Here is a 113337-nt window from a genome sequence, read left to right as displayed (position 1 = left end):
CGCGAGCCGGCCGAACTCGTCAGTCCGGGTGGACCGGACCTCTCTGTCGATGTTTCCCTCCGTGACGCGGCGCGTCTGTGCGCCGATTTCGGTGACGCTGGCGACGGTCTCCGCCGCGTTGATCGACCCTAACGTGAGGAGCCCGGCCACGGCCGCCACGATCGTCGCGTTGACCTCACCGGTTACCAGCCCGACGGTGACGACGAACGCCCCTGTGGCGACGTATCCGAGCCCCAGTTTCAGACCGTAGCTGCCTCTTACTCCTGCAATTCGCATAGAATTATGTTCGTGATGAAGTAGATAAGTTACCGGTGTAATATTATCACACACGATAGCGGGCGTCGTCGCGACGGCGATTCGGCTCCGTCGGTGGGCCGAGTCGACGGGTCGGCGGTCTCACTCCGCACGCCGGCCGGCGTGGCCGGGGTAGTCGCGCTCGAACCGGGACCCGATCTCGTCGCGGTCGAGCCGGATCACGACCGGCCGGCCGTGCGGGCAGGCGTACGGGTTCTCGCAGCCGTCGAGCCGGTCGAGCAGGTCGACGACCGACCCCTCCGTCAGCGAGGTGTTCCCGGTCACGGACGGGTAACACGCCAGGTCCGCGAGCAGCTCGTCGACCACGTCCGTCACCGGCTCGTCGCCCGCGGTCGCGTCGCCGACGAGTGCGGAGAGCACGTCCCGGACGAGCCCCGGATCGAACGCGGCGTCGAACACCGCCGGGACCGACTCGACGATGACCTCGCGCTCTCCCGCGCGCTCGGCGCGGAACCCGACTCTCGCGAGGTCCTCGACGAACTCCTCGAACAGCGCCGCCTCCCGCGCGGTGAGCTCGATCCGGACGGGCTCGGCGAGCGCCTGCGCGTCGGCGCCGTCGCCGAAGGCGGCCTGCAGGCGCTCGTAGTTCACCCGCTCGTCGGCGGCGTGCTGGTCGATCAACACGAGCCCGTCGGGCGCCTCCGCGACGACGTACGTCTCGTGGAGCTGCCCGAGCACCCGCAGCGGCGGGAGCGAGTCGTAGGTGCGCTCCGCGCTCGTCGCCTCGCCGTCGAGGGTCCGCTGGGCGGTCGCGGACGCGCGCGATTCGGCCGGCGGCTCTCGTCGTTCGCTCGGCGCACCGGCGGCGGGGTCCGCTGCGGCGTCGGCGTCGAAGGTTCCCACGGCGTCAGCGCTCTCGGAACCGTCGCCATCGTCGTTTCCCGCACTCCCCTCGACCTCGCCCGGGTCCGACTGCCAGCTCCGGGGTGAGGGACGGTCGGACGCGGGGGCGACGGGATCGGCGGCGGCGTCCGAGCCAACGTCGCCGACCGCCCACGCGTCGTCGTCCGTGGGGTCCAGTTCGGACGCGTCTGACGCGTCTGACGCGTCGGACGCGGATTCGGAGACGGAACCGTCGCTGTGGCCGCGGTCCTCACCGGACTCGTCGCCGCCCTCGCGGCCGCCGAGCGCGGCGCGCTCGTGGTCGGTCCCGGCGCCGCCGATGGCCTCGGTCTCGGGTCTTTCGGGACTGATCTCGGTCTGATCGGGAGCCGACTGTCCCCGCGGCGCAGTCGAGCGGATCAGCCCGTGGTCGAGCAGCGCCGCCTCCACCGCCTCCTCGACCGCGGCGCGCACCGCCGGCTCCTCGTCGAACCGTACTTCGAGCTTTCGGGGGTGGACGTTCACGTCGACGTCGCCGGGCGGGACCTCGACGAAGAGCACCGCGAAGGGGTACCGGTCGGGCGCGAGCTGGCCGCCGTACGCGTCGATGACGGCTTCGCGGAGCGCGCTTGCGGTGACGTACCGACCGTTGACGTAGGTCGCGAGGTACTCGCGGGTCGACCGGGTTGTCTCCGGGTGGGAGACGAGTCCGGTGACGGCGTGAACGGGCGGGTCGGCGCGAGCGGGCGGGTCGGCGGCGTCCGATCCGCTGTCGTCCGACGGCCACTCCACGTCCACCATCGCCTCCGCGACCTCGCGGCCGTAGACGGCGAGAACGGCCGACCGGAGGTCGCCGTTCCCCTCGGTCGCGAACGTCTCCCGACCGTCGTGTTCCAGCGAGACGGCGACGTCGGGATTGGCGAGCGCGTAGCCGGTGACGACGGTGTTGATCCGGTCGAACTCGGTCGCGGTCCGCTTGAGGAACTTCTTGCGGGCGGGGGTGTTATAAAAGAGGTCGTCGACCTCGACGGTCGTGCCCTCGGGGCAGCCGGCGGGGCGTACGTTGCCCACGTCGCCGCCATCAACGGTGATCTCTGCGCCCGCCTCGGCGCCCACCGGGCACGACCGGACGGTGAGTCGCGAGACCGCGCCGACCGTGTACAGCGCCTCGCCGCGGAAGCCGAGGGTGCCGACGCCGCGGTCGAGGTCCCCGATGTCGCCGATCTTGGAGGTGGCGTGTTCCGCGACCGCGGCCTCCAGTTGGTCCTCGGGGATGCCCACGCCGTCGTCGCGGACGCGGACTCCCTCGGTGCCGCCGGCCTCGACCGACACGGCCACGCGGCTCGCGCCCGCGTCGAGGCTGTTCTCGATCAGCTCCTTGACGACGCTGGCCGGGCGCTCGACGACCTCGCCGGCCGCGATGCGCTGGACGGTGCGCTCGTCCAACCGCTCGATGTTCGGCGGCTCCATTGCTACTCTCCGGTGGGACGAGCGCGCACTTGAAGCCGTTGTCGCCGCGGGCGACGTAGGACGGACGGTGTCGGACGGCGACACTATTTATAAACCGATCCGCGGTGGCGCGCGCCCGTGAGCGGCCGAAAGGCCGCGAACGGCGGCGCGCGAGGGACGCAGCGAACGAAGTGAGCCGCGAGGTTGGGGTGGTGTGAGGCTGCGGTGCGGGGTGGGACTCAAAGGGGCAGTCGGGAGGGCGGCGCAGGCGACGTAAGCACTGCAGGGAGTGAGCGAAGCGAATGACCGAAGCGCGCAGCGAGCGTGCGCCGCCCTCCCGGCTGGGGCTTTGGAGGTGTTCACCGTCGACCCCCAATCAACTGTTTATAAGTAATCGCATCAGACGACCGCAGCCTCGATCTCCTCGTCTGTCAGGAAGACGTCCTCGCCAGTCTCGGCGTCGAACAGGTGGATACGCTCCTCCTCGAAGACGACGCCGACCTCGTCGCCGGCCTCGGGCTTGACGTCCGCCGGGGCCCGAGCGAGGAAGTCATCGTTCACGGAGAGGTGGACGTAGTTGTCGGATCCGATCGGCTCGACGACCTCGACGGTGGCCGTGAGCGTCTCGTCGCCGGCCGGGTCCTCGACGATCCCGATGTTTTCGGGGCGGATCCCGAGCGTGTACGGACCGCTTTTGAGGTCGTGCCCCGCCACGTAGTCGCGGGTAAGCGCGAGCGCGAGCCCCGACGCGTCGTCCCGGATCGTCGCCGTCGTCCCGTCGGTCTCCACATCGACGTCGATGAAGTTCATCGAGGGGGAGCCGATGAAGCCGGCGACGAACTCGTTGACCGGGTTCTCGTACACCTCGGTCGGCTCGCCGACCTGCTGGAGTTCCCCGTCGTTCAGGATGGCGAGGCGGTCGCCCATCGTCATCGCCTCCTCCTGGTCGTGGGTGACGTACATCGCCGTGACGCCGAACTCCTTCTGGAGCTTCTGGATCTCCGCGCGCATCTCGGTGCGGAGCTTCGCGTCGAGGTTCGAAAGCGGCTCGTCGAAGAGGAACACCTCGGGCTCGCGGGCGATGGCCCGGCCGAGCGCGACGCGCTGCTTCTGACCGCCGGAAAGCTCGTCCGGCTTGTCGTCAAGCAGGTCCGCGATGCCCATCATCTCGGCCATCTCGGTCACGCGCTCGTGACGCTCCGCTTTCGTCATCTCCGTGCTCATCTTGAGCCCGAACGCCATATTCTCCATCACCGTCTTGTGGGGGTACAGCGCGTAGTTCTGGAACACCATCGCGACGGGCCGGTCCGTCGCGTGGATCTCTGTGACATCCTCGTCGTCGAAGCTGACGGTCCCCGACGTGGGCTCCTCAAGCCCCGCTACCATCCGCAGCGTGGTGGTCTTCCCGCAGCCCGACGGCCCGACGACGGTCACGAACTCGCCGTTCTCGATCTCCAAGTCGAGGTCGTCGACGGCGACGATGGTTCCCCGGTCGAACTCCTTCCGGAGCGTGTCGAGCGTTACTCTTGCCATTTACTGGCAAAGGGTGCTTCCGGCATATTAGTTCTTCGCTGTTTTTTCGATATATGAGGAATAATCTCATCTTATATATATTCGGAGACCGGACTTCGGCGTGAATCCGCGGAGTGTCCGTTCCGCGACCGCGCGGAGTTCGACGGTATCGACGCGATCGACTGTACTGGTCAACGAGGCCGCCGCGATGGAGGCGGACGCCGCCGGCTCCCCACAGACCCCAAAAACTAAATGTACGAATATGTAATTCATCGTTTGTTGAAGCCACATGAACGAGAAACGCAGAACGCTACTGAAGACGGTGGGAGGAAGTACCGCGCTCGCAGCGCTCGCGGGCTGTATTAGCACGGGCGGCGACGGCTCTGACGGGTCGGACGGCGACGACGGGTCCGACGGCTCCGACGGTGACGATGGGTCCGACGGCTCCGACGGCGGGAGTCAAGGAACGGCGACGCTGTGGACCGACCTCTCCGATGGCGAGGACGAGGCCATAACCTCGTACGTCGAAGAGTTCGAGTCGGAGATGGGCCACACGATCAACAAAGAAGCGCCCGGCGGCGACCTCGACCAGCAGCTCGAGACCGCCATTCCGTCCGGCGAGGGGCCCGACTCGTGGATTTGGGCGCACGACTGGGTCGGTCGGTTCGCGGTCCGCGAGGAGCCGCCGTTCCTCTACGACGCGAGCGACGACGTCGACGTCTCGCTCGACGAGTACTCCGGGGCCGCACAGCAGGCTGTTCAGTACGACGGCGCGCTCCACGGGCTCCCGTTCGCCTCCGAGACTGTCGCCCTGTATTACAACGAGGACATGGTCGACGGAGCGCCGGAGACCCTCGAGGAGATGGTCTCGGTCATGGACGAGTTCCACAATCCGTCCAACGGCGAGTACGGACTCTCGTACCCCGTCGCCGACCCGTACTTCGTGAGCGGGTTCATCCAGGCGTACGGCGGGAACATCTACGACGAGGAGAACCGGGAGGTCACCCTCGACAGCGACGCCTGCAAGCAGGGAATGGACGCGCTCGAGACCGTCTCGGACTACGTCCCGGCCGACCCGGGCTACGAGTCGCAGATCGTCGCGTTCGCTGACGGCGCCGCTCCGTTCGCGATCAACGGGCCCTGGGAGCTCGCGAACCTCTCCGAGGAGATCGACAACCTCGGCGTCGCGCCGCTGCCGACGATCGACGGCAACGACCCGCGCACCTACTCCGGGATCCAGACGTTCTACTTCAGTGCCATGCTGAACGACGCCGACCAGTCGACGATCGATGCGACCACCGGGCTCGCCGAGTGGTACACCACGAACGAGGAGATCGTCGAGACCAACGCGGCGGAGCAGGGGTACATCCCCGTGCTCAGCTCCGTGGTTGAGGACGGAAACCTCTCGGCGGAAGTCGAGGCGTTCGCCAAACAGGTCGACCGTGGCGTCCCGATCCCGACTCATCCGGACATGAACAGTGTCTGGACCCCGTTGACGGACGCGCTCGAACGCGTCTTCAACGACGATCAGGAGAGCGGTCCCGCGCTCGACCAGGCTGCCTCCGAGATCCGGGAGAACCTGTAAGCGCCCTCTCACTCAGCCATCATGGCTTCCTCACACACCGGTACCGGCACGAGCGCCTTGGCGCGGCTCCGAGCGGCGGTACCGTTCTCCAACCGCGACTGGGGACTGCTCCTCGTCATCCCCGGCGTGATCCTGTTTTCCAGCTTCATGCTGTACCCGATCTTTTATCTGTTTTACATCTCGCTGACCAACGCGACGTTCGCCGGGTCGGTGATCGGGGGCGGCGCCGAGCTGATCGGGCTGGACAACTACGTCCAGCTGCTCGGCGACTCGCAGTTCTGGACCTCGATGTCGACGACGTGGCTGTTTGTCGCCGTCTCGCTCGTGATCAAGGTGTTCGTCGCCGTCGGCATCGCCCTCCTGTTGAACCACGCCCGCGTCGTCGGGAAGCGCTACATGCGCGCGGCGGTGATCGTGCCGCTCGGGTTCCCCGGGATCTTCACGATCACGGTCTGGCGCGGGATGTTCAGCGACGCCCGGTTCGGCGTGTTCAACACGCTCCTCGGGCGGTACAACGGCGTCATGTCGTCGCTGTCGGCGCCCGAGGCCCTGCTGTTCGACGTCCCGATCGGTTTCCTCAGCGGCCGCTGGGAGGCGTTCTTCGCGTACGTCACCACGGAGGTGTGGTTGGCGTACCCGTTCATGGTGATCATCATCGTGAGCGCGCTTCAGGACGTGCCCCGCGAGCTCCACGAGGCGGCGATGGTCGACGGGGCGGGACCCCTCCAGCGGTTCCGCACCGTGACGCTGCCCGCGATCAGGCGGCCGGTGCTGTTCGCGTCGATCCTCACCGGCGCGACGTCGTTCCAGCAGTTCCTGATCCCGTGGGTGTTCAACCAGGGCGGCCCGTCCCGGAAGAACGAGCTGATCATCGTGTACGGCTACCGCGAGGCGATCAGCTTCAACCAGTTCGGGCTCTCGGCCGCGATCCTCATCGTCGCGATTGCCGTCATCGGCGTGTTCATGTACGCCGCCGTGCGCTACGGCGGCCTCGCCGAGGGGGTGGGTGACGAATGAGCGCCCTCGGAGCCGTCCTGGCGCTGATCCGCGCGAAGCTCGTCGGACTCGCGACCGCCCCGAAGCGGCTCGTGGTGACGGTCCAGCGGGCGATCTACGACCTGCGGACCGGCAAGCGCACCCCGTGGGACGTCGCCAAGAGCGTGCTGATGACCGTCTTCGGGCTGTCGATGGTGCTGATACTGCTGTTCCCGCTGTTCTGGATCTTCACGGCGTCGCTCGCCGAGGGGACTCGGCTGTTCAACACGAGCGGGATCTTCCCCGACCCGGCGACGTACAACCTCGACGCGTACCGGTGGGTGTTCTTCGAGTCCGACTTCTTCTTCGTCGACGGCGACTGGGGGTACCCCCAGCTCGTCCTCGGCGGGAGCGAGGGACTGCTGAGCTTCCGGTGGGCCGGGACCGAGACCGGCCCCGGCGCCGTGTTCAACAGCCTCTATCTCGTGAGCGTGACGATCGTCGCCGGCTTCGGGATGATCGTGCCGGCGGCGTACGCGTTCTCGCGGCGGAGCTTCGTCGGTCGCAAGCGGATCCTCTACGGCTACGTCCTCTTCACGCAGATCGGCGCCGGCCTCTCGATCGCGACGCTCGTGGCGCTGTACTCGCTGTTCAGCTCGTACGGGCTGACGAACAACCTGTTCATCCTCGGGCTGTTCTACGCAGCGGGCGCGATCCCGTTCAACACCTGGCTGCTGAAGACGTACATGGACAACATCCCCGTCTCCTACGAGGAGGCGGCGATGGTCGACGGCGCGAGCTTCCTGGACACGATCCGGGAGGTGATCCTCCCGCTGACGAAGCCGGGGCTCGCCGTCGTCCTCATCTTCGTCTGGCTCGCCGGGTGGAACGAGTTCATCATCGCGCAGACGCTGCTCTCGCCGGAGAACTACCCGCTCTCGGTCGAGCTGTACAACCTCGCGACTGAGGGTCGGTTCTCGACGCCGTGGACGCGCTTCGCGGCGTTCGCGAACCTGTTCGCGCTCCCCGTCGCGATCGTCTACTTCGCGGCGCAGCGCTCCGTTGAGGACGGCCTCTCGTTCGGCGGGATGGAAGGGTGAGACCGCGTGGGTCGCCGGTTTTTCGACGAAACACAACAGTGATATCTTCTCACGCGCCGCCCCCAGTATGCACCATCCCGGTCCGCCCCGCTTCGTCTCAGTCGGCGAATCCGTCGAACTGGCCCCGCGAAACCCCGTCCCCGACGCGGAGTACCGGTGGTCGGTCGCCGCCGCGCCCGCCGAGAGCGAGTTCGAAGCGGGTGCGGCGCTCCCGATCGGGACGCCCGCAGGGCATCCGGAATCCGAACGCCGTGAGACCGAATCTGGACCGGTCGTCCACTTCCGCCCGGACGTCTCCGGCACGTACGTCGTCGAACTCGACGCCCCGGACGGCACGCACGAGCTGACGGTTCGCACCTTCCCCGACGAGCGGCGCGACGCGCGGTTTTCGATCGCCGCGGACGACCTCCCGCTCTTGGAGTCGAAACGCGGCTCGACGCCTATCTCAGTCAGCGGTCCGTTCAACAACCACCTGCTCGCGACCGACCGCCCGCGTCGCGTCGGCGACGACTACGTCCTCGACGCGCGGCTCCCCCCGGGCGAACACGCTGCGTCCTTCGCGGTGAACGACGACCTCGCGGAGGGCGTCAGGACCACCGTCGAGGTCGACGGGCCGGGCCGCCCTCGCGTCCGGCTCGACGCGACCGTGGACGGCGACGAGGTCGCGGTCACGGCGACGCCGAAGAGCGCTCCCGACAGCGAATACTCGAACGGAAACCTCCCCGTCGAGTTCTACCTCGACGGTCGTGACGACCTCGGCGGCGACGACGTAGCAGTCGACGCCCGCGAGCTCCGTACGTCGCTCGATGCCCTCCCGGAACGCGCTCGGATCCACGCCGTCACCGCCGGAGAGCGCCGGAGCATCGGTGACACCGTCCTCCTCGAGGCGACCGGCTCCGGCGCCGTCTCCGTCACGCGTCCGAACGACCCGCCGGAGTGGGCCGAGTCCCCGACGGTGTACGAGATCTTCGTCCGCTCGTTCGCCGGCGAGACGCTGCCGACGACGTTCCGCGAGATCGAGCGCCGCGTCGAGTACCTCGAGTCCCTCGAGGTCGACTGCCTCTGGTTGACTCCCGTGCTCGCCAGCCCGACGACGCACGGCTACCACATCACCGACTACTTCGACACCGCCGACGACCTCGGCTCCCGCGAGGCGTTCGAGTCGCTCGTCGACCGCTGCCACGAGGCCGACATCAAGGTGGTCTTCGACCTCGTCGTCAACCACACCTCGCGGGACCATCCGGCGTTTCAGCTGCACTCGGCGGGCGTCGACGCGTACGCCGACCACTTCCGCCGCGTCGACGCCGAGCGCAACGTCGTCGACGTGGAGTGGGCGAGCCTCCGAGAGGGAGGCGACGACATCCCCGAGTACTACTTCAACTGGCAGCGCATCCCGAACCTCAACTACGACTCGCTCGCCGTCCGGTCGTGGATGCTCGACGTGGTCGACGAGTGGGCGGACGTCGTCGACGGCTTCCGGTGCGACGTCGCGTGGGGCGTCTCCCACGCGTTCTGGAAGGAAGTCCGCGACCGCGTTCCCGAGGACTTCCTGCTCCTCGACGAGACGATCCCGCGGGACGCGGACTACCACGAGGGCGAGTTCCACATGCACTACGACACGACGCTGTACGAGACGCTCCGCGACGTCGGTGCGGGCGAGAAGCCCGCCGACGCCGTCCTCGACGCGCTCGACGACGCGGCGTGGGCGGGCTTCCCCGACTCGGCCGTGCACCTCCGGTACGTCGAGAACCACGACGAGAGTCGCTACGTCGACGAGTACGACGAACCGTCGCTGCGCGCGGCCGCGGCGGCGACGTTCACCGTCCCGGGCGCACCGATGATCTACTACGGGCAGGAGCGCGGCGTCCCCGAGCAGCGCGGCCCGATGCGCTGGCATGACGGCGACGCCGATCTCACCGCGTTCCACCGCGCGCTCGCATCGCTCCGTGCTGAGATACCCGCCCTCCGCGACGGCGTCGTCGAACCCGTCGCACACGAGGTCACGGCGGGCGACAGTGCAGAAGAGGCAGGTGACGGTAGGGACGACGCGGTCGTCGCATATGCGCGCGAAGACGGGGAACACCGGTACGTCGTCGTCCTCAATTTCGCCGCCGACACCGCGTCGGTGTCGCTAGGCGAACCGGTCGAGCCGACCGATCTCATCTCGGGCGAAGCGGTCGTCGACGGCGACGCGGTTGCGATCGACGACGCTGCCGTGCTCTGCGCGCGCTGAGTCTCTCCCGCGAAAAAACGGCCGTCACGAGCCGTAGACTCAGTCCGCTGCGTCCGGCGTCGGCGCCTCACCGCTGAGCCGGTCGCGGTCGTGGTCCGCTTCGAAGTCAAGGTCCGGGCCGCGCGCGATAATTCCCGTCGGGGTCACGTCCGGGTGTGTCGTGTAGTAGTGTTCTTTGATGTGGCTCATGTTCACGGTCTCGGCGACGCCCTCGGTCTGGTAGAGGTCGCGGAGGTACGGCCACAGGTGCTCGTACTGGTGGATGAACGTCCGGTTGCACATGAAGTGGGTGTGGTACACCTGATCGAATCGGACCAGCGTCGTGAACATGCAGATGTCCGCCTCGGTCAGCGAGTCGCCGACGAGGAAGCGCCGGTCGGCGAGGTGGTCGTTCCAGTGGTCGAGCGCGCCGAACAGGTCGTCGATCGCCTCGTCGTAGGCCGCCTGCGACGTTGCGAACCCGGCGCGATAGACGCCGTTGTTGACGGGCTCGTAAATCTCGGTGATGACCTCGTCGACGTCGGCGACGGTCGCCTCGTCGTCGGGGGCGGGCAGCAGCGACACGTCGTTGCCGAGGTCGTCGAACGCCGTCGAGAGGGTTCGGAGTATCTCGCGGGACTCGTTGTTGACGATCGTCTCCTCCTCTGTGTCCCACAGCACGGGGACGGTCACCCGGCAGGTGGCGTCGGGATCGGCCTCGACGTACAACTCCCGGAGGTAGTCGCTCCCGTGGAGGTGGTCGGGCGTACAGCCCTCCTTCTCGGGGGAGAACTGCCAGCCGCCCTCGCCGCGGTACGGGTCGACGACCGAGACGTCGATCGCGTCCTCCAGCCCGAGCAGCGAGCGCGCGAGGAGGATCCGGTGCGCCCACGGGCAGGCGTACGAGACGTACAGGTGATACCGGCCCGCCTCGGGCTGGAACCGCTCGTCCGGCTCGGCGTCAACGCCGTCGGGCACGTCGCTGCCGGCGATCCAGTTTCGGAACGTCGTGTCGCCGCGCTGGAACGAGCCGTCCTCGTCGGTCGCTTCGTACGTGTCCGTTCGCCACTCGCCGTCGACGAGTTGGTTCATACGGATCACACGGGCGCGAGCCTCATAACGTGGCCGGGGACGCGCGTGTCACCGGGGCCGTCTGGCCGCCACGACCAACTCCTGAGAGGACACCGCGAACGCATTTCTGCGCCACGGTTAACCCCGTCCCGCGGGAGGCGAACTCATGAGCCGATCCGCGCGAACGGACCCGAGAGCCCCGCCCGCCGTCGCGGTCGTCGGCGGCGGCGCCGTCGGTGTCACCGCTGCCGCCGACCTCGCGGCCCGCGGCGCCGACGTGACGCTGTACGACCGGAGTACGCTCGGCGCCGGGAGCTCCGGGCGCGCGGCGGGCGTGCTGTACGACGCGTACGCCGAGGACGTCGACGCCGCACTGGCCGCCCGCGCGATAGAGCGATTCCGGGCGTTCGACCGCTCGCTCCCCGGATTCTCGTTCACCCCGTGTCCCTACGTCATCGCCGTCCGCGAGGGCGACGCGGACGCGGAAGCCGTGCCGGCGATGGTCGACCGAATGCGCGCACACGGTCGCGCCGTCTCGGTCGTCGACCCCGAGCCGCTCGGCGAGCGGTTCCCGATCGCGACCGGCGACCTCGCGGCGGCCGCGGTGGCCGAAAACGCCGGCTGGTGTGATCCCGCGAGTTACGTCGCCGCGACAGGCGAGCGCGCGCGGCGCGAGGGGGTTGCCGTCCAGACCGACACCCCCGTCTCGCTCGCGGGCGACGGTCCCGAACTCCTGGTTGGCGACGCGGATCGACGCGGAGCCGGCCGGGGGTTCGACGCCGTCGTCGTCGCCGCCGGCGCGCACACCACCGACCTCCTCGGCGAGGCGGGGATCGAGGTCCCGGTAGTCCCGTACCGCGTGCAGGCGCTGACGGCGGGGCTCGGTGAGGCCGGATCGGCGGGCGGAGAGGCCGGATCAGCGGGCTACGACGGGCCGGTGGTGTACGACGAGCCGATGGTGTACGACGCGACAGCGGGCGTGTACCTCCGACCGCACCCGACGGGGCTGCTCGCCGGCGACGGCACGGAGCCGGTCCCGGCCGACCCCGACGGCTACGACCGGACGGGCGACGACTGGTTCGTCGAATCGGTCTCGGCGACGCTCCGCGAGCGACTCGACGTCGTCGGTCCGGACTGGGCAGCCGACCCGACCGGCCCGGACGTGGAGCGCGCGTGGGCCGGCCTCTGTACGGCTACGCCCGACGGCGACCCGCTCGTCGGCCCGGTCGGTGACCCCGCCGACCGCGTCTTCGTCGCCGCCGGCTGGCAGGGCCACGGATTCATGCGCGCGCCGGCGGTCGGCGAACTCGTCGCCGAAGGAGTGCTCGCGTCGCTCGATGGGATCGAGGCGAGAGAACCGGCGTCTCCGTGGATCGACGCGTTCGACCCCGACCGGTTCGACGGAGACGAGGAGTTCGACATCGCGGAGGGAATGTCCGTGGAGCGCCGGTCGGGTGAGTGAGTGGGCGCCGGAGTCAGGCGCCGTCGGTCGCGTGGGCGTCCGTCTCGTCTTCTTCCACTTCTTCCACTACTTCCACGTCGCGGCCGTCGTCCTTCTTCGGAATCTCGACCTGGAGGGTCCCGTTCCGCGTGAGCGTCGCGTTCGCGCCCTGGGGCGTCACGTTCGCGTCGTGAGGGAGGTCGGCGCTCCCGGAGAGCGAGACGCCGCGGCCCGGGAACAACATCTCGTAGCCGTCGTAGAAGTCGCGGAACCGGTCAAGCTCGACCTCGACGGTGTGATCGAGGAACGTCACGTTCAGGTCCTCGCCGCGGACGCCGGGGGCGTCGAAGACGACGAGGTAGGCGTCGTCGCTCTCGAGGAGGTCGTGTGAAAGCGGGCGCCGCTCCTGCATCTTGCTCCACCCGCGACCGACGCGTTCGAGCGCCTGACGGACGATTGACCGGCCGGTCTCGACGAGTTCGCTCACGGGCTACACCTCGATCTCGGCGAGGTCGCTCCCGCCGCAGTACGGACACGACAGGTCCCCGACCGCGTGGTCGTCGGGCACGTCGTAGGTGTAGTGGTTCTCGAACATGTCGAGCTCGCAGTCGTCGCTCTCGCATTTGACCTCCATCGTCGATGGCATATACGGAGTCTTTGTGTCGGCGTGGGCTTAAACGGCGTGGCGGCGGTCGTCCGGCCGGGGCTCCGCGCCGAGGAACCGTCCCGCGGCGGACGCGCAGACCGCGTCGAGCGCGACGTACTGTCCGATCTGCTGCCGGCGAGCGGGCGGATCGGAGGACATGCGTCCCGGTTCGCGCGGCCCTTTATAAGCGATCGACTCGAAGTCCCCCTCGGTCTCCCCGCATCACGCGTTCCGCACGCTTTTCCCGTCTTGGCCGACTACGATGGGGCAACATGACCGATTCGCCCGCGTCGGGCCGGGGCTCGCTCCCGCCCGACCCGAACGACCTCTCCGTCACCGTCGTCGACGGCTACGTCGACGAGCCGGCGCACTTCGGCGTGCCGCCGTACATCTCGACGTACCCGCGGTACACGGCCGGCGCGCTCGTCGACGCGGGCGTCCCCGAGTCGCAGATCACCTACCACACCATCGACGAACTGCGGGACGACCGGAGCAAGCACGCTGACGTCGCGAACGCGGACCTCATGGTGTACGTCGGCGGGATGACGGTCCCCGGCAAGTACGTCGGCGGGACCCCCGCGGAGCCGGACGAGGTCCGAGAACTGGGGTGGACCGCGGACGGCGTCACCCTACTCGGCGGTCCCGTTCGGTTCGGGGTCGGCGAGGAGAACGCGGGCGCACAGGAGACCGAGCGCGACGACCTCGACTACGACTTCGTCGCCATGGGCGACGTGGAGGCGGCCGCGTACGACCTCGTGAGCGAGGGGTTAGAGGGGTTCGGGAACCGGATGCGCGACAACGCCGAGATCGATCGGTGGGCCGAGAAGGGAGCGTTCGTCGTCGAGCAGCACCCCAACCACCCGGACTACCTCATCTGCGAGATGGAGACCTCCCGCGGGTGCGCCTATCGGTGTTCGTTCTGCACGGAGCCGCTGTACGGGAGCCCGGCGTTCCGCGAGGCGGGGTCGGTCGTCGACGAGGTCGACGCGCTCTCGAGCCGGGGAGTCAGACACTTCCGGCTCGGGCGGCAGGCCGACATCCTCGCGTTCGGCGGCGACGGCGAGGCGCCCAACCCCGACGCCCTCCGAGAGCTGTACACCGGGATACGCGAGGTTGCGCCCGACCTCCGGACGCTCCACCTCGACAACATGAACCCGGTGACGATCACCGACTATCCCGAGGCCTCCCGCGAGGCGATCCGGGTCATCGCCGCGCACAACACGCCCGGCGACACCGCCGCCTTCGGCCTCGAATCGGCCGACCCAGTGGTTCAAGAGCAGAACAACCTGCTCGTCACCGCCGAGGAATGTCTGGAGGCCGTCCGCGTCGTCAACGAGGAGGGCGGCTGGCGCCCGGGCGACACCCCGGAGACGACCCCCGGCCCAGACGATCGGGTGCTCGGCCCCTCGACCGGGCCGGACGCCTCCCCGCGGCTGCCGAAGCTCCTGCCCGGAATCAACCTCGTCCACGGGCTCACGGGCGAGCGCCCGGAGACGTACGAACACAACAAGCGGTTCCTCCAGACGGTGTACGACGAGGGGCTCATGCTCCGCCGGATAAACATCCGGCAGGTGATGGCGTTCGCCGGCACGGAGATGGCCGAGACGGGCGCCGACATCGCACAAGAGCACAAAGACCAGTTCCAGGCGTACAAGCGGGAGGTGCGCGAGACGGTCGATAACCCGATGCTCGACCGGGTCGTGCCGCCAGGAACGGTCCTCCCCGACCTCCACCTGGAGTACCACCAAGACGGCAAGACGTTCGGCCGCCAGCTCGGCACGTACGCGCTCCTCGTCGCCGTTCCCGGCGAACGGGAGCTCGGTACCGCCATCGACGTGGCGATCACGGACCACGGCTATCGCTCGGTTACCGGGGTGCCATACCCGCTCGACGTCAACGCGGCGTCGATGGACGAACTGACCGCGATCCCCGGAATCAACCGGAGCAAAGCCGGAGATATCGTCGTCGGGCGCCCGTACGGCGCCATCGAGGAGGTCGATTCCGGCGTCGCCGACCTCTCGCGGTTCGCCGTCGCCGGCGACGTCGACGTACCGATTCCGGGGCGAGACCGCGCGGGGTCGGGCCCCGGACCGGCCGCACGCTCCCTGCTAAACCGGCGCGACGGCTCCTCGGTCGGACGCGGGGACTGAGGCGATGGCGACGCCGGACCGACCGGACTCGGGATCGTCGATCGACCGCGTCGCGGTTCCTGTCGACACCCGCGCGCCCGACGGGACGACGAACGCGTACCTCGCTCAAGGGCTCCTCGTCGACCCCGCGGCTCGCGTCGACGCGTTCGATGCGATCGTCGGCGTCGACAAGTCGGGCGCTGCTGGCCAGACGGTGACAGCGGTCGACGCGATCGCGGTCACGCACACGCACCCGGATCACGTCGGCGGGGTCGCCGAGTACGCCGACGCGACGGGCGCGCCCGTGTTCGCGCACGCCGACCATCTCGGCCGGTTCGCGGACACGACCGGTGTGGAGCCGGACGGGACGTTCGAAGGCGGAGAGACGGTGGGGAACACCGACGTCCGCGCGGTCGAGACGCCCGGCCACGCGCCGGATCACGTCGCCTTCGCGGTTTCGGAGCGTCGCGAAGGCGGCGGTCACGCTCGCGCCCTGCTCTGTGGCGACCTCGCCGTCGCCGAGGGGAGCGTCGTGGTCGGCGCCCCCGAAGGCGACCTCCGTGGATACCTCGGCAGCCTCAGACGCGTCCGCGACGCCGACTACGACCGACTCTATCCGGGGCATGGACCCGCGATCGACGACCCAGCGGTCGCTTGCGATCGCCTACTCGACCACCGGCTTGACCGCGAGCGATCCGTCCTCGCGGCGGTCGAGGCCGGCGCGAGCGACGTGGACGCCGTCGTCGACACCGCCTATAACAAGGACCTGACCGGCGTCGCGGACCTCGCGCGGGCGACGGTCGTCGCGCATCTTGAAAAGCTCCGAGCCGAGGGACGTCTCGGCGGGGAGTGGGCGGACCGCCTCGCCCGCGAGCGAGATCGGTGAAGACCGACGCTACGGCTCGGCCTCGAGCTCGGCCGCGATCCGCGAGAGAGGCGTCTCCGTCACGTCGACGAAGCGGCCGCCGACGTCCTCGATCCCCCCGTCGGTGGCGGGGTCGTCGCCGACGTGGACCAGCGACGCGGGCGCGACACCGAGCGCGTCAGCGGCGGTCTCGAACGCCTTCGGATTGGGCTTCCGCCAGCCGCAGCCGACGCTCGTCGTGACCGCGTCGAACTCGCCGCGGAGGCCGGCGCGGATCAGCGTCTTGGGGACCAGCTCCGGCACCGCGCAGTTCGAGAGGAGCCCGACGGGGCCCTGCGCGGCCACGTCGCGGACGGCCGCTCGCGCGCCGTCACGCCGGGTCACGTCCGGGTCGAACGCCGCGACGACGGCGTGCCGGACGACGTTGTCCGCGGCCTCAACGCCGCGTGAGCGGAGCGCGTGCGCCGCGTGAGCGGGGAGCGGGACCTCGGCGCCCGCCGGGGCGTCCACGTGTCGCTCGCCGTACGCGACGTGCCAGTCGTCCGGCACCTCGACGCCGCGCGACTCCAGCTCGCGCGCGACGATTTCCGCGGGGTCGGACGGGTACTCGACGTCGACGAGGGTCCCGAACAGGTCGAAAGTGACTGCCACGATACCGGGAGTACGGCGAAACCGGGATTGAACCTGTCGGTCGGTGCGGTCGATGCCGGGTTTGGAAGTCGTCCGGGCGTCCGGGCGTCCGGGCGTCCGGGCGTCTGGGCTCCCTCCAGAAGCGTCGTTGAAACACTCTCCGGTGGTCAGGAATCAGTCCGAAGCGGCCGGTCACTGAGAGACGCTTCCTGATCGATGGCGGGAGTGAGTATATCGAATTGGGTGAGTGGTTGTTTATACGTGATCGAGTGGTGTTGCTGTCGGCTGTTTATAAGTGGCAGACGGCTCTGCGGTGAACACCTGCAAAGCCCCACCCGCACAGCACCGCAACCTCACACCTCCCCAACCTCGCCGCTCGCGCTTCAAAGCGCTCGCGGCGTCCCTCGCGCGCGCTCCTCGCGCCCGGTGGGCGCTCAGAGGCACGCGCCACCGCACCGTTACGTTCATTTATAAGCGAACGTCGCAGCCGCTCACAGTTGTTTAAATATGGGTGTCGACTCCGATACACTGCAACATCCACTCCCGAACTTGATCGCTGCTGTGGCTGTCGTGACTGCGCCCGACGCGGAACGCGTCTCCCGCTGATGGTGTCGGCGAGCCCTGTCAGAGCATCGGCGCGATGTGGAGCGCGTAGAGCCGGTAGAGCCCGGTCACCCACGCGCACAGCCAGAGAATCATGAACCCGGCCACGCCGGCTCGAAGCCGCGCGCGCCAGTGGCCCATATCCTCGTGGATCTCGTCGATGTCGACGTCGGGGTCCTCGTACGCGTCCGCGTTGTGCTTCGCCTGTAGGATCCGGACGATCCCGGTGAGCGCGAACGCCAGCAGCGCGTACGCCTGCACCCCGAGGAACGCGTGGATCACGGCGAGCCCGGACAGATGGAGGAAGAGCCGCGGGATCATCCACCCGACGATCGGGACGGTCGTGAGCACCAGCCCGACGGTGATGTACCGCAAGTGGCGCATAAGGACGGTCCACGTCACGGTCTCGGTGTCGATCATGATCCACGCCCCGTACAGCAGGAACGGGAGACTCGCCGTCACCGACAGCCCGGCCGCCGCCCCGATAATCGACTCGTCGACCATTACTCGCAGTTGGGTCTCCGGCGCGTAAAGCCCCGGGATCCGTGGCCGCGGGAGCCGCGGGTCGCGCCGACCGTAGACGAAAACAGTTAGCGTCCGGAGTACGTACCTTCACATGATGGAGGACACCTCGAGGGAACCGGATCCGGAGCCACAACCGGACCGGACGCCGGACGAGTCCGACGGCGACGCTCCTGTCGACGCTCCCGACGACGCGGACGACCTGGCTGCGCTCCGCGAGCGGGTCGACGAGGAGTACGACTTCGACGACTTCGGCCCCTCGGACATGGCCCGGATGAGCGCGGAGGAGTGGGACGCCGCGTTCGATCCGGACTCGTGGATCACGGGGGACCGCCTGCTCCGCCGCGCCGAGGCGGAGTTGAAGTCCCGAATCGCGCGCCGGGACGTGTTCGGCGTGTTGGAACACGTTCGCGAGGACGGCGAAGACCGGCTCCTCGTGTACTCAGACGAGGGGTACGCGATCGTCCGACCGACGGGCGAGGTGACCGGGCAGGGAACCGTGCTCCGAGATATCGAGCCGATCGTCGCGCTCGCGTCGATGGAGTCCTACGACGTGCCCGAACCCCCGGACGACTGGTCGCTTCCGCACCCGGACACCGTCCGGGAGGGCACGGGCGAGTTCGGGAACCTGATGATCCAGGTGATCGCGGTCGTGCAGGTGCTCGCCGGAGCGGCGCTGCTCGTCGCCTCGTTCGTGACCGACCTGAACACGATCGTCGCCCCGGCGATGGGGATCGTGTTCCTGCTCATCGGCCTGCTGCTCTTCGTCATGGTCGCGAACGCACGGCTCTCCGATCGGTTCCGTTCGGAGGAGTATCGCGAGCGGTTGCGGGCCCTCCAGCAGGCGAAGGAACGGCCCGACTTCGTCCCGGTCGAAGGCGGGGTCGTGAACGAGGAGACGCGGGACGAGTGAACCGCCGATTTCGCGGGATACAGGCCTTGAAAACCCCTCCACGTCGACGGGTTCAGTCGGTGGGTTTAAGCGCACCCCGTCCCGAGTAAACGTGTATGAAAAGGCGGGAATTCGTGCGCACGGCCGGCGGTGCGACCGCCGTGGCCGCGGTCGGTTCCGGAGCGACCGGGACGGCCGCCGCACAGGAACAACAACCGGTCTGGCCCAGCGGCGTCACGGGCGGGAACCTCGGGTCGTACCTAGACGCCCGCGGTGAGAGCGAAGTGACCGTACAGGTGGGCGCGGGCGATAACGGGCTCGCGTTCGACGCCACGAAGCTGTGGGTCGATCCGGGCACAGTGATCACGTTCGAGTGGACCGGAAACGGCGGCGCGCACAACGTCCAGACGGTCGAGGGTGGCGGCCCGGCCGGTCTCGATAGCGGCGAGGCCGTCGGCGAGGAGGGATACACCTACGAGTACGAGGTGACAGAGGAAGATGTCGGCATCACGCACTACCAGTGCGTCCCCCACGCGGCCGTCGGCATGCACGGCGGCCTCGCCGTCGGTGAGGACATCGAAACCGAGGAGGTCGGCGGCGGCGGGAACACCGGGTGGCCGGAGAACATCGCCCACGTCGGCGTCCCGCTACACGCCCACTGGGTCGGTATCGCGGCGATACTCGGTATCTCGCTAACCTTCGTGTTCACCTTCTACCTGCTGAAGTACGGTGAGTCGGCACACACCGGCCACGGAGGTGCCCAATGAGCTCCGGCGGTTCCTCGTACGGTGACATTCACCGGTACGAGCCCGCACGAGAGAGCACCGCCGCCGCGATCGCGATCGTGCTCCTCACGGTTATCGAAGTCGTGTTCGTCTCGCTGTTCGTCTACGGGCTCATGTCTGCGTGGGCCTCGACGGAGTTCGGAAACATGTTCGCCGGCGCGTTACTGGCGATGATCTTCATCGACCTCGCGTTCATCCTCCTGCTGTACCGCAAGGAGTTCCTGCCGGACGTGATGATCGTGAAGAAGCGCCGTCGCAAGTGGGAAGACCTCTACATCCGCGAAGAGGACAAGGACGGCACGAGCGTCGACACCGGCAACCTGACCGAGACGCTCAAACACGCCGTCTACCCGTACTACAAGAAGTGATCAGACAATGAGTCTCAAAAAACAAGACGAGATGGACCACAACGCGTGGCTCAAAAACCAGGATCTGACGGTCATCGAGACCGCGTTCCTCACCACGCTCATCTGGCTCGACAAGCGGCTCCGCATCGTCGACTACCTCGAGCTGCTGGAGACGATGTACTACCGCGCGAACCTCCAGATGCCGAAGAGCCACACCGAACAGTACGACCTCGACAACAAGTTCTGGTACTGGTACCCCCTGTACTCGCTCGGCTCCCTCTCTATCATCGCGTACCTCGTCGCCGCAGTCTCGGGCGCGCTCTTGGGGTTCTACTACGCCCCGTCGACCGCCGGCGCCGTCGCACAGGGCGACCCGACGGCCGCGTACGACTCGCTCGTGATGATCATGAAGGACGTCCAGTTCGGATACATGCTCCGCTCGATCCACCGCTGGTCGGCCCAGTTCATGGTGGCGGCGGTGTTCCTGCACATGCTCCGCGTGTACTTCACCGGCTCTTACAAGGAGCCCCGTGAGGTCAACTGGATCCTCGGGATCGTCCTCATCGGCCTGACGCTACTGTTCGGCTTCTCCGGGTACGTGCTCCCGTGGAAGCAGCTGTCCTTCTGGGCGGCACAGATCGGCGTCGAGATGGCGCTCGCGACGCCCCTCGTGGGCGAGTGGGCGGCACAGCTCCTGTTCGGCGGCTTCACGCTCGGACAGGCGACGCTCGTGAGAATGTACATCCTGCACGTGTTCGTGCTGCCGTTCGTGGTGACCGGCCTCATCGCCCTCCACGTCGGCATCGTTTGGGTGCAGGGCATCGCGGAACCGCACTAATCCAATGACCGAAAAAGAGACACCGATGACGGACGGAGGCACCGACGCGGAAGCGCGCACGGACGGCGGTCCGCCGGCGACCGTGCCGCCGGACGACGAGACGCCGACCTGGTCTGAGCGCAAGGAGCACTCGCAAGGGCTCGCACAGCTCACCTACCAGTACTTCGAGCGATCGCGCCGCGAGGACGAGGACCTCCGCGCCGAGTCGACGTACGTCGAGCGCGACGTGCTCGGCTTCCCGACGTGGCCTCACGAGACCCTCCGGAACTTCGCGATCACGAGCTTCTTTGTCGGGATCATGATCCTCGTCGCAGCGCTGATGCCGGCCCACTTCGGCGAACCAGCCAACCCCGGTTCGACGCCGGCGATCATCCTCCCCGACTGGTACCTCTACTGGTCGTTCGGCCTGCTGAAGCTCAACCCGCTCAACCCCGAGCTGGCCGTGCTTGGCGGCAATATCGTCATGTCGAACGAGTTCCTCGGCATCGTCGCCCACGGGATCGTCTTCGGCGTCATCGGACTCGTGCCGTTCCTCAACAAGGGGAGCGCGCGCCGCCCCGTCGAGCAGCCGTTCTGGGCCGCCGTCGGCGTGACGGGCGTCATCCTCGCGTTCACGCTCGCGGCGCTCGCGATCCAGAACTTCTTCCCGATCTCGCTCGACCTGCTGCTCACGCTCACGTTCATGCTGCCCGTGCTGGGCGGCATCCTCACCTATGCGGTGTTGAAGACGATGCGTGAAGGGTACATGTACGACCTGAACCGGCGGTACTACATGCTGCGGCCCCCGAAGTAACGGGACGGCCGAACACCGATTTTGCGGTCACCGTTACCGATGTCACCACCACTCGACACCGACGACGCACAGACGTTCGACGGGACCGGCGATCCGGTCGCAAAGGACACCGAGGACACCGAAACGGACCCACGAGACGAGCCGACTGGCCCGCAAATCGGTCCGGACGGTCGGGAGATCGTCGTCCCGTTTCGGCTGTACAAGGCCGTCACCGTCTTCTCCACGCTCGCCGCCGTCCTCGCGTACCTGATCGGCTTCACGCTGATCGACGCGGCGACGCTGCAGATCAGCTTCGTCCGGACGGCGATCGTCTATCTGATCAACAGCGCCGGGCTCTATCCGACGGACGACCTGCTGGTCGCGGTCCTCGCGATCACCGGAATCGGGTTCCTCGTCGCGGGAACGGCGGTGTACGTTCTCGGGACGCGGTTCCGCGGGCAAGGGATGGGAAAGCCTCAAGGCGACTCCAGCGAACACTGAGATAATGGCAGACGAGTTCATGAAGGGGTTCACCCTGTTCACGCTTGGCGGTCTCGGATGGCTCACTTTCGGTGGCTGGTACCGGACGCCCTCGTACTACGATGTCGTCCAGCTCGTCAATCCGGCCGAAGGGGTCAACACGGCCTACGGCGAGATCGGGTTAGTCGCCGGCGACGCGTCCTTCTGGCTGATGATCCTCGGCGCGCTCACGTTCTGGGTCCTCATCCCGGTGAGCCGCCAACTCCGAGACATGCTCGACGAGGACGCCGAAACCGCGAACTGACTACGACCGTTCCCTGTCCGGTTTCCCCTCTCATCTCGTTTTCCGCCGCGGTGACTGTTCCCCGCTTCGATTCGTTCGGCTCGCTACCGACGGTGTATAACTGATCGATGACGGAGCAGCGGTGTTCACCGCCGATCTGCCGACACCACGACTACTTGTGAACGATCGACCACCGATTCGACGCCGCTCGCCGCAACGCCGTCGTCGACAACGCACGACTGACCGCGATCGGAACTCCACGTTCGCCGCCGAACCGGTCTCAATTAGTACGCAATCTTTTAAAACGGCCCTTTGCCGCCGCCCATCATGTCGCCGAGGCCGCCGCCGCCCTCGCCGCCGCCCATCTTCTTCATCATGCGCTGCATGTCGCCTTCGCCCATCCCTTGGAACTGGCTGATCGTCTGCTCCATCATGGAGTGCTGTTCGAGGAGCTGCCGGACCGTCTCCTCGTCTGTGCCGGAGCCGCGGGCGATCCGCTCCGTGCGGGACTGCCCGACGACGCGCGGGTTCGTCAGCTCCTCCTCGGTCATCGAGTCCATGATGCGCTCGAACCGCCGCATCCGGTCTTGGGTCACGTCCATCGCGTCGTCCGGGAGCTGATCCATCATCCCGCCGCCGAGTCCGGGGATCATGTCCATCACCTGGTCTAAGGGCCCCATCTTGTTCATCGCGTCCATCTGCTTTTTCATGTCCTTCAGGGTGAACTCCCCTTTCAGCATGTCTTCGGGGTCCCAGTCGTCGTCCTCCGCCTGGGTCTCCGCCATCGCGCGCTCGACGCGCTCGGAGAGCTGCTTGAGGTCGCCCATCCCGAGCAGCCGGGAGATGAAGCCGGAGGGCTCGAACCGCTCGATGTCCTGGACCGTCTCGCCGGTCCCGAGGAAGGCGATGGAGGAGTCGGTCTCGTTGACCGCCGTCAGCGCGCCGCCACCCTTCGCGGTCCCGTCGAGCTTGGTGATCATCACGCCCTCGATGCCGATCGATTTCTCGAACTGGCGGGCCTGGTCCTTCGCGCCCTGCCCGATCGCGGCGTCGAGCACCAAGAGGGAGCGGTCGGGGTCGACCGCCTGCTCAATCTCCTCGATCTCCGCGATAAGGTCGTCTTCGAGCGCGTGGCGCCCCGCCGTGTCCACGATATGCACGTCGGCGTCCTCGGTCGCTTCGAGGCCCTCGCGGGCGATCGCGACCGGATCGTCGTTGTCGGGGTCGCCGTAGAAGTCGACCTCGGCGCGCTCGCACATCTGCTTGGCCTGATCGTACGCACCCGGTCGGAAGGTGTCGGTCTGGATGACGGCGGGGCGGAGCCCCTTCTTCGAGAACCACCAGGCCATCTTCGCGGCGGAGGTGGTCTTCCCCGACCCCTGGAGACCGGCCAGCAGGATCGTCTGGTTTTCGAGGGGGAGCTCGGTGGAGTCGCCGACCAGCTCGACCATCTCCTCGTAGACGATCTTGAGTACGTGGTCCTTCGCGGTCGTGCCACCCGGCGGCTCCTCTTCGAGGGCGCGGGACTTGATCGAGTCCGACAGCTCCATTACGAGGGAGACGTCGACGTCGGCGGAGAGGAGCGAACGCTGGATCTCCTTGACGATCTCCTCGACGTCGCTCTCGGAGAGTCGGGACTTCCCCTGGAGCTTGTCGAGGCTGCTCCGGAGGGACGTACCGAGGTCGTCGAGTACCATTTGCCGGAGCTAGGCGGCCGACGCGGTAAAGCTTTGTTCGTCGGCGGCGGTGACGAGGGTTGTCAGCAGAGGGATCCGGGAAGGCGATCGGTTCAGTTCGGGACCACCGCCAGCGACGGGAAGTAGGTCGAATAAAACCCCGTATCGAAGCTGACCAAGCCGTCGCAGTCGACGGCGGCGTGCGCACCGGTGAGAAAGTCGGCGGCGATGTGCTGTCGCCGCGAGAGCGACTCGCCGCACGCCTCGCAGTCGATAGATCGGTTCTCGCCACACGCGGGACACTGGATCCCGTCCAGTCGACGGTCCACGTATTCTCGGAACCGATCGCCCGCGATAAATCGCGCCTCACGCGATGGATCGACGACGTTGACGCTGAAATCCTCGAGGAACCGATCGAGGTCGGCGGGTGAGTCGAAACGGCCGTCGGCCGCGAGTTCGGCATGTACGATCGGTGTGACGACCACCGCCCCCTCCCGGTACGCGCGTCTGAGTGCCGCTTCACTGGCGTCGGCGTACTCGTCGTCGTAAAGGAGCGCGAGGAACGCGTTCGTGTCGACGGCCGTCGTCACGGGTCGGCACCTGTTTTCTCGTCGTCGGACGGTTCGTCAGCCGGAGGCGATTCATCCGTCTCGCGCGGATATTCGCCACGGAGTCGACGCATCCGTTCTGGCATCGTTTCGTCGCTATCTGCGCTCCCGCGATGCTTCTCGAACGGATCTTCACCGTCTTCGGTGGTCGGGGATCGCTTCTGAAGTCGATACTCGGAACCGACCCGCTCGAAGTCGACCTCATCACCGGGCTCGATTCCGAGAGCATCCCGAATCTCTTTCGGGATCGTGACTTGTCCCTTCGTGGTAACCCGGGGCATACCCTACCAATACTTTTGCGGTAATGATAAATAAGTATTACTCAGCGAGGCACCAAGCGGTACGAGAGGAAATCTGCCGACAGAGATCTCATCGTTCAACAAGCCGCGCGCCCGCGGCGTCGATCCGACAGACCTCGGGATCGTAGCCCGCGTCGGAGAGCCCGGTGCCGAGCGCGAAGACGGTGCGCCCGAGCATCGCCATGGCGGCGCCGTAGTCGTCGGGGGTTGTAAGTGAGTCACCGACCGCCGCGATCGCCTCGGCCACCTCGGGAACGAGGAGGTCAGCCTCGCGGGCGAACCCGCGGGCCGCGTCCATCATCGTCGGGAGGCACGGGTCCGCGCGGAGCTGGTCGAGGGCGTCTTCGCCGGCCGCGGAGAGCGCCGTCGTGTCCCCGCTCAATACGTCCTCGGTCGACAGCTCGCCGAACGTGACGTACTCCACTCGCGCGGTCGCTGGAACCCCGTCGAGTGCGCCGACCCCCGGTGCGCCGGGCTCTAGCCGGATCGGGACCCCGCCGCGCGCCTGCGCGACCACGTCGCCGAGGCCGGTCCCGCGACCCACCTCCGCCTCGTGGGCGAGCCGGACCAGGTCGTTCTCGGAGCGCCCGCGGTCGAAGGCGTCGTTCGCGGCGAACGCGGCACCGAGCGCGGCGGCCCCCGAGACGCCGAAGCCGGCGCCGATCGGGAGGTCCGTCTCGACCGCGACATCAACCGGCGGGCGGTCGTCGTTTCCGGAGACACCCAGCTCCGCAAGGACGTCCTCGACCGCGCCGATCGTTCCCGACTTGCCGTCGATGGTGCGGGAACCGGCGGGCCCGTCGCTCGCATCTCCGTCGCCCGACGCTGACACCCGAACCGTGACCCCGTCGGTGAGCGTCACTCCGGCACCGCGCGATCCGGCGGCCGCGGGGCGCTCGGCCGGGTGCGCGCTGAAGAAGGCGGTGACGTGACCGGGAACGAACGCGGTCGACCGCTGCCTGCTCATGGCAGTGGGACGGGTGGCCGTCGATTAACGGTTGTTATCCGCGGCGGCGGGCCGGCGTCGCATCGCGGGAAACGGCACACCGTGACGCCGACCGACGACGCCACTGATGCCACCGACGACACTGACGACACCGACGACGCCGACAACACCGACACCACCGGTGACGCCGACGACACCGCAGGCATAAGTACCGGCCGACCGAACCGGCGCGGTATGCGAGACCAGTTCCGCCCGCTGCTCGCCGCGCTGCTGGCGATGGTGCTGCCGGGCCTCGGCCACCTCACCCTGCGCCGTTGGGGGCGAGCGCTGCTGTGGCACCTGACGATCGTGGGCGGCGGCGTGGCGCTGTTCGCCCTCTATGACGTCCCCGTCGGCTCCACGGTGTCGCCGACGGAGGCCGCTGAGACGGCTGCCGCACTCCCGACGGACGTGACCCTGCCGATCGCCATCCTGTACGTCCTCTCCGCCGTCGACGCGTACCTCGTCGGGCGGGCGGACATCGCCGAGCGGCGGCGGGCTGACGCGACCGCCGAGGCGATCCGGCGCCGTGCCGCGAGCGACGACGGCGAGGCGAGCAGCGAGCGCCCCGGCGATTCCTCCGGCGCGAACTCACCGCCCGCGACCCCGACCGCCACCGGAAGCACCGCCGAGAGCGACGACAAACCACCGGAAGTCGAGTGCCCGAACTGCGGCAAGGAGACCGACGCTGACCTCGACTTCTGTCACTGGTGTACCGAGCCGCTCCCGTGGGCGGATACGGACTGAGCCTCGGACGCCGAACTCGAACCGAAATTTCCACGCGCTCGTCGGTTCGAGGGGAGAACGGGGAGCCACCGACGAGCCCGCGTGATCAGCCGTGAGAGTATCTGATAGAACGCGCAGAGTAGGTGTACACCAGCTGAATGCCCGGGGTCCGTCGTCAACGGGTACCTGCGACCGGGCAAGCACGGCATCCTCGGATTGGCAGATGATGACGACGCGTACGCCGTGCCGCTGAGCGATTACTACGACGGCGAGCAGTCCCTCCTCCGAGTGAGCGAGTACGGCGGCGATAGCGCGAAGGGGGGCCTCGATTCGACCGAGACCCTCACATTCGTGTGCTACGAGGCCTCGTCGAAGGATTCAGACTGCGTTCAGGTTCACGGCCCGCTCAGGGAGCGTCGAAGAGACGTTGATGAGAGATAGCTCAACGGAGGAGAACGGTGTCAAGAGCCGAAACGGGATCAGATACCGCTCCGAGTCTCACGACCGACCCGTCCGCTCGAATACGACGTACTCCTCAGTGTGACGTACCGGTTCGTAGTTCTCGTTGAGATGCTCGGTCATGAGTGATTTGTGATCGGACCAATACCCCTGCGGGACGACTTCGTCCGCTGTTACCTCGGACCGCCTCACCAGTACGTACCGGACCTCGTTGCGTTCGAGGCTGGATATCTTGTTCTGAGCGAGTTCGTCGCTGTAAATCGTTCCCATGTAGAACGTCCCAGGCTCGATATCCGTATGGATGTACAGCTGTGCCTGGACGTTGTAAGCGTACATCGGTCCTTCGAGACCCTCGACCGCGGTTGTAACGGCGTCTCGTTCGGTTTCGATGTCTGTGTCGACGACGTTCGACGCGTAGTAGATGTTTCCGCCCCCGGAGACGACTACCGTCGAAAGCACCGCGACTACCATCAGACCGCTGATCAGCGCCGATCGATCCGGGATTCGAGGTAGAGATCGGAGTTGGTCGCGGTTTTTCAGGGCCTTCCGAGAGACGGTCACTAGGCCGGTGACCGCGAGAAGCGCCAGTGCGGGGAACGCAAACAGGAACTTGTGGTCTCCCGAGAATGCGGTCGCGGCAGGGACGCTCAGTATCCCCGCCCAGAGTACGATAAACAGGAGTCGCTCGTCGACTCGGTCGCCGCGGACGACTGAGACGACAGTGTTGATCAGTACTCCACCGGCGAGAAGCAAGACCGGCATCAGCGTCGCGTACGCTAATACGTGCCCCTCATAGCTGAACGGGGTGTTGTAACCGGTTAGCGGAAGGACGAGGGAGAAGTAGAACGTCTCCCCCGCGATTCCCTGCGAGGCAAGGAACAGAAACACCACTGCCATCGTTCCGAGAAATCCGGCACCGATGGCGAGTATCTGTATCATCGAGTCTTTCAGGTACTGGCGGGTCCGTCGTTCTGGGTATCGCATTCTGATAGCGTAGAACACGATGATCGTCGCACCGAACAGAAACACAGTCTGGTTGAAGAGTACGCCGGCGCCGAGTGCCACACCGGCCGCAGCCTTCGACAAGAGCGTGTCGTAACCGAGCAGTACGGCAGCGATAAGCAGAGTGAACACGGCGAAGGGTTCAGTCATGTAGTAAAATCCGTCGAAGTGCGGGAGAAACGACATGACGACGAAGAGAATACCGGCACCTTCAGCCGCCCGTCGACCGTAGAACTCCCGTCCGAGACGAACGACCAGAAGTCCCGAACCCGCAGTGACGCCGTACGTGAACAGTCGAGTGATAACCACGGGGTCCCCGGGTAAGTTGTAGACTATCGCGGCGAGAGCGAAGATTCCAGGGGATTTCTGATCAGCGATGTCAACGTAGAGGGTCTCTCCCGACGCGATCTGTTCTCCGAGAGTGAGGAATATCCCCTCGTCGAAGTGAAGCGGTTGGTCGAGATACAGAACCGAGAACCCGGCAATCAGAACGACGTACAGTGAGAGAAACCACACGTTACCGGTGAGAATGTTTCGACCCCTCAGTGCTGGTGACCAAGAGTCGGCGAACTGTTTGTCTAGCGAGCGATCGGCGCCCTCGCCAGCCGGAGAATTGGCGTCTACAGACGTCGTGTCGTCTTTTTTGACGTCTTCGTTCATACACGCATCAAGCGTGGATTATCGTATTGTTATAGAGCTTATAAGCTCCTGTGAATACGGGCACTCGATCCCGAGGAATCGCAGTAAGGCGACGGAATGTAACGTCAATGGCCCCGGTTCACTGGAGCACCTCCCACGCGAGGAGTCCCTCAGCGATGCAAGCCGCGTCGCTGGCTCGCAAGCGCCGTGCTGGCAGTCTGACATCGGTGAGCGATCCGACTGGCCACGGAGTTCCCGGCTGGAAGCGTGTCACGTACCGCTTTGTGCGGGTACACACGGGCGCGGCAGACCGCGAACTCGTGTGACGGCCACCGTCGACACCCTCGAACAAGCGCTCGAACAGTAACCTCGGTGCAGTCGTCGGATTCAACGACGCAGTCGAAGGGTTCGGAACTCGGCCGAGGAAGTAGCTCACCGAACGCGACCGAAACGCACGGGACGAACGTCGCTGTCGCGGTTCGTCCCGAGGCGCCCTCGGCGTCGGTGGAAAGCGACAATACGGCGGAATCCGTGCGACGGAGACGGAGCGAGCAGTCACGGCAGTGCCGGACGAGACGTCTTCGGTGGTGAATAACTGGCTTCTCAGTAGTGATATCTGTGGGGGAACTACCATATAGCGTGACGGCGATTCTGATGGTACGGACGCGAACAACGGACGGAATATGAGTCTGAATCCACGGCACTACGACGTACGGGAGCTGCGCCGGATCGCGGACGCACCGCGGGACGGCGCCGACGAAGCGCCTCGGGAGCGGTCGCTTCGTCAACCGAACCGGAATCGAGCGGAGCAGGCGGCCCGCTCGGCCGCGTTCACCGAGCTGCTCCAGCGTCAGCGGGGGGTGCGGCTGTCCGGCGACGGAGACCGATCCGACGCCGAGGACCGCCCGTACCTACGGGCGATCCCGGCCTCGCCCGAGGCGGAACACGAGATCGGCGAGTGGCTCGGCTACCTCGTGGACGTCGGCGGCCACGTGCGGAGCCGGGACGCGCTCTCGTACTACGGCGAGCTCGGGTGGGTCGACGACGGCGTGGTCGAGGCCCTCGGGCGTCGGCTGGAGGGGTTCGACGCCCCGCGATACGACCGGCCGTTCACCCCTGCGGACCATCGGATCAGTCTCGTCTCCATCGTCCGGATCGCTTCGTGTGCGAGTACATCATGAGCGACGACGACGACGAATCCACAGACATCAACGGTACAGACGGCCCCGAAGCGGTCGGCGTGAAACTCGGTAGCACCCGGACGGTGCTCGACATCCCCGACGGACGGGGCGGGCGCGAACGCCACTCGACGCTGACGTGTCTGGCGACCTACGAGGACGCCATCACGGGCGACGAGAAGGTGCTGTTCGGCCACGAGGCCGCGATCGAGTACCCCGACACGGTGCGCTTTATGCTTCGTTCGGGGCTCCCGGAAGACGACGAGAGCGTCGCCGACGCCGAGCGCTTCTTCGAGGCGCTCGTGGACGCGCACGACGTGCCCGAGGACAGCGCGGTCGTCTACGCCGTCCCCACGATCGACAACGAGGCGGGCGTGAACAACCTCAAGTCGGTGATCGAGGGCTCGTCGATCGGGCAGGTCGAGACGCGGAGCTACCCCGAGTCGCTGTGCGGGGCGATCCCCGCCTACGGCGACGACCTCGACGCCATCGACGAGGTGTTCGTCTCGATCAACATGGGGTCGACGACGCTGGAGGCCTGCGCCTACCGGCGCGGCGAGCAGCTCTCGCCGTTCTCGACCGGCTCGGTGACGGGTAACGAGGTCGACCGCCGGATCGTCGCCGCCGTCGAGGAGGAGAGCCAGGGCCGCGTCCACATCGACCGGACGACCGCCCGGGAGTATAAGGAAGAGCACGCGGACGTGTACGACTTCGAACCGTTCACGGACGTGATCCAGCAGCCCGGCGGCGGGAGCCACGAGTTCACCGTCGACCGCGGCGTGCGAGAGCCGGTCGACCGGTACATCGACGAGGCGGTCGACATCGTCGCCAACGAGTTCCTCCCGGAGCTCGCGAACGACCACATGAAGCCGTACCAGCTCGCGTTAGGCCGCCCCATCGCGGCGACCGGCGGGATGGCCTGCATTCCCGGGCTCACCGAGGAGTTCGAGAAGCGGCTCTCCGCCGAACTCGACCGCGACGTTGAGGTCGTCTCTCCCGACGACCCCGCGACCGCCGCGGCCGAGGGCGCCGGTCGGATCGCAGAGCGTCTGATCTGAACGGGCGGCTCGCTTTTTACCGGTCTTTTAAATCTTGAACAGCCGTTCGGCGTCTTCGGCCTGTCTGCGATAGATTCCTCGTCCCTTCAGTCGCGGGACCTCGTGTCGGTAGAGCGTCTCCGCCTCGCAGTCGTACACGATCGGGAACACGTTGGTCCGGCGGCGAGCGACCGTGTACGAGCGCGCCGCGTCGACGAGCGACTGATCGGGGTCCGGCACCGCGAAGGCGACGTAGCCGAGCGGCGTCGTCGACCCGTGTCGGTCGTCCACCCGGTCGACTAACACGTCCCGGAACTCGTCGGCGGTCGCGACGACCTCGTCGGGGTCGGTAACCTGGTCGTCGACGAGCGTCGCGAGGACGACGACCGATCCCACCGAGGCGTCGTGGTCGCGTGCCTCCCATACCGGATCGAAACCGTTTGTGTGCGCGTCGATCGCCTCGAAGCCGTGCTTCCGGCGGTTCTCGGCGACTGTCTCGTGGTACTCGGTCGGATCCATAGGAAGTACACGATCTGCATGGTAAAAAATGACACACATATCGGAAACGGGAGGTCGGGTACAGACGAGCGCGACGAGAAGTGATCTCGACGGATTCGGACTCGCTCTGTCTCTCCAGCGCTTGCGGTGTTGCGTGCAGTACGGCTAGGTTTAGAGAGATCGAACCGCGCTCGCGCTGCGCTGCGTGGCGACGCGTAGCTGGTCGGCGTTCCGTCGAGGCGGCTGCGAGACGCGTGAGTGAATTCGCTCCGGAGCCGTCGCTGGGTGGTCGAGTTCGATAAAGAAAGACCGCGTGTGGGTCGGCCCGTGAGGGCCGGTAGTTAGCGAGTGTGACGCGTCGCAGCTACGTTACTCGTGACGCCGCGTCGCGAGGAGCGCAGCCGCGATGAGGGCGACGAGTGCGACGAGCGCACCGAAGCCGGGCGTCCCGTCTTCGGAGCCGCTGTCGTCGCCACCGTCACTGCCGTCGGAGCCGTCGGAGCCGTCGGAACCGTCACTGCCGTCGGAGCCGTCGGAACCGTCGGACCCGTCACTGCCGTCGGAGCCGTCGTCGGAGGCGGCCTCGATGGTCAGCGTTCCGGTTGCCTCGTCGTCGTCGGTGGCCACACCGTGCGTGTAGTCACCGGCTTCGAGGTCGGTCGTGTCCGCGGTGAACTCGACCGTCTGGCTCGCGCCGCCCGCGAGCGTGACGTCCGTCGTGTCGAGCTCGTTGCCGTCAAGCGTGAGCGCGACAGTCTGGGTACCCTCTGCGTTGCCGGTGTTCTCGATCGTCGCGGAGACGGTCACCGAGTCACCAGCCGTGGCGGTTGCCTCGGCGGGCTCGAGACCGGAGACCTCGAAGGTCGCGACTTCCTCAGTCGACTCGACGACCGTTCCGTCAACGGACGGGTTCTCGGCGAACAGCGAGTTACGAAGCGTCATCGTGTACTCGTCGTCAACGCTCTGTTCGCTGAAGTCGAAGTCGGTGGCCCAGGTGCCGTCAGCGGCAACCGTCACCGTCTCGGCGTTCGAGAAGGCAGGACGGGTGTCACCAGAGGAACGGACGCGGAGCGTCAGTTCCGAACCGGGCGCGAGGTTCGTCGTCCCCTCGACCGTCTGACCTTCCGCGTTCGTCACATTGTACGGATCCTGATCGAATTCGCCCGAAGACTCAACAATGTCGAAGACTCCAGTAGCGGTCTGAAGGATATCTTCAACACTGTCGACGTCGTCGTTCGTCTCTTCCAGAGTGTTGTACTCGAGGAGGCGCGCGTCCTGGACGCGGAAGCGCGCTTCGAGTTCAACCTCTTCGTCGCTTGCGAGGTTATCGTCGTTTTCGAACGTGATCGTGTCGGTGTCAACGATGACGTAGAGGTTGTCCGTCTCATCGTCAACGATGACATCGTACGTGGTCTCGCTCAGGTTGACCGTCCGGAGCTGAGCGTTCGGACCGACGCTCTCGCGCGTCTCGCGAAGGCGGAGGTCGAGCGAGTTACCGTCGAAGTCGGCTTCCGCATTGCTGTCGGTAACGTCGCCGTTGAGAGCAGCGTTGAGCTGAGCGGCGTCGCCGTCATCACCAGTCGCTTCGAGGAGACCGGTCAGGCCGGAGGCCTCGATCTGGTGAACGACGCGGTCGCCGTTCGCGATGCTGCTGGACTGCGTGACGTTTTCGCCAACGCGGTCGTTGAGCGCGTCAACAGGCTCGTCGGCGCTGGTGATGTCACCAGCAACGTTGTCGGAGACAGTCCAGGTGTTGATCGTTTCGGAGGTCGACCGCTCTTCAATGAAGAGCGAGCCGATGTTGTCCGGAGTCTCGAGCGTGTTCGAAGGACTGCTCGACGTGGAGACTGCGAGTTCGTAGTCGCCCGTGTCGAGCATGTCGATACCGGTTGTCTGGTTCGCATCTTCGAAGCTGATCGACGCGTCGTCGTCAGCGTCGTCCGAGTCGAGCCAGACTGTGTCTCCAGCAGCGACGGAGCTGTTACCAGCCGCGTAGGTGTTGAAGTAGATCGTGATCTCGTCGTTGTCACCGAAGTCATCGATGGAGACGTTCGCCTGGTAGCCAACGTCATCGCTACCGATGACGAGCGTCCCGGAGCTAGCCGCCTCCGAGGCGGTCACGGTAATCGGGACAACGTCACCCTGCTGCTGGGTAACTGACGACGGGTCAACATCAAGTTCGCCTTCGCCGACGTCGTTGACAGTCACCGAGGCCGTATCCTCGGCGGTCGTGTCGTCAACGCTGAAGGTGAACTCGTAGTCGCCGGCGTCGATTTCGTCGAAGTCGACATTGACGTCGTCGTCAGAGACCGTACCGAGCGAGACTTCGTCGTCGTCGTCATTCTTGCTTTCCACGTTGGAAGCGCCGAAGATGTCTTCGAGTTCGTCCGCGGTGAGGTCACCACCAGCACTTACGGTGACCGGGTATTCCGTACGCAGATCGGACTCAAGGGTGACGAACGTCTCGGCACCACTCCCGCGATTGTCAACCGAGGTCTCGTCGAACTCGGCGGAGAGGTCCTGTGCGATGAGTTCGAAGGTATCCGAAGCGCTATTGGAACCGCTCGAATCAGCGCCCTGGATGAAGTAGTCGCCTTCGTCGCGGCTCTCAGTGTTCAGCAGGACCGTACCGTTACTGTCCGTAGACAGCTGGGCACGGGTCCGAGTGTTGTCATTGTCGACGCGTTCCTGCAGCGTCGCAGTGGCATCCGTTGACAGATTGTACACGAGAACCTGCTGACCCTGGTAGACTAATCCGCTGTTGTGCAGATCTTCCTGGTCAACTGCAACGTCGAAGTCACTATCGGCGACGTAGGCAATCTCATTGTTAACCTCGGTAATGGTCCCACCCGTATCAAGAGCGGCACCGGTGTCACCTGTATAGCTCTCGTTGAGCAGGCGCGCAGTGTGCTCACCGGGGAAACCACCAGTGTCGGCAATGTTTACAGAGACTTCACCGTCTTCAGTGACGTTAGTGACTCCGGCAACCGTGTCGGAGGCACCATAAGTGACTACGACCGAACCGTCGAATGCGCCATTAACATTAGTAGTTGTAACCGTTACGTTTCCATCGTCATCGAGTGTCTGGTCATCAAAAGTGATGGTGTCACCACTTTCCACTGCCGCAGCGGAGCCGGCAAATCCGGCGAATCCGACTGCGACCATGGAGATGACCATGACCGCCGCAAAGAAGATCGCGTTGACCTTCTTGCGTGTGTTATTGTCGTTTGTCATTGTGTGTTGTGTTGTCTGCATCGACCACAGCAGCTTTCCCGGCACCTGACGCCCGATCGTCGTCGCCGCCGACAAGATCATCAAAGTGCGACCGGACTCGGTTCTCGGTACTTAGTACTGCAGTCATTTGGGTAGGGGTTGCAAGCGAAACATACGTCGTTCGGTATAAATGCTTTGTGGGGTGTGCACCGTGTGGTAATCCGTAACAACCGCACGAGAGCGCCTAAAACGGCCGATCAGCGTTCAAACGCGGATCGGGCGACTCCCGGATCGTGGTATAAAGGCACTCGATCGACGCCGAATGAGCGCCGGATCGGGGCGATTTTACGCCGGCACCGCTTGCGCGCGGTGGTGGGTGGGCAGCTCGTTGCGCGGCGGCGGCATCCAGCCACGGGGTATTTAGGGCGGTCGGGGACGTAGACACTCACGCGACGCGGTCGGGCGTGTCACCGCCTCGGGTAGGGGGTCGCGTCCGGCCGCGCCGCACATTCTCCCTCGACGCCGAACCCGCACAGCGTTGCGACGCGTTCCGGAGTGTCGACGTCGACGACTCGCGCGGTCGCCCGCCCGCGAAGGAGAACCCGACACGCGGCGTTCGTCGGATGAAAAAGCGGTCCCATTCACTTAAAAAGAGGATTCGCACCGTTTCGGGAGTCGTCCCGGACGGATTCGAACCACGGTCACTCCGCTTCGCTCCGTTCCCTGCTTCGAATCCTCGTTGCGACTATTCTCCTCACTTCGTTCGGAGAATAGTCCCGGGCGGATTCGAACCGCCGTCAATGGCTCCAAAGGCCATTATGATTGGCCACTACACCACGGGACTGCACCCGATGGTTGCCCGTCCGCACTCAAGTAGGTTACTTTTCACCGACCGACGCCGCGTCGTCCTCGGGCGACGACGCCTCGCTCCTCGCGGCCGACAGCCGGTCGCGGGGGACGGTCCCCGGATCGTGTCCGGCCCGGGTCCACGCGCCGGCGAGGCTCACGTCGTCGTCGATCGCCGCGGACCCGCTGACCACCTCGTCGGCGCCGGTCGGGTCGCTGACCACCGGATCGCTGCCGGTTCGTTCGTCCGCGACACCGCTCTCGGCCGCGAGCGCCGGCGGCGTGTAGGTGTACACGAACTCCTCCGTCACGGCGTGGTACGCCTCGGTCGCCGGGTCTTCGACGACGCCGGTGTCGTTGTCGATCGCGAAGTCGACCAGATCTCTGAGCGTCGACGCCTCGGCCTCCGGACGCTCGTGAACCGACTCGGGGAGCCGGATCGCCGTGATCCACTCCGCGAACTCGGAGCGGTCGTCCCGGTACGAGAGGTACTCGCGCTCTGCGGGGGTGAGCGCGAGGTCGCTCTCGCGGCGGGCGTACGCCAGCCCGCCGAGTCCGGCGAGCCCCGCCAAGAGCAGCAGCGGTCCGCCCGCCGAGCGGAGGGGCCCGTAGCTCCGCTCGACGGTGACCTGCTCGGTCTGTTCGCTCGTGTCTGACTGGACCCCCGGCTCGGAGACGGCGTACGTGTCCTCGCTGTGGTCGAGCGTCATCTCGATCGTCCGCGCGTACGAGGTCGAGTCGCCGTTGATCGTGCCCTCGACGGTCACGTCCGTCGTGACGAGCGTCTCCGTCTCGCCGGGCGACGCACCGAGCTCCGACTCGATCTCGCTGGCTGTCGCGTCGACCGCGGAGCTGTTGAGCGCGAACGACGCGGTCGCGGTCTCGCCGGGCCCGACCCCCGAGACCGTCTCGGTCGCCAGCGTCTCCCGTTCCTCCCAATACACGGTTTCGCCGCCCTCTCCCTCGCCGTCCCCGTCGCCGACGTTCCGAATGACGAGCACCGACTCGAAGGAGACCTCGACGTCGCTCGCGTCGGCGGCCGCGTAGCTCGTCTGCACGCCGACGTCGAGAATGGGAGCGACCCCCGTGAAGTAGGTGGTCCGGTCGTCGAGGACCGTTCCGGTGTCGAACACCGAGTTCGGCTCCGTCACCTCGGCGGAGTGGACGTACTCCGACTCGACGGTCAGCGACGAGACGGTCCGCGTCTCGGTCTCGGTCCCCGGATCGACGTGAGTCGTGTAGACGAGCGCTCCCCCGGCCGCCGCGGCGACGAGACAGACGGCGAGGATCACGGCGAACTGTGCGTTCAGTACCGCCCGAAGGCGGAGTCGGGTTTCGTTGGGGGGAGTCTGACTCATTCGGTCACCTGTAGATCTCGCGGAGGACGCGGCGATACAGCGGGGATTTCTCGCGCGATTCCCGAGAGCGGATCCGCGCGGGCTCGCCCCGGAGCAGGAACAGCCCGAGCCCGACGATGCCGCCGCCGAGCAGGCCGTTTATCGCGACGAGGGGAGCCCACGGGTGGACCCCGTACAGCTCGTCGATCACGCCGGGCGGTAACACGGCGAGGTACCGGTGTTCGACGACGATCAGCCGGTAGTAGCCGGTCTCGTCGGGCGCGGTGAGCGTCACCGTCGTGGACGCCTCCCCCCGGCTCCCGACGGCGACGCGCTCGGGATCGACGTCGACGCCCGGGCTCTGCGGGGTGACGTACGCGTACACCGGGACCAGCCCGGCGTTGGGGACGACGTACTCCAGCTCCTGGCTCGTGCCGCTTTCGATGACGGTGGGGTTCTCGGACTCGAACTCGGCGCTCACGACCCCGTACTCCTGGCTCCCGCCCGGCACGACCATCGCCGCGGTCGCGGTCGCCATCAACACCAACGCGAGCACGCCGACGATCGCGAACACGGAGATCCCGTCGTCGCGGGAGCGATCGCGTTCCCGCGTCTCGCGGCTCCCCTTGTCGAGGTACCAATCGACCGCGTACGCGACCGCCGAGAGCCCGAAGAGGATGTACGCGAGCCCCTGTGTGCCCTGTAGCGACCGGACCCCGAACGTGACCGCCAGCCACGTCTGGGCCGAGCCGAGCGCCGACTGGAACCCCATCGCGACGGTGCCGAGGTGGGGGATGACGACCACGCTCCCGCCGATCGTAAGCGCCTTCGCGACGATGTCGGCCTCCTGCACGACGGGCTCGCCACCGTCCTGATCCGTGAACGGGTTGTTGTCCCCGCGCGTGACGTACCCGCGGTCCGTCTCCTCGACGACGCGGTGGGTCGTCAGTCCGCCGCCCTCGATCTCCTGAGCGTCGAACGTCACCACGTCGCCGACGCCGATCCCCCCGGCGAGCGGCGCGGGAATCGCGACGAACCCGTCGCCCGGGTTGAGCACGGGCTGCATACTCCCGGTCTCGACGTAGCTGAGAAGCACCGGCTGTCCGAGGTACTGCCCCACGATCAGCGAGGCCACGACGAGCACGACCGCGACTTGCAGCGTTATCGAGAGAGTGCGTTTGAGTGACATGGCTCGTGTCTCGGCGGTCGGACGGGACAGTCCGTCGTCGATCGGCGGCCTGCGGTCATAATCGGTCTTCGATCCCAGAGTGTCATTGATACGTTATAAATTCGCGGTTCGGGACAGCGCGGTGAGGTGGCGAAACGCGGTGCGGCGAGGGACGCTCACTCCTCGAATACCCCGGCCGCGAGCAGGGCAAACGGCCCGATGAACGCGAGACAGAAGCCGAGCAGATGGACGTAGAGGTTCACCACGCTGTCCGCTCCCGTCGGATCGGCGGGGAACCCGACGATCGGGTAACCGACCAGTAGCGCGACGCCGACCGCGAGCATATCGCCGTCCCCCGGATTCGACACCGCGGCCCGGGCCCCGCTTCGGACCGCCTCCCGGACACGGATCCCGGTGCTCGATGCGTACAACAGCCCGAGCAGTCCCCCCGCGATCGCCGTCGCGAGACCGGCGAGACCGATCCCCTCGAACGTCCCCAGCGGGACCGGTAACGCCAGAAACGCCATCCAGCCGACGAGCGGGAAGAAGACTGCGGGAAGCGCGCGGAGCGACGACTCCCGAAAGAACCGCTCGCGGGCGTACACGCCGAGCAGAAGCGGGAGCAGGCCGGCGAGCGCCATGTTGATCCCGGAGAAGCCGAATCCGATTGCGTTGCGCGGAACGGCGAGGTTCAGCGCTGACAGGACGAAGGGGAACGCGAGGAGGAACGTCGCGAGCGCGATCATGAAGAACCGCCGATACCCCGCTACCACCGCGAGCGCGTAGCCGACGCCGGCGAGCAGCGCGTATCCCGCCACGTTGCCGGCGAGGTGGCCCGCGTCGAGGTGGACGTAGTGGGCGGTGAAGGCGGTCAGGGCCGTCGGGTCGGTGTACGCGAACGCGAGCGACCGCCGGGTCGACTCCGGCAGCGCGAAGACGGCACCGAGGACGACGGGCACCGTCGCGAGAACGAGCAGGTCACCGAGTCGGACCCCCGCGACCAGCTCGCGACGGAATCCGGGAGTCGACTCTCGGTCCGCCGCGACCCCGTCGCTCCGCGCGTCCGAAGAGGACATCACGCCCCGACCCTCGGTGGCCGGCGGCTAAGCCCTGTCGACGCGGAGGCGATCACGACCGGGGCATCCGGCGGACGAGCGCGATCCCGGCGACGGCGAGCGCGACGAATGCGATCAGGCCGCCGAGATCGACGAGGTCGATCGCGCTGGGCTCCTCGGTCGGTCCGCCGCCCGAACCCTCAGCCGTGTCCGCTTCGGGTTCGCTCCCCGCGACCGCGTTATTCGTCGAGCTCCCGTCGGCTGCCGAGTCCCCGACGAGCAGCGATCCGGCGTCCGTCCCGGCGACCGCGAGGTCGTACTCGCCCGCGCGATCGAACGCGGCCGAGAGTGTGACGGTCGCCGTCTCGTTCGGCGCCAGCGCGACCGTCTCGTTCGCGACCGGGTCGCCGTTCGCCGTCAGCGTCACCGTCTGCTCGCCGGCCGCGCCGCCGGCGTTCTCCACGGTCGCCCGGACCGCCGCCTCCTCGCCGGGGTCGATCGCCGGGGTCTCGAGGGTCGTCTCGGTCGCGTCGAACCGGGGGACACGCTCCGCGACCGCGACCGTGGAGAACGTCTCGGTCGTCGCGCGGAAGTGGACGCGGTCCGCGGGGAGCCCGAGGATATCGACGACCTCCTCGTCGACGACCTCGACACGTACCTCCTCCCACGCGCCCGCGTCCGTCTGCCGGTAGAGCGTCACGTCTTCGGGGTCGGTGTCGGTCGCGTCGAGGTGAGCCGGGTCCGCGCTGAATCGGATCGTCACCGCGTCGACCGCGTCGGGCGCGAACGCCGGCTCCAGCCCGAGGTACGCCATCGACCGCGGCCTCGTCGGCGCGTCGAGCGCGCCCCCGTTCTCCAACGGCTCCGGGCTCCCCGACGCGTCCAGCTCGACGCGCTCGTTGTCGACGCCCTTCAGGTCGATCCCCTCCAGCGTGACGTTCTCGCCGTCGAGGTGCATCCCCTCGGCGAGGAACCGGACCGACTCCCCGCGGTCGATACCGCTCCCGACGAACTCGCGGTAGGTCGCGTTCGGCGCCCTGACCGTCGTGGTCGGGCCGCCGTCACCCGTCCCCTGGGTCGACGCGCTCATCCCCGTCATCTCGTCGGGGTCGGCGATTTTCGCGCTGATCGAGAACTCGCCGGCGCCCAACTGCGTCCCGGCGGCCGCGCCGTGCGAGTCGAGTTCGAGGCCGACCGTGACGGTCTGGTTGGGTCCGAGCGTGACGTTGTTCGCCTCGCCCTCGATTGAGTCGCCGTCGACGACGAAGGTGACGTTCTCGCTCTCGTACTCGATCCACACGTGCGCGTACCGTTCGGCCGTGTACGTGATCGTGAACACGTCGTCGATCCGTCCGGTCGTCCCGACGTTCACGCCCTCGAAAGAGGGGTCTCGGATGTTCGGATTCGACGCCGAGACGGCGATCGCGATCTCGTCGTCGTCATTTAAATACGCGTACTGCCCGTTCGGGCCGTCGGCCGGCTGGATCGCGAGGCGGTCCTCCGCGAAGGTGTCGGCCGGGCCGTCGATGACCGCCGCGCCCGTGGTGAAGATCAGCGAGCCTGCGGCTACGAAGACGAGGGCAAGGATCAGGGTGCGGCGGGCTGTTGGCATCTATCTACAATATCAGTCTGCTAGTTTACTGGCCACCACCTGAAGCGCCAGTATTCGTACTGCCACTAGCGATGGTGGTTTCGGATTCCTGGTTTTCGACTGTGACACCGAAGCTGGTAGTCGTGGTGACCACAGCCGGGTGGCTGTCTGCGATCGATTGGAGTGCGTCGTAATTGTTCGACGCCTGACTTTCGACACCCGGGGTGTCAGTCACGGATGGATACCCGTCTTCACCGTCCATCACGAGCTTGGAGTTACCACCGTCTTCCTGTAAATCAGACGAGCGGACGTTCTCGAACCACCCAGATCCGACTTCACTCTCACTTGCGAAAGTTGGTGTATAGAAAGCGAACGTATAACGGATTTCCACGGTGTCCGTGTCAGACGTACCATCTTCTGGCACGTCTAAGTTGTCAGTATTGATGGCAGCGCCATAATATCCGGCACTGGCTCCAGGGAAATTGTTCACAATGTCATCTCCTAATACACCCTCTGCATCACTTGCAGTTCCAATAGAACCGCCGCCGAGGTATCCACCCGGAGAAATTCCATCTGGGTGACTAGACCAGTCAGCACCTGAATAGTCCGGACGACCTATCTCATTAACAACTTCAATTGGTCGGGCAGTTGGCTCCGAAGATCCTTCGCGGACACGAGACGCGTATGCGAGAGCTTTCCCGACAGTCCCTGTGATCTCAAAGTGGCCCGTCGTTCCGGGTTTCGAGTAATCGATATGGGGGCCACCGTTCAGTTCTTGGTTCTCAGTTAGCCACGGAGTCATGCGCAGGACGGGATTCCAGCCCTCTCCCTGCACCTGACCACCTTCAATCGTGCGGGCTTCTATGAGCACCATGATCTTCCCGACTGCCGTGTCGAGATTCTTCCACTCGATGCGAAAAGACGGGTCGATCGTGACGTTGGTCAGATCTCCACGGTCATTCGAAATTGAGGAGGGCCCCGTTGCTGTGATGTCCGCACCAGATTGAGCCGCTGCCCCACCAGACATGGCGAAGATACCTGCACCGCCAGCACTTGCTGTTGCTCCGATTCCACCGGCCACTTTTAGGAAGTTCCGTCGGTCCATAGTTTGTTAGGTTGAGTGATCATCTCCATCAACACTGACGACAGTGAATCATTCATTTACCCGTATTGGACTTCGCAGATATGGTTATGAGTCGCCAGAAGCATCTCCAATAACGACGAAATAGGGGACCGAATCTTCTGCCCCCGCTTGAACCCGGAGCCGATCGCTTCAGGTCCGCCCTGAGATTCACTCGTAACGTATTCAGGCCCGTCCTAAACCGGCAGTAGTTGAGGGAGAAATAGATATTTATTCTGATAAAATCCGATAACCGCTGATCAGTCCTCCGACTTTTCAAGGCCAGTAAACCCTATTTTCGTGCTTGTAAACCGATGAGGAGGCGGTTCAGTACCCTCTACAAACTATTGATTAAACGGTGAGAAAGTTTAGCTGGTTATCATAACCACGGGATTTATGTTGTTCTACTCATATGTGTCTGACAGAAATGGCGTCGGTACAACAGGTTGACGGGGGAAGTGCCGAGCCGGCGACAGAGGTCTCGGAGGATGATCTCTTCAACGTGCTGGCGAACCAGCGCCGGCGGTTCGCGGTCCATCTACTGAAACGGGAGGAGAAAGACAGGCTCGAGATCGGCGACATGGCCGAGCAGATCGCGGCGTGGGAAAACGGGATCGACACGGCGGAGATCACCGGCAACGATCGCAAGCGCGTCTACACCGCGCTCCAGCAGTCGCACCTGCCGAAGATGGACGAGGCGGGCGTCGTCGAGTTCAACAAAGACCGCGGCATCGTCGAGCCGACGCCCGCGCTCGCGGACGTCGATTTATATATGGACGTGGTCGAGGGGAAGGAGATCCCGTGGAGCACCTACTACGTCGGGCTCTCGGGCGTCGCCGCCGCGCTCGCCGGCGCGGTGTGGCTCGGCGCGTGGCCGTTCGTCCTCTTGCCCGAGTTCGCGTGGACGATCGCGATCGTCGTCGCGTTCGCGTTCTCCGCGATCACCCACAAGTACTACACCGCGGAGATGAAGGTCGGCGAATCCGACGAACCGCCGGAACTGACGTAGGGGGCGGGGGTTTCAGGCGACGCCTACTCGGGTTCCGGCGCCGCATAACCATATGTCCGGGACGCGTCGTGTCGAGTGACCGAACCGTGCGATCCCATCACTAATGAAACGACGGAATTTCATCCTACTGCTCGGCGGTGCGAGCTCCGGGGCGATGAGTATGGGGACCGGCGCGTTTAGCAGCGTCAAGGCTGATCGGGGTGTTGAGGTGAATGTCGAGAATGACGATAGTGCGTACGTGGGGTATAAAGAGTGGGATAAGACGATCCCAGCGGATCTGCGTGACGACGGGACGGTTCACTTGGTTACGGTCACGAACCGCTTCCGGAACGAGATATCTATCGTCGATGTCGAGATCGATGACGGAAGGAACGTGTTGACCGAGGTGTCGTACAGCGACTCCTCGTTCGGAACTGGGGAGCAAGAAGAGATCACCGGCCGTGTCGAGGGGCTCGCACCCGGCGAGAGCGTCCAGGTCGAAGTCACGGTTACCGTCGAGGGGGCCGGCGTCACGGCACAGCTGTTCGGTGATACGGAGACGCGACGATTCACGATCAAACGAGCGGACCAAGACGTCTCTTTTGAGAATGCAGAGGTAGAATTCTTCGGAGGCGGAAACGCAGAGATTCTCGGCGATGACCGAGACGAAATCGTTGATATTTATCGGCTCGTTTCGAACCGGGGAACGAACTCCATCGAGGAGGATACCGACGTGGAAGTCGTCACGGGACAGAAGCTTCGGGGTCAGCTATCCGGGGTCGAAGGCGACACGATCATTGGTGCCACTCTCGATGGCACCACCCACGTCCATCCACAGTGGAACTCGGGAGACTGTAATCTCGACCAACCTAACAACGGCGGACTTGGTATTCCATCTAATGATCCGCCCGGCTGTGCATCCAACTAATCACCGACCTTCTCGATTCTCTCAATTCGGTTTCGTGCATGTGGCGTCCAGCCGTTCGCGGTGGTTCTAATCCGTGAGCGAGAGCCTCTTTAAATTCAGACTGCGATTCGGACTCATCGGGGCTGTTTAGGATCCAGTATTCGTCAGGACAACACAATCTAATTTACGGGTGTGAAGGGCTGGCGTGAAGCGTCTTCAAGCCCAACCAGAGCAGTTTCAAGCTTAGGTGGAACTATCTCAATCTCTCCCGGAGAATCTTCTGCTGACTCATAACGATGTGGGATACGTCCCATGGGTGTAGTAGAGCGACCCCGGGTGGCACGAGATGTCTCGTGTCCTCGAATGCGGGTCGCGTGCGGACAACAGAGGTAGACCAACCATGGAACGACGCAAGTTCATCATCGGCGCAGGTGCATTGGCAACGGGTGCTTCGGCTGCAATGGGTACAGGTGCAGTGACTAGTATTCGTGGCGATCGAGGTTACAAGGTTGACGTAGCAGGAGACGGGGATGCATACGTTGGTCTGATTGGAAACACAGATTCGCCGTTCGTTAGCGCATCAGGAGGAACGCTATCAATTGATTTTGCGTCAGATACGGTAGATGGCGGAGAGGGAGTTAATGTTGGCGCTACTGAAGCACGTCCTGCGTTCACAATTAAAAACCAAGGCTCTGAAACCCTATATATTCAATTGGAGAACCCGCTCTCGAACAACGATATTACAACACAGGCAAGCGGAAATGCTGCAAGTGAAGCGGGTATCACGGTTCCTGCCGGGATTGATTTCCAATTCATTGTAGTTCCGAGTGGAGATGCTAATAACTTATCTGGTGGACAGTTCGGCGTGATCGGTCGAAACTCAGTACCCACTACTGGACCCACTTTCGGGAGCACGACTGGACAAAAAAGTATCAGAAAGCACCCCGGTGCGACTGGATATCAATTTATTGAGAAGGCAGGTCATGTGAAGCTTGCTCCAGGCGAGTCCGTTGATGTCATCGCACGTGTAATTGCTTCAGAAGCTGTCCTAAATGAGAGTGCACCTTCGATCCCCGATACCGACTTTACCGTAGAGGCATTCAGTGAGTCACAGAGAGTTGGTGGAGAGAGCATCTTCGAGCAAGAAAGTTCGGAGTAGACACAAAAAATATTATTTTATAGATCTCAGTGGTTTTTTGAATCTACGATAACCGCTCGGATGCTGTTAAATGACTTGTTTAGATACCGATTCGCTATGACTTCCATGTTCCTGGAAATATATTTTGGTATATGTGATCTCGACACTTCTAACACAACATATTCTCAAACAGATGACCTCGTCGGCACCGACGACTCGCCGGTCGCGACGCGACTCGCGCGACATCCGGGGTTGAGCGACGCCGACGTCGCGGTCCTGGCCTACGCGAACGCTCGCGACGCGGTCGCCGTGATGGACGAATCAGCGGGGCGCTCTGCGGTAGAGGTGGAGGACGTCGAGACGCGCGGGACCGCGTACCTCGTCCTCGCCGCCGTGAAGGAGGGTACGCTATCGGGAGAAGAGGGACGAGACGCCATCGACGCGATGATCGATCACGGCTGGTACGTGGCGCCGGACGTGTACGCGAAGATCGTCGGGAAGTTGGAGTCGATCAGGGACTGACCGCGGGCTACTCCGCGTCGGACCGCTCCGCGTGTTCCGTATCGGAATCCGTCTCCTCGTCGAGTTCCGCCTGCGCGAACTCCCGGATCCGCTGTCTGTCCTCGGCGTTCACGTCGACCGCCTGCGCGCTCTCGATCTGGCCGTTCACGACCGCGTTCTGCTGTGGCCCCCACACCTCTGGCGGGTGCTCTTTTATATATTCGGCCCACCGGATCACCTGCTCGTAGCGGGGCGGTCGCTCGGGGTCGTCGTCGGCTTCGGCCGAACCCGCTTCAGGCGTTCGTGAGTCGCTCATAGCGCTCCTCGACGGCGAGTCGTTCGACCCACGTTTCGAGTCGGTCGCGGGAAAGCGTTTCCTGGTCTTCACCGCGGCTCGCTCTCGACCGCCCCGTTCAGATGCCCTTATGTGTCCCCCGCACTGACCTTCGGACATGGACGATCACTCACACGAACCCGATCCGGACGAGCGCGTGACAGCCCCCATGCAGGGATTCGGCAGCCGCGAGGTCGGTATCGGCGCGGCCGTCACCCTCGTCGGCCTGCTGGTCGCGTACGTCATCCCGTTCCTCTTTACCTTCTGAGCGTCGCCGTCCCTCTGGGTTTAAAAGCTACCGAGAACAGCCCACAGCGACCCGCTTACCGCGGGTACCACGCAAGCGGGTGGTCGGCAGTAAGTTCGACCGTGACGGGTTGGTTGAGTCCGAACTCCTCGACGTGGTTGTGCAGGCAGTGGACCGTGTCGCCGGACTCCAGCTCCACCCGGTAGACGAACGAGGGCCCAACGTACTGCCGTGAGACGATGATCCCGTCCGCCAGCTTGGGGCTCGCGGGCGTCGCCCGGAGGTCGTCCGGGCGCACGAGCACGTCGACGGGCGCCCCGTCGTAGACGGAGTCGTACCCCTCCAGCGTGACGGCGTCGAACCGACCGATGCCGGTCTCGACCTGTTCGTCGCGGAGCCGCCCTTCGAGGAACGACGCGCGGCCGAGGAAGGAGGCGACGAACTTCGACTCGGGGCGCTCGAAGACCGCCTCGGGACGACCGACCTGCTCGATGTGGCCCTCGTTCATGACGGCGACGCGGTCGGAGATGGACATCGCCTCCTCCTGATCGTGGGTGACGGAGACGGCGGTGACGCCGGCCTCTTTCAGGATCTGGCGGACCTCCTCGCGCATCTCGACGCGGAGCCGCACGTCGAGGTTCGAGAACGGCTCGTCGAGGAGGAGCACGTCGGGCTCCGGCGCGAGCGAGCGCGCGAGCGCGACCCGCTGCTTCTGCCCGCCGGAGAGCTGGTCCGGCGTCTTCCCGCCGTGTTCGGGCAGGTCGACGAGGTCGAGCATCTCGTCGACGCGACCCCCGTTCGCGTCGGCACCGTCGTCGAGGCCGAACGCGATGTTCTCTCGAACCGTGAGGTGGGGGAACAGCGCGAAGTTCTGAAAGACGATTCCGACATCGCGCTGCTCGGGGGGAACGAATGCGCCGTCGCCCGAGACCGTCTCGCCGCCGATCGTGATTTGCCCCTCGGTGGGCTCCTCCAACCCGGCGATGGCGCGGAGCGTCGTCGTCTTCCCGCAGCCGGACGGGCCGAGGAAGGTGAGCAACTCTCCCGGTTTCACGTCGAGAGAGACGCCGTCGACGGCGGTCTCCGGGCCGAACTCTTTCGTCACGCCCGAGAGCGACAACACGGGGTCCGTCGACGCCGCAGCGCTCGACTCGGCCACATCGGCGCGCGATCCGTTCGCGTCCGCGGGCGACTCGCTCGCGTCTCGGGCCGACTGCGCCTGTGTAATTGATTGCGTGTGAGCCATCGGTGTGTCGGGCGCCGGACCGGTCGGCGTCCCGTAACTGGAACTACGTATTTTAGGAACACCTAAAAGCGTATCGCTCGATCCCTCCTCGCGATAATGCGGTGGGTCGGTAAATCTCTCGGCCCGGTGTTCGTCTGCGCAGTGACTCAGGCGAGTTCGCGCTCAATGACGCCGCGAAGCTCCCGGATCGCGTCGGCGTCAAACGCGACCGCGTCGTCGCCGACCGACAGCGAGAGCGTCCCGTCCGTCGTCACGTCGCCGAGCCGGAGGACGGGGAGGTCGCCCGCGGCCTCGGCGACCGCTTCCGGGTCAGTCGTCTGGACGACGAGGCGACCCGGCGTCTCCTCGAAGGCCGCGACGCGGTCGGGGAGGGTCACGTCGGCGCCCGCGTCGGCGGTCACCAGCTCCGCGAGCGCGACCGCGAGCCCCCCGTCGCTCACGTCGTGGGTCGCCAGCGTCGACTCGTGACGGGCGACCGCCGCGAGCGACGCGACGCGATCGGCGAGATTCTCGCCCGCCGGATCCGGCAGCTCCGGGAACCGGTCCGTCCCGCCGGCCCGCGCGAGGTACTCGGAGCCCCCGAGCGCGCCGCCGTCAGCGCCGCCGTCGCCGACCAACAGGAGCTCGGAGTCGCTCGCGTGGTCGGCGTCGAGCGCGGCAGGGGGCGCGTCGTATCCCCTCCGGGTCCCGATCAGCGCGAGCGTCGGGGTCGGCGGAATCGGGCCCTCGACACTGTCGTTGTACAGCGAGACGTTGCCGCCGACGACCGGCGTGTCGAGGTCGGCGCAGGCGTCGGCGAGCCCGTCGACGATCCCTTTGAACCCGCCGTACACGTCGGGCTTCTCCGGGTTACCGCCGTTGAGGCAGTCGACCGCGGCCAGCGGGACCGCGCCCTTCGCGGCGAGGTTGGTCGCGTTCTCGAGGGCAATGGCACGGGCGCCCTCGTAGGGAGCGGTCTCGGTCCAGTTCGGGTTCGCCCCGGAAGAGAGCGCGAGGCCGACGCCCTCGGGGCCGGGGTCGGAGTCGGCGTCAGTGTTGTCCTCGCCGTCTCCCGCCGCCTCTCGGATCGCCATGATCGCGGCGTCGTCGCCGGGCTTCATCGCCGTGCGGACGCCGACCTCGTGGTCGTACTGGCGGTACACCCAGCGCTTGCTCGCGGTCGACGGAGACGACACGACCGACTCGACCGCTTCGTGGAGGGGCGGCTCGGACTCCGGGAGGTCGCGGTCCGGCTGGGTCGGGGCCTCGCTCGCGAGATCGTTCATCGGGGCGCCGTCGGCGAGGTACTCCGCGTCCACGTCGACGACGACCTCGGACTCGGCGTCGGGATCGTCCGCGTCGCCGGCTCCGGCGCCCGCGAACTCGCAGACGTAGTTCCCGTCGGTCACCTCGCCGATGACGGAGCAGCCGAGGTCGAACCGCTCGGCGAGCGCCTCGACGCGGTCCACGTCCTCGGGTGCGACCTCGTAGCACATCCGCTCTTGGCTCTCGGCGAGCAGGATCTCCATCGCGTTCATGTTCGGCTCGCGCTGGTGGACGCTGTCGAGGTCGAGTCGGGCGCCGAGCCCGCCCTTCGCGACCAGCTCGGAGGAGGCGCCGCCGAGGCCAGCCGCACCGAGGTCGCGAGCGGACTGGACCAGATTCTCGTCGACGAGCGCCTCGTTGCACTCGATCAGCCGCTTCTCGGCGTAGGGGTCGCCCACCTGTACCGCGGGGCGGTCCTCGGTCTCAGCGTCCTCGGCGAGGTCCTCCGAGGCGAAGGAGGCGCCGCCCAGGCCGTCTCGCCCGGTGCCGTTGCCGACGAGCATCAGGGTGTTCCCGGGCTCCTGCGCGGTCGCGGTCACGAGCCGGTCCTCGTTGGTGAGACCGACGCAGGCGACGTTGACGAGGGGGTTCCCCTCGTAGCCGTCGTGGAAGGCGACGCTGCCGCCGACGGTTGGGACGCCGATGCAGTTGCCGTAGTGTGAGATCCCCTCGACGACGCCCTCGAAGAGGTAGCGGGAGCGCTCGCGGTCGAAGCCGCCGAAGTACAGCGAGTCGAGGAGGGCGATCGGGTACGCGCCCATCGACATGGTGTCGCGGACGATCCCGCCGACCCCCGTCGCCGCCCCGTCGACCGGGTCGACGTAGGAGGGGTGGTTGTGGCTCTCGACGCCGAAGGTGACGTACTGGTCGCCGTAGTCGCCGGCGTCGCGGTCGGCGGCCGGAACGTCGGCGGCGTCCGGTTCGGGCAGCGCGAGGACCGCGGCGTCGTCGCCGGGACCGACGACGACCTGGTCGCCCTCGCTCTCGAAGACCGACAGCAGGGGTCGCGAGGAGCGGTACGCGCAGTGCTCGCTCCAGAGGTTCTCGAACAGCGCGGCCTCGGCCGCCGTCGGCTCCCGGCCGAGCTCCGCGACGACGAGCTCGTGGTCCGGCTCGGACAAACTCATTCACTTACGTGGTTATCAAGCCGGTTCTAATGCTTTTCCATGTGCACGTTCGTGTGGTTAGCGATGACTGCGGAGACGACACGGATCGCGGTGCCGTGCGGTGGCGCGTGCCGACGAGCGGCTGCAGGCCGCGAGTCGCATGCGCGAGGTCGCCGGCGCTGCGCGCCGGCTGCCAGAGGGACCTCCGGTCCCTCGCTGGACGCCGCGAGCGCCTATCGGGCGCGAGCGGCGAGGCTGGGGAGGCGTGAGGTGCTGTGCGGTTGGCGGGCGGGTGGGACTCAAAGGGGCAGTCGCCGAGGGCGGCGCAGGCGACGTAAGCACCGCAACGAGGGAGCGGTAGCGACCGAGTGAGGAGCACAGCGAGCGTGCGCCGCCCTCGGCGACTGGGGCTTTGGAGGCGGTCACCGTCGATCTCCCGGCGATTGTTTATAAGCGAACGATCGGGTACGTAGCGGAACTCACGACACGCCCGCTAACAACTTATAAAACCACGAGCGACACGCCGTAGATCAAAACCGCTCCGACCGCGCCGACGGCCAGCGATTTCGCGTTCAACCGCACCGCGCGCCGCCGGTCGGCTTCGAGCGCAGCCGCGTCTTGGACCTGATTGGTCCCTTCGCCGACGTCGAAGACGCCGACGCCGGCGAAGCCGACGCAGAACCGCTCGCGGTACTGGAAGTAGCCCATCGCGGCGCCGTACAGCGGGAACAGCGAGGCGAGCAGCGTCCAGCGCGGCCACTCCATCACGGCGATCGCCCCGACGGCGACGACCGCGAGCAGGAGCGACCCGACGCCGAGGAGGAGGCGCCGTCGCTGTTGGGCCGGTCCGATGTTGCATACGCCCGGTTGATACTCCATGCCTGATCGAGGGCGCGGGGCGACGAAAACACACCGGATCCGGGCGGGAACCGCGCTCCTTCCGAGGGCTGCTCGGCACGAGTCGAGCGACCGAGAGTGGCCTCACAATCAACGATCACGACGGCCCATTTATTACGGAACAACTGAAACGACCGTCCAAGAGGAGCTATGACGGAACGGTCACCTCGGGACGAGGAGTTACGGCGGTACGAGACGATTCTCGACTCGCTCGACGACGCCGTCTACGCCGTGCGTCCCGACGGGACCATCGCATACGTCAACGATCGCTACGCCGAGATGAAGGGCGTGAGCCGGGAGGAACTGCGAGGGACCAACATCTACGACTGGGTCACGGAGGAGACAGCAGAGCAGGCGAGACGGGTCCGCCGCGAGATGGACGCGGGCGACCGTGACACCGGTACGGTCGAGTACGAGTTCCTCACGGCAGACGGGGAGCGGTTTCCGGTGGAGATGCGCTTTAAGTATATAACCGACGAAGGGGGCGACGAGCTGGACCGCGTCGGCGTCATCCGAGATGTCAGCGAGCGGGAGCAGCGCGAGGAGGCGCTCCGCCGCAAGAACGAGCGGCTCGAAGCGTTCGCGAGCATCGTCTCGCACGACCTCCGGAACCCCCTCAACGTCGCGCAGGGGCGGCTGGCGCTCGCCCGCGAGGAACACGACTCCGAGCACCTCGACGCCGTCGCCGACGCCCACGAGCGAATGGAGACGCTTATCGACGACCTTCTGACGCTCGCTCGCGACGGCGAGGGCGTCGAGGAGACGGAGTGGGTTCCGCTCCGAGACCTCGCTGAGACGTGCTGGGACGGCGTCGAGACCGCAGCGGCCTCGCTTCGGGTCGAGTCCGATCGCACGATCCGCGCAGATCGGAGCCGACTCAGACAGATCTTCGAGAACCTCATGCGAAACGCGATCGAGCACGCGGGAGACGACGTCACGGTGACGATCGGCGAGGTCGACGAGGGCTTCTACGTCGCTGACGATGGCCCCGGAATCCCCGAGAGCGACCGCGAGGCGGTGTTCGATCCGGGGTTTTCGACGAGCGACGGCGGCACCGGATTCGGCCTCGAAATCGTGCAGACCGTCGCGACGGCTCACGGCTGGGACGTACGCGTCACCGACGCCGCGGACGGCGGTACCCGGTTCGAGTTCACCGGGGTCGACGTGTTCGAGTGAGTCGCGCTGGAGTGGATCGGCGTCCCCCGGTCCGTCACCCGGCCCCGATTTCCGCGGTGGCAACCCTCAAAAGGGCTCCCGACGACGGTTCCCTGTGAAACGGATCCAGCTCGGAAACACCGTCTTCGAGGGCGAAAACGACGTGTATCTGCTCGACGGCGAGACGACCGCACTCGTCGACACCGGCGTCGCGCTCCCGGACGTGCGCAAGGAGTTGGAGGACGGCCTCGCCGAGTACGGGCTCGCGTTCGCCGACATCGACGCGATCGCCCTCACTCACTGGCACCCCGATCACGCGGGGCTGGCCGGCGAGATCCAGGCCGCTGGCGACGCGAACGTGTACGTTCACGAGGCAGACGCGCCGCTCGTCGACGGAAGCGAGACGGCGTTGTTCCTCGACCACGAGCTCCAGCGCGAGACGTTCGATCGGTGGGGGATGCCCGAGACCGACCGAGAGCGGCTAACCGGCTTTTTCGACGCGGTGAGCACCGACCTCGGGGGACACCCCGCCGACGTGACGACGTTTAGCGCGGGCGACGCGATCGACGCCGGCGGCGTCGCCCTCGAAGCGGTCCACCTGCCGGGTCACACCGCCGGGCTCACGGGGTTCGCCTTCGACCCGCGTGACGTTCCCGATCACGAACCGATCGACGGCGCGGACGCGACCGAAGAGCTGTTCTCCGGCGACGCGCTCCTGCCGCGATACACCCCGAACGTCGGCGGTGCGGACGTTCGGGTCGACGCGCCCCTCGCGGCCTACGCCGAGAGCCTCGCGCGGATCGTCGACCGCGACTTCGACGCGGCCCACCCCGGCCACCGCGAGCGGATCGACGACCCGAGTCTGCGGGCCGCCACCATCCTCGACCACCACCGGCATCGCACTCGGCGGGTGCTCGACATCCTCGCAGACGAGGGGGCCGCGACCGCGTGGGAGGTCTCGACCGCGCTGTTCGGCGACCTCTCGGGGATCCACGTCCTCCACGGCCCCGGTGAGGCGTTCGCGCACCTCGATCACCTCGCGGACGCCGGCGTCGTCGAGCCCGACGGGACTGCGTACCGGCTGGTCGAACCGGAACCGGACGTCGACGCGCTATTCCCCACCACGCCCCTGGACGATGCGGTCGACGGGTCGGACGGGTAGCCGGACACGCTGCGCGGTTCGGGCCGCGCCGCCGGTTCCCCCCACGGCCCACCGTCCTCGCAACCGCCGCCGATCGGGGGTCCTTTTGTACTCCCTCGCCGACGCTTCGGTATGCACACCGCAACGATTGCGACGACCGCGAGGACGGCGAGGACCGCCCCGACGGGGTGGTCGGCGTGACGGATCTGGTGACGTTCGGCGAGACGATGCTCCGGCTCTCGCCGCCGCGCGGCGAGCGGCTGGAGACCACCGAGACCCTCGGCGTACAGGCGGGCGGCGCGGAGAGCAACGTCGCGGTCGGCGCCGCGCGGCTCGGCGCCGACGCCGTCTGGCTCTCGAAGCTCCCGGAGTCGCCGCTCGGACGCCGAATCGTCGGCGAACTCCGGAGCCACGGCGTCCGGATCGGGGTGTCGTGGGCCGACCCCGAGACGAGCCGACTCGGGACGTACTACCTCGAACACGGCGGGGAGCCGCGCGGGACGAACGTGATCTACGACCGCGCCGACGCCACGATCACGACGGTCACGCCCGCGGAGCTGCCGACCGGGGCGCTGGAGTCGGCCGAGCACTTCCACACGACCGGGATCACGCCCGCGCTTTCGGACCGGGCCGCGGAGACGACGACGGCCCTGCTCCGCACTGCGGGCGAGGCCGGCACGACGCGTTCGTTCGACCTCAACTACCGGGCGAAGCTCTGGGACCCCGCAACCGCCCGCGCCGCCTACGAGGACCTCTTCGCGCACGTCGACACCCTGTTCGTCCCCCGGCGGGACGCCCACGAGGTGCTGGACCGCGAGGGCGGCGCGGTCGAGATCGCCCACGGCCTCGCCTCGGAGTTCGACTTCGAGACGGTGGTCGTCACGCGCGGCACGGAGGGCGCCGTCGCGCTCCGGAACGGCGAGGTCTACGAGCAGGGCGTCTTCGAGGCCGACACCTACGACGCGATCGGCACCGGCGACGCGTTCGTCGCCGGCTACCTCGCGAAGCGCATCGACGGGGGGAGCGTGGCCGACTCGTTAGAGTGGGCCGCCGCGGCCGCCGCCCTGAAACGCACCGTCGACGGCGACCTCGCGGTGATCACGCCCGGCGACGTCGAGAGCGTCGTCGACGGCGCGGGCGGGATCAACCGGTAGCGACCCTTTATAAATAGCGGTGCGGTGGCGCGTGCCTTCGAGTGGCCGACAGGCCACGAGGAGCGCGCGCGAGGGAGTCGCGAACGAAGTGAGCGACGAGGCTGGGGAGGCGTGAGGCTGCCGTGCGGCTGCGGTCGGGTGGGACTCAAAGGGGCAGCCGCGAGGACGAAGACGCGCGACGTAAGGACCGGAGGGAGCGACCGAAGTGAGCGACCGAGGACCGCAGCGAGCGCATCGAGTCCTCGCGGCTGGGGCTTTGGAGGCCTTCACCGTCGATCCGTCAGCAACCATTTATAAACAAGCGGCTGGGGCTTTAGCGGTGTTCTCCGCTACTCCGTCGACGACAACGAATTATAAATAATCGACGCCAACCGCCTTCACTCCAAACTCCCACACAGAAACTCCCTATAACCGCTCGCCGTCGTAGTACCGCTCCTCCACGCGCCGATCGAACAGCCGCGAGAGCAGCGCGGTCAGCGGCCCCTCGACCCCCTCGCCGTCCCCACCGACATCCAACCCGTCCACCGTCTCGACCGGCCGGATCTCCCACGTCGAGTTAGTCAGAAACACCTCGTCGGCCTCGCGCACCGCGTCCGGCGCGTACGTCCCCTCCTCGACCGGGATCCCCTCTTCCTCCGCGATCTCGATCACGGCCCGACGCGTCACGCCCGGGAGGATCGGCCCGTCGAGCGAGGGCGTCTTGAGGGCGGTGCCGTCGGAGAAAAAGACGTTCGCGGTCGCCCCCTCGGCGACGTTGCCATCGGGATCGAGCATCAGCGCCTCGTCGGCGCCCGTCACGCGCAGCTCCAGTCGCGCTAAGATCCCGTTGAGGTAGTTGTGCGTCTTCGCGTCGGCCGGAAGCGCCCGCGAGGAGGGCTTTCGGGTCTTCGTCGTCTGGAGCGCGGCGGGGCCGTCGTGGACCGGCGCCGAGTCGACGCCCCCGCGGGCGAGCGGCTTCGCGATCACGACGACCGTCGGATCGACCTCGGGCTGGGGGTCGAGCGTGCCGGGCTGGACCCCGCGGGTGAGAGAACACTTCACGTAGGCGTCCCGGAAGCCGTTCGCGGCGAGCGTCTCGTCGATCCGGGCTTTCAGGTCCGACTCCGCGAGCCCGTGATCGAGCCCGAGCGTCTCGCAGGTGTCCGCGAGCCGCGCGGCGTGGTCGTCCCACCGGAACACCTTGCCGCCGTACGCGCGCAGGGTCTCGAAGGCGGCGTCGCCGTAGGCAAACCCGCGGTCCTCGACCGAGACGGTCGCCTCGCTCGCGGGCACGATCTCGCCGTCGACGTGGTACCGGAGCGCCTCGTCCGCACCGCCCGCACCGTCTCCGCCCCCATCCTCACGCATCCTCGCACACCTCCACGAAGTTCGCCACCATCGCCTTCCCCCGCGGCGTCAGGATGCTCTCGGGGTGGAACTGCACGCCGACGTGGGGCTTCTCGCGGTGGCGCACGCCCATCACGACCTCGCTCTCGCCCTCCGTGCGCGCGGTCTCGACGAGCTCGTCTGGGAGGTCCTCGCGCTCGACACACAGCGAGTGGTACCGCCCGACTCGGAGCCGGTCGGGGAGCCCCGCGAACACGCCCTCGCCGTCGTGGGCGATCGTCGACGGCTTCCCGTGGACGACCTCGGGCGCGTGGCCGACCCGGCTCCCGCGGCTCGCACACAGCGCCTGATGGCCGAGACAGACGCCGAACACGGGGCAGTCCAGCGCGAAGGCGTCGATCGAGACCCCGGCCTCGGCGGGGGTTCCCGGTCCCGGAGAGATGACGACGCCGTCGGGGTTGAGCGCGCGGATCCCCTCGACATCGACCGCGTCGTTGCGCCGCACCGCGACCGCGCCGGCAACCTCGCCGACGTACTGGACGAGGTTGTATGCGAACGAGTCGTAGTTGTCGACGACGAGGATCCGGACATCGGAGTCGCCCGCGCCGGAGCGCCAGCCGTCGCCGCCAACTCCGGTCATCGCTCACCTCCCTCTCCGCTTGTCGCTTCGACCGCCATCCCGCCCGCGGCGAGCGCCTCGTCGACCGCGGTCACGAGCGCGCGCGCCTTCGCGAGCGTCTCCTCGTACTCCGCGTCGGGCTCGGAATCGTGAACGATCCCGGCGCCGACGCGCAGGTGGTACTCGGCCGCCCGCCGGACCAGCGTGCGGATGACGATGTTGAGCGTCGCTCGCCCGTCGAAGCCGGCGGCGAGCATCGACCCGGTGTAGGGCCCGCGCCGCGTCTCCTCCAGCTCGTCGATGATCTCCATCGTCCGGGGCTTGGGCGCGCCCGTGATCGTCCCGCCGGGGAAACAGGCCGCGATCGCGTCGGCGAGCCCCACGTGCGGACGCGCCTCGCCCTCGATCAGGCTCACGAGGTGCATCACCTCGCTGTACCGGTCCACGCGCCGGTACTCCGCCACGTCGACCGTGCCGAACCGCGAGACCTTCCCGAGGTCGTTCCGCTCCAAGTCCACGAGCATGGCGTGTTCCGCCCGCTCTTTCGCGTCGCCGGTCAGCTCCGCCTCCATGTCGGCGTCCGCCGACGGCGTCTCGCCTCGCGGGCGGGTGCCGGCGATTGGTTCCGTGACGAGGCGGGCACCGGCGTCGTCCCCGTCGCGCTCGGCGTCCGTCTCGGTCGCGCCCTCGACCGGAACCCGCTCTAAGAGTAGCTCCGGGCTCGCGCTCACGAGGTCGACGCCGGCCGCGCCGTCATCGCTGTCGCCGTTGTCGTCGTCCCCGTCCGCGCCCCGCTCCCGCGAGAACTCGATCAGTCCGGAGTAGGGCGCCGGGTTCACCGCTCGGAGCGCGTCGTACGCCTCGACCGGGTGGACCGCCGCCGCCGCGCGCAGCCGCTGAGAGACGTTCGCCTGAAAGGTGTCGCCGTCGCGGACGGACGCTTTCACCCGACGGACCGCCTCCGCGTACCCCTCTCGGCCCACGTCGCTCTCGAAGGTCGCCGTCGACGCGTCCGGATCGGGGGCCGGCCCGACCGCCGGATCGCCCGACTCGATCCGGTCGATCAGGTCGCCCGCACGCGACACGCCCTCGTCGAACAGCGCGTCGAGCGCGTCGCGGTCGGCGTCCGGATCACCGTCCGGATCACCGTCCGGATCACCGTCCGAATCGCCGTTCGGGTCGTCGAGCCCCTCCGGAACGCGTGGGCAGGCGGTCACGCGCAGGGTGAGGGAGTCAGTTGGGTCTTCGGGAACCGGACACTCCCACGCCGCCACGCGGTCGAAGACGCCGATCTGGAGCCGCGGGAGCCCCCGGTCGTCGACCGCGCCGGGACCCGCCGGCGCCGGCTCCGGAAACGACTCCAGCTCGCGGGCGACGTCGTACGAGAGCCACCCGAACGCGCCGCACGGGTAGGGAACCTCGCAGTCGCCGCGCGCGAGGTCCTCGCCGTCTGTCAGCCCCTCCAGCGCCGCGAGGGTGGGACTCGGGCGCCGGTAGTCGCCGGTGGAGTCGCCTTCCTCCGACGCGATTGCCGCCTTCCCGGAGACGGTGAGCCGCTCGACCGGGTCGACGCCGAAATAGCCCCAGCCGGTCTGGCCGCCGGTGGTCTCGTAGTAGAACCCGCCCGCCCCGTCGCGGGCGCGCCGGTAGGCCGCAAACGGGTCGTCGACGGTGACCCGGCACTCGACCGGGACGCGGGCGCCCGCGGGCGCCGCGGCGGCGACCTCGCGGAAGCGGTCCCGGTCGGTGTGTACCGATCGCTGCATGCCTCCCGGTTCGGCGGGGCGGACGAAACAGTTGCGGTCAGGAGACTCACGAACGGTCACAGTCGATCGGCTCAGAAACAGTCGCGGTCGAGGACCTCAGAACTCGGTGGCGCGGTCGATCCACGTCGCGGCCCGCTTTTCCCCGACGCTCGCCCCCTCGGCGACAGCCTCGGCGTCGGCGGCCGCGAGGTCGGCGACGGTCTCGATCCCGATCTCGGCGAGGCGCTCCGCGTAGGCCGGCCCGATGCCCTTGAGCTCCTCGACGTCTGCGCCCGTCTCGTCGTTATCGTCGACCGCGACCTCTTCCTCGTCGTCTTCGACCGCGACCTCCTCCTCCGCGATCCCCGCGGCCTCCGCCGGCTCGGCCGCTTCGGACGGGTCCTCGGCGGCCTCGTCGTCGACCAGCGATTCTGTCGAGGCGGCCGCCTCCGTCTCGGTGGCGACCGGCTCGTCCTCCGGTTCCTCATCGTCCAGTTCCTCCTCGCCCGGTTCCTCGTCCGCGGCCTCGTCGTCGGACGCGTCCGCCGAATCCGGCTCCGAGACGGGCTCCGGATCTGAGTCCGGCTCCGGATCTACCTCCGACTCCGGCTCCGGTTCTGGTTGCGACTCGCGCTCGACGGTCACTTCCGGGTCCGTCTCCTCGCGTTCGGCGGGGGCGCTCCCGAATCCGAGTTTTTCTTTGAGCTTCTGCAGTAGGGCCATCGACGGCAGATACGAACGTCGGATATTTAAAAGCCGTCGCCGTCGAGGCGGATCGCCGCTCCTCGCCGGCGCCGACCGTCGCCGATCCGTGCGGATCGCGTCTCGCCTGTTTATAAGGATCGCTGGCGCGCACTGAAGGTATGAACGTTCTCAACCCGGTCATGTGGTCGGTCCACGTCGGCTTCGCGGTGCTGTGGACCGGCGGCGTGTTGTTCGTCGCGCTGGCCGTGCTCCCGCCCGCGCTCCGCGGCGAGATCGACCGCGGCGCCCTCGGCTCGATCGTCGGGCGCCTCCGGTGGATCACCCGGATCGCCGCGCTCGCGTTCCTCGCCACCGGCGGCCACATGGCCGGCACCCTCTACACGGTCGAGTCGCTCACCGGCAGCGCCCGCGGCCACCTCGTGGTGACGATGATCGTCTTATGGTTCCTGATCACCGGCCTCGTCGAGGCCGGGAGCGGGAGGCTGACCGATGGACTCGACGCCGGGAAGCTCCGCGAGCCCGCCCGCGACGCGAAGCCCTTCTTCTACGGCGCCGCCGGGCTCTCCGTGGCGCTCGTTGTTACGGCGGGGCTGCTCGCGAGCCCGACAGTCCTCTGAGAACTCCGCCCTGTCACTCCAACTCCGCCCGCAGCGCCGCGTTCATCGCCTCCACCGGCGCGTCGGCACCGGTCCAGATCTCGAACGCCTCGACCCCCTGAAACAGCAGCATCCACGCCCCGTCGATCGTCGTCGCACCCGCGGCGGCCGCCTCCCGAAGGAGCCGGGTCTCGATCGGCGCGTACACCGCGTCGAGCACGGCGAGGTCCCCGTGGAGGTGGTCGGCGGGGACCGGCGTCGCCTCCGGCTCGTCCATCCCCACGCTGGTCGCGTTGACCAACACGTCGGCGCCGGCGACGCGATCGCCGAGGTCGTCGAGCCCGCCGCCGGTCGCGCCGGGGACCGCCTCGGCCAACTCGACCGCCCGCTCCGCGGTGCGGTTCGCGACGTGGACCGCGGCGCCAGCGTCGGCCAGCGCGAACGCGGCCGCTCGTCCCGCGCCGCCCGCCCCGACGACGACCGCGTCCCGTCCGTCGAGTTCGATGCCATGGTGGGCGAACGCCCGTTTCACGCCCGTAGCGTCGGTGTTGTGCCCTCGAGGGCGATCGGCGTCGCCCTCGCGGACCGGCGCGAAGTCGACCGTGTTGACCGCGCCGATCCGCTCGGCGAGCGGGGCGGGGTCGACTGCCGCGAGCGCGTCCTGTTTAAAGGGAACCGTGACGTTGAGCCCGGAGACGCCGAGCGCGCCGGCCCCTTCGATCGCCGCGACGGCGTCGTCCGGGGCCGGCTCGAACGTCAGGTAGCGCGCGTCGATCCCGAGCGTTCCGTAGCCGGCCTCGTGCATCGGCGGCGACAGCGAGTGACCGACCGGGTGCCCGATCAGTCCGTACACGTCCATACCCGATTACGCGGCCGCGACCGACTAAAGAAGCGCGGTCGTCTCATCCGGCTGCTCCCTGCCTCACTCCACGTCAGTCCGAGCCTCGCTCTTGGTCCGTCTTCCGGTCCGTGTCGATCACGTCCTCCAGCGTCTCCGTGCCCACGTCGCTCGCGAGTTTAACCCCCACGAGCGAAACCACGATGCCGCCGACGATGAACGCCGTGAGCTGCTGGACCGGACTGACGGCGACGCCCCCCATCTCGAACGGGTCGATGATCGCCTCCTGTGCGAGGAAATAGCCGGCGAATCCGCGGACGACCAAGGCGACGGCGGCGATGACGAACGGCAGGTTGAGGTACGGCGTGCGAATCCCCTCGTCGCGGATCAGCTCGTCGAGCAGTCGCCCGACCGCCGCGGTCACGCCCGCGACCGCGAACCACGGGACGGCGGCGTAGGTGAACTCGACCGCCCCCACCAGCGCCGGGGCATCGCCCAGATCCGACGCGGAGAGCACGCCGAAGAAGCCGCCGACCAGCGCGAGTCCCCCGGCGACGACGTACGTCACGACCGAGACTTGGCCGGCGTACAGCGCCTCGCGGACTCGTTCGGGCATCCCGGCGACGAACCGGTCGATCGCGAGGCCCTTATAAAGGAGCGCGCCCCCGAGCAGCCCGGCGACGCCCGCGATCGCCTCGCCGGCGGAGAACCAGTAGAACAGCGCGGGCACCAGGAGGAGCGCGACCCCGAACGGAACGAGGATCGTCGACCGGAGCTGCTCGTCGGCGAGGAACTGCTTGAGCAGGTAGTAGGTCGACTCGATGTCGCGGGCCTGCCGGACCACCACGCGGTCGACGGAGTCGACCGGCATCCGCGACTCGACGATCGGAAGCACCTGCTCGTCCTCGGCGGAGTCGACGACGACGATCGCGGCGCGGGGGTCGTAGCGATCCACGAGATCGTCGAGCTGGGCGGCGATCGAACGGTCGGCGCCGACCGCGGTGTCGCTCTCCGCGGAGACCACGGCGACCACCGCCTCCTCGCGCTCGTCGCGGAGGTCGCGGGCGACCCGCAGCGATTCGAGCAGACAGTTGACGCTGGCGTCCTCCGGGTCGCTCAGTCCGGCGTCCGTGACGAGCGAGCGGACCGCCTCCCAGCCGGCGACCGGCATCGGGACGTTGGTAGCCCGTCCGATCGCCCCGGAACGGTCGATACAGATGACCAGCGTCGTCACATCTGAACTCTCAATCCGCCCGGATAAAAAGCTCCCCGTCGGCCGGGGTCGACGCGACCGTTCCGGTGATCCGGACCGACCGGCCTACCGCAGCTCGACGTCGACGTCGCCGCCCTCGGTCGAGAACACGCTCGCGGCACCGTTCCCGGCCGCGAACGCGACGCGCTCGGCTCCGATTCCGAGCCGCTCCGCGATCCCCCGCTCGGGCGTGAACTCGCGGATCTCGGGCTCGGCGTCGATCAGCTCCGCGAGTCGGTTCTCCACGTCGTCTTCGGTGCCGAGCTCGTCGACGAGCCCGATCTCGGCCGCGTCGCTGCCGAGGTAGACCCGCGCCTCGGTCTCTCGGATCGCCTCCGGGTCCATGTCTCGGCCCTCGCTGACCGTCTCGACGAACTGCTCGTAGTAGCCGTCGATGATCCCCTGGAGGTACTCGCGTTCGTCCTCCTCGATATCTCGGAGCGGGACGCCCGCGTCTTTGTACTCGCCGGCGGTGAACTGCTCGTAGGAGATCCCGAGCTTGTCGGCCAGCCCGGCCGCGTTCGGCCGGGAGCCGACGACGCCGATGGAGCCCACGAGGCTCGCGTCGCGCGCCCACAGCTCGTCGCAGCCGCTCGCGATCCAGTAGCCGCCGGACGCGCAGGTGTCGGTGGCGTACGCGAGCGTGGGACCGTCGAAGTCGGCCGCCGCGCGCCGGATGTCGTCGCTCGGAAGCACCTCGCCGCCCGGGGTGTTGAGCTCGACGACGAGCGCCTCGACGTCCTCGTCCTCGTCGGCCGCCTCGATCTGCTCGACCACGTCGTCCGCGGTCGCCCCGCCCGGCCTCGAGAGCGGAGACGGGCGACCGGTGTCGCGGGTGATCGGCCCCGAGACAGTCACCTTCGCCGCGTTGTACTCCTCGGACTCGCCGAACCGACCGCGGGTGAGTCGGGAGAGAAGTTGCTTGCCGGCCAGCGTCGCCGTCGCGCCGATCACCGCAGCCGCGAGAAGATTCGTCCCGTTCGAGCGGGGGTTGCGTTCCATGCCACCGATTAGGCGTGTGGCCGTTTATAAGTGCGGTCGGAGACGCGCGAGTCGCCGCGAGCCAGGTCGCACACCGACGTGTCGCAACGCCGGTCCGCCATGTTGCGACCGGGGGCCGTTCGCCCCCACGCCTCAAAGAGTGAATTTTTGTAACCATGTGATGACGGAAGTCACAAGGATGGGAGGGAGCGAGGACGACAATACGTTCGTTCAGTACGGTATCGATGACAAACCACCGCTCGGGAAATCACTCCTTCTGGGCGTGCAACACTATCTCACGATGGTGGGGGCGAACATCGCCGTCCCCCTTATTCTCGCCGGCGCGATGGGAATGCCGGACTCGGTCATTCCGCGGTTCGTCGGCACGTTCTTCGTCGTCTCGGGGATCGCGACCCTCGCGCAGACGACGTTCGGCAATCGCTACCCGATCGTACAGGGAGCGCCGTTCTCGATGCTCGCGCCTGCACTGGCGGTCATCGGTGTCGTGACGGCGAATCCCCCGGAGGGCATCGTCGCCTGGCGGGCGGCGCTCCTACAACTGCAAGGCGCGATCATCGTCGCCGCGCTCGCCGAGGTCGCGATCGGGTATCTCGGACTCGTCGGACGGTTGCGAAAACACCTCTCACCGGTCGTTATCGTGCCGGTCATCGTGCTTATCGGCCTGTCACTGTTCAACGCGCCCGATATCACGACAACGAATCAGAACTGGTGGCTCGTCGGTCTGACGCTGGTCACCATCGTTTTGTTTTCGCAGTACCTCGGGGAGAAATCGCAGATCTTTCAGCTGTTTCCGGTCCTCCTCGGTATCGTCGTCGCGTGGATCCTCGCCGCGGCCCTGTCGGTCTTCGGCGTCTTCGAACCGGGCACACCCGGCTACATCGATCTGGCGAGCGTCGCCGCGGCCGAACCGGTCCATCTCATATATCCGCTTCAGTGGGGTGTTCCAAGTGTTACGCCTGCGTTCGTCATCGGGATGCTCGCCGGTGTCGCCGCCTCGATCGTCGAGTCTATCGGCGATTATCACGCCGTCGCTCGCCTCTCCGGCATGGGTGCGCCGAGCAGCGAACGGATGACTCACGGCATCGGCATGGAGGGTCTCATGAACGTCTTCTCCGGCGTGATGGGTACTGGCGGGTCGACCTCGTACTCCGAGAACATCGGTGCGATCGGTCTCACCGGTGTGGCCTCACGCTACGTCGTCCAGATCGGCGCCGCGCTCATGATTCTCGTCGGGTTCGTCGGCTATTTCGGCCGGCTCGTCGCCACGATTCCCAGTCCGATTATCGGCGGTCTCTACATCGCCATGTTCGCCCAGATCGTCGGCGTCGGCCTCTCGAATCTCAAATACGTCGATCTCGACTCGTCGCGCAACATCTTCATCATCGGGATCGCGCTCTTCTCCGGGCTGGCCATCCCGGAGTATCTCCGAAGCGTCGGGAGCGCGACCGCCTTCCAACAGGGACTCGCCGACAGCTTCCTGCTCGGTCCCCTCCTCGGTGCAGATGTCGTCGCGAACACGATCTACGTCATCGGATCGACGGGCATGGCCGTCGGGGGACTTATCGCGTTTCTCCTCGACAACTCGATCGCGGGAACGGCTGCGGAACGCGGACTCACCGCGTGGGAGGACGCGACCGAAGCGGACGCGGATTTCACGTCCGCGTACGATCGGTTCGTTTCCGAAGAGGAGACGACCCGCACCGACTGATCGCTTTTTAAGGAGATTCACTCGAACGAAGCCCGAGACGACCCGCTCACGGTGCGCAGCTAGCGCGTCTGAACGTGACCCGCGGAGCCGATGCTGGGCGCCTCGCGGAAAAACCGCAGAAACGTCGCTTCGACCGAACTACAGCAGACCGGTCTTCTGGAGCTTCATCAGGTCCTCGGTGTCGAGCGTCTCGCCCTCCTTGAACTTCTGGTAGATCTCCTCGGCCTCTTCCTTCTCTTCCTCGCGCTTCTCGGCGCGCTCGTCTTTGCGCTCCTTCTCCTCTTCCTTGTCGAGTTCGCGCAGGCGCTTCTGGACGCGGACGAAGTCCTCGTGGTGCTGGTCGGCGGCCTCTTGGGCCTCGACGAACAGGTCGTGCATCTCGTCGGCCTCGTCGCGGATGTCGTCGGCCTCGCGGTAGGCCTCGATCATGTTGTTGTGATGTTCCTGGGCCTTGTCGGCGAGTTCCGTCACCTTCTGGTGGTGCTGGGACGCCTCGGAGCGGACCTCCTCGGCCTCCTCGACGAGGTCGTCGAGCTCGCTCGTGTCGTCGACCTTCTCCTTCTTTTCGGCGAGCTTCTCGCGTTTCTCGTCGATCTTCTCGATGAGCTCGCGCTCGTCCTCGGCGTCGAGGACCTCCGTCTGCTGACGGAACTCGAGGTCTTCGATCTCCTCTTTGAGCTCCTCGATGGACTTGCCAGAGCCGAGCTCCATGTCCTGTTTGAGATCCTCGACCTCGTCGAACAGCTCGTTGGCGTCGGCGTTGAGCTCGTTGCGCTTGTCCTTGTGCTCTTGGACCTGCTCGTTGAGCTCGTCGCGGTTCTCGCGGTGTTCCTGTGCCTCGTCGACCTTCTCGCGCGTCTTCGCGTTGAGGTCGTCGCGTTTGGAGGCGCGCTCGGAGGCCATCTGATTCAGCTCGTTCCGTCGGTCGCGCAGCTGCCCGGCGCGTTTGATGAGCTGACCCTTCGACCCGTTGTCAAGGTCGTCCTCAGAAAGGTCCACGTTGTCCGCCTCGTCCATCGCCTCGATCTCGTACTGTTCGATGACTTCTTCTTTCGTTACCATTTTTTATCTCTCCATCACCGCTCCGGGGATGGCGAGCGCTCGCTGTCGTGCGTCAAGCCGTACATAAGAGCTCCCGTTCATTTCAGCGTGCGATCCCACCAGCGCCGGAGGCGTTCTGGTATCAAATACTACCGCGGGCCGATATATAAACACTTCGGTGGTTCGGGTGGAAACCGGTAGCATGGAGCGTATACCCGCGGATCCGTGGTTACTGATCACATACCAAGTAATATATATCAGCCTTCTGCAATCTCGTACGAGAGCACGATCCCGTCGTCGAGTCGTTCGGTACCGACCAGGTCGAGCCGCGGGAACGACTCGGTGAACCCCTCGCCGTCGGCGAGGGTTGGGGCGTCACGGCCGCCGATCACCATCGAGCCCACGTAGGCGTGGAGCTCGTCGACCACGCCGGCCTCGAAACACGAGTAGATGATCTCGCCGCCGCCCTCGACCATCAGCCGGTCAACGCCCCGCTCCGCCAGCGCGTCGATTCCCGCCGCGAGGTCGACGTGGTCGTCGTCGCTGTCGTCCCCGCTCTCGACCACGACGACCTCGGCGCCGGCATCGCCGAGGGCTTCGCGGCGCTCGAACGGCGTCGCCGGAGAGACGAGCAGGTAGGTCGTCGCCGCGTCGTCGAGGATCCGGGCGTCGGTCGGCGTCCGCCCGGTCGAATCGACGACGACGCGGGCGGGGTTGCCGGGACGACCGTTCCGGAGGCGTTCGACGCGCCGGTCCTCCTCGTCGAGCGTAAGGTGTGGGTCGTCCGCGAGAACGGTCCCGACCCCGACCAACACCGCGTCCGCGGCCGCCCTGATACGATCGACGCGGTCGAAGTCTTCCGACCCCGAGATCCGGAGCTGTTCCCGGCGGCGCGTCGCGAGCTTCCCGTCGGCGCTCTGGGCCGCGTTGACGACGACGTGCATACGCGAGGGTCACGCGGGTGGGGAATGGTCGTTTCGGTCGCTGGAGCCCGCCCCTCACTCAGTCGCCCACAGCCCCGCCGCCACAATCGCCGCGAGCGCGAGCGCCCCGGCGAGCAGCCCAAACGCGGGCCGGAACCCGGAGACGTCGGCGACGGCGCCCACGGTCGCGGGGGCGAGCGCGCCGGCGCCCATCAGCAGGGTGCGGACCACGCCGAGCCCGCCGCCGGCGAGTCGGTCGGGGAGCGCCTCGACCAGGAACGCGCCTCGAACGGGGCGGAACCCGTGCGATCCGAGGCCGAACGCGACGACGAGGACCCCGAGGACGATCGGTCCCGCTCCCGCTCCTGTCTCCGCTCTTGCGAGGGCGACGGCGCCGACGAGGGCCGCGGCCGCGAGCGCGAGCGCAGCGACCATCACGGGGAAGCGACCGAGTCGGTCGGAGAGGTCGCCGGAGACGAGCTGGACGAAGGTGACCGCGAACAGCGCGGAGTACAGCAGGTTCGCGGTCGCGGTCGACAGCCCGGCGGCCTGCGAGAGGTACAGCGGGAAGAAGGCGACGGCCCCGTTGTACGCGAACGAGAAGGCGATCGTCACGAGTACGAACGCCGCGATCCGGCGGTCCTCGAACAGCACCAAGTACTCACGCGGCCCCGGCTCCGGTCCCTCTCGCTCCGGGCCGCGGTCGGCGTCGGCAGAGAGCTGTCCCGGAACGTGGAGAAAGAAGACCACCGCCATCGCGAGCGCGACGACGCCCGTGACGACGAACAGGCCGCGCCAGTCTGCGCCCGGGAGCCGCGAGAGGAGGGCGGCGAGCGCGGGCGGCGCGGCGACGAAGAGGGTGACCGCCGCCGGCGCCCCCATCCCGCCGAGCGCGCCGACGGTGTCGTGGGCGCCGAGCGCGCGCCCGGTCCGGACCGGGTACACCCGCGAGAGCAGTCGTATTGCGACCGTTTTGTGGGCGCCCGTTCCCGCTCCGAGCACCAGCATCGCTCCCGCCAGCACCGCGAAGGGGGTGTCGAAGAGCAGCGCGAAGGAGCCGACGCCCGCCACGACCGCCCCCGCCGCGATCACCCGAACGGCCCCGACGCGGTCGGCGAGCGCTCCGCTCGGGAACTGCAGGAGGGCGTAGACGGCCATGAAGCCCGAGAACGCCGCGCCAACGGCCGCATTACTCACCCCGTAGCTCGCTTGCAGGGGCTCGAACAGCGGCGGGAACGCGTACCGTACGAACTTCCCGAGAAACCAGATCAGGGACGTGAGAACGAGCACGTCGTACTCCCTGATCCGACCGAAGTTCATCGCTCGTGGATACCTGAGTCACGGTTATAAAGGGCCGGAACCGGTCGGATGGTGCCGGTTATCGATCGAGGAGTTTTCCGCGACGGCGACGATTTATAAATCGGAATGCGGTGGCGCGTGCCGCCGAGCGCCCGAAGGGCGCGAGGTGCACGCGCGAGGGAGTCAGTCGTCCGAAGCAACGCGGAGGACGACTGACGAGGCTGGGGAGGCGTGAGGTGCGGTTGCGGTGCGGGGTGGGACTCAAAGGGGCAGCCGCGAGGACGAAGCTCGGCGACGCAAGCACCGCAACGAGGGAGCGAACAGCGTGAGCGACTGAGTGGGGAGCGCAGCGAGTCGCGCGAGTCGTCGCGGCTGGGGCTTTGGAAGTGTTCACCGTCGCTCCAGTTTCAACCGCTTATAAGCGAGCGGCTGGGGCTTTGGAAGTGTTCAGCGACAGGCCGTCACCAGCCGTTTATAAGTCACTCAGTTATGAGGTCGACACCGTTTTCTCGCCCACCGGCGATCCACGGACCGTGTCCGATCCAACCGCACACCACGTCGGGATCACCGTCGCCGACCTCGACCGCGCCGCCGGCTTCTACACCGAGACGTTCGACCTCGATCTCCTGGCCGAGTTCTCGGTCGGCGGCGACGCCTTCGCCGAGGCGGTCGCCGTCGAGGACGGGTCGGCCGAGTTCGCGCACCTCGACGGCAACGAAGTGATCATCGAACTCGTCGCGTACGACCCCGCCGGCGACGCGAACGAGGCCCCCGAACTGAACCGCCCCGGCGCGACCCACCTCGGCCTGTCCGTCGACGACGTGGAGGCGTTCTACGCCGACCTCGACGACGGCGTGGAGACGTTGAGCCCGCCGCGAACGACCGAGAGCGGCACGACGATCCTGTTCGTCAGGGACCCGGAGGGGAACCTGATCGAAGTGCTGGACGCGTAACCGACCCCCCTACTTCGCTCAGTCTTTCGACCTCGCTCGTTGAGGGAGGGGCTTTGATGTGGGACTCGCCTTTTGTTGTCGCCGGGGAGGAAGGTCGTTCCTCGCCCGTACCGAACGACCTTCGGGGTCGGCATCCCCACCATTCTGGGGCCGGGCTACTGCGGCCCGTGATACCGGCGACGTGTGCGACGATATCACTAGGTATTGGTACGGCAGTCACCAAAAAAAAGTGTATCGGATAGCGAGTCAGATGGCAGAAGCCACATTGTCCGTTCCCCATCATGTCGGCTTCCTCCCCGGCCTACTCGCTTTGTGCTTCCGACCAGTCGGAAGCCCTCGCTCCTTGAGGCCGGGGGCTCCGCCTCGAAAGATGCTGAACGGCCCGGCGCCGTCGCCCGCGCTTTCGCCTTACTTCACCTTCGTTCCCGGCCCGGCGTCCTCGTAGGTCGTGAGGAGGTCGGCCTCCTCGCCGGCCGCGAGCACCATGCCGTTCGACTCGACGCCGAACAGCTCCGCTTTCTCCATGTTCGCGAGCACGACGACCTTCGTGTCGGGCAGGTCATCGACGTCGTGGAGCTGCTTGAGCCCGGCGACGATCGTCCGGGTCTCGGCGCCGAGGTCGACGCGGAGCTTCAGGAGGTCGTCGGCGCCCTCGATGCCCTCGGCGTCCTCGATCCGGCCGATCCGGATGTCGAGTTCCTGGAAGTCGTCGAAGCTGATGCGGTCGTCGCTGAGGGGTTCGATGTCGGTCATGTCGGGTTCGGCAGTCGTGTCTGTGTCGTCGTCAGTGTCGTCGGTGGTGTCGTTCTCGTCGTCGCTGTCCGCACTCTCGTCGTCGCCGTCGCTTTCGTCCGCCTCCCCGCTGTCCTCCGCCTCGGCGACGCGCGCCTCCAGCTTCTCGTTGAGCGCCTCGACGCGCTCGTCTTCGATCTGCTCGAACAGCTCCGTCGGCTCCGCGAGGTCGCCCGTGGGGCCCTCGCGGGCCGCTTCGACGGTGACCGCGTGGACCGAGCCGTCCTCGCCGAGCTGGTCCCAGAGCCGTTCGGTCTTCTCGGGGGCGATGGGCTCGAACAGGACCGCGATCGCCTTCGCGATCGCGACGCAGTCGTGAATGACCTGCGCCGCTTCCGCGGGCTCGTCGTCGACGAGCTTCCACGGCTCGCTGCGCTGGATGTACTCGTTGCCGTATCGCGCGAGGTCGGTGACGGCGTCGCCGACCGCGCGCACGGAGTAGTCGTTGACGGCGGCCTCGAAGTCGGCGACCGCCTCGTCGATCCGCGCAGCCACCTCGTCGCTCGTCGCGTCTGCGATGGGCGCGTCGTCGTAGTTGCGGTGGGCGAAGAGGAGGGAGCGGTAGAGGAAGTTGCCGACGGTCCCCACAAGCTCGGTGTTGACGCGGTCGCGAAACTTCTCCCACGAGAAGTCCACGTCCTGCTGGAACCCGCCGTTGGTCGCGAGGTAGTAGCGCAGCGGGTCGGGATGGAACCCCTCGTCGAGGTACTCGTCGGCCCAGACCGCCCGATCTCGACTCGTGGAAAAGCCCTTGCCGCCCAGGGTGACGAAGCCGCTCGCCATCACCGCGCGCGGCTCGGTGTGGGCCGTCGCCTCTAACATCGCGGGCCAGAAGATCGTGTGATGCTGAATAATGTCGCGACCGATCACGTGGACGATCTCGCCGCCCTCGGGATGCGCGTCGCTCGCGCCCTCCTTCCACGCGGCCTCCCAGTCGAACGTCTCCGCGCCGACGCGCTCGGAGTACTGCTTCGTCGAGGAAATGTACTCGATCGGGGCGTCGACCCAGACGTATAAGACGAGGTCCTGCGGGTCGGCGGCTTCGCCGCCTTCCCGAGGCGACTCCGTCGCCTCGCCGCCCGGCATGTCGATCCCCCAGTCCATATCGCGGGTGATACACCAGTCCTGGAGCCCCTGCTCGATCCACTCGCGGGGCTGATTCCGGGCGTTCGAGGTGCCCTCGAGCCGGTCGAGGAACTCGGAGAGGTACTCGGAGAACTCGGAGACCTCGAAGAACTTGTGGGTGCGCTCGCGGTACTCCGCGGGGTTGCCGGTGATCGTCGACTCCGGGTCTTCGATCTCGCCGGGTTCGAGGTGGCGCTGACAGCCCTCGTCGCACTCGTCGCCGCGGGCGTGCGCGCCGCAGTACGGGCAGGTCCCCTCGACGTACCGGTCCGGAAGGAACTGGTCGTCGACAGGGTCGTACGCGACCATGATCGCCTTCTCGTAGAGGTGGCCCGCCTCGTCGAGGTCGCGGACGAGCTCTTGTGTGACCGCCGTGTTCGTCTCGTCGTGGGTGTGGCCGTAGTTGTCGAACTCGACGTTGAACTTCGGGAACGTCGCGGCGTACTGCTCGTGCCAGTCGAGCGCGAACCGCTCGGGGGAGACCCCTTCCTGCTCGGCGTTGACCGCGACGGGGGTGCCGTGCATGTCCGAGCCGGAGACGAACGCGGTCTCCTGACCGAGTCGTTCGAGCGCGCGGCTGTACACGTCGCCGCCGACGTAGGTTCGGAGGTGGCCGATGTGGAGATCGCCGTTGGCGTACGGCAGTCCACAGGTCACCACCGCCGGGTCGTCCGTGGGGAAGTCGTCGTGGCTCATGTGGTGTGTGTATGTCGTGTCGGTCGATCGGGCCTAAAGCCCGCTGGTTCGGAAGTGTCTCGGCCGTTTTAAATACCGAACGGCCATCCGTCCGGTCGAACAGGAATGGACTGGCAGACGACCCCGTACGTGCTCCTGCTGTTCTTCACGTCGCTGACTGGACTCGCGTGGGCGCTGTACGGTATCCGCTCCGCCAGAAACGGAACCCGGACCCCGACGGTCCTCGCGTTCGTCGCGCTGTGCGTCACCGGTTCGATCTGGGCCGGGATGTACGCCGTCCAACTGGCGGCGCCGACGCTCGAGGCGAAACTCGCCGCGTACAAGCTGTTGCACGTCGGCGCGGCGCTGGTTGGGCCGGCGTGGTTCGCGTTCGCGATGAGCTACGCCGGCCGCGCCGACTACCTCACCCGCTCGACCGTCGCGGCGCTCGTCGCGATTCCGGTGGCGCTGATCGTCGCCCTCCCGACGAACCCGTACTCGCTCGCGCTGACTGACACTTCGCTCGTCACGACCGGGTCGATAACGCTGCTCGTCACCGAGAGCGGTCCGCTGTACCAGCTTCACCTCGCGTACTCGTACCTCATCATCGTCGTCGGAGTTGGGGTCATCCTCCGCGAGTCGCTCCGCTCGGCCCCTCGCGTCCGCCAGCAGGCCGGACTGATGGCCGCCGGGGCGGTCGTGCCGCTCGGGCTGAACGTGGCGCACGTCCTCGCGCTCGGTCCGCTCGGCGAGTTGCAGGCGGTCAACCTGACGCCGGTGTCTCTCCTTCTCTCGACGCTGCTGTTCGGGGTGGCGGTGTTCCGCTACCGGCTCCTGGACCTGACCCCGATCGCGGCGCGGATCGTGCTGACGCAGATCGGGGACGGTGTGGTGGTCGTCGACCGCACGGGATCGATCGTCGACGTGAACCCCGCGGCCGAGGCCCTCGTCGGCGACCGCGAGCGCGTCGTCGGAACCGACCTCGCGGCGCACGTCCCCGACTACGACCGGCTCCCGCTCAACGAGTCACCCCTCACGACGGTATCAACCGATGACGGCGAAGCGTTCTTCCAGCTCGACCGGTCGCCGATCGAGCGGGGCGGAACCCGCTACGGCTGGGTGGTCCTCATGCGGGACGTGACGGAACTCGAGACACAGCGGCGGGAGCTCGAACGGCAGAACGAGCGGCTGGACGCCTTCGCGTCGGTCGTCTCACACGACCTCCGAAATCCGCTTTCGATCATCGACGGCTACGCCGACCTCGCCAGAGAGACCGGGGACCCCGAACACCTCGATGTGATACAGGACACGGCCGCTCGGATGAACGACTTCCTCGAAGACCTCCTCCGGCTGTCTCAGCAGGGCGACACCGTGACGGAACCGCGAGAGGTGTCGCTCGCGGGCCTCGTCGCAGAGGTGCGCGATTCGACGGGAGACGAGGGCCTCGACGTCACCGTGCCGACGGACGTGACGGTGACCGCGGACCGCGACCGTCTCCGGCAGGTCCTCGACAACCTGTTCCGGAACGCCCGCGACCACGCGGACGGCCCGGTGACCGTGACCGTCGGCCCGCTCACCGAGGGCTTCTACCTCGAGGACGACGGGCCGGGCATCCCCGACGCGGACCGCGATGCCGTCTTCGACGTGGGGTTCACGACCCGCTCGGACGGGACCGGCCTCGGACTCGCCATCGTTCGGGACATCGTCGAGGCGCACGGCTGGTCGATCGCCGCGACCGAGGGATCGACAGGCGGCGCCCGATTCGAAATCACTGGCGTCGACGTTCGAGCGGCCGCCAAGTAGCATTCAGATCAGCCCGCGAACGATTCGCGCCGCCGCCGCCGCGGTCGGCGCGAGCACGTAGACGATCGGCTCGACGCCGACCGCGCCCGTCTGGTAGAGGACGAGGGTCTCGTCGCTGTCCGAAGCGTCGGCCGCGGCGACCGCGTCGGTGACCGCCTCCCGGGTCGGACGCTCGGGGTCGAACTCCACCGTCGGGTGGTCGGCGGCGAGCGCCTCGACGGTCTCTGGGGCGTACCGCACGTTCACCGCGCCGCGGGCGGTCGCGCCCGCCTCGCGCGCGGCGAGCAGCACCGTCGCGACGTGTTCGCTCACGCCGAATTCGGGCTCGCCCGGGACCATCGCCTGCCCCTTCACGTCGACGAGGCGACCGGGCACCGCAGCGACGTCGTCGATCGTCCGCGCGTCGTCGAGGCACTCGGCGACGTTGGCGCCGACGTTCGGGATGAGCCCGGCGAAGCCGGAGGCGTTCGTCAGGGTCTGGAGCCCGCGCCGAACCGACGAGAGGACGCGCTCGCGCTCGCGAAGCCCGCTGTCCGGGTCGTGGACGACGAACTCCACCTCGGCGTCGGCGAGCGCGGGCATCGCCTCCTCGTGGAGCTCCGCGAGGAGGTCGCCCTCCTCCAGCCGCCGGATCAGCACCTCGATCTCGACGAGTGCGGCGACCGGCGTCATCTCCCCCGCAGCGAGCCCCTCGCCCACGCGCTCGACGAGTTCGCGCACGCGTTCGTCTGCGACGATCCGGTCGTGGCGGGCCACGTCGCCGTGGGCGTACTTCGAGACGGCCGACTGGGAAATGCCGAGCGCGTCGGCGACCTCGCGCTGGGTGAAGCCGCGATCGCGGAGGTCCTCCGCCAGCATCGAGCGGACGGTCGGGAGGAACTCGTCGACGACGACCTCTTCGATGAACTTCACGTGTCGCCCTCCGTGGCGGTTTCGCCCTCCGTGGCGGTTTCGCCCTCCGTCTCTTCGTCTCCGTCGGCGCCGAACTCCGGATCGGCGCCAATACGGGAGGCCTGCGGGCCGTCCTGGTCCTGGTACTTCGAGCCGCGCTCGACGCCGTACGGCCGATTCGCGGGCGACTTGAGCTCCGTGAAGATGAGCTGTGAGACGCGCATCCCGGGCGTGAGCGCGACGGGCGCGGTGCCGAGGTTCGACAGCTCGAGCGTGATCTGCCCTTTATACCCCGGATCCACGATCCCCGCGGTCGCGTGGATGACGATCGCGAGCCGCCCGAGCGACGACCGGCCCTGTACGGTCGCGAGCAGGTCCGGCGGGATCTCGACGCGCTCAGTCGTGGTCCCGAGCACGAAGTCGCCCGGGTGGAGGATGAACTCCTCGCCCTCGGGGACGTGCGTCTCCGTGACGTAGTCGCCGACCTCGTCGGCCTCGGTCGGGTGGATACAGGGGATGTTCGTGCGCTGGAACTCCAGGAAGCGCTCGCCGAGCCGCAGGTCGACGCTCGCGGGCTGGACCTGCTGGTCGACGTCGTCGATGGGCTCGACCACGAGGTCCCCCTCCGCGAGGCGGTCGAGGATGTCCGCGTCCGACAGGATCATGTCGGGAGAGGGGCCCCGACCGGGTTAAAAACTCCCGAATCCGCGGACGGTCCTCACACCGCCGCTATCAAGAGATCGAACACGCGGCTTACCGGTCGATCGCAATCAGACGGGGCGATTGCGACTGCCATTTATAAGGCGTACTGCGGTCGGCGCGTGCCGGTGAGTGGCCGATAGGCCACGAACCGCACGCGCGAGGGAGTCGGTCGTCCGGAGCAACGCGGAGGACGACAGACGAGGCTGGGGAGGCGTGAGGCTGCGGTTGCGGTGCGGGTGGGACTCAAAGGGGCAGCCGCGAGGGCGAAGCTCGGCGATGGAAGCACCGCAGACCGCGAACGAAGTGAGCGAGCGGTCAAGGAGCGCACCGAGCCGCGCGAGTCGTCGCGGCTGGGGCTTTGGCGGAGTTCGTTGTCGATCCGCTGTCAACCGTTTATAACTGAACGGCTGGGGCTTTGGCGGAGTTCGTTGTCAATCCGCTGTCAACCGTTTATAAACGACCAACCGGCGCGTCTCGATCGCTCTCACTTATTAGTACCGTCCGACCGAACACCCACGCAATGAGCCGCAACGACGAGATCGCCGGTCTCTTAGAGGAGTTCGCCGACCGGCTCGAAGCCACCGGCGTCGAGTACAAGCCGACCGCCTACCGCCGCGCCGCGGAGAACGTCCGCGAACACACCGGGCCGATCGAGAACCTCGCGGGGGAAGGCGAGGACGCCGTCGCCGAGATCGACCGCGTCGGCGACGCCATCGCGTCGAAGGTCGTCGAGTACTTCGAGACCGGCGAGATCGAAGAGCTGGAGGCGCTCCGCTCGGAGCTGCCCGCCGACATCGGGGCGCTGACCGCGGTCGAGGGCGTCGGCCCGAAAACGGTCGGGAGCCTCTACGAGGCGCTCGGAATCACCACGCTCGACGAACTCGAAGCGGCAGCCGAGGCAGGTGAGATCCAAGAGGTCTCCGGCTTCGGAGCGACGACAGAGGAGAACATCCTCGACAACATCCCGTTCGCGCGCGAGGCCCGCAAACGCACTCGGCTCGGCGACGCCCGCCCGGTCGCGGACGCCGCGCTGTCGTACCTCGACGACCTCGACGCGGTCGCGTCGGTCGAGGTGTGCGGCTCGATCCGACGCTGGAAGGACACCATCGGCGACATCGACCTGCTCGTCGCCAGCGACGCGCGCGATCCCATCGTCGAGGCGTTCACCGACTGGCCCGAGGCCGACGCGACGATCGAGGCCGGCACCGGGAAGGCGAGCGTCCGCGCGAGCGGCACCCGGGTCGACCTCCGGATCGTCGACGACGAGGAGTTCGGCGCCGCGCTTCAGTACTTCACCGGCTCGCGCGCTCACAACGTCGCGGTGCGCAACCGCGCGATCGACCGCGGTCTGAAGCTCAACGAGTACGGCCTGTTCGACGTGAGCGATATCGACGACTCGGACGCCGCAGGCGACGACGGGGCGGACGCCGACGGCCAACGCGTCGGCGAGCGCGTCGCCGGCGCGACCGAGGACGGCGTCTACGAGGCGCTCGACATGGAGCCGGTTCCGCCCGAGCTCCGGGAGGACAACGGCGAGGTCGAGGCGGCCGCCGGGGGGCGACTCCCGCTCCTCGTCGAGCCGACCGCCCTCCGTGGAGACCTCCACACGCACACCGACTGGTCGGACGGGGGGTTCTCGATCGTCGAGATGGCGAGGGCCGCCGCCGAACGGGGGTACGACTACCACGTCGTCACCGACCACGCGACCGGACCGGGGATGGTCGGTGGCGTCGGTCTCGACGAGGACGCGATCGAGTCGCAGGCCGCGGCGGTCGCCGAGGCGGCCGAGAGCGTCGACATCCCGATCCTCCACGGGATCGAGGCGAACGTCGACGCCGATGGCGACCTCTCAACCGCCGACGAGACGCTCGCCGCTCTCGACTTGGTCGTCGCGTCGCCTCACTCGGCGCTCGGACAGGACGCCGAGGCCGCCACCGAGCGATTGGTCCGAGCCGCCAAACACCCGCACGTCGACGTTCTCGGCCACCCCACTGGCCGCCTGATAAACGAACGACCGGGACTCGAACCGGACGTCGAGGCGATCGTCACGGCGGCGGCCGACGCCGACACCGCGATCGAAGTGAACGCGAATCCCGCGCGCCTCGACGCCGACGGCGAGTTCGTCCGTGCGGCGGTCGAGGCGGGCGCGACGATCGCCGTGAACACGGACGCGCACTCGCCCCGTGAGCTGGACAACGCCACGTACGGGATCCGCACCGCCCGTCGGGGGTGGGCCGAAACCACCGACGTGCTTAACGCCCGGTCGCTCAACGGGCTGCGGTCGTTCCTCTTGTAACCCCCGGGCCCCGAGCGAAACCGGTTTGCCCGCGACGCGCCTACTGTCTCGTAATGGACCGCGAGCAGGCCGTCGACCGGCTGGAGACCCTCGTCGACCGCGTCGAACGCGAGACCATGCCGGTCCCCGTCCGCGAGGTGTGGGCCTTCGGCGACGTGGCGCTCGGGCTCGACCCGGTCGAACGGCTCGACGTGTACCTCACCAAGGACGTTATCATGGGCGGCGATCGCGAGGCGGCCGCCGACTTCGCGGCCGAGTACGGCGTCAAGGGCGTCGGCACCTCTGTCCGCGCCGAGTGGGCCGAGGCGCACCCGGACCGCGTCCGCACGAGCGACAACGGGTACGCGGCTCCCCACAAGTGCCTCGCGGCCGAGCTCGTGGCCGACAGCGAGGGACAGAGTCCCTCGGGCAACCGGGCTTCGCCCGGTGACAGCCGGACGCAGTCCGGCGACAGCGAGCCGATCCACCTCGAAGTGTGTAACGCGAGCTTCGAGGACAACGTGCGCCAGCGTCTGAAGGGGGCGCTCGCCCGCGACGCCTACGAGGAGGTGCTCGACCCCCGCGGGGTCTGTCTGTGGGTCGACGGCACCCGCGACGAGGAGGCGTTCGATCGGCTGCGCGAGGCCTCCCTGGCGATGCCGACGCTACCCGCCGCGCTCGGGATGCTCGGCGCCGACGAGGGAGTAGCGAACGAGGCCGCAGACGTGCTCAAACGACAGCGGGCCGAACAGGAGGGCGCGTCGGTGCGCGGCGACATGGTCTGAGTCGGGTCGAGCAGGCGAGCGCGTTTATAAGTAATCGCCGAGCAGCGGCTGGACGCGCTCGCGGGTGTCCTCCGGGATCGCCTCGGTGGGGGTGTTGACGGTGCCGTCGAGCGCGGTGTGGGCGTCGCACTCGAACTCGTCGGGAAGCGTCCGAACGGCCTCCTCGACGGCGGCCTTGATCGCTTTCTGGTTCTGCTCGGCGTTTTCGAGGACCTCCGCGAGCGTCACCTCGCTGTCTTCCTTCCACACGTCGTAGTCGGTGACGCCGGCGATCGTCGCGTACGCGATCTCGGCCTCGCGGGCGAGCTTGGCCTCCGGGATCGCGGTCATGCCGACCAGGTCCCACCCCTGCGCCTTATAAAACTCCGACTCCGCGCGCGTCGAGTACTGCGGCCCCTCGATACAGACGTAGGTGCCGCCCTTCACCACGGTCGTGTCGTTGCCGTCGTCGCCGTTGCCGCCCACGGCCGACTCCGCGGCCTCGGTGAGGTGATCGACCAGCTCGGGGCTGTACGGGTCCGCGAACGGCTGGTGGACGACGACGCCGTCGCCGTAAAAGGAGAGGTCGCGATGCTTCGTCCGGTCGTAGATCTGGTCGGGGACGACGAGCGTGCCCGGCTCCAGCGCTTCCTTGAGACTCCCGACCGCGTTCGACGCGAAAATGTGGGTGACGCCGGCCTGTTTCAAGGCGTACATGTTCGCGCGGTACGGGAGGTCGGTGGGCGAGACGCCGTGGTTCGAGCCGTGGCGTGGGAGGAAGGCGACCTCTCTGCCCGTGTCTCCGAACTCGCCGATCGTGATCGCGTCGCTGGGCTCGCCGTAGGGCGTGTCGTACTCGACCTCGCGCACGTCGTTGAGGGGCAGCGCCTCGTAGATGCCGCTGCCGCCGATAAAGCCGATAGTGCTCATACTCGGAGTGCGCCCGCCCGCTACTTATACAGACTGAAAAAGGGCTACAGCAGCCACCGAACCGCCGCCAGCGCGAGCGCGCTCACGACGAGTAAGTGGACGAGGACGGCGCCGACGGCGGCGCCGCCGACCTCGCGCATCTCGCGGAGCCGGATCGAGAAGCCGAGGCCGACGAACGCGAGCGTGAAGAGCGCGTCCGACACGCGCCCGATCGACTCCAGCGCGGCCGGCGAGAGGAGCCCGCTGTTCGCGAGCGCGGCGACCACGAGAAAGCCGAGCAGGAACTTCGGGAACTCCGCCCACAGCCGGCGCACGCCGGGCTCCGTCGCCGACCGCGCGGTGTACGCGAGCGAGTAGGCGACGGCGACGCCCCCTAAAAGGGAGTTGCGCGCGAGCTTCGTCACAGTCGCCCACTGGCCCGCCTCCGGCGAGTGCGCGAACCCCGCGGCCGCGACCGGGCCGGTCGAGAACATGCTCACGCCGGCCCAGACGCCGAACTGGCGGCCGGTGAGCCCGAGCCACTCGCCCGCGATCGGGAACGCGACGAGCGTGACGGCGTCGAACAGGAGGACCGTCGCCGCCGCGAACGTGATCGCCGACCCGCGCGCGTCGAGGACGCGGCCGATCGCGACGACCGCGGAGACGCCGCAGATGCTCGCGCCGGCGGCCAAAAGCGAGGGCGTCGTCCCGTCGAGCCGGAAGAGGAGCCGGGCGATCGCCTCCGCGAGCAGGAGCCCCCCGCCGACGGCGACGACCACGAGTCCGAGGACGGTCGGTCCCGCAGCGAGGAACTCCTCGACGACGACCGCCGCGCCGAGCAAGACGATCCCGGTCTCCAAGAAGAGCTTGTCGACGCCGACGCCGGGCTCCGCCACGTCCGGCGTTCCCACGGTGTTGCCGAGGAGCGCACCGAGTCCGACCGCGACGACGAGCGGCTGGAGCCCGTCGACCGCGCCGGCGACGAAGTGCGAGAGGAGCGCGCCGGCGGCGAGCAGCGCGAGCCCGGGGAGGTACGGCCGAGCGGCGGCGAGGACGCCCATCAGAAGAGGCCCACTGCCTGTCCCGCGGCGTGGGCGGCGACGACCCCCAGCCCGAGCGCGAGCGCCTGCCAGCCGCGATCGAGCGCGAGCCACCGGTCGACGATCGGCGAGTCGGTCCCGTCGGCGGCGTCCGTCCGGTCGCCCGGTCCGTCGGCGGCGTCCGATACCATGTGTGGGGATCGCCGCGCTCGGTATATATAAGGACGGAAGCACGCGGTTCGAGAGAAAACGGCGAGGCGCCCGGCGTCGGATCGAAAACACAATCGGCGTCCGGTGTCGGACCGAAAAAGGCACGTCACGGGGCCGTGTCGTGTTCATAATCGATGGCCACCACCCAGATCAAAGACCCCGTCCACGGCTACGTCGAGCTGCCGGACGCGCTCGTCGAGGGCGTCGTCGACACCCGGCCGTTCCAGCGGCTGCGGTACGTCCGCCAGCTCTCGGCGACGCACCTCGTGTATCCGGGCGCGAACCACACCCGCTTCGAGCACTCGCTCGGCGTCTACCACCTCGGCCGGACCGTCTTCGAGAACCTCCGTCGGCAGTCGTACGTCACGCGGGGCGCGACGACCGACGAGTTAGAGGAGATCCAGCGCACGCTGGAGTGCGCCTGTCTGCTCCACGACGTCGGCCACCCGCCCTTCTCGCACCTCTCAGAGGGATTCCTCGACGAGGGGACGCTCCGAGAGCGCGTCACGGAGACCGGTCTGGTCGACGCCTTCGATTCGGCCGGCGTCGGCGGTGCTCCGCTCCGATCCGCGAGTCCGCACGAACTGCTCGGCTGCGTGATCATCGTCGAGGAGTACGGCGACGCGCTCCGCGCGTTCGACGTGGACCCCTTCGAGGTGTGCGCGTACGTGCTCGGCTACAGCCTCGCGTACGAGCGCGGCGAGCCGTGGCAGTACGGGGTCGGCGCGCAGCTGCTCCACTCGCCCATCGACGTGGACCGGCTCGACTACATCACCCGAGACAACTACATGACCGGCGCGGGCGTGTTGAGCTTCGACGTCGAGCGCATGGTCGACGCCTACACCGCCCATCCCGAGGAGGGGCTGGCACTCACCGAAAAGGCGCTGTCGACCATCGGCAACTACCTCGAAGGGCGGATCGCGCTGTACATGTGGGTCACCCAACATCACAAGTCGGTGTACGCCAACCGGCTCCTGCAGGCGATGCTCGGCGAGTACGAGGCCGAGACCGGCGAGAGCTCGGTGACCGTCGACGGGATCTTAGACCGCGAACTCGACGACAACACCGTGCTCGAACGCCTCCGGGTCGCCGCCCGCGAGAACCCCGACTCGACGCTGGCGTCGATGTACGACCGCTTCCGCGGGCGGCGCTTCCCGGCCACCTGTTGGAAACACCGGATCGCGCTGGCCGACCGGGTGGGAAGCGACCTCGCCGGCACGGAAGGCGGGCCAGACCTCGACGAGTTCACGGCGTGGCTCACCGACGGCGATGACCGCTTGGAGCGGCTCCTCGCCGACGCCCTCGACGTGCCGGTCCACGAGGTGTGGATCGACCGGTCGTACGTCCCCGCCTACGACCCCGACGAGCTGGAGGACATCCCCATCGCGTACGGCGGAACAACGCGATCCGTCGGCGACTGGGGGCTGTACGGCGACCGCGCGTTCGACGTGCCGATCCCCTTCGTGTTCGTCCCCGACGGGACGAAGCGGCGGGCGATCCGGGTGCTCCGGGAGGCGTTCGAGCGGGAGGTCGGCGAAGAGACGCGGGCGTGAAAACGAGTCAGCGAGCGGTGTCATTTATAAGACGATGGATGTCGGTCGAAATGCGACCGTTATCGGCCGGGGGCATTCCCCGCGGCGCCGTTCGCGGCGTCGCTTGCGCCCGCAGCCGCCTCGCTTCCGCCGGGAGTCATGCCGCTGATCGTCTCGCCGATCCCGCCCGCCGCGTTACCGGCCGTGGAGCCGATCTCGGAGAGGATCTGTTGCACGAACGCGGGGGCCTGCGAGGCGGCGTCCGCCGGCGGACCGGCCTGTAAAGCCACCTGAGCCGCGTCGGTTGCGAGCGTTGCCGTCGTGAGCGGATCTGCTTCGAACATTGCGACTCGTCGTCGCGGGTGAGTGGATAAAAGGGGCGAAGGCCCTGCAGCCGATTTTGGCGCGATTTGGGCCGATTTTAGCCGGTCACAACCGACTCAAATCGGATAGCGGCGTCGCGCTCGGCAGCGAGCCGTACCGAGCGGCGATCCGGATGGTTCCCCGCGGCGCGCGTCGACCCGACCGGATCAGTCGTCGGCTTCGGCGGGGACGCGGTCGTCGGAGTCGCCCGCCTCGGCCTCGACGTCGCCACCCTCGTCGTCGACCCGCGGGAAGTTCTCGATCGTCGCCTCGCGGAACGCCGCCTCGTCGAACTCGTGGTCCGCGTCGAAGAAGTCGAGGACGGTCTGGACGTCCGTCATCGCGTTCTTCAGCGCGGTCGAGGCGCCCGGCGAGGGCGTGATGTTGAACAGGACCCCGTCACCGGTGATCTTCGCTTCGCCCATGTCGAGCTCCTTGGTCTCCGTGTTGACGATCTGGGGGCGCACGCCGCCGTACCCCTTCGCGCGCTCGATGTCGTCGATATCGACGCTCGGCACGACCTTCTGGACGTCCGGCAGGAACGCGCGTTTCCCGACCTCGGGGATGTCGTACACGAGGTTGCGCACGACGTAGGGGAAGAGGATCCGGTCCGAGAGGATGTTGACGTAGCTCAGAACCGAGGCGGGCGAGAAGCCGAACACGTCGGCGAAGTCGCTCACGGTCGAGAGCCGACCGCGTTCGAGCGCCGGGACGAGCTTCGCGGTGGGCCCGAAGCGGGTGACCCCGTCGTCGTGGACGTCGGCGTCCCCGTGGACCGCGGCAAACGGGAGCTTCTTCATCTGCAGCGTGTACACCTTCCCGTTCAGCAGATCGGGGGCGAGGAAGAAACTCCCCGCGACCGGGAGCAGCGACATGTGCTCGCCGTACCCCATCTCCTTCGCGAACTGGAGGCTGTGGGAGCCGGCGGCGACGACGACCGCGTCGGCCTCGAAGTCGCCGTCGTCGGTCTCAACGGTGAAGCCGTCCCGGCCATCGTCGACGTTCTCGACCGCGGTGCCGAGGTGGACGCCGACGCCCTCCTCCTCGCGGGCGGCGTCGACGAACGACTTCGCGACCGCGCCGTAGTCGACGACGTAGCCGTCCGGCGTCTGAAGCGCCTTGAGCTCCGTGCCCGGCTCGCGGCCCTCGACGACCTTCGGCTCTAACTCCTCGATCTCCTCGCGGCCGATCTCGCGCAGCTTCGGGTAGAGGTCACCGAACCCGTTCTCGCGGTAGCGCTCCTCAAGCTTGGCGACCTCCTCGTCGCCGACGCCGAGCACCATCTTGCTGCGCTTGCTGTGCATCTCGCGGTCCGGGTCGGTCCCCTCGAGGTAGCCCGCGAGCAGCTCCGCGCCCTCCTTGACCTCCTCGGCCTTTTCGAGGGTGTAGTTCGTCTCGATGTCGCCGAAGTGCAGCGTCTGGGAGTTGTTCGTCCGATCGGAGTTGATTGCGGCGATCTCCCGCTCCTTCTCTATCAGCCTCACGTCGTCGATGTCGGTGAACTTCGCCACCGTGTACAGAAGCGACGCGCCGCTGATTCCCCCGCCGACGATGATCAGATCAGTGTTCTCGGACATGCGTGGTGAAAGCTCTCACTCATCGAAACGAACTCGTCCGTTAACGTTCTTGCTATCTTTCGACGCTAATCGGCCGGGAGAGGACCTACATTCGTCGTTTTTGAGGTTCGACGAATGTCGAACCGATCGGCGGTCACGAAAGGACGCGTCGCCGAGACGCCAGCCGGCGGCTAGTCCTGTGCGGTCGGTTCGGGCGGCGACTCGGGTGCGGGAGCGGGCGGCTCGTGGGTCCCGAACTCGGGATGCGTCTCCTCCATCCAGACGTACACGATCGCGCCGGAGAGGAACATCAGGACGGCGGTCAGGTAGAACGCGGCCTCGGCGTTGACGAACTCCATCGAGAGGCCGATCAGGACCGCGCCGACGGCGTAGCCCGAGTCGCGCCACATCCGGTAGACGCCCATCCCGGCCGACCGCCAAGTCGGGTGGGCCGCGTCGCTCGGCACCGTCATCAGGTTCGGGTACAGCAGCGCCATCCCCAGCCCGGAGACGCCGGCCAAAACGGCCCACGGGAGGTACCCCTCAACGAGGACCATCCCGAGCACGCCCGCGCCGGCCAGGAACATCCCGGCGATGACCGGCGGCCGTCGGCCGATCCGGTCCGCGAGGCCGCCGGTGCCGATCTGGAGGAAGTACATCGCGCTGTGGACGCCGACCACGGCCCCGACCGCGGCGATGTCGAGCCCCTGTCCGAGCAGGTAGAGCGGGACGGCGATCCAGAACAGCGTGTCGACGAAGTTCTCGACGTGACCGGCCTGCGCCGCCGCGAACAGCGTCCGGTCGCCGTAGGTCGCCCGCTTTACCACTTCCTTGAACGGGAGGTTCGCGTCGCGAGCGTCGTCGTCGCCCTCGGCCTCCGCGTACTGGACGGTCTCTTTGATCAGGAAGACCGAAATGAGGAACGCCAGCACCACGACGACGGCGAGGAAGTAGAACGGCTCCGGTCGGAGGCTCCACTGGCTGGCGATGACGCCGGTGACCCAGGCGCCGACGGCCACGCCGGTGTAGCCGAACGACTCATCGATGCCGACCGCGAGACCACGCTGTTCGGGGCTCGCGAGGTCGATCTTGGCGTTGATCGCCATGCTCCACGTCAGCGCCTGGTTGATCCCCAGCAGGAGGTTCCCGACGGTGATCCAGCCCCAGCTCGGGGCGAAGATGAGGATGACCGGCAGCGGGAGCGCCGTGACCCACCCAGCGACGAGCACGGGCTTGCGGCCGTACTCCTCGCCCCACTTGCCGGCGTAGAGGTTGAGGATCGACTTCACGACCCCGAAGGAGACGACGAACGAGCCGATCACGAGGAACGACTCGACGCCGAGGACCTCCTCCCCGAGCGCGGGGACGACGGTCCGCTCGGACCCGATGGTCAGCCCGGTGGCGAAGACGAGCAGGACGTGCAGCGAGAACTGCCAGCGGTGTTCGCGGATCCCCTGTTTGACGTCAGTTGCCGTGCTCATCGGTCACTCGGCCGCGCAGTTGTTGGGACCGAGTTCCAGTTCGGCCAGCTCGTCCGCCGGAACCGACTCTTGCCCCACGTTCGTGCGCTTGACGCGCTCGAAGTTCGGCGGGTGGTCCGGGATGTCCGACGCGAGCTCCTCGACAAACGTCTCGCGGTCGCGGCCGAGGTCGTCGTTCCGGTCTTTGACTTCCGCGAGGGTCGTGGTCACCGGCGGTTCGGGCGAGCCGGGGTCGTGTGCCGGCAGTACAAGCGCATCGTCCGGCCTACGCAGCAGCCGTTGAAGGCTCTCGTAGAGCGTCGCCGCATTCCCTTCGACGTCGGCGTCCTCGATGCCGGCCTCGACGCCGAGTTCGACGCGGCCGACGCTCTCGTGGAAGAGGGTGTCGCCGGTGAGCAGCGCCGCGCCGCCGACATCGAACGAGACGCTCCCCTCGCTGTGTCCGGGCGTGTGGACGACCTCGACGTCGAGACCGCCGACGGCAACGACCTCGCCGTCCTCGATCGGCGTCGCGTCGAGCGCGAGCGCGTCCTTCGGGTGGAGGGAGTAGGGGACGCCGTGACGGTCGGCGAGCGCCGCGGCGCCGGAGACGTGGTCGGCGTGGGCGTGCGTGTCGAAGACGCCGACGAGATCGGCGTCGTACTCGTCGAGGACCGCCTCGTACTCGTCGAGGTAGTGCGACGGGTCGAAGACGGCGGCCTCGCCGTCCGAGACGAGGACGTGCGAGAGACAGCCCTTGCCCGGGCGCGCGACCTGAACGAGCGTGTCGTCGAGGTCGACGGGTAGCTCGGCGTGCCGGTGGACGCGGCTCCACCCGCTCATCCCATCGGTGAGCGTCACCGCGTCGTAGCCCAGCTCGCGGAGGACGTCCGTCGCGGTCTGCGAGACGACGCCCTCGGCGCAGACGGTGACGATCCGCGACTCACGGGGGAGGTCGGAGAGCGCCGGCTTGGCGCGTTCGGGGTCTCCGGTCAGCTCGTCGTACACGTCGACGTTGACGCTGCCCGGGATGTGCCACTCCTCGAACTCCGCTTCGTGGCGGATGTCGAGGACGAGGGGTCCCGCGTCGTCGTTTCGCAGCTGTTCGCTGAGCGCGTCCGGCGATAGCTCCTGCATCGTACTCCGGGATAACGGACGTAGGGGCATACGGTCTTTGCCGGACATGACCGGTATCCTTAATCAGCGACAGTTCCAAATCCCCCGTATGAGTCTGTACGAGGCCTCGATCAGGGTCAAACACGAGTGCCCGTACCGAGAGATCTCGGAGCGGCACCCGGACCTCACGATACGCGAGTGGCCCCTGAGCGACTGTCAGGTGCTCGAGATCACGACGGAGACGACGCCGACGGACGAGCTGCTCGAGGACATCGAGCGGATCGGAACCGTCCTCCACGAGTCGGAGGGCGACGGCGGGTACCACGTCGTCACGCAGTCCTGTCTCTGTTCGCTCGAACAGTCCGTCGTCGACCGGTTCGAGCGACACAACTGCCTGTATCAGGCGCCGACGATCTATCGGCAGGGCTGGGAGCACTACACGGTGGTCGCGTTCGACGCCGACGACGTGCGGGCGCTACTCGGGGACCTGCGGTCCGACAGGGAGATCGAGCTGCTCTCGAAGACCTCGATCTCGGAGGCGCAGGTCCCGCACAGCATGCTGGCGCCGGCGAACCAGCTGTTCGAGGACATCACCGACCGACAGCTGGCGGCGCTCCAGTTGGCGCTCGAGTGCGGCTACTACACCCAGCCGCGGAAGACCTCGATACGGGAGCTCGCGGACCTGACGGCCGTCGCTCGCTCCACGTACGAGGAACACCTCCGGAAGGCGGAGAACAAGCTGCTCACGAACGCGGGGCAGTACCTGCGGCTGGTCACCGCGACGTCGACGGCAGACCCGCTGGAGGTGGAGGAGACGGCACGGGCCGCGCCGTGAGCGACGTCGAGAGCTTCGTCCGGTTCTGCGACAGCGAGTTCGGGACCGCCGTCATGGACCGCGAGGCGGCGATGGTCCGGACGGCGCGGGACCGGGTCGGCGGGCCGTTCGTCCGCGACGCCGAGGCGGCGCTGAGCGAGGCGACTCGGGTCCTCGCATCGGACGAGACCCTCGTCGCGCTCGTGTTGAACACGCGCTCCGAGTACGTTCGCTCGAACCTGCGGCGGGAGGGCTCGTACTTCCGGCGTATGGTCCACCGTGACTCGGCGGCCCTTACGGAGCGGATCCTGGACCGCGTCGACGGCGAGCGGGAGTACTTTCTGGGGATCTCCGGCGAGGAGGTGTTCGAGAGCAGCGACCCGTCGACTGCGGCGATCGCGGCGGTCGTCGGCGAGCCGGCCGACTGACCGCAACGCCCTTTCGTCGGTTCCGCGAACACCGGCGCATGACCGACCCGTCCCACTCGGACGCGTCTCCGCTCGGCGAGGCGAAGGCGTTCGACGAACCGTCCGTCTTCGAGCCGGAGTCCCTCCTACGGAACGCCCGACGACAGAAGGACCTCCCGGAGCGCCCGGTCCCGGAGGTCTGCGTGCTCGACCCGGACGGGGACATCGTCCGCCACCTGACGGCCACCGGAGAAGCGGAGAGAGACGACTCGTGGCCCGGCTACCACACCGACCTGTATCGGTTCGAACGGGACGGCGAGGAGTTCGGGATCGTGGGCTGTGCGGTCGGAGCGTCGTTCGCGGTCCTCGTCGCGGAGCAGCTGTTCGCCGCCGGCTGCGAGTTCCTCGTCAGCGTCACCTCCTCGGGCCGGATCGTCCCGAAGGACGACCCACCCTACTTCGTGCTCGTGGAGCGCGCGCTCCGGGACGAGGGGACGAGCCATCACTACCGGTCGGCGGGTCGGTACGCGGCCCTCGATCCCGACCTCCGCGCGGCGGTCGAGCGGGCGTGCATATCGGTGTCGCGGCCGGTGTACCCGGGCGCGACGTGGACGACCGACGCACCCTTTCGGGAGACGGAGACCGCGATAGAACGCGCGCGATCGGAGGGGATCCTCGCGGTGGAGATGGAGGCGGCGGCGCTGTACGCGTTCGCGGACGCCAGAGCGCGGCCGGTCGTCTGCTTCGCGCACGTGACCAACCAGATGGGTCAGAGCGAGGAGGAGTTCGAGAAGGGGGAGGCGGACGGCAGCCGAGACGCGCTGGAGGTGATCGACGCCGCCGCGGCTGCCTGGCGGGCGTCGGACTGAGCGTTCACGTCCCGTCGCGGTGAGCGCTTACGTCCCGTCGCGAGCCGCCCGGTACCGCTCGCAGAGTCGAGCGAACAGTTCCCGTCCAATCTCGGTCCGCAGGCGGGGTTCGGTCGTCGCGAAGAACTCGTCGAGGTCGTCGTACTCTCGGAACGCGTCCGGGTCGCCGACGGCCGGGTCGTACCGGCCGTCGCGCTCGTAGATCACCGCCTGCAGGCAGACGTCGAGCAGGTCGCACTCCTTGACGAGGACCGCTTCCGGCGACTCGCGGGCCTCGTACGCCTCCCACGCGTCGCGGAGCCGGTCGGGGAGCGGCTCGGAGAGGTCCGCCATCGCCTCGCGCTCGGCGGCTTCCTTGGCGTCCGAATCGACGGTCTCCGCGGTCGAATCGGCGCGTGTCGCCACGTCCCCGGTCTCGGCCTCAGCGACGTCGTGAACCACGGCGAGCCGAAGCGCGCGGTCGAGGTCGAGGCCGGGGAGGTCCCCGCGGAACCGGTCGCCGAGGGCCAACACGAGGTACGCGACGCCCCACGTGTGCGCGGCGACCGTCTCGGGGGCGTCGACGCCGCGGAGCTGCCAGCCCGTGCGCCGCTCGTCTTTCAGGGCGTAGGCGTCGAGCAGGGCGTCGATGGCGGGGGCGTCGATGGCGGGGGCAGCGGGGTCGTTCGGGTCCGAACCGTCGTCTGCGGGCATTCCGAATCGCTACTCGGCGAGCGCCCAGGCGTCCTCGCCGGCGCGGTCGGCGACGTCGCGGCGGACCATCTCGTCGAGCACCTCGTCGAGGCGACCGGCCTGGGCGACCTCCATCTCGATGCGGCCGATGCCGTGGTACTTTTCGAGGTAGTGACGGACATCCCCTCGGTCGAAAACGGCCTGATCGGCCCGCTCCATCGCGCCCTCGGTGAGGTCGATCATGTCTTCGAGGAAGTTCCACGGGTAGACGACCCACGTCCACTGTTCGAGTCGCTCGCCGACAAAGTCGGGCTGGAACTCGGAGGTGCCGAGCAGTTGGAGCGTGGCGGTTCGGATCTCGGCGGCGTCGCGCTCCTCGACGTACTCCTCGGCGCGGCGGATCGAGCCGCCGGTGTCCGCGATGTCGTCGATGATCAGGACGTCTTTGCCCTCGACGCTTCCCTCCGGCATCGGGTAGCGGATCTGGGGCTCGTCGCTCTTCTCGGCGGCGCCGACGTAGTGTTCCATCTTCAGGCTCGTGAGGTCGTTGAGCCCGAGGAAGTCACAGATGCACCGCCCCGCGAACCAGCCGCCGCGGGCCAGCGCGACGACCACGTCCGGCTCGAAGTCGGCGCGTTTCACCTCGTTCGAGACGTTACGGCAGAGCCCGTAGATGTACTCCCAGTTGGTGAGGGTACAGTCGAAGTCGTCCGGGAGATCGCTCATACGGCCGTTCCTCCCACCCGCGCGCTCATAAGGGTTTAGCAACGGTCCCAGAGAGGAATCGACCGTGACGAGCACGACGCCATAACTGTCGGTTCCGGAACGAGAGTAATCCCGAAGTAGTGCGGTGGCGTGCGCCTGCGAGCGGGCCCTCGGCCCGCGAGCAGCCCGCGCGAGGGAGCCCGCGACGGCGTTTATAAACGCCGTCGCGGCGAGGCTGGGGAGGTGTGAGGTGCGGGGCAGTGCTGTGCGGGGTGGGACTCAAAGGGGCAGCCGGGAGGGCGGCGCAGACGACGCAAGCACCGCAACGAGGGAGCGTCAGCGACCGAGTGAGGCGCGCAGCGAGTGTGCGCCGCCCTCCCGGCTGGGGCTTTGGCGGTGTTGGCCGTCGATCTGCGATCAACTATTTATAAACGAGCGGCTGGGGCGTTGAAGATGTTCGCAGCGTCACCGATGGTACCAACGAGCAGCAGAGAAGCACGAAGAGGAATTCTCGAATCCGCGCCAGTTCGACACAAATCCGCATCGTATCGGTCCCGACACGATTTAGGTGACCCGCCCGCAACGGGTCGGTAATGAGTACTCAGGCCGCGACGGAGGAGCGGACGGTCGTGATCGGGCTGGAGGTCCACGTCCAGCTCGAGACCGACACGAAGATCTTCTGCGGCTGCTCGACGGAGCCGGAAGAGGACGAGGAGCCGAACACGCGCACGTGCCCGACCTGCCTCGGGCTGCCGGGCGCGCTGCCGGTCCTCAACGAGGGCGCCGTCGAGGCCGCCGTGAAGATCGGCAAGGCGATCGACGCCGACATCCCCGAGACGACCACGTTCCACCGGAAGAACTACTACTACCCCGACCTGCCGAAGAACTTCCAGCTCACCCAGTACGACGCCCCGATCTGCCAGTCCGGAGCGCTGGAGGTCCGCGTCGACAGCGACCCCCGAACCATCGGGATCACCCGCGCGCACCTAGAGGAGGACCCGGGGAGCCTCCAGCACGCCGGTGGCTCGATCGAGACTGCCACCCACACCCTCGTGAACTACAACCGCGCCGGGACGCCCCTGATGGAGATCGTCACGGAGCCGGACTTCCGGTCGCCGGCGGAGACGCGGGCCTTCCTCGCGAAGCTGGAAGAGGTGTTGGAATACCTCGGCGTCTTCGATCCCACCCGCGACGGGAGCCTGCGCGTGGACGCCAACGTCTCCTTAGTCCCCGAAAGCGACGTGGCCGACGACGGGACGATCACCGACGAGGCCCTCGCGGACGTGAACCGCGCCGAAGTGAAGAACATCTCCAGTCACAAGGGCGCCGAGCAGGCGCTCGCGTACGAGGTCACTCGACAGGAGAACGTGCTCCGGCGCGGCCGCGAGATCGAACAGGAGACCCGTCACTGGGACGAGGGGCGCGGCGTCACCGTCTCCATGCGCTCGAAGGAGGCCGAAAAGGACTACCGCTACTTCCGAGAGGCTGACCTCCCGGCGCTGGAGGTGTCGGACTGGAAAGAACAGATCCCGATCCCGGAGCTACCCGACGCCCGCCGCGAGCGCTTCCGCGAGGAGTACGGGCTCGACCGCGAGTCGGCCTCGAAGCTCACCTCGACGAAGGCGGTCGCCGACTTCTTCGAGGACGTGGCCGAGTCGTTCGACCCGGATCTCGCCGCGACGTGGGTCGCGGACAATCTCCTCGGCGAGCTCAACTACCGCGAGATGGAAATTACGGACGTGGAAGACCGGCTCGACGAGTTCACGCGCCTGATCGAGTTAGTTGCCGCCGAGGAGCTAACAGTCAAAAACGCGGAGGAGGTCGTCCTCCGCGAGATGCTCGACGCGGGCGAGGACCCCGAGACCGTCATCGACCGCGAGGGGCTCGGCGTGGCCGACTCCGGCGAGGTCGAGGCCGCCGTCGCGGCCGCCATCGACGACAACCCCGACGCGGTCGCCGACTACCACGACGGCGACGAGGGCGCGATCAACTTCCTCGTCGGGCAGGTGATGCAGGCCACGGGCGGGAGCGCCGACCCGGGCGACGTGAACGGGCTGCTCCGCGAGGAGCTGGACGGGTAGCTCCTCGATGCGTGTTGCCGTCGAGGTTGTCGGCGAGGGGACCGACGAGTACGACCTCCCCGACGACGCCACCTACGCCGACCTCATCCGCGAGGCGGGCTACCACCCGCAGGAGGCGTCGGCACTGGTCGACGGCTCGCCGGTCCCCGGCGATCGAATCGTCGACGCTGAGTCGGTGAAGCTGCTTCGGCTTATAAAAGGCGGCGCGACGGACGGCGGCGCGTGAGCGGGGAGCACAGCCCGCCCGACGATATCGCGATAGAGACGGCCTCGCCGGACGACCGCCTCGATATTCTCCGCGTGCTCGACGCCGCGATGTTGGAGACGGACACCGAAGTTGTCGACACCGCGATCGACGCCAGTGAGGCTCTCGTCGCCCGGTTTAGAAGGACGAACGCTGTCGTCGGCGCGCTGGTCGCGACGCGACCCGAGGCGGGGCGGGTCCACGTCGACGCCGTGGCCGTTCGTCGGGCGCGTCGCGGCCGAGGGATCGGCTCCGCGCTCGTCGCCGAAGCGGTGCGGTGCGCCGAGCGCGATCCCGAACTCACCCTCGTCGCCGCCGAGTTCGACCCGAAGCTGGAGGACTTTTATACCGATCTCGGATTTGAAGTCGGCGAGGGAAGCGATCCACACGACACTGACCGGCTGCGTGGTCGCCGCCCTATCGAACCGACAGCGGACGACGACACCAGAACCGGCGAACGACGCCGATAAACGGCCGGACGGTCTATGATGGGGCAATGAGTGGAAAGGACGAGTACTACAACAAGTCGAAACAGCAGGGGTACCGCGCCCGGTCGGCCTACAAGCTGAAACAGCTCGACGAGGAGGCGGACCTCTTCGAGCGCGGCGACACCGTCGTCGACCTCGGCGCCGCGCCGGGCGGGTGGCTGCAGGTCGCCGCCGAGGAAGTCGGCGAGTCGGGGACCGTCGTCGGCGTCGACCTCCAGCGCATCGACGACCTCGAGGACCACGACGTGGAGACGCTCCGCGGCGACATGACCGAGGAGCGGACCCGGCACTACCTCCGAGAGGCGGTCGACGAGCGCGGCGCGAACGTGGTGATCTCCGACATGGCGCCGAACATGACCGGCGAGTACGCCCTCGACCACGCCCGGTCGGTCCACCTCGCGCGACAGGCGTTCGACGTGGCCGAGGAACTGCTCGCACCCGGCGGTGACTTCGTCGTAAAGGTGTTCCAAGGCGAGGACCTCGACGCCTTCCGCGAGGACGTCCGCGCGGAGTTCCAGTACCTCCGGACCGTCTCGCCGCCGGCTTCCCGCGACTCGTCTTCGGAGGTGTACCTCGTCGCCAAGGGGCTGAACACCGCCCCAATCGCGGCCGGCGACCGGATCGAGGTGACCGTCGAGGAGCGTGGCGACGAGGGCGACGGGATCGCGTACGTCGAGGGGTACTCGCTGTTCGTCGCCGACGCCGACGTGGGCGAGACGGTGACCGTCGAGGTCGACGACGCCAAGCCGCGGTTCGGGTTCGCGACGCGGGTCGGCGAGGCGAAACCGGAACACGACGACGGCGATAGCGACGGCGACAGTAGCGACGGCGCGTGATCACTCCGTTTCGTTCGACTCGTCCGTCTCGTTCGACTCGTCCGTTTCGTCCGTCTCGACCGTAACCCCGCGAACGACGTACCGGACCCCGTCTTCGTAGTCGACGTCGGGGTCCACGTTCCACGTCTCAACCCGGGCAAGCGCGCGGACGTTCGGCAGCGACATACCCGCGTCGGCGCTGGGCTCCGCGCTCTCGTACTCGAAGAGGAGTGCGGCGTCGGCGGCGTCGCCCGCGGCGAATCGACCGTCGTCCGCGACCGCGAATCCGTCGTCTGTCAGCGACACCGTCAGCGTGCTCGCTTGGTTGAACGCCGCGAAGGCGAGCGCGTTTTTCAACAGCTGTTTGAATCGGGTCGGGACGGCGAGGATCCGACCGGCCCCCTCGACGACGACGTCGACATCGACGTCGGAGGTGGCCTTCGCGTCGCACACCGCCGCCTCGAGGTCGACGAGCGACGGCTCGTCGAAGTCGCGCGCGTGTCGCACCAGCGTGTGGAGGTCCTCGACGACGTCACCGATCCGGTCGATCCGGCGACGCGCCACCGCGATCGACTCGGCCGTGTTCTGATTGTCATCGCCGTCGAGCCGCCCCGCCGCGTCCGCGAGGTAGCCGTCGGCGATCGCGACGGAGTTCCGCAGCTCGTGAGCGATCGCGCCCGCCATGTCTCCGAGCTGTTCCTCGTGGCGCTCGATCCGCTCGCGCTGTCGCTCGATCTCGGTCACGTCCTGAACGAGCAGCGCGTGTCCGAACTTCGTCCCACCGATGGCGAGTGGCTCACTCGTGACGCAGTAGGTCCGGGTGTCGTGGCCGGGGCCCGCCATATCAACGAGAGTGGGCCGCTCCGTGTGGCACGCGTCGGCGACGGCGGGCGAGATCTCCTCAACGCAGGTCACGTCGGCCGCGACGGAGGGGAACAGCTCGGTCGCCCGCTCGTTGTGGTCACGGAGGCGTCCATCGTCGTTGACGACGAGGATGCCGCCGGCAGTGCGCTCGACGAACGACCGCGTCGCCGTCCGCTCGACCGCGAGGAAGGTGTCATCGACGAAGTAGACAGCCCCCACGGCGAAGACGGCGACGCCGAGCGGCTCGTAGCTCAGCTGCGGCAGTGTGGTCAGCGTCGTTCGAGCGATCAGGTTTGGAACGACCGTCAGCCCGGTCGCCGCGAACAGCCCGACGAGCGTCCACGAGAAGGCGTTCGACTCCCGAAAGAGCCGGTAAAGGAGATAAAACCCGGCGGCCGACAGGGCGTACGCGAGGGCGAACGAGCCCCAGTACAGCAGCCCGGTGTCGACGATGAGACGACGGACTGGCTCGGTTTGGAACGACGCTGAAAAGTATTGCCCGTGGATCGGGTTGGTGAGCTTCACCGCGACGACGGCGACGTAGGTCGCGATTGCGGCCCCTCGGTACACCGGACGGCGATGGTAGTCGTGGCCGGCGTACGCGGAGGCGAAGTACAGCCACGCGAACGGCGTGGCGAAGCCGACGATTAGCGAGAACAGGTACATCGTGGTCGCCGTCGCCTCCTCGTGAGCGAGTATCACACCGGCCTGGAGAAGTCCCCACGTCCCAGCGAGGATCAGGAGCCAGCGGAGGCCGTGTCGCGCGTCGCCGTTCTGCAGACGAGAGCCGTGGAACGCGGCGACGAAGCAGGCCGACCCCGAGAGGGCAAACAGTCCTGCGAACCACCACGACAGGTCCATTCTTACGTTAGCGGACGAGCAGCATCGACTTAAACAATGGACCCAACTCGCAGAGATGAGAACTACGATTGAGGCCTGCTAGCGCCCGTGTGACGAGCCACAGCGGCGGAAACGGACGAGCCGGCCGACCGCGTCGCGGGGGTGGACCGGAGCAGCAAGAGTTCACGCCGCGTCCTCGACCCGGACCCACTTGCGGAGTGTGAACCCTTCGTACGCCGTCTCGTCGGTTACACGCCACGCCGTCTCGTCCCACGCCGGGTAGAACGTGTCTCCCTCGTAGCTCCCCGTGACGTGACTGAGCGCCATCCGATCGAGGTGCGGCTGGAACAGTTCGTAGATCGTTCCGCCGCCGAGGACGTAGACGGGCCCGTCAGTGTCGGTTCCGCCGTCGGCGCCAGCGATTTCCTCGGCGCGTTCGATCGCCGCGTCGACGCCGTCAGCGACGACCGCGGTCGGAACGTCGACCGAACCGACGCTCCGACTCACGACGATCTGACGGGAGCCGGGGAGGTCGTCGCGCATCGAGTCGAACGTGCGGCGACCGAGGATTACGGGCGAGTCCGCGACGCGCTCGCGGTACTGTCGAACGTCGGCCTCGATATGTGGCCACGGAACCTCGCCATCTCTGCCGATCGCTCGGTTCTCCGCGAGTGCCGCGACGCTGACGAGTTGCACGGGCTACGTACGAACACGGGCGACAAAAAGGAGTCGGACAGCGACCGGAGGCGAGGAGCCGCGCTACTCCGCGAGCCCGAGGAGGTCAAACGGGTAGCCGTTGTCGGCCTCGTCGGCCTGCTCGTAGACGACGCGGGCGGCCGCGACGTCCTGAATCGCGAGGCCGGTGGAGTCGAAGACGGTGACGCCGTCGACGCCGTCGACGCCGGCGTCCGCGTCAGTCCCGGCAGCTCCCGCACGACCCGCCCGATTGCCGACGACGATCTCGCCGAGCTCGCCGTAGATGTCGTCGTCGGTCAGGGTCCCCGCGGCGTAGGGGACGTTGATCTCGCCGGAGTGCGTACACTGCTCGTGGTCGTCGATGACGACCGTCGCGTTCAACAGGAGCTCGTCGGCGAGTTCGTGTTTCCCCGCAGCGTCCGCGCCCATCGCGTTGACGTGGGTGTGCTCGCCCACATCGTCGAGACCGACGATCGGGTCCTCGACGGGGGTCACCGTCGAGAGCACGTCGCAGTGGCCGGCCTCCGAGGGAGAGCCCGCCCGCACGTCGAACCGGTCGTCGAAGGCGTCGATGAAGTCGGCGACGCGCTCCTCGTCGAGGTCGCTAATCACCACGTCCTCGATGTCGCGGACCGTCGCAATCGCTTCGAGCTGGGTGTACGACTGGACGCCGGCGCCGACGATCCCCAGCGAACTCGCGTCCGGGACCGCCAGCTCGTCGGTGGCGACCGCGGCCGCCGCGCCCGTGCGTTTCATCGTGAGCGTCGTCCCGTCGAGGATCGCCAGCGGGAAGGCCGTCTCGGGGTCGGAGTAGATCATCGTCCCCATCACGGTCGGGAGGTCGTGATCGGCGGGGTTGTTCGGGTGCGAGTTCACCCATTTGATACCGGCCGCGTCCCACCCTTCGCCGCCCGCCGTCTCCTCGGCGGTGTCCCCCTCGCGCACGTCGAGGTAGGCGGGCATCGAGCGGAAGTCGCCGTCGTACTCCGGGAGGTCGATATACGACTTCGCGGGCATCGTCGCGTCCCCGCGCTCGTATGCGGCGAACGCGCCCCGAACTGCGTCGATGACGCGGTCCATGCGGGCGTTCTCGTCGACGTCGTCGGCGTTCAAAAGCAGCGTCTGCATGTCGCAATCTTTGCCGGACGGGTATCCTTAGCCTTTCGAACACGCGGCGAGAGGCGTCGTCGCGAGTCGCCACACACGCGATCAGACTGCAATCTAAGTGAGAATTAATCAGAATTTCGACCGCATTACAATCCGATCTCGCCCGCTCGTGTGCGTATGTCCAGTCGTGAGGTTGCCGTCGCCTGGATCTGTGTGGCAATCCTTTTGGCGACGCTCACGCTCGCCGGAGGCGTCGTCGGAAGCATCCCAGCCGCCGAAAACGACGCTGAGATCGGCGTGCCGAACGTCGAGCTCGAAGACACAGACGTGTACGAGGGCGACGAGCCCGACGAGCCCGGTGATTTCGACAACTCCGACGAGCAAGGAGGCGATTCTGAAGCTCCCGACGAGGGCGACGACGGTGAGGAAGAAGAGCAAGACGAGGATAGCTCTGACGAAGAAGAGCAAGAAGAGCAAGAAGAGCAAGAAGAGCAAGAAGAGCAAGAAGAGCAAGAAGAGCAAGAAGAGCAAGAAGAGCAAGAAGAGCAAGAAGAGCAAGAAGAGCAAGAAGAGCAAGAGAACGAGGACGACAGCTCTGACGAAGAACAGCAAGAGGACGACTCTAACGAAGAACAGCAAGAGGAGGAAGAGCAAGAGAACGAGGACGACAGCTCTGACGAAGAAGAGCAAAAGCAAGACGAAGCAGAAGAGCAAGAGGACGACTCTAACGAAGAAGAACAAGAGGAGGAAGAGCAAGAGGACGACAGCTCTGACGAGGAAAGAAAAGAGGAGCAAGAGGACGACGGCCCGAGCGAAGAACAGCAAGAGGACGACTCCAACGAAGAAGAGCAAGAAAACGACTCCAACGAAGAAGAGCAAGAAAACGACTCCAACGAAGAAGAGCAAGAAAACGACTCCAACGAAGAAGAGCAAGAAAACGAGGACGACGGCCCGAGCGAAGAACAGCAAGAGGACGACTCCAACGAAGAAGAGCAAGAAAACGAGGACGACGGCCCGAGCGAAGAACAGCAAGAAAACGAGGACGACGGCCCGAGCGAAGAACAGCAAGAAAACGAGGACGACGGCCCGAGCGAAGAAGAACAAGAGGACGACAGCCCGAGCGAAGAAGAACAAGAGGACGACAGCCCGAGCGAAGAAGAACAAGAAGACGTAGAAGGAAGCAATTCTGAAAGTCTCGGCGAAAGCGGGCAAGACGATCCCAGTGAGAATAGTTCTGGCGAGAACGACCCCGACGAAAGCGGGCAAGACGACTCTGACCGTTCCGAGAGTCTCGACGAGGGCGACGAGCCCGCCGGTTCTGAATCACCAAGCTCGTCCGGCTCATCCGGGTCGTCCGGCCCCTCCCAGTCTTCCACGACGAGCGCCGACACGCCGAACGTGGTCCGGTCAGAGTCGGCCGACGCCGTTACGGTCGAGGTCGACGGCGTGGTCGACGGACGCTACACGGTCGGTCTCACGCTCGCCGGACCCTCCGAAACGCGACCCGAAGTGTCACTGTCCGCGCTCACGATCGACACGGTCGGAGACCGCGAGGCGTTCGGGGTGACCGTCGAGCAGCCGACGGCCGACCCCCGGGAGCGCGGCGCCGTCCCGTACGGGACCGCGCTGGGGTACGTGAATATCGACTCGACGCTCAACGCGACCGACACGAGCGCGGCGACGCTCCGATTCGACGTCGACCGCGATACACTCCCCGACGGCCTGGAACCGAAAGACGTGGCGGTGATGCGGTACGTCGACGGCGAGTGGACGACGGAGGGTGTCACGCACGCCGCCGAAAGAGACTCTCACACCGCAACGATGCCGAACGCCGCGCCCGTTGTCGTCGGCGCGCTGGAACCCGGGAGGGTCGACATCGTCGAGAGCGAGGTACCGGCAGATCGGGTTCGTGCCGGCTACGAGACGACGCTACGCGCGACGGTCGCAAACCCCGGTGACCGGCCGGCAAATCGGACGCTCACCGTCACCATGGCCGGCGAGCAACTCGCCGAGCGCAACGTGTCGCTCGGTCCCGGCGAGAACGCGACCGTCTGGATCGCGTTCGAGCCGATCGACAGCGGAACGGTGTCACTCAACGGGGCCGAGACCGGATCGGTCAGCCGCTTTGGCGACGCCGAGGAGACGGCCGCTACTGAACGGAAGACGGAGTCGAACGTACCCGGCTTCGGCCTGACCGCCGCGGCACTCGCGTTCCTCGTAGCCGCACTGGCCGTGCGCGTCGGTCGGCGGTGAGCGGCCACGCGAAGTCGGAGCCACCGGCGACCGGCGTGAGCCAACGGCGCCGTCGGGAGGAGAAGCGTCGTGACCTAATCCCACAGTCGCGACGGTCGACCTCGCGTCCCGTCGGGAACACGATTATACCGGCTCACCACCCACGGTGACGCATGAGTCTCTCGCTCGACGCCGACCAGCTCGACCGGTACTCCAGACACGTGATCATGGACGAGGTCGGCCCGGAGGGCCAAAAGCGGCTGCTCGACGCGAACGCGCTCGTGGTCGGCGCCGGCGGGCTCGGCGCGCCGGTCATCCAGTACCTCGCGGCCGCAGGGGTCGGCACAATCGGGGTTGTCGACGACGACGTCGTCGAGCGCTCGAACCTCCAGCGACAGGTGATTCACGGCGACGCCGACGTGGGCGAGCCGAAAGTCGAGTCGGCGGCCCGGTACGTCGATCGACTCAACCCCGACATCGACGTGGCGACCCACGAGACGCGGCTCGACGAGGAGAACGTCCGCGATCTGCTCGCCGGCTACGACCTCGTCGTCGACTGCGCGGACAACTTCCGGACCCGGTACGTCGTCAACGACGCGGCCCGGATCGAGGGGCTCCCCGTCGTTCACGGCGCCATCTACAAGTTCGAGGGGCAGGCGACGACGCTCGTTCCCGACGGCCCCTGCTACCGGTGTCTGTTCCCGGAGGCGCCCGAGCCGGGGACGGTTCCCGACTGCGCGACGACGGGCGTGCTCGGCGTCCTGCCCGGCACGGTCGGCTGCATTCAGGCGACCGAGGCGATCAAGCTCCTGCTCGACGCGGGCGAGACGCTCGAGGGGCGCGTCCTCTTTTACGATGCGATGGACATGAGCTTCGAGTCCGTGCCGTACCAGCGCAACCCCGACTGCCCGGTGTGTGGCGACGACGGCATCGAAACGATCGAGGGAATCGATTACTCGGGCGGGTGTCGCGTCGACGCGGACTGATAGCGTCACAAGCCCTGCGGACTCACAGCGACCGGTTCGGCGTCGGCGCTCCCGCGGTTCCGGCGGATTCGTCCTCGACGAAGCCGGAGCGAACACACCACCGCGGTGGTCGCGGGAGCGCGGCGTCACCCGGAGAGCGATCGCGTTCCCCGGTCACTTTAGGGGCGCCCGGCGAAGACGAACGCGTATGAAAGAGACGGTCCACACCGACGCGGCCCCCGCGGCGGTCGGCGCGTACAGCCAAGCGACGACGAACGGCGACCTCGTCTTCACCGCCGGACAGATCCCGCTGACGCCCGACGGCGATCTCCTCGACGACGCACCGATCGCCGAACAGACCGAGCGGGCCCTCGACAACCTCGTGGCCGTACTCGACGAGGCGGGTGCTGAGCCGGTAGACGTGCTCAAAACGACCGTGTTCCTCGCCGATATCGACGACTTCGACGAGATGAACGAGACGTACGCGGGCTACTTCGAGGCGTCGCCACCGGCTCGGTCGGCCGTGCAGGCCGGCGCGCTCCCGAAAGGCGTCGGCGTGGAGATCGAGGCCGTCGCCGTCGTCGAGTAGATGGCCGACGACTCCGTCGAGGGGGCCGCTGACCCGGCCGGCGTCCCCGCGACCCGACGGACGAGAGCGTGGTCAGCCGCTCTGTGGGGACTCGTCGGCGGATTCGCGTTCCTGGTGGCCGCGCAGGGATACCTGCTTCTCGACGGCGATCTCCCCCTCGGGTACACCGGACTGTTCGCGCTCGCGGGTGCGATCGCCGTCGCGTCCGGCGGGATCGCGTACGCGATCGAACATCGACTCCACACGAAAAGAAGGACTTAACAGTCCCACCGATTTATCTCAGACCGAGCCAGGATGGCCGAGTGGTAAGGCGCACGCCTGGAAAGCGTGTTCCCTTCTGGGATCGGGGGTTCAAATCCCTCTCCTGGCGTCTTTCGCTGTCGCAACAACGAGCGAGGAGCGGAGCGAGCGGAACGACTGGGGTTCAAATCCCTCTCCTGGCGTTTTGCTGTCGTAACAACGAACGAGGAGCGGAGCGACGAGTGAGTCCGGCGTCGTCTGGCGGTTTTCCGGGGTCTCGTACTCGGTCTTCGCGCAGCGACGCCGTTCGGCCGAGCCATAGATAGTCACGCACGCTGACACAAGACTCATTAGTGTGGGTAGTGTTGGCACGGATGACGATGCCAGACACAAAATCAGGTCGCGAGCGGAAAGGGAGAAACAAGCGGCGGCAGTTAGAGAGTCACCTCAACCGACGCGAGCTCGACGCCGCCGACGAACCGCCGGAACCGACGCTCGATGAGGTCGACTCGGAGTACCTCACCGAGACCGACGAACTCGATCGGTGACCGCCCGCGGCCGACCCCCGCTTTTCCGTTCTCTGCAGACAGCCGTACTGAGAGTCAAACGTTGATCCGTAGTCACAGCGTTCGATAGCGACGGCTCGATGTCGACGGCCCGACAGCGACGCCTGAAACGCGGGAGCCGGATTCCATGTGTACCACTCTCAATATATAAACGCACCAGATGAGGATGTTCGATCGCGATACAGTCGCGTGGTAACTATACACATAAATATCGCCTGAGGGCCGTATGGTCCGGCGGTTTTTCCATCGACATCTCGGGTGTCGACGACCGCGACCGAACGCCGCTCAACGACACATTTATATAGAATCACAATCAATCAAACAGTGTATGAGTCAGCGAATGCAGCAGGGTCAGCCGATGATCATCATGGGCGACGACGCCCAGCGCGTCAAGGATAAAGACGCACAGGAGTACAACATCTCCGCGGCACGCGGCGTCGCCGAGTCGGTACGCTCGACGCTCGGGCCGAAAGGGATGGACAAGATGCTCGTCGACTCGACAGGCGGCGTCACCATCACGAATGATGGCGTCACCATCCTGCAGACGATGGACATCGACAACCCGACCGCCGAGATGATCGTCGAAGTCGCCGAGACCCAGGAGGACGAGGCCGGCGACGGCACGACGAGCGCGGTCGCCATCGCGGGTGAGCTCCTCAAGAACGCCGAGGACCTCCTCGAGCAGGACATCCACCCGACAGCCGTCATCAAGGGATTCAACCTCGCGAGCGAGTACGCCCGCGAGCAGGTCGACGAGGTCGCCACGCGTGTCGACCCCGACGACACCGAGACCCTGAAAAACGTCGCCGAGACGTCGATGACCGGCAAGGGCGCAGAGCTCGACAAGGACACGCTCGCCGACCTCGTCGTCCGCGCGATCCAGGGCGTCACCGTCGAGGCCGACGACGGCTCGCACGTCGTCGACCTAGCGAACCTCAACATCGAGACGCGCACCGGTCGCGCGGCCGGCGAGTCCCGACTGCTCTCGGGCGCCGTCATCGACAAGGACCCGGTCCATGAGGACATGCCGACCGACTTCGAGGACGCGAACGTCCTCCTCCTCAACGACCCGATCGAAGTCGAGGAGGCCGACGTGGACACCGCAGTCAACGTCGAGTCCCCCGACCAGCTCCAGCGCTTCCTCGATCAGGAAGAAAAGCAGCTCCGCGACAAAGTCGACGCGATCGTCGAGTCGGGCGCGGACGTGGTCTTCTGTCAGAAGGGGATCGACGACCTCGCGCAGCACTACCTCGCGAAGGAGGGAATCTTAGCGGTCCGCCGGACGAAGAAGTCCGACCTGAGCTTCCTCAAGAACGTGCTCGGCGCGCCCATCGTCAGCGACCTCGACTCGCTCACGGCCGACGACCTCGCGGTCGGCACGGTCAGCCGCGACGTCGAGGAGGAGCTGTTCCACGTCGAGGGCGAGGACGCCCACGGCGTCACCCTCCTGCTGTACGGCACCACCGAACACGTCGTCGACGAGCTCGAACGCGGCATCCAGGACGCCATCGACGTGGTCTCGACGACCGTCTCCGACGGGCGCACGCTCCCCGGCGGCGGCGCCATCGAGGTCGAACTCGCCCGCCGGCTGCGCGACTACGCCGACTCGGTCGAGGGACGCGAGCAGCTCGCCGTCGAGGCGTTCGCTGACTCGCTCGAACTGATCCCGCGCGTGCTCGCCGAGAACGCCGGGCTCGACGCCATCGACCTGCTCGTCGACCTGCGCGCGGCCCACGAGGCCGGCGACACTGAAGCCGGACTCGACGTCTTCGCCGGCGAGGTCGTGAACACGACCGAGGCCGGCGTCGTCGAGACGGCCCACGCGAAGGAGCAGGCGATCGCCTCCGCCGCCGAGGCCGCGAACCTCGTGTTAAAAATCGACGACATCATCTCCGCGGGCGATCTCTCGACCGCCGGCGACGGCGACGAGGGCGGCGCCCCCGCCGGCGGTATGGGCAGCATGGGCGGCATGGGCGGTGCGATGTAACCACTCGCTAGGTCACACACACTCCCGAGACGTCTCGTTCAGACCTCGCATAGACGTCTCGTTCAGACCTCGCATCGTCGTTCGAATACGCACGCTCGCGTTCCCCCTCCCCCGCTTTCGTTTTTCGGCTCTGTCAATCGTCCACACCCACGAGCGATCGACCCCGATTCCGGCCGCCATTTGGCTCGTTGAGGTTCCGGTGTCGACGGTCGGTGTCGGTGTCGCTTTCGGAGTTCGCCGGGAGTAGCCGCGCACTGTTCACCGCGGATTTCGCCCGAGCGGTGTTCCCCGCCTCGGGCCGTCTGTTTGTCATCGCCTTGAGTCGACGCGACCGGGCGAAGCGGGCCGCCGAGACGTGAGTAGCGTTGCTGTGAACACGGTCAATTAGTACCGATGTACAAACCTATAGACGAAGAGACACCAAAGAACGGTACTAGAGACGCAGTATGTACGATCAAACACGAACCGGACGGCCACCGACGAGAGCACAGCATGGACTCGTGACGAGCCCCCACTACCTTGCGAGCAGTACGGGGATCGACATCCTCCGGGACGGCGGTTCAGCGGTCGACGCGGCTATCGCGGCCAACGCGACACTCTGTGTAGTCTATCCACACATGGCCGGACTGGGCGGCGACGGCTTCTGGCTGATCGCCGACGGTGACGACGCTGTCGAGGGTATCAACGCCAGCGGTCCCGCTGGGCAACAGGCGACCCGCGACTACTACGAGGAACTCGGGTACGACGAGATCCCCGACCGCGGGAGCGCCTCGGCACTGACCGTGCCGGGAGCCGTCGACGGCTGGCGGCTCGCCCACGAGAAACACGGCAAACTGCCGTGGGATCGGCTGTTCGAGGACGCCGTCACCCACGCCCGCGAGGGGTTTGCGATGACCGACGACTTCACCCGCTGGATCGCTCTCGACACCGACGTGCTGGGCGAGCAGTCGACTGCGGCGAACACGTTCCTCACCCAGGGTACGGCTCCGGAACCGGGTGAGGTCCTTCGACAGCCGGATCTCGCCGACTCCCTCGAAACCATCGCGGAGTCGGGGCCACGCGAGGGATTCTACGAGGGATCGGTTGCCGAGGGGTTCTGTGAGGGGCTCGGCGAGGAGTCGCCGCTGTCGACGGCGGATTTCGACGCGTACACCGCTGAGCGGGTCGACCCGCTCAGCGTCGACTACCGGGATGTCACTGCCTACTCGTTTCCACCGAACACACAGGGGATCGCCGCACTCCAGATCCTCGGCCTGCTCGACGGCTTCGACGTCGACTCGTGGGGCGACGGCACCGCCGATTACTACCACCATATGGCCGAGGCCGTCAAGGTCGCCTTCGCCGACCGCGATGCGTGGGTGACCGATCCCGATACGGTCGACCTTCCCGCAGAGGCGTTGTTGTCGGCGTCGTACCTCGACGAGCGACGGGGACTGATCGAGTCCGACAGCGCGCTTCCGGCGGCTGTCGAACCGGGGATGGCACCCGACGGGGTGACGCCACAGCCGCAGGACCCGGGCGGCGACACCTGTTATCTCTCGGTCGTCGACGACGATGGACTCGCGGTCTCGATGATCCAGTCGATTTACTACGATTTCGGCAGCGGCATGATCGCAGGAGACACCGGTATCGTCCCGCAGAACCGCGGTTCGTTCTTCTCACTTGACGCTGACCATATCAACAGTCTCGAACCGGGCAAGCGAACCTTTCACACCCTCATTCCGTCGCTGCTGACACGCGACGGAGAACCGTGGCTCGTCTACGGGACGATGGGTGGAGAGGGTCAGCCCCAGACGCAGGCCGCGCTCGTCTCTCGCATCGTCGACTTCGGCTACGATGTCCAGGAGGCCATCGAAGCCCCACGCTGGCTGTTCGGTCGGACGTGGGGCACCGAATCCCGATCGCTCTCGCTCGAAGGCGGGATTCCAGACGGCGTTATCACTGAACTCCAACGACGGGGGCAGCCGGTCACGATGGCTCGCCGCTTCGATGACACGATGGGCCACGCCGCGGCGATCCGGATCCATGAGGACGGCACGCTCGAAGGCGGCGCGGACCCGCGGGGTGATGGGGCCGCAATCGGTTACTAAACGGGCTGCTCTCTGAGAGCGTATCGGGCAGGACGGTTTGAGCACTGCACTCCGGTCTACTCGACAATATCGGAATACCCACTACGCGGCTGGTGAATCGCCTCGGGCTCAAGCCCCAGGTATTCGTCTTGATTCTGTATAACCGAAGAGAAGTCGGTCGGAACCGCGGCGGGCCTACTTGCCCTGGCGGTCGTTGCCGGTGACGCTCGGGCGGGTCTTCTCCGTGCCCTTTCCGCGCGTACGCTGGCCGCGGCCCTTCGTGCCGGCGGAGGTGAGCCCGCGGAAGGCGCGCCCCTTGTGGTCGTCGGAGGCGATCCAGCCGAGATCGTCGTCGTTCTCGATCGCGGGGTGGGCGGGGTCCACGAGAATCACTTCGTGCCACTTCTGGGAGCCGTCCTCACCGACCCAGTAGGAGTTGAGCACGCGGAGGTTCCGGTACTTACGGGAGGCCCGCTCCTCCGAGATGCGCTGGATCGACTTGCGGCGCGAGAGCCGGTTGACGCCCTGCCGCTTCGAGCGACGACCCGCTTTGTGTCGCTGCTTGCGCGAGCCGCCCTTGCGGACGCTCACGCGGGCGACGATGACGCCCTGCTTCGCCTTGTAGCCCAGCTCGCGGGCCTTGTCCAGGCGAGTGGGGCGCTCGATGCGCTCGATGGCGCCCTCGTTGCGCCACTCCTGTTTGCGCTGCCACTGCAGCTCCGCCAGTTTCCCCTCCTTGGGGGACCGCCATGCCTCCTTGATGTGCGAGTAGAAACTTCGTGCCATATGTTGTCCGCGGACGGTTGCGATTCAGCCGCGAAGCGGCCACATGTCGTCTCGTCCCGGAGCGCGGCGTCGACGACTACCGTGGCGTCGAGGCCGGCTCCGGCGGCGAGTGCCCGCTGTGTCCGCACCAGCGAGTTGCCCGTACTTCCCGCGGTTCGCCCTTAACCGCTTCGCTACGGCGTTCGCGTGGGTGAGGGTGGCACGCGGGGGGGCAGTGGCGGTGGATCGCCCAAACGGGGGTATGATCGCGATCGAATTCCCGTCTACATGATGACTGCGTCGTGTCCCACCGCGGGTCGTTCCCCGACGACCGGCCGGAGCGCAGCGAGGATAACCCTTCTATCGGCAAAAACGCCCGTTCGCGGGCCGCGGTTCGACCACCGATCGCTCCACGTGTTCGCGGGCGTACTCCAAGGCCAGGGCGAGACCGGTCAGTCCGTGTCAATCCGTGTCGAACTGGGTGTCCGGTAGATCTGCGCGTGTGCGACAAAGAGGACGATCGGTCGGTGCGACCACGGCGGACGACGCGATCGACGCGGCTCGCTCGACCGATTCCGAGCCGGACGTTCGAAATGGCTAGTCCGACGCGTGATTCCGGCGCGCTCCCACGGATGGGGCTGACCGCGGGACGCGCCGCGATAGGTCACTCACGGGCGGCGGGCGGGTCGCGAGCGCATCCCACAGGGAGAGGGACACACTGTCGGTGACGAGTACCGCTTGCGCATCGCCGATGGTGCTGTTCTCCATCGGCAACTATTGGTAGCGACGCGATGTCGTTAAGCCTCGGCCCCCGGCAGTGTGGGCCTTTTTAACTACTTCCGGACGCGGTGGCGATAGCGACGATGGTGTCGGCGGCGACAACGACGACGACGGAAGCGCGGGGACGAAACCGACTCGCGCATCGGCTGGGCTCAGCCGTCGACGAACAGCCCGTCGACGATCGTCTCGATCAAGGCCGTCTCGACGCGCTCGTAGGCGGCGTCGTCGTTCGCGCCGATGGGGGCGTTCCGCGAGCGCGCGACGAACACGAGAGCGTAGAACAGCTCGTTGATCAGCTCCGGGTCGTCGTACCGGAAGCCGTCGAGCGCGGCCCACCGCTTGGCGAACGGGAGCTCCGAGTCCCGCGCCGCCGGCCCGATCGACCCCGCCGCGCCGTCAGCGTCGGCGAGCCGGTCCTGGAGCGCCCGCAGTTCCCCGTCGACGATCAGCGTGGAGATGAGCGGGTTCGCCCGCACCTCCCGGAAGGTCGTCTGTAAGAGCGCGCGGACCTCCTCGCGCGGGGTGTCGACCTCGGCCACGGCCTCGGCGATGCGCGCCTCCAGCGCCTCGCGCTCGGCGCGTAACACCTCCACGTACAACGCCTCTTTCGAGTCGAAGAAGCGGTAGAAGGTGCTCGTGCCGATCCCGACCGCTTCGGTCACGTCTTTCACGCGCGTGCGCTCGAAGCCGAACCGCTCGAAGAGCTCCCGGCCGGCCGCGACGAGCTCCGCCCGGATCTGTTCGCGCTCCGCCTCGGAAAATCCGCTCATCGCTCTCTCACGCCGATCGAGTCGGTGACGTCGCGCTCGTGCTGTCGGTCCATCAACCGTGGCTACGAACCCAAAAACAAAGACGTTATGCATTCGCGAGTTCATTTATCGGTGTGATTCGCGCGGCGACGTCGCCCGGCCGAACGCGAGCGAATCGGACGCGTTCGGGCGGGAACGGCGCCCGCAAGCCGAGTGGCCGTGGGGCCACCGGCGCGCGGGCGCGAGGTGTCGCGGCGACGGTCGATTCAGCATGAAACGGAACACAGTTCTCGTCGTGGTCGTGGTACTGGCGTTGGTGACGAGCGGAACGGCCGGATTCGTCGCGGGGGCGGCGCCGACGGCGAACGCGGCCGCCGTGTCGGCGCCGAGTGACGACGGGGGCGGAACGCCGCTCCAACTCGTCCGGGGCACCCCCGATCTCAGCGTGACGGCCCCGAGCGCGACGCTCACGCCCGGGCGAACGAACGAGCTCGCCCTCCAGATTTCGAACGACGGCGACATGGACCTCGGCACCGCACAGACCCGCGAGATCGTCACCACTGCGCGAAACGTTCGCGTGACCGCCACCGCCGACGACACCCCGCTGACGGTCGAGACCGACACCCTCGCGATCGGCTCGGTGATCGAGAGCCGACCCGGCGAGGCGCCAATCGCGGTGAGTGTGCCCGAAGGCGTCGACCAAGGGACCTACGAGATCGACGTCGAGCTGGAGTACTCGTACACCTACCAGCAGTCGGGCGGCGTCACCATCGACCGGCAAGAGACCGTCACCCGATCGGTCGAAGTCGATATCTCCGAGGACGCTCGCTTCCGGGTCGTGAACGCGACCACCGACGCGAACGTCGGCGGCGAGGGGACGCTCGAGGCGGAGATCGAGAACGTCGGCGCCGACGTCGCCCGCGACGCGACCGTCGCGTTGGAGTCGTCGAGCGGCGGACTCGGGTTCGGCGAGCGCGCCAGCGACGCGGCGCGGATCGACGAGCTCGCCCCCGGCGAGACCGCCACCGTGCGCTACGAGGTCGGCTTCGCGCCCGGCGCACCCGTCCGCGAGTACGCCCTGAGCGGCACCGTCGCGTTCGAGACGAGCGACGGGTACCAGCGCGTGGACGAGAGCATCTCGGTCGGGGTGACCCCCGGCGCGGAACAGCGGTTCGCGGTCACCGACGTCGAGTCGGACCTCTACGTCGGCGAGGAAGGCGCGGTCACCGGAACGCTGACGAACGAGGGGCCGAACGAGGCTCGCAACGTCGTGGTGCAGCTTGCCGGGCAGTCCCAGAACGTGATTCCGATCGAGCGCAGCGTCGCGGTCGGGACGCTCGCACCGGGCGAGTCCGCCGAGTTCCGGCTCCCGATCGAGATCGGCGGCGAGGCGAAGGCGGTCGACCGCACGGCCGACATCGCGGTCCGGTACCGGAACGCGGACCTCGAACCGCGGGCGTACCAGGACCTCGAGCTGCTCTACGAGGTGCAGCCGGAGCGCGACCAGTTCCTGCTGGAGGTCGACGACCGCGAGATCGAGACCGGCGAGGGACGCTCGCTCGAGGTGACGGTGACGAACAACCTCGACGAGCCCGTCACCGACGTCGAGGCGCGGCTGTTCGCGGACGACCCGCTCGACAGCAGCGACGACGAGGGGTTCGTCGACGAGCTCGCCCCGGGCGAGTCGACGACACTGACCTTTGACCTAGAGGCGTCGGGCTCGGCCACGGCGAAGACGTACCCGGTCTCGTTCGACTTCCGGTACGACGACTCGAACGGCAACAGCCAGCTCTCGGACACGACGCGGATCCCGATCACCGTCGTTTCGAGCGAGGGCGGGTTCCCGATCGGACTTGCGCTCGGCGTCCTGCTCGTCCTCCTCGTGCTCGGAGTCGGCGCCTACGCGTATCAGAGGACGTAGATGAGTCGAGCCGGCCAGTGGGTCGAATCGGAGGTCAGTCGGCTCAACGAGCTGATCGTGACGCGACCGCGCGTCGTCATCGCGCTGTTCCTCGTCGCGACCGCCGTCTTCGCCGGCGGAATGACCGCCGTCGAGACGCAGACCGACGCGACGGCGGGGTTCGCCGAGGACCTCCCCGAACAGGAGGCGCTCGACGCGATCGAGACCGAGTTCGAGGACCCGTTCGCGGCGGACACGGCGAGCACGCAGCTGATCCACGACGGGACGAACGTCCTCGACCGCCAGGAGCTGCTCACTATGCTCCGGCTGCTGGAGCGCATCGACGAGCGCGAGGACCTGCGGGTGGCGTCGGCGAACGGTCCCGCGACGATCGTCGCACAGACGCTCGACCCGACCGCCGACACGCCGACCGCCCAGCGGCGGGCGGTGCAGTCCGCGACCGACGCGGAGATCCGTCGGACCGTCCGGCGGCTAGCGGAGAACCAGCGGTTCGCCGCGGTCGTCTCAGACGACTTCAACCCGAACGACGCGTCGGCGTCGACGACCGTGACCGTGATCACCCACGACGTTCCGCGGGGGTTCGACGACCTCCAGGGGATCCAGACCGACATCAAGACGCTCGCCGGGGACGAGCCGGCTGACATCCGCGTGTTCGGCAGCGGGATCATCAACGCGGAGACGGGGAACATCATCGCCGACTCGCTGCTCATCGTGATGCCCATCGTGGTGTTGCTCCTGTTAGGGTTCCTCGCGGTCGCGTACCGCGACCCGATCGATCTGGCGCTCGGGTTGTTCGCCCTCCTGATGACGATCGTCTGGACGTTCGGGTTCCTCGGGTTCACGGGCATCCCGTTCGACCAGCAACAGATCGCCGTTCCGGTGTTGCTGTTGGCGGTCGGCGTCGACTTCGGGATCCACTTCATCAACCGCTACCGGGAGGAGACGGTGAAGGGGTACGACGCGATCCACGCGATGCGGATCGCCGCGAATCAGCTGGCGATCGCCTTCGTCATCGTCACCGTGACGGCGGTGTTCGGGTTCGGCGCCAACGTGGCGTCCGACCTCGACCCGATCCGGAACCTCGGGCTCGTCTCGGCGGTCGGGATCATCTTCACCTTCCTGATCTTCGGGCTGTTCCTCCCGGCGGCGAAGCTTGAGCTGGACCGGCTCCGCGAGCGCTACGGCGTCCCCGAGTTCGGCTCGACCCCGATCGCCTCGGAGGGGTCAGCGCTCGGACGGCTGCTCTCCGTCTCGGTGACCGTCGGCAAGCGCGCGCCGGCGCTGTTCGTCGTCGTCCTGCTCGTCGCCTCCGCGGGGTTGGGCGCGTACGGCGCCGGCGTCGACACGACGTTCGAGCAGGAGGACTTCCTCCCGCCCGAAGAGGAGCCGGGGTACGTCGAGTACATCCCCGAGCCGTTCGCGCCCGGCGAGTACACAGTGACGTCGACGCTGAGCCTGCTCGAGGACAACTTCGAAGCGAGCCAAGACGCCTCGCTGACGATATTCGTGGAGGGGCCCTTCGAGGCGGACCACGCGTTGGAGGCGCTCGCCGCCCCCAACGACGACCCGCCGGGAACGCTCGCGGTCGGCGACGGCGGTCGGGCCGAAGCGACCAGCATCGTGACCGTGATTCAGTCGCACGCGCGGTCCGACCCGGAGTTCGCGGCGCTCGTCGCCCGCAACGACCGGGACGGGAACGGGATCCCTGACCGCAACCTCGACCGGATCTACGACGCGCTGCTGGACTCGCCGGCGGAGCCGCGGGCCTCGCAGTACCTCACCGACGACCGCCGCGGTGCCCAGATCGAGTACACCGTCGAGAGCGGCGCGACGCAGGGGGAGATCGCCGCGGACGGGGCCGAACAAGCGAGCCGGTTCCGCTACGCGGCGACCGCGACCGGCCAGATCGTGATCTTCGACGCGATCACGGCGATCATCTTCGAGTCGGCGATTCAGGGGCTCTTCCTCGCGGTGGTGTTGACCGCCGTCTTCCTCGTCGTGACCTACGGAGTCTTAGAGGGAATGCCGCTTCTCGGGATCGTAAACGTGTTCCCGATCATCGTCGCCGTCGCCTCCCTGGTGGGCACGATGCGGCTGTTCGGACTCCCGCTCAACGCCCTGACGGCGACGATCCTCTCTATCGCGATCGGGATCGGGATCGCGTACTCGGTCCACATCACGGCCCGCTTCATCGACGAGTACAAGGAGGGAAACGACGTCGCCACCGCGCTCCGAACGACCCTGACCGGGACCGGCGGCGCGCTCACCGGCAGCATGCTTACGACCGCGCTCGGGACGGGCGCGCTCGGTCTGGCGATCACGCCCGTCCTCGGGAACTTCGGGCTGCTAATCGCGTTGAGCGTGCTCTACTCGTTCGGGCTCTCGGTGATCGCGCTGCCGCCGGCGCTGTTCCTGTGGGACCGGTACCAGACCGGCGCGCCCCTCGTCGGCCGGGCCCGGGACACGTGAACTACCCCTGCCTACTCGTCGCCGTTGGCGACTCCTTGAGGCAGGGGCTTCCTGGTTCTACGACGCGCTTTGCAGACACAACTACAGTGTCCATAGGGAACGCAGTCTCCACAGGCGTTACTTCGGAGTGACCCACTCCTAGTTCTGCAAGTCCGCGAGAAAGAACGTTCCATGCTGCGTTTGCGTCTCTGTCCACCTCGAAACCACAGGCCGGACACGAGTGTTCACGCACCCACAGCGGTTTGTCGGTTTCGACGCCACACTGAGCGCACTCTTTGGTGGTGCCGTCAGGGCCAACCTCCACGAAGTGCGCACCTTCGCGTTTGCACTTGTATTCGAGCATCTCAGCGAAGTTTCCCCACGCCGCTGACGCCGTGTTGCGGCTGTTTCGCGGCGATTCGAGCATCCTTTTCACATCGAGGTCTTCGACGGCGACCAGCTCGTACTCCTGGGCGTAGTAGGTCGAGAGCTTGTGTAGGAAATCACGCCGCTTGCGCTTGATTTGCTGGTGGCATTCGGCAACACGTTGACGTTGCTTCTCCCAGTTGTTCGATCCATGCTCTTTGCGCGAGAGGGTTCGTTGCTCCTGTTCGAGTCTGTCGCGTTCTTCCGAGAGGTCGAGTGATTCGACTGCTGTGCCGTCTGTATCGTGGACGTACTTCAGGATGCCCACATCGATCCCGACCATCTCGTCGGCGTCAATATCCTCCAGCGACGGTTTGGGCGGTTCATCTTTGTCGTCAACGGCGAGAGAGGCGTACCACTCTCCAGTTGGTTCTTTTTTGAGCGTGACTTCTTTGACGGTCTCCTCGTCCGGGATATCTCGGTGGCACTCAATCGGAATATCCGCGAGTTTCGAGAGTGAAAGGACAGTCTGACCGTTCTTATTGTCGAACTTGAAGCCAGACTGGACGTAGGTGAAACTGCGGAAGTCTTTCGGGGATTTCCAGTTGAGACTGCCAACGTCGTATCCCCGCTGTTTCAACTCCGACAGTGCTTTGATGCTGTCCTCGATTCGCATGACAGCGGCTTGTGCGACCGTTGAGTACAGGTTATTCAGCTCGTCCCACCAGTCTTTGAGGTCGGTGAGTTGGTCGCGGACTTGTCGGACTCGTTGATTGAGTGTGCCTGCTGATTTGGGGATTTGTTCAAACTCGTTGAGGGCGTGGTTGTAGAGTTGCCTACAGGTATCTCGGTGGTGATCCAACAGCTCACGCTGTTGTGCAGTTGGATCGAGTCGGAACCTGTAGGCGTAGTGCATTGGTTACCCAGTCGGGTCTGATGTGCGGACGATTTTCACGTCTGCGCCACGCCAGTCTTTGGGAACGAGGACGTGCGCGCCGTTTCCGGTGGGTTTCACCTCACCCTCGATGACTTCGTGACCTTCGATTTCGTGTCTATCCATCAATAGTGTTTATACATTATTTCAACATAAATGTATCGGTTCGTGGGCCTGTGGGCCTGCAACAGAACAGTGAATGCAAGATGATGACGGCGCTGTATCCCCTCCCTACTGCGCTCCCTGTCCGCTGGTGCGGACTGCGGGGCTCCTTGAGGGAGGGGGCTTAGCGCCCTGCATTCAGCTAATCGCCGACCGCGGCGTTCGTGCGCTCACGACGCCCACCTGCAAGGGCGTCAAGACCGTGGAACGCGTAGTTTCTCACGTGGCGCGGCCGGACGCAGGACGAGAGCGAACCTCTCGTTTGCAGTCGGCGCGAAGCGCCGACGACGCCACCGCCTCAGGTAGGGGGTCGCGTCCGGCCGCGCCGCGTTCCCCCGAACCGACGCTCCGCGTTCCGGGGCGTCGGCACGCCGCGATCGACCCGCGAGGCACACGTCGCGTTCGCGCGGCCCGCAAGGGGTCGATTGACGGCGACGAGACGGTCCGAATCGACGGCGGCAAAGCGGTCACACCGTGCCGACGCATATATAAGTGATATTCTCGAGAGCATCTCCAAATAAGAACGCTCTTATAAATTCGGGGGAGACGGGTCGGTATGCCAAAGATAAGCGTCGAGATCCCGGGCGAGCTCCTCGAGGACCTCGACGACCACGTCGGCGACGACGGGAAGTTCGTGAACCGCAGCGACGCCGTCCGCGCGTCCGTCCGCAAGACGCTCGACCTCCTCGACGAGATCGACGCGCGCCACGGCCGACTCGACGGCGACTCCGACCCCGCCCGTCGCGACGAGGCGAGCGATGAGTAGCCGCTCCGCGGCCGCCGACGGCCCCTTCGCGGTCGACCCGCTGGACCGGTCCGCGGTGGTGGCCGTCGGGCTGATCACGCTGTTCGTCGTCGCGCTCGCCACCGCGCAGCTCACCGCTGCGAAGGTGATCGCCTTACCGCTCCCGG

The 113337-nt window shown here is 67.0% G+C and carries 105 protein-coding genes and 2 tRNA genes (2 of these 107 running past the window's edge); 52 read left to right on the top strand and 55 right to left on the bottom strand.

Annotated features, from left to right (window positions below; genetic code table 11):
• The 3 genes from ACNS88_RS08680 to ACNS88_RS08670 form a co-directional block, all read right to left on the bottom strand.
• Positions 1-276, bottom strand: partial view of a methyl-accepting chemotaxis protein gene (locus tag ACNS88_RS08680; RefSeq protein ID WP_435095918.1) — the start only. The gene continues 1272 nt to the left of window position 1, outside the view; only the first 276 of its 1548 coding nucleotides appear in the window; it begins with the start codon at positions 274-276; the stop codon falls past the left edge of the window.
• A 120-nt stretch (positions 277-396) separates the two neighbouring features.
• Positions 397-2607, bottom strand: a complete 2211-nt coding sequence (gene mutL / locus ACNS88_RS08675) for a DNA mismatch repair endonuclease MutL (RefSeq protein ID WP_435095915.1) — start codon at positions 2605-2607, stop codon at positions 397-399.
• A gap of 378 nt (positions 2608-2985) precedes the next feature.
• Positions 2986-4119, bottom strand: a complete 1134-nt coding sequence (locus tag ACNS88_RS08670; RefSeq protein WP_435095912.1) for an ABC transporter ATP-binding protein — start codon at positions 4117-4119, stop codon at positions 2986-2988.
• A 268-nt stretch (positions 4120-4387) separates the two neighbouring features.
• On the opposite strand from ACNS88_RS08670, the gene ACNS88_RS08665 reads away from it, so the two are divergent.
• The 4 genes from ACNS88_RS08665 to ACNS88_RS08650 all read left to right on the top strand — a co-directional run bounded on the left by ACNS88_RS08665 (position 4388) and on the right by ACNS88_RS08650 (position 9991).
• On the top strand, positions 4388-5683 hold the full coding sequence (locus ACNS88_RS08665; RefSeq protein WP_435095909.1) for an extracellular solute-binding protein: 1296 nt from the start codon (positions 4388-4390) through the stop codon (positions 5681-5683).
• A 21-nt stretch (positions 5684-5704) separates the two neighbouring features.
• Positions 5705-6700, top strand: a complete 996-nt coding sequence (locus ACNS88_RS08660) for a carbohydrate ABC transporter permease (RefSeq protein ID WP_435095906.1) — start codon at positions 5705-5707, stop codon at positions 6698-6700.
• The gene (locus tag ACNS88_RS08655; protein WP_435095903.1) at positions 6697-7758 is read left to right on the top strand and encodes a sugar ABC transporter permease; all 1062 of its coding nucleotides are present in this window, start codon (positions 6697-6699) and stop codon (positions 7756-7758) included. Before ACNS88_RS08660 ends, ACNS88_RS08655 begins: the two co-directional genes overlap by 4 nt.
• Before the next feature lie 67 nt (positions 7759-7825).
• Positions 7826-9991 carry an alpha-amylase family glycosyl hydrolase gene (locus ACNS88_RS08650; protein WP_435095900.1) on the top strand — a complete coding sequence of 722 codons (2166 nt, stop codon included), beginning with the start codon at positions 7826-7828 and terminating at the stop codon, positions 9989-9991.
• Between the two features lie 39 nt (positions 9992-10030).
• Here the strand turns inward: ACNS88_RS08650 and ACNS88_RS08645 are convergent, their stop codons facing one another.
• Complete coding sequence (locus tag ACNS88_RS08645; RefSeq protein ID WP_435095897.1) at positions 10031-11062, bottom strand: glutathione S-transferase family protein; 1032 nt, start codon at positions 11060-11062, stop codon at positions 10031-10033.
• Between the two features lie 145 nt (positions 11063-11207).
• On the opposite strand from ACNS88_RS08645, the gene ACNS88_RS08640 reads away from it, so the two are divergent.
• On the top strand, positions 11208-12503 hold the full coding sequence (locus tag ACNS88_RS08640) for an NAD(P)/FAD-dependent oxidoreductase (protein ID WP_435095894.1): 1296 nt from the start codon (positions 11208-11210) through the stop codon (positions 12501-12503).
• Between the two features lie 13 nt (positions 12504-12516).
• On the opposite strand, the gene ACNS88_RS08635 is transcribed toward ACNS88_RS08640, so the two are convergent.
• From ACNS88_RS08635 to ACNS88_RS08625, 3 genes are read right to left on the bottom strand one after another with little or no spacing between them, the layout of a single operon-like run.
• Positions 12517-12969 carry an Hsp20/alpha crystallin family protein gene (locus ACNS88_RS08635; protein WP_435095891.1) on the bottom strand — a complete coding sequence of 151 codons (453 nt, stop codon included), beginning with the start codon at positions 12967-12969 and terminating at the stop codon, positions 12517-12519.
• Between the two features lie 3 nt (positions 12970-12972).
• Complete coding sequence (locus tag ACNS88_RS08630) at positions 12973-13128, bottom strand: DUF7559 family protein (RefSeq protein ID WP_435072988.1); 156 nt, start codon at positions 13126-13128, stop codon at positions 12973-12975.
• A gap of 27 nt (positions 13129-13155) precedes the next feature.
• Positions 13156-13287, bottom strand: coding sequence for a hypothetical protein (locus ACNS88_RS08625; protein WP_435095888.1), 132 nt, complete (start codon positions 13285-13287; stop codon positions 13156-13158).
• Positions 13288-13400: 113 nt separating this feature from the next.
• Here ACNS88_RS08625 and ACNS88_RS08620 point away from each other — a divergent pair, with 113 nt between their 5' ends.
• Positions 13401-15278 carry a radical SAM protein gene (locus ACNS88_RS08620; RefSeq protein ID WP_435095885.1) on the top strand — a complete coding sequence of 626 codons (1878 nt, stop codon included), beginning with the start codon at positions 13401-13403 and terminating at the stop codon, positions 15276-15278.
• A 4-nt stretch (positions 15279-15282) separates the two neighbouring features.
• Positions 15283-16143, top strand: a complete 861-nt coding sequence (locus ACNS88_RS08615; protein ID WP_435095861.1) for an MBL fold metallo-hydrolase — start codon at positions 15283-15285, stop codon at positions 16141-16143.
• Positions 16144-16152: 9 nt separating this feature from the next.
• Here the strand turns inward: ACNS88_RS08615 and ACNS88_RS08610 are convergent, their stop codons facing one another.
• Positions 16153-16773 carry an HAD family hydrolase gene (locus ACNS88_RS08610; protein WP_435095858.1) on the bottom strand — a complete coding sequence of 207 codons (621 nt, stop codon included), beginning with the start codon at positions 16771-16773 and terminating at the stop codon, positions 16153-16155.
• A gap of 603 nt (positions 16774-17376) precedes the next feature.
• The gene (locus ACNS88_RS08605) at positions 17377-17859 is read right to left on the bottom strand and encodes a DUF7321 family protein (protein WP_435095855.1); all 483 of its coding nucleotides are present in this window, start codon (positions 17857-17859) and stop codon (positions 17377-17379) included.
• A 115-nt stretch (positions 17860-17974) separates the two neighbouring features.
• Between ACNS88_RS08605 and ACNS88_RS08600 the strand changes: the two genes are divergently transcribed.
• The 7 genes from ACNS88_RS08600 (at position 17975) to ACNS88_RS08570 (ending at position 22295) form a co-directional block, all read left to right on the top strand.
• Positions 17975-18790, top strand: coding sequence for a DUF7319 domain-containing protein (locus tag ACNS88_RS08600; RefSeq protein ID WP_435095948.1), 816 nt, complete (start codon positions 17975-17977; stop codon positions 18788-18790).
• Positions 18791-18885: 95 nt separating this feature from the next.
• Complete coding sequence (locus tag ACNS88_RS08595; RefSeq protein ID WP_435095852.1) at positions 18886-19536, top strand: plastocyanin/azurin family copper-binding protein; 651 nt, start codon at positions 18886-18888, stop codon at positions 19534-19536.
• A complete protein-coding gene (locus tag ACNS88_RS08590; protein ID WP_435095849.1) occupies positions 19533-19922 on the top strand; it encodes a DUF7318 family protein in 390 nt (129 codons plus the stop codon). Before ACNS88_RS08595 ends, ACNS88_RS08590 begins: the two co-directional genes overlap by 4 nt.
• Positions 19923-19929: 7 nt before the next feature.
• On the top strand, positions 19930-20739 hold the full coding sequence (locus tag ACNS88_RS08585; protein ID WP_435095846.1) for a cytochrome b: 810 nt from the start codon (positions 19930-19932) through the stop codon (positions 20737-20739).
• A 4-nt stretch (positions 20740-20743) separates the two neighbouring features.
• Positions 20744-21532: a cytochrome b family protein gene (locus ACNS88_RS08580; protein WP_435095843.1), complete on the top strand. Its 789-nt coding sequence runs from the start codon at positions 20744-20746 to the stop codon at positions 21530-21532.
• Between the two features lie 39 nt (positions 21533-21571).
• Positions 21572-22012, top strand: coding sequence for a DUF7315 family membrane protein (locus ACNS88_RS08575; RefSeq protein WP_435095840.1), 441 nt, complete (start codon positions 21572-21574; stop codon positions 22010-22012).
• A gap of 4 nt (positions 22013-22016) precedes the next feature.
• On the top strand, positions 22017-22295 hold the full coding sequence (locus ACNS88_RS08570) for a DUF7314 family protein (RefSeq protein ID WP_435095837.1): 279 nt from the start codon (positions 22017-22019) through the stop codon (positions 22293-22295).
• Positions 22296-22573: 278 nt separating this feature from the next.
• Here the strand turns inward: ACNS88_RS08570 and ACNS88_RS08565 are convergent, their stop codons facing one another.
• From ACNS88_RS08565 to ACNS88_RS08550, 4 genes are all read right to left on the bottom strand, one after another.
• Complete coding sequence (locus ACNS88_RS08565) at positions 22574-23971, bottom strand: signal recognition particle protein Srp54 (protein WP_435095834.1); 1398 nt, start codon at positions 23969-23971, stop codon at positions 22574-22576.
• 92 nt (positions 23972-24063) lie between these two features.
• Complete coding sequence (locus ACNS88_RS08560; protein WP_435095831.1) at positions 24064-24540, bottom strand: type II toxin-antitoxin system VapC family toxin; 477 nt, start codon at positions 24538-24540, stop codon at positions 24064-24066.
• Positions 24537-24839 carry an AbrB/MazE/SpoVT family DNA-binding domain-containing protein gene (locus tag ACNS88_RS08555; protein WP_435095828.1) on the bottom strand — a complete coding sequence of 101 codons (303 nt, stop codon included), beginning with the start codon at positions 24837-24839 and terminating at the stop codon, positions 24537-24539. The genes ACNS88_RS08560 and ACNS88_RS08555 overlap by 4 nt, the downstream gene beginning before the upstream one ends.
• Positions 24840-24927: 88 nt before the next feature.
• Positions 24928-25824, bottom strand: coding sequence for a pantoate kinase (locus ACNS88_RS08550; RefSeq protein WP_435095825.1), 897 nt, complete (start codon positions 25822-25824; stop codon positions 24928-24930).
• Positions 25825-26037: 213 nt separating this feature from the next.
• Here ACNS88_RS08550 and ACNS88_RS08545 point away from each other — a divergent pair, with 213 nt between their 5' ends.
• Both ACNS88_RS08545 and ACNS88_RS08540 read left to right on the top strand, forming a co-directional pair.
• Positions 26038-26589 carry a DUF7575 domain-containing protein gene (locus ACNS88_RS08545; RefSeq protein WP_435095945.1) on the top strand — a complete coding sequence of 184 codons (552 nt, stop codon included), beginning with the start codon at positions 26038-26040 and terminating at the stop codon, positions 26587-26589.
• Positions 26590-26784: 195 nt separating this feature from the next.
• A complete protein-coding gene (locus ACNS88_RS08540; protein WP_435095822.1) occupies positions 26785-27009 on the top strand; it encodes a hypothetical protein in 225 nt (74 codons plus the stop codon).
• Between the two features lie 57 nt (positions 27010-27066).
• Here the strand turns inward: ACNS88_RS08540 and ACNS88_RS08535 are convergent, their stop codons facing one another.
• The gene (locus ACNS88_RS08535; RefSeq protein WP_435095819.1) at positions 27067-28689 is read right to left on the bottom strand and encodes an ArnT family glycosyltransferase; all 1623 of its coding nucleotides are present in this window, start codon (positions 28687-28689) and stop codon (positions 27067-27069) included.
• Positions 28690-29351: 662 nt separating this feature from the next.
• On the opposite strand from ACNS88_RS08535, the gene ACNS88_RS08530 reads away from it, so the two are divergent.
• Both ACNS88_RS08530 and ACNS88_RS08525 read left to right on the top strand, forming a co-directional pair.
• Complete coding sequence (locus ACNS88_RS08530; protein WP_435095816.1) at positions 29352-29849, top strand: FlaD/FlaE family flagellar protein; 498 nt, start codon at positions 29352-29354, stop codon at positions 29847-29849.
• The gene (locus tag ACNS88_RS08525; RefSeq protein WP_435095813.1) at positions 29846-30904 is read left to right on the top strand and encodes an actin-like salactin; all 1059 of its coding nucleotides are present in this window, start codon (positions 29846-29848) and stop codon (positions 30902-30904) included. The genes ACNS88_RS08530 and ACNS88_RS08525 overlap by 4 nt, the downstream gene beginning before the upstream one ends.
• Positions 30905-30931: 27 nt before the next feature.
• On the opposite strand, the gene ACNS88_RS08520 is transcribed toward ACNS88_RS08525, so the two are convergent.
• The 8 genes from ACNS88_RS08520 to ACNS88_RS08485 all read right to left on the bottom strand — a co-directional run bounded on the left by ACNS88_RS08520 (position 30932) and on the right by ACNS88_RS08485 (position 41696).
• A complete protein-coding gene (locus ACNS88_RS08520; RefSeq protein ID WP_435095810.1) occupies positions 30932-31402 on the bottom strand; it encodes a hypothetical protein in 471 nt (156 codons plus the stop codon).
• Between the two features lie 348 nt (positions 31403-31750).
• Entirely contained in the window at positions 31751-34108 is a 2358-nt protein-coding gene (locus ACNS88_RS08515) for a BGTF surface domain-containing protein (RefSeq protein ID WP_435095942.1), read from the bottom strand.
• 1257 nt (positions 34109-35365) lie between these two features.
• A tRNA-Gln gene (locus ACNS88_RS08510) sits at positions 35366-35438 on the bottom strand.
• A 34-nt stretch (positions 35439-35472) separates the two neighbouring features.
• Entirely contained in the window at positions 35473-36798 is a 1326-nt protein-coding gene (locus ACNS88_RS08505; RefSeq protein ID WP_435095807.1) for a DUF5305 domain-containing protein, read from the bottom strand.
• 4 nt (positions 36799-36802) lie between these two features.
• On the bottom strand, positions 36803-37966 hold the full coding sequence (locus tag ACNS88_RS08500; RefSeq protein ID WP_435095804.1) for a signal peptidase I: 1164 nt from the start codon (positions 37964-37966) through the stop codon (positions 36803-36805).
• A gap of 155 nt (positions 37967-38121) precedes the next feature.
• Positions 38122-39021 carry a hypothetical protein gene (locus ACNS88_RS08495; RefSeq protein ID WP_435095801.1) on the bottom strand — a complete coding sequence of 300 codons (900 nt, stop codon included), beginning with the start codon at positions 39019-39021 and terminating at the stop codon, positions 38122-38124.
• A 52-nt stretch (positions 39022-39073) separates the two neighbouring features.
• Complete coding sequence (locus tag ACNS88_RS08490) at positions 39074-40612, bottom strand: CARDB domain-containing protein (protein WP_435095798.1); 1539 nt, start codon at positions 40610-40612, stop codon at positions 39074-39076.
• Positions 40613-40637: 25 nt separating this feature from the next.
• Positions 40638-41696, bottom strand: a complete 1059-nt coding sequence (locus tag ACNS88_RS08485; protein WP_435095795.1) for a hypothetical protein — start codon at positions 41694-41696, stop codon at positions 40638-40640.
• Between the two features lie 442 nt (positions 41697-42138).
• Here ACNS88_RS08485 and ACNS88_RS08480 point away from each other — a divergent pair, with 442 nt between their 5' ends.
• The 4 genes from ACNS88_RS08480 to ACNS88_RS17655 all read left to right on the top strand — a co-directional run bounded on the left by ACNS88_RS08480 (position 42139) and on the right by ACNS88_RS17655 (position 45266).
• Positions 42139-42720 (top strand): DUF7344 domain-containing protein, encoded by a 582-nt coding sequence (locus ACNS88_RS08480; protein WP_435095939.1) that lies wholly within the window; start codon positions 42139-42141, stop codon positions 42718-42720.
• A gap of 103 nt (positions 42721-42823) precedes the next feature.
• Entirely contained in the window at positions 42824-43627 is an 804-nt protein-coding gene (locus ACNS88_RS08475; protein ID WP_435095792.1) for a hypothetical protein, read from the top strand.
• A gap of 379 nt (positions 43628-44006) precedes the next feature.
• Positions 44007-44765, top strand: a complete 759-nt coding sequence (locus tag ACNS88_RS08470; protein WP_435095789.1) for a hypothetical protein — start codon at positions 44007-44009, stop codon at positions 44763-44765.
• Positions 44766-44825: 60 nt separating this feature from the next.
• The gene (locus tag ACNS88_RS17655) at positions 44826-45266 is read left to right on the top strand and encodes a PIN domain-containing protein (protein ID WP_496923272.1); all 441 of its coding nucleotides are present in this window, start codon (positions 44826-44828) and stop codon (positions 45264-45266) included.
• Between the two features lie 7 nt (positions 45267-45273).
• On the opposite strand, the gene ACNS88_RS08460 is transcribed toward ACNS88_RS17655, so the two are convergent.
• Complete coding sequence (locus ACNS88_RS08460; RefSeq protein WP_435095783.1) at positions 45274-45561, bottom strand: DUF8150 family protein; 288 nt, start codon at positions 45559-45561, stop codon at positions 45274-45276.
• Between the two features lie 136 nt (positions 45562-45697).
• Between ACNS88_RS08460 and ACNS88_RS08455 the strand changes: the two genes are divergently transcribed.
• Positions 45698-45847, top strand: a complete 150-nt coding sequence (locus tag ACNS88_RS08455) for a DUF7550 family protein (protein ID WP_008849047.1) — start codon at positions 45698-45700, stop codon at positions 45845-45847.
• 55 nt (positions 45848-45902) lie between these two features.
• Here ACNS88_RS08455 and ACNS88_RS08450 read toward each other — a convergent pair whose 3' ends face one another.
• The 3 genes from ACNS88_RS08450 to ACNS88_RS08440 form a co-directional block, all read right to left on the bottom strand.
• Positions 45903-47072: an ABC transporter ATP-binding protein gene (locus tag ACNS88_RS08450; protein WP_435095779.1), complete on the bottom strand. Its 1170-nt coding sequence runs from the start codon at positions 47070-47072 to the stop codon at positions 45903-45905.
• 146 nt (positions 47073-47218) lie between these two features.
• Entirely contained in the window at positions 47219-49504 is a 2286-nt protein-coding gene (gene purL, locus ACNS88_RS08445; protein ID WP_435095776.1) for a phosphoribosylformylglycinamidine synthase subunit PurL, read from the bottom strand.
• A 480-nt stretch (positions 49505-49984) separates the two neighbouring features.
• Positions 49985-50362 (bottom strand): hypothetical protein, encoded by a 378-nt coding sequence (locus ACNS88_RS08440; protein WP_435095773.1) that lies wholly within the window; start codon positions 50360-50362, stop codon positions 49985-49987.
• Between the two features lie 168 nt (positions 50363-50530).
• On the opposite strand from ACNS88_RS08440, the gene ACNS88_RS08435 reads away from it, so the two are divergent.
• From ACNS88_RS08435 to kdgK1, 3 genes are all read left to right on the top strand, one after another.
• On the top strand, positions 50531-51556 hold the full coding sequence (locus ACNS88_RS08435) for a two-component system sensor histidine kinase NtrB (RefSeq protein WP_435095770.1): 1026 nt from the start codon (positions 50531-50533) through the stop codon (positions 51554-51556).
• A 94-nt stretch (positions 51557-51650) separates the two neighbouring features.
• Positions 51651-52697 carry an MBL fold metallo-hydrolase gene (locus tag ACNS88_RS08430; protein WP_435095767.1) on the top strand — a complete coding sequence of 349 codons (1047 nt, stop codon included), beginning with the start codon at positions 51651-51653 and terminating at the stop codon, positions 52695-52697.
• A 167-nt stretch (positions 52698-52864) separates the two neighbouring features.
• Entirely contained in the window at positions 52865-53830 is a 966-nt protein-coding gene (gene kdgK1, locus ACNS88_RS08425) for a bifunctional 2-dehydro-3-deoxygluconokinase/2-dehydro-3-deoxygalactonokinase (RefSeq protein WP_435095764.1), read from the top strand.
• Positions 53831-54235: 405 nt separating this feature from the next.
• On the opposite strand, the gene ACNS88_RS08420 is transcribed toward kdgK1, so the two are convergent.
• The 4 genes from ACNS88_RS08420 to ACNS88_RS08405 all read right to left on the bottom strand — a co-directional run bounded on the left by ACNS88_RS08420 (position 54236) and on the right by ACNS88_RS08405 (position 58243).
• The gene (locus ACNS88_RS08420; protein ID WP_435095761.1) at positions 54236-55177 is read right to left on the bottom strand and encodes an aminotransferase class IV; all 942 of its coding nucleotides are present in this window, start codon (positions 55175-55177) and stop codon (positions 54236-54238) included.
• Positions 55170-55796, bottom strand: a complete 627-nt coding sequence (locus tag ACNS88_RS08415) for an anthranilate synthase component II (RefSeq protein ID WP_435095758.1) — start codon at positions 55794-55796, stop codon at positions 55170-55172. The genes ACNS88_RS08420 and ACNS88_RS08415 overlap by 8 nt, the downstream gene beginning before the upstream one ends.
• The gene (locus tag ACNS88_RS08410) at positions 55793-57541 is read right to left on the bottom strand and encodes an anthranilate synthase component I family protein (protein WP_435095755.1); all 1749 of its coding nucleotides are present in this window, start codon (positions 57539-57541) and stop codon (positions 55793-55795) included. The genes ACNS88_RS08415 and ACNS88_RS08410 overlap by 4 nt, the downstream gene beginning before the upstream one ends.
• Before the next feature lie 96 nt (positions 57542-57637).
• Entirely contained in the window at positions 57638-58243 is a 606-nt protein-coding gene (locus ACNS88_RS08405; protein ID WP_435095752.1) for a helix-hairpin-helix domain-containing protein, read from the bottom strand.
• A 140-nt stretch (positions 58244-58383) separates the two neighbouring features.
• Here ACNS88_RS08405 and ACNS88_RS08400 point away from each other — a divergent pair, with 140 nt between their 5' ends.
• Entirely contained in the window at positions 58384-58842 is a 459-nt protein-coding gene (locus ACNS88_RS08400) for a transporter (protein WP_435095749.1), read from the top strand.
• Between the two features lie 13 nt (positions 58843-58855).
• Here the strand turns inward: ACNS88_RS08400 and ACNS88_RS08395 are convergent, their stop codons facing one another.
• The 3 genes from ACNS88_RS08395 to sppA form a co-directional block, all read right to left on the bottom strand.
• Positions 58856-59680, bottom strand: a complete 825-nt coding sequence (locus ACNS88_RS08395; RefSeq protein WP_435095746.1) for a shikimate dehydrogenase — start codon at positions 59678-59680, stop codon at positions 58856-58858.
• Positions 59681-59753: 73 nt separating this feature from the next.
• The gene (locus ACNS88_RS08390; protein ID WP_435095743.1) at positions 59754-60893 is read right to left on the bottom strand and encodes a DUF373 family protein; all 1140 of its coding nucleotides are present in this window, start codon (positions 60891-60893) and stop codon (positions 59754-59756) included.
• Between the two features lie 84 nt (positions 60894-60977).
• Positions 60978-61913: a signal peptide peptidase SppA gene (sppA, locus tag ACNS88_RS08385; protein WP_435095740.1), complete on the bottom strand. Its 936-nt coding sequence runs from the start codon at positions 61911-61913 to the stop codon at positions 60978-60980.
• Between the two features lie 160 nt (positions 61914-62073).
• Between sppA and ACNS88_RS08380 the strand changes: the two genes are divergently transcribed.
• Complete coding sequence (locus ACNS88_RS08380) at positions 62074-63621, top strand: uracil-xanthine permease family protein (protein WP_435095737.1); 1548 nt, start codon at positions 62074-62076, stop codon at positions 63619-63621.
• A gap of 138 nt (positions 63622-63759) precedes the next feature.
• On the opposite strand, the gene ACNS88_RS08375 is transcribed toward ACNS88_RS08380, so the two are convergent.
• The 3 genes from ACNS88_RS08375 to ACNS88_RS08365 all read right to left on the bottom strand — a co-directional run bounded on the left by ACNS88_RS08375 (position 63760) and on the right by ACNS88_RS08365 (position 66905).
• Positions 63760-64683 carry a coiled-coil protein gene (locus tag ACNS88_RS08375; RefSeq protein ID WP_435095734.1) on the bottom strand — a complete coding sequence of 308 codons (924 nt, stop codon included), beginning with the start codon at positions 64681-64683 and terminating at the stop codon, positions 63760-63762.
• Between the two features lie 236 nt (positions 64684-64919).
• On the bottom strand, positions 64920-65606 hold the full coding sequence (locus ACNS88_RS08370; RefSeq protein WP_435095731.1) for a 2,5-diamino-6-(ribosylamino)-4(3H)-pyrimidinone 5'-phosphate reductase: 687 nt from the start codon (positions 65604-65606) through the stop codon (positions 64920-64922).
• Positions 65607-65660: 54 nt separating this feature from the next.
• Positions 65661-66905 carry an MFS transporter gene (locus tag ACNS88_RS08365; protein ID WP_435095728.1) on the bottom strand — a complete coding sequence of 415 codons (1245 nt, stop codon included), beginning with the start codon at positions 66903-66905 and terminating at the stop codon, positions 65661-65663.
• A 512-nt stretch (positions 66906-67417) separates the two neighbouring features.
• Between ACNS88_RS08365 and ACNS88_RS08360 the strand changes: the two genes are divergently transcribed.
• Positions 67418-67837 (top strand): VOC family protein, encoded by a 420-nt coding sequence (locus ACNS88_RS08360; protein ID WP_435095725.1) that lies wholly within the window; start codon positions 67418-67420, stop codon positions 67835-67837.
• A gap of 408 nt (positions 67838-68245) precedes the next feature.
• On the opposite strand, the gene metG is transcribed toward ACNS88_RS08360, so the two are convergent.
• Positions 68246-70450, bottom strand: a complete 2205-nt coding sequence (gene metG, locus ACNS88_RS08355; protein ID WP_435095722.1) for a methionine--tRNA ligase — start codon at positions 70448-70450, stop codon at positions 68246-68248.
• A 105-nt stretch (positions 70451-70555) separates the two neighbouring features.
• On the opposite strand from metG, the gene ACNS88_RS08350 reads away from it, so the two are divergent.
• Positions 70556-72232 (top strand): histidine kinase N-terminal 7TM domain-containing protein, encoded by a 1677-nt coding sequence (locus ACNS88_RS08350; protein WP_435095719.1) that lies wholly within the window; start codon positions 70556-70558, stop codon positions 72230-72232.
• Positions 72233-72235: 3 nt separating this feature from the next.
• On the opposite strand, the gene ACNS88_RS08345 is transcribed toward ACNS88_RS08350, so the two are convergent.
• The gene (locus ACNS88_RS08345; protein ID WP_435095716.1) at positions 72236-73144 is read right to left on the bottom strand and encodes a thiamine-phosphate synthase family protein; all 909 of its coding nucleotides are present in this window, start codon (positions 73142-73144) and stop codon (positions 72236-72238) included.
• Positions 73141-73788 carry a dCTP deaminase gene (gene dcd / locus ACNS88_RS08340; protein ID WP_435095713.1) on the bottom strand — a complete coding sequence of 216 codons (648 nt, stop codon included), beginning with the start codon at positions 73786-73788 and terminating at the stop codon, positions 73141-73143. The genes ACNS88_RS08345 and dcd overlap by 4 nt, the downstream gene beginning before the upstream one ends.
• Before the next feature lie 557 nt (positions 73789-74345).
• On the opposite strand from dcd, the gene polX reads away from it, so the two are divergent.
• Both polX and ACNS88_RS08330 read left to right on the top strand, forming a co-directional pair.
• Positions 74346-76121, top strand: coding sequence for a DNA polymerase/3'-5' exonuclease PolX (gene polX / locus ACNS88_RS08335; RefSeq protein ID WP_435095710.1), 1776 nt, complete (start codon positions 74346-74348; stop codon positions 76119-76121).
• 53 nt (positions 76122-76174) lie between these two features.
• Complete coding sequence (locus ACNS88_RS08330) at positions 76175-76885, top strand: DUF7095 family protein (protein ID WP_435095706.1); 711 nt, start codon at positions 76175-76177, stop codon at positions 76883-76885.
• A gap of 24 nt (positions 76886-76909) precedes the next feature.
• Here the strand turns inward: ACNS88_RS08330 and mtnP are convergent, their stop codons facing one another.
• The 3 genes from mtnP to ACNS88_RS08315 are packed head-to-tail and all read right to left on the bottom strand — an operon-like array spanning position 76910 to position 79004.
• On the bottom strand, positions 76910-77794 hold the full coding sequence (gene mtnP / locus ACNS88_RS08325) for an S-methyl-5'-thioadenosine phosphorylase (RefSeq protein WP_435095700.1): 885 nt from the start codon (positions 77792-77794) through the stop codon (positions 76910-76912).
• Positions 77795-77838: 44 nt separating this feature from the next.
• The gene (locus ACNS88_RS08320) at positions 77839-78834 is read right to left on the bottom strand and encodes a YeiH family protein (protein ID WP_435095697.1); all 996 of its coding nucleotides are present in this window, start codon (positions 78832-78834) and stop codon (positions 77839-77841) included.
• Positions 78834-79004, bottom strand: coding sequence for a hypothetical protein (locus tag ACNS88_RS08315; protein WP_435095695.1), 171 nt, complete (start codon positions 79002-79004; stop codon positions 78834-78836). Before ACNS88_RS08315 ends, ACNS88_RS08320 begins: the two co-directional genes overlap by 1 nt.
• Positions 79005-79157: 153 nt before the next feature.
• Between ACNS88_RS08315 and ACNS88_RS08310 the strand changes: the two genes are divergently transcribed.
• On the top strand, positions 79158-80576 hold the full coding sequence (locus tag ACNS88_RS08310; protein ID WP_435095693.1) for an HD domain-containing protein: 1419 nt from the start codon (positions 79158-79160) through the stop codon (positions 80574-80576).
• A gap of 59 nt (positions 80577-80635) precedes the next feature.
• Here ACNS88_RS08310 and ACNS88_RS08305 read toward each other — a convergent pair whose 3' ends face one another.
• The 4 genes from ACNS88_RS08305 to ACNS88_RS08290 all read right to left on the bottom strand — a co-directional run bounded on the left by ACNS88_RS08305 (position 80636) and on the right by ACNS88_RS08290 (position 85071).
• Positions 80636-80899: a hypothetical protein gene (locus ACNS88_RS08305; protein WP_435095691.1), complete on the bottom strand. Its 264-nt coding sequence runs from the start codon at positions 80897-80899 to the stop codon at positions 80636-80638.
• A 186-nt stretch (positions 80900-81085) separates the two neighbouring features.
• The gene (locus ACNS88_RS08300; RefSeq protein WP_435095690.1) at positions 81086-82495 is read right to left on the bottom strand and encodes an FAD-dependent oxidoreductase; all 1410 of its coding nucleotides are present in this window, start codon (positions 82493-82495) and stop codon (positions 81086-81088) included.
• 170 nt (positions 82496-82665) lie between these two features.
• Positions 82666-83955, bottom strand: a complete 1290-nt coding sequence (locus ACNS88_RS08295; protein ID WP_435095687.1) for an MFS transporter — start codon at positions 83953-83955, stop codon at positions 82666-82668.
• A 3-nt stretch (positions 83956-83958) separates the two neighbouring features.
• Positions 83959-85071 (bottom strand): MBL fold metallo-hydrolase, encoded by a 1113-nt coding sequence (locus ACNS88_RS08290; RefSeq protein ID WP_435095685.1) that lies wholly within the window; start codon positions 85069-85071, stop codon positions 83959-83961.
• 88 nt (positions 85072-85159) lie between these two features.
• Here ACNS88_RS08290 and ACNS88_RS08285 point away from each other — a divergent pair, with 88 nt between their 5' ends.
• The 3 genes from ACNS88_RS08285 to ACNS88_RS08275 are packed head-to-tail and all read left to right on the top strand — an operon-like array spanning position 85160 to position 87140.
• Complete coding sequence (locus ACNS88_RS08285; RefSeq protein WP_435095683.1) at positions 85160-85885, top strand: helix-turn-helix domain-containing protein; 726 nt, start codon at positions 85160-85162, stop codon at positions 85883-85885.
• Positions 85882-86292: a hypothetical protein gene (locus ACNS88_RS08280; RefSeq protein WP_435095680.1), complete on the top strand. Its 411-nt coding sequence runs from the start codon at positions 85882-85884 to the stop codon at positions 86290-86292. Before ACNS88_RS08285 ends, ACNS88_RS08280 begins: the two co-directional genes overlap by 4 nt.
• Before the next feature lie 38 nt (positions 86293-86330).
• Entirely contained in the window at positions 86331-87140 is an 810-nt protein-coding gene (locus ACNS88_RS08275) for a nucleoside phosphorylase (RefSeq protein ID WP_435095677.1), read from the top strand.
• Positions 87141-87167: 27 nt separating this feature from the next.
• Here the strand turns inward: ACNS88_RS08275 and ACNS88_RS08270 are convergent, their stop codons facing one another.
• Both ACNS88_RS08270 and ACNS88_RS08265 read right to left on the bottom strand, forming a co-directional pair.
• Positions 87168-87833 (bottom strand): HD domain-containing protein, encoded by a 666-nt coding sequence (locus ACNS88_RS08270; RefSeq protein WP_435095674.1) that lies wholly within the window; start codon positions 87831-87833, stop codon positions 87168-87170.
• Between the two features lie 9 nt (positions 87834-87842).
• The gene (locus ACNS88_RS08265; RefSeq protein ID WP_435095671.1) at positions 87843-88538 is read right to left on the bottom strand and encodes a phosphoribosyltransferase; all 696 of its coding nucleotides are present in this window, start codon (positions 88536-88538) and stop codon (positions 87843-87845) included.
• A 572-nt stretch (positions 88539-89110) separates the two neighbouring features.
• Between ACNS88_RS08265 and gatB the strand changes: the two genes are divergently transcribed.
• The 4 genes from gatB to ACNS88_RS08245 are packed head-to-tail and all read left to right on the top strand — an operon-like array spanning position 89111 to position 92166.
• A complete protein-coding gene (gatB, locus tag ACNS88_RS08260) occupies positions 89111-90598 on the top strand; it encodes an Asp-tRNA(Asn)/Glu-tRNA(Gln) amidotransferase subunit GatB (RefSeq protein ID WP_435095668.1) in 1488 nt (495 codons plus the stop codon).
• A 7-nt stretch (positions 90599-90605) separates the two neighbouring features.
• Positions 90606-90824, top strand: coding sequence for a ubiquitin-like small modifier protein SAMP2 (gene samp2, locus ACNS88_RS08255; protein WP_435095665.1), 219 nt, complete (start codon positions 90606-90608; stop codon positions 90822-90824).
• A complete protein-coding gene (locus ACNS88_RS08250) occupies positions 90821-91312 on the top strand; it encodes a GNAT family N-acetyltransferase (RefSeq protein WP_435095662.1) in 492 nt (163 codons plus the stop codon). The genes samp2 and ACNS88_RS08250 overlap by 4 nt, the downstream gene beginning before the upstream one ends.
• A 26-nt stretch (positions 91313-91338) precedes the next feature.
• Positions 91339-92166: a 23S rRNA (uridine(2552)-2'-O)-methyltransferase gene (locus ACNS88_RS08245; protein WP_435095659.1), complete on the top strand. Its 828-nt coding sequence runs from the start codon at positions 91339-91341 to the stop codon at positions 92164-92166.
• On the opposite strand, the gene ACNS88_RS08240 is transcribed toward ACNS88_RS08245, so the two are convergent.
• The 3 genes from ACNS88_RS08240 to ACNS88_RS08230 form a co-directional block, all read right to left on the bottom strand.
• A complete protein-coding gene (locus ACNS88_RS08240; RefSeq protein ID WP_435095656.1) occupies positions 92167-93870 on the bottom strand; it encodes a histidine kinase N-terminal 7TM domain-containing protein in 1704 nt (567 codons plus the stop codon).
• Between the two features lie 162 nt (positions 93871-94032).
• Entirely contained in the window at positions 94033-94545 is a 513-nt protein-coding gene (locus ACNS88_RS08235; RefSeq protein ID WP_435095653.1) for a dihydrofolate reductase, read from the bottom strand.
• 63 nt (positions 94546-94608) lie between these two features.
• Positions 94609-95673, bottom strand: coding sequence for an ornithine cyclodeaminase family protein (locus ACNS88_RS08230; RefSeq protein ID WP_435095650.1), 1065 nt, complete (start codon positions 95671-95673; stop codon positions 94609-94611).
• A gap of 156 nt (positions 95674-95829) precedes the next feature.
• Here ACNS88_RS08230 and ACNS88_RS08225 point away from each other — a divergent pair, with 156 nt between their 5' ends.
• From ACNS88_RS08225 to ggt, 8 genes are all read left to right on the top strand, one after another.
• Positions 95830-97905: a DUF7407 domain-containing protein gene (locus tag ACNS88_RS08225; protein WP_435095647.1), complete on the top strand. Its 2076-nt coding sequence runs from the start codon at positions 95830-95832 to the stop codon at positions 97903-97905.
• A gap of 152 nt (positions 97906-98057) precedes the next feature.
• Positions 98058-98870 carry an SAMP-activating enzyme E1 gene (ubaA, locus tag ACNS88_RS08220; RefSeq protein WP_435095644.1) on the top strand — a complete coding sequence of 271 codons (813 nt, stop codon included), beginning with the start codon at positions 98058-98060 and terminating at the stop codon, positions 98868-98870.
• Positions 98871-99057: 187 nt separating this feature from the next.
• Positions 99058-99438, top strand: coding sequence for a Rid family detoxifying hydrolase (locus tag ACNS88_RS08215; RefSeq protein WP_435095641.1), 381 nt, complete (start codon positions 99058-99060; stop codon positions 99436-99438).
• Entirely contained in the window at positions 99439-99699 is a 261-nt protein-coding gene (locus tag ACNS88_RS08210; RefSeq protein ID WP_435095638.1) for a DUF7981 family protein, read from the top strand.
• 27 nt (positions 99700-99726) lie between these two features.
• Positions 99727-99808: transfer RNA gene (locus ACNS88_RS08205), tRNA-Ser, on the top strand.
• Positions 99809-100058: 250 nt separating this feature from the next.
• Positions 100059-100226: a hypothetical protein gene (locus ACNS88_RS08200; RefSeq protein ID WP_435095635.1), complete on the top strand. Its 168-nt coding sequence runs from the start codon at positions 100059-100061 to the stop codon at positions 100224-100226.
• Between the two features lie 358 nt (positions 100227-100584).
• Positions 100585-102231, top strand: a complete 1647-nt coding sequence (gene thsB / locus ACNS88_RS08195) for a thermosome subunit beta (RefSeq protein WP_435095936.1) — start codon at positions 100585-100587, stop codon at positions 102229-102231.
• Positions 102232-102677: 446 nt separating this feature from the next.
• Positions 102678-104321, top strand: coding sequence for a gamma-glutamyltransferase (gene ggt, locus ACNS88_RS08190; protein WP_435095632.1), 1644 nt, complete (start codon positions 102678-102680; stop codon positions 104319-104321).
• A gap of 174 nt (positions 104322-104495) precedes the next feature.
• Here ggt and ACNS88_RS08185 read toward each other — a convergent pair whose 3' ends face one another.
• The gene (locus ACNS88_RS08185; RefSeq protein WP_435095629.1) at positions 104496-105086 is read right to left on the bottom strand and encodes a 50S ribosomal protein L15e; all 591 of its coding nucleotides are present in this window, start codon (positions 105084-105086) and stop codon (positions 104496-104498) included.
• A 911-nt stretch (positions 105087-105997) separates the two neighbouring features.
• Positions 105998-106615, bottom strand: coding sequence for a TetR/AcrR family transcriptional regulator (locus ACNS88_RS08180; protein ID WP_435095626.1), 618 nt, complete (start codon positions 106613-106615; stop codon positions 105998-106000).
• A gap of 250 nt (positions 106616-106865) precedes the next feature.
• On the opposite strand from ACNS88_RS08180, the gene ACNS88_RS08175 reads away from it, so the two are divergent.
• A complete protein-coding gene (locus ACNS88_RS08175; protein WP_435095623.1) occupies positions 106866-108515 on the top strand; it encodes a COG1361 S-layer family protein in 1650 nt (549 codons plus the stop codon).
• On the top strand, positions 108516-110984 hold the full coding sequence (locus ACNS88_RS08170; RefSeq protein ID WP_435095620.1) for an efflux RND transporter permease subunit: 2469 nt from the start codon (positions 108516-108518) through the stop codon (positions 110982-110984). It begins immediately after the preceding gene.
• 1 nt (position 110985) lies between these two features.
• Here ACNS88_RS08170 and ACNS88_RS08165 read toward each other — a convergent pair whose 3' ends face one another.
• Complete coding sequence (locus ACNS88_RS08165; protein ID WP_435095617.1) at positions 110986-112245, bottom strand: RNA-guided endonuclease InsQ/TnpB family protein; 1260 nt, start codon at positions 112243-112245, stop codon at positions 110986-110988.
• Between the two features lie 3 nt (positions 112246-112248).
• Positions 112249-112389 carry a DUF2080 family transposase-associated protein gene (locus ACNS88_RS08160; protein WP_435095614.1) on the bottom strand — a complete coding sequence of 47 codons (141 nt, stop codon included), beginning with the start codon at positions 112387-112389 and terminating at the stop codon, positions 112249-112251.
• 592 nt (positions 112390-112981) lie between these two features.
• Between ACNS88_RS08160 and ACNS88_RS08155 the strand changes: the two genes are divergently transcribed.
• Positions 112982-113191 (top strand): ribbon-helix-helix domain-containing protein, encoded by a 210-nt coding sequence (locus tag ACNS88_RS08155; protein ID WP_435095611.1) that lies wholly within the window; start codon positions 112982-112984, stop codon positions 113189-113191.
• On the top strand, positions 113184-113337 hold the start of the coding sequence (locus tag ACNS88_RS08150) for a queuosine precursor transporter (protein WP_435095608.1). 566 nt of this gene lie beyond the right edge of the window; 154 of the gene's 720 nt are visible here — the first part of the coding sequence; its start codon is at positions 113184-113186; the stop codon falls past the right edge of the window. The genes ACNS88_RS08155 and ACNS88_RS08150 overlap by 8 nt, the downstream gene beginning before the upstream one ends.

This window comes from Halorubrum shenae, assembly GCF_051194165.1.
Taxonomy (GTDB): domain Archaea; phylum Halobacteriota; class Halobacteria; order Halobacteriales; family Haloferacaceae; genus Halorubrum.
This window is presented reverse-complemented; position numbering and strand designations above follow the sequence as displayed.

Coding starts and splice junctions, on each gene's coding strand:
- ubaA (WP_435095644.1), top strand. CDS start 98,058: ATGAGTCTCTCGCTCGACGCCGACCAGCTCGACCGGTACTCCAGACAC.
- ACNS88_RS08535 (WP_435095819.1), bottom strand. CDS start 28,689: ATGAACGAAGACGTCAAAAAAGACGACACGACGTCTGTAGACGCCAAT.
- ACNS88_RS08320 (WP_435095697.1), bottom strand. CDS start 78,834: ATGGGCGTCCTCGCCGCCGCTCGGCCGTACCTCCCCGGGCTCGCGCTG.
- ACNS88_RS08290 (WP_435095685.1), bottom strand. CDS start 85,071: ATGCAGGAGCTATCGCCGGACGCGCTCAGCGAACAGCTGCGAAACGAC.
- ACNS88_RS08210 (WP_435095638.1), top strand. CDS start 99,439: ATGGCCGACGACTCCGTCGAGGGGGCCGCTGACCCGGCCGGCGTCCCC.
- ACNS88_RS08550 (WP_435095825.1), bottom strand. CDS start 25,824: ATGAGCAGGCAGCGGTCGACCGCGTTCGTTCCCGGTCACGTCACCGCC.
- ACNS88_RS08545 (WP_435095945.1), top strand. CDS start 26,038: ATGCGAGACCAGTTCCGCCCGCTGCTCGCCGCGCTGCTGGCGATGGTG.
- ACNS88_RS08230 (WP_435095650.1), bottom strand. CDS start 95,673: ATGCAGACGCTGCTTTTGAACGCCGACGACGTCGACGAGAACGCCCGC.
- ACNS88_RS08585 (WP_435095846.1), top strand. CDS start 19,930: ATGAGTCTCAAAAAACAAGACGAGATGGACCACAACGCGTGGCTCAAA.
- metG (WP_435095722.1), bottom strand. CDS start 70,450: ATGAGCCACGACGACTTCCCCACGGACGACCCGGCGGTGGTGACCTGT.
- ACNS88_RS08185 (WP_435095629.1), bottom strand. CDS start 105,086: ATGGCACGAAGTTTCTACTCGCACATCAAGGAGGCATGGCGGTCCCCC.
- ACNS88_RS08450 (WP_435095779.1), bottom strand. CDS start 47,072: ATGGCTCACACGCAATCAATTACACAGGCGCAGTCGGCCCGAGACGCG.
- ACNS88_RS08580 (WP_435095843.1), top strand. CDS start 20,744: ATGACCGAAAAAGAGACACCGATGACGGACGGAGGCACCGACGCGGAA.
- ACNS88_RS08520 (WP_435095810.1), bottom strand. CDS start 31,402: ATGGATCCGACCGAGTACCACGAGACAGTCGCCGAGAACCGCCGGAAG.
- ACNS88_RS08665 (WP_435095909.1), top strand. CDS start 4,388: ATGAACGAGAAACGCAGAACGCTACTGAAGACGGTGGGAGGAAGTACC.
- ACNS88_RS08595 (WP_435095852.1), top strand. CDS start 18,886: ATGAAAAGGCGGGAATTCGTGCGCACGGCCGGCGGTGCGACCGCCGTG.
- ACNS88_RS08625 (WP_435095888.1), bottom strand. CDS start 13,287: ATGTCCTCCGATCCGCCCGCTCGCCGGCAGCAGATCGGACAGTACGTC.
- ACNS88_RS08175 (WP_435095623.1), top strand. CDS start 106,866: ATGAAACGGAACACAGTTCTCGTCGTGGTCGTGGTACTGGCGTTGGTG.
- ACNS88_RS08405 (WP_435095752.1), bottom strand. CDS start 58,243: ATGGCCCTACTGCAGAAGCTCAAAGAAAAACTCGGATTCGGGAGCGCC.
- thsB (WP_435095936.1), top strand. CDS start 100,585: ATGCAGCAGGGTCAGCCGATGATCATCATGGGCGACGACGCCCAGCGC.
- ACNS88_RS08315 (WP_435095695.1), bottom strand. CDS start 79,004: ATGGTATCGGACGCCGCCGACGGACCGGGCGACCGGACGGACGCCGCC.
- ACNS88_RS08395 (WP_435095746.1), bottom strand. CDS start 59,680: ATGGACGTGTACGGACTGATCGGGCACCCGGTCGGTCACTCGCTGTCG.
- ACNS88_RS08240 (WP_435095656.1), bottom strand. CDS start 93,870: ATGGACCTGTCGTGGTGGTTCGCAGGACTGTTTGCCCTCTCGGGGTCG.
- ACNS88_RS08670 (WP_435095912.1), bottom strand. CDS start 4,119: ATGGCAAGAGTAACGCTCGACACGCTCCGGAAGGAGTTCGACCGGGGA.
- ACNS88_RS08570 (WP_435095837.1), top strand. CDS start 22,017: ATGGCAGACGAGTTCATGAAGGGGTTCACCCTGTTCACGCTTGGCGGT.
- ACNS88_RS08600 (WP_435095948.1), top strand. CDS start 17,975: ATGGAGGACACCTCGAGGGAACCGGATCCGGAGCCACAACCGGACCGG.
- ACNS88_RS08370 (WP_435095731.1), bottom strand. CDS start 65,606: ATGCACGTCGTCGTCAACGCGGCCCAGAGCGCCGACGGGAAGCTCGCG.
- ACNS88_RS08470 (WP_435095789.1), top strand. CDS start 44,007: ATGGAACGACGCAAGTTCATCATCGGCGCAGGTGCATTGGCAACGGGT.
- ACNS88_RS08590 (WP_435095849.1), top strand. CDS start 19,533: ATGAGCTCCGGCGGTTCCTCGTACGGTGACATTCACCGGTACGAGCCC.
- ACNS88_RS08620 (WP_435095885.1), top strand. CDS start 13,401: ATGACCGATTCGCCCGCGTCGGGCCGGGGCTCGCTCCCGCCCGACCCG.
- ACNS88_RS08630 (WP_435072988.1), bottom strand. CDS start 13,128: ATGCCATCGACGATGGAGGTCAAATGCGAGAGCGACGACTGCGAGCTC.
- ACNS88_RS08275 (WP_435095677.1), top strand. CDS start 86,331: ATGACCGACCCGTCCCACTCGGACGCGTCTCCGCTCGGCGAGGCGAAG.
- ACNS88_RS08330 (WP_435095706.1), top strand. CDS start 76,175: ATGGACCGCGAGCAGGCCGTCGACCGGCTGGAGACCCTCGTCGACCGC.
- ACNS88_RS08575 (WP_435095840.1), top strand. CDS start 21,572: ATGTCACCACCACTCGACACCGACGACGCACAGACGTTCGACGGGACC.
- ACNS88_RS08155 (WP_435095611.1), top strand. CDS start 112,982: ATGCCAAAGATAAGCGTCGAGATCCCGGGCGAGCTCCTCGAGGACCTC.
- ACNS88_RS08300 (WP_435095690.1), bottom strand. CDS start 82,495: ATGTCCGAGAACACTGATCTGATCATCGTCGGCGGGGGAATCAGCGGC.
- ACNS88_RS08160 (WP_435095614.1), bottom strand. CDS start 112,389: ATGGATAGACACGAAATCGAAGGTCACGAAGTCATCGAGGGTGAGGTG.
- ACNS88_RS08475 (WP_435095792.1), top strand. CDS start 42,824: ATGAAACGACGGAATTTCATCCTACTGCTCGGCGGTGCGAGCTCCGGG.
- ACNS88_RS08605 (WP_435095855.1), bottom strand. CDS start 17,859: ATGGTCGACGAGTCGATTATCGGGGCGGCGGCCGGGCTGTCGGTGACG.
- ACNS88_RS17655 (WP_496923272.1), top strand. CDS start 44,826: ATGCTGTTAAATGACTTGTTTAGATACCGATTCGCTATGACTTCCATG.
- ACNS88_RS08480 (WP_435095939.1), top strand. CDS start 42,139: ATGGCGTCGGTACAACAGGTTGACGGGGGAAGTGCCGAGCCGGCGACA.
- samp2 (WP_435095665.1), top strand. CDS start 90,606: ATGCGTGTTGCCGTCGAGGTTGTCGGCGAGGGGACCGACGAGTACGAC.
- ACNS88_RS08650 (WP_435095900.1), top strand. CDS start 7,826: ATGCACCATCCCGGTCCGCCCCGCTTCGTCTCAGTCGGCGAATCCGTC.
- ACNS88_RS08380 (WP_435095737.1), top strand. CDS start 62,074: ATGACGGAAGTCACAAGGATGGGAGGGAGCGAGGACGACAATACGTTC.
- ACNS88_RS08170 (WP_435095620.1), top strand. CDS start 108,516: ATGAGTCGAGCCGGCCAGTGGGTCGAATCGGAGGTCAGTCGGCTCAAC.
- ACNS88_RS08455 (WP_008849047.1), top strand. CDS start 45,698: ATGGACGATCACTCACACGAACCCGATCCGGACGAGCGCGTGACAGCC.
- ACNS88_RS08440 (WP_435095773.1), bottom strand. CDS start 50,362: ATGGAGTATCAACCGGGCGTATGCAACATCGGACCGGCCCAACAGCGA.
- mtnP (WP_435095700.1), bottom strand. CDS start 77,794: ATGAGCACTATCGGCTTTATCGGCGGCAGCGGCATCTACGAGGCGCTG.
- ACNS88_RS08615 (WP_435095861.1), top strand. CDS start 15,283: ATGGCGACGCCGGACCGACCGGACTCGGGATCGTCGATCGACCGCGTC.
- ACNS88_RS08225 (WP_435095647.1), top strand. CDS start 95,830: ATGTCCAGTCGTGAGGTTGCCGTCGCCTGGATCTGTGTGGCAATCCTT.
- ACNS88_RS08295 (WP_435095687.1), bottom strand. CDS start 83,955: ATGAGCACGGCAACTGACGTCAAACAGGGGATCCGCGAACACCGCTGG.
- ACNS88_RS08245 (WP_435095659.1), top strand. CDS start 91,339: ATGAGTGGAAAGGACGAGTACTACAACAAGTCGAAACAGCAGGGGTAC.
- ACNS88_RS08410 (WP_435095755.1), bottom strand. CDS start 57,541: ATGCAGCGATCGGTACACACCGACCGGGACCGCTTCCGCGAGGTCGCC.
- dcd (WP_435095713.1), bottom strand. CDS start 73,788: ATGATCCTGTCGGACGCGGACATCCTCGACCGCCTCGCGGAGGGGGAC.
- ACNS88_RS08525 (WP_435095813.1), top strand. CDS start 29,846: ATGAGCGACGACGACGACGAATCCACAGACATCAACGGTACAGACGGC.
- ACNS88_RS08500 (WP_435095804.1), bottom strand. CDS start 37,966: ATGTCACTCAAACGCACTCTCTCGATAACGCTGCAAGTCGCGGTCGTG.
- ACNS88_RS08460 (WP_435095783.1), bottom strand. CDS start 45,561: ATGAGCGACTCACGAACGCCTGAAGCGGGTTCGGCCGAAGCCGACGAC.
- ACNS88_RS08505 (WP_435095807.1), bottom strand. CDS start 36,798: ATGAGTCAGACTCCCCCCAACGAAACCCGACTCCGCCTTCGGGCGGTA.
- ACNS88_RS08270 (WP_435095674.1), bottom strand. CDS start 87,833: ATGCCCGCAGACGACGGTTCGGACCCGAACGACCCCGCTGCCCCCGCC.
- ACNS88_RS08365 (WP_435095728.1), bottom strand. CDS start 66,905: ATGAACTTCGGTCGGATCAGGGAGTACGACGTGCTCGTTCTCACGTCC.
- ACNS88_RS08420 (WP_435095761.1), bottom strand. CDS start 55,177: ATGCGTGAGGATGGGGGCGGAGACGGTGCGGGCGGTGCGGACGAGGCG.
- ACNS88_RS08415 (WP_435095758.1), bottom strand. CDS start 55,796: ATGACCGGAGTTGGCGGCGACGGCTGGCGCTCCGGCGCGGGCGACTCC.
- ACNS88_RS08660 (WP_435095906.1), top strand. CDS start 5,705: ATGGCTTCCTCACACACCGGTACCGGCACGAGCGCCTTGGCGCGGCTC.
- ACNS88_RS08565 (WP_435095834.1), bottom strand. CDS start 23,971: ATGGTACTCGACGACCTCGGTACGTCCCTCCGGAGCAGCCTCGACAAG.
- ACNS88_RS08180 (WP_435095626.1), bottom strand. CDS start 106,615: ATGAGCGGATTTTCCGAGGCGGAGCGCGAACAGATCCGGGCGGAGCTC.
- purL (WP_435095776.1), bottom strand. CDS start 49,504: ATGAGTTTGTCCGAGCCGGACCACGAGCTCGTCGTCGCGGAGCTCGGC.
- ACNS88_RS08555 (WP_435095828.1), bottom strand. CDS start 24,839: ATGCCCCGGGTTACCACGAAGGGACAAGTCACGATCCCGAAAGAGATT.
- ACNS88_RS08495 (WP_435095801.1), bottom strand. CDS start 39,021: ATGTCCTCTTCGGACGCGCGGAGCGACGGGGTCGCGGCGGACCGAGAG.
- mutL (WP_435095915.1), bottom strand. CDS start 2,607: ATGGAGCCGCCGAACATCGAGCGGTTGGACGAGCGCACCGTCCAGCGC.
- ACNS88_RS08400 (WP_435095749.1), top strand. CDS start 58,384: ATGAACGTTCTCAACCCGGTCATGTGGTCGGTCCACGTCGGCTTCGCG.
- ACNS88_RS08310 (WP_435095693.1), top strand. CDS start 79,158: ATGGCCACCACCCAGATCAAAGACCCCGTCCACGGCTACGTCGAGCTG.
- ACNS88_RS08645 (WP_435095897.1), bottom strand. CDS start 11,062: ATGAACCAACTCGTCGACGGCGAGTGGCGAACGGACACGTACGAAGCG.
- ACNS88_RS08200 (WP_435095635.1), top strand. CDS start 100,059: ATGCCAGACACAAAATCAGGTCGCGAGCGGAAAGGGAGAAACAAGCGG.
- ACNS88_RS08435 (WP_435095770.1), top strand. CDS start 50,531: ATGACGGAACGGTCACCTCGGGACGAGGAGTTACGGCGGTACGAGACG.
- ACNS88_RS08530 (WP_435095816.1), top strand. CDS start 29,352: ATGAGTCTGAATCCACGGCACTACGACGTACGGGAGCTGCGCCGGATC.
- ggt (WP_435095632.1), top strand. CDS start 102,678: ATGTACGATCAAACACGAACCGGACGGCCACCGACGAGAGCACAGCAT.
- ACNS88_RS08305 (WP_435095691.1), bottom strand. CDS start 80,899: ATGTTCGAAGCAGATCCGCTCACGACGGCAACGCTCGCAACCGACGCG.
- ACNS88_RS08655 (WP_435095903.1), top strand. CDS start 6,697: ATGAGCGCCCTCGGAGCCGTCCTGGCGCTGATCCGCGCGAAGCTCGTC.
- gatB (WP_435095668.1), top strand. CDS start 89,111: ATGAGTACTCAGGCCGCGACGGAGGAGCGGACGGTCGTGATCGGGCTG.
- ACNS88_RS08350 (WP_435095719.1), top strand. CDS start 70,556: ATGGACTGGCAGACGACCCCGTACGTGCTCCTGCTGTTCTTCACGTCG.
- ACNS88_RS08285 (WP_435095683.1), top strand. CDS start 85,160: ATGAGTCTGTACGAGGCCTCGATCAGGGTCAAACACGAGTGCCCGTAC.
- ACNS88_RS08215 (WP_435095641.1), top strand. CDS start 99,058: ATGAAAGAGACGGTCCACACCGACGCGGCCCCCGCGGCGGTCGGCGCG.
- ACNS88_RS08375 (WP_435095734.1), bottom strand. CDS start 64,683: ATGGTAACGAAAGAAGAAGTCATCGAACAGTACGAGATCGAGGCGATG.
- ACNS88_RS08485 (WP_435095795.1), bottom strand. CDS start 41,696: ATGGACCGACGGAACTTCCTAAAAGTGGCCGGTGGAATCGGAGCAACA.
- polX (WP_435095710.1), top strand. CDS start 74,346: ATGAGCCGCAACGACGAGATCGCCGGTCTCTTAGAGGAGTTCGCCGAC.
- ACNS88_RS08640 (WP_435095894.1), top strand. CDS start 11,208: ATGAGCCGATCCGCGCGAACGGACCCGAGAGCCCCGCCCGCCGTCGCG.
- ACNS88_RS08490 (WP_435095798.1), bottom strand. CDS start 40,612: ATGCCAACAGCCCGCCGCACCCTGATCCTTGCCCTCGTCTTCGTAGCC.
- sppA (WP_435095740.1), bottom strand. CDS start 61,913: ATGGAACGCAACCCCCGCTCGAACGGGACGAATCTTCTCGCGGCTGCG.
- ACNS88_RS08265 (WP_435095671.1), bottom strand. CDS start 88,538: ATGAGCGATCTCCCGGACGACTTCGACTGTACCCTCACCAACTGGGAG.
- ACNS88_RS08165 (WP_435095617.1), bottom strand. CDS start 112,245: ATGCACTACGCCTACAGGTTCCGACTCGATCCAACTGCACAACAGCGT.